Genomic DNA, 114,228 nt, shown 5'->3' on the forward strand with positions numbered 1-114,228 from the left:
TTGCGCTGCAGGAGACCCGCGAGCAGCTGCGTTTCGTTGTTGCGCACGCTCATCACCGTTTCGGCCGTGCGAGTGCCGATCTGATAGGCGACCAGTCCCGTCGTCGTCGTGATCGTATCGGTAACGTTCGACACTTCCATGCGCAACTTCACCTGCACTTCGTCCGAGTTGACGATCACGGGCGCAACTTCCAGCGTGAGGCCCACGTCCTGATAGTTGATGCTCTCGGAGCTGAAGTTGCTGGAGAGCGTCGTCGTGACCACGGGCAGACGGTCGCCGATCAGCACCTTCGCCTTCTCGCGGTTTCTCACGCGGATGCTCGGGTTCGCAAGCGTCTTGGTTTTGCCCTGGTTCTGCAGCATGTCGATACCGACCGGCCCGATCCTCACGAGCACGTCGCTGCTGTTCAGGTTGCGCAGTTGCTGCAAGGTGAGCGTGCCCGGCGCGCGGGTCGAGGCATCGGAATTGGTCCCGTCCGGCATGAGCGCGAACTCGATACGATTCGGATACGAAATGCCCATCTGCAGCAGATCGGATGACGATACTTCGAGAATCTGCGCGTCGATGACGACTTCCGCGGGCGTCACGTCGAGCGCGCGGATGATCCGCTCCGCGACCTTGATGGTGTCCGGCGCGTCGCGCATGATGATCGCGTTGGTGCGTTCGTCGAGCACGGCATCGCGCGTCTTGACCATCTGCTTGACCGCCGCGAGCACCTGCGCCGCCTGCGAGTTCTGCAGATAGAACGTGCGCACGACGAGGTCCTTGTATTCCGTTTCCTTGTCGGGCCGCTTCGGGTAGATCAGGATCGAGTTGCCGCTCACCACCTTGCTCGCGAGCTGGTTCGCCTGCAGGACCATCGTCATCACTTGCTTGACGGGCGTGTTGCTCGCGAAGATGGTCGTCGGCGCGGCGGCCTGCACTTCGCGGTCGAAGGTGAAGTTCAGTCCGGTAATGTTCGACATCAGCTCGAAGATACTGATAAGCGGCTGATCCCGGAACTGCACCGTGATCGGCTGATTGAGGTCCTTGTTGAGCTTCGGTTCGAGGTCTTGTCCCTTGGGCGCGAGCAGCAGGTCGCGCAGACGGATGGCGCGCGCGTTGTCGGGCTGTTTCGAGAGCACGTCGTTGAGAATCGCCATCGCCTGGTCCGGTTGATCCTGATAGATCGTTTCGGCGTATTGCACGGCGGTGTCGATGGGCGCCTGCTTCTCGATCCACGCAATCATCTCGCGCGGCCCGTCGTCGCCGGGCGCGGCGGCCTGAGCCTTCTTCGCCCACGCGATCGCCTGGGCCGAATCTCCCGCGCGGTACGCGACACTTGCGCGCTGCAAGTACTCCAACGAAACCTTGCGACGCAGGCTCACATACCAGTTGTAGATTTCCAGGTCGTCGGGATACTGCGCGCTCTGCTGCGCGAGCAATTCGAGCTGCGCGTCGGGCGGCATGGTCCCCAGACGGTTCTGCAGATCCTTGCGATGCATCTCGCCCGCGCACGCCGTCAATAGCGGAATCAGGACCCAGACCGTAATGTCTTTGAGCCGGCTCATTTCAGTTCTCCGAGCGACAGCGTTTGTCGGCGCTTCAACGGCAAGTACATGAACCTCACTTCTTTACGGTTGATGTCCTCGATCTTGTAGGCGTTGAGAAGCACATCGCCCTTACGCAGGAAACCCGTTTTCTTGCAGTTGATGCAAAGCGGGAACTCGCGTCCGGTGCCGCTCAGAACGACGTAGAAGATGCCTTGCTGGTCCAGCCACAGCGAACGGACGACGAAAGGCAAGGGCGGCAAGGGCGGCGGTGGCGGCGGCTTGATGGATTCGGGCGGCGGAGGCGGCGGCGGTGGCGGCTGCCAGTTCTGCATGGGGAAGATGTTCACGGCGGCAACGCGGGTATCCGGCGCGGCGTTGGCTTGCGGCGCACTTGCCGGTGCAGGCGCGCTCGCTCGTGAAACTCGCTCCTTCGTGGCCACCGCCGGAGGACGATCCGCCTCGTCGTCGGGCGCCCCGCGAAACCACACGAACAAGATCAAGCCGAGCGTCACGACGAGCAGCCCGCTTATCGGCCACGAGATTCTCAGGGTTCGCATATCGAGCGGCTTCACTTGGCCGCCTCCACGACGAACGAACATTGCAGCCGAACTTCGAGATCGGTCACGCCGATATTCGGCCGCGACAGCGTGAGCCGCTCGCAGCGAATGCCCGGCAAGGTCCGCAACTCGGAGAAGAAAGTACGAAATTGCAGATACTGACTCGAAAACGACGTCTCGACGACAAAGCGGCGGGAGGGCGAATCCTTGTCCTGCGCGGCCATCTGATACGTGATTTGCGGCATCGAGATACCGTTCTTCGCGGCGATCGCGTGCAGGCTGTGCAGGAAAACGAAGTAACGCTGCTCCGGACTCGTCGGCGCCACGGCTTCGTCCGGCATGGGCGGCGGAGGTTGTTTCAGCTTCGCGGTGCGCGCATCGAGATCGAGCTCGCGTGCGGCGATGTCGTTGCGAAGCGGCAAGATCTCGACCAGCGCGATGATCGCCGCGCTGCTCAGGAGCAGTAGCGCAAAGAGCCCGAAGGTGCCAAGCCGCCACTGCGCGCGGCGCAGTTCCCAAAGCCAGCGGCTCATCTGGAACCTCCGGCGGAAAACGCGGCCACATCCGGCGCCGACGCGCCCGTTGCCGCCTGCGTCGCGAATGGGCGCCACGTCACCTGAAGCGCGGTTTCCACGGTTTTGACAGGCGGCCCCGGCTTCTCGCTCTGCCGCTTGATCGAGACGCTTTCGGCGGCGGGCTGCGCCTGCAGCCAGTCCGCATAGGAGATCGCTTCCTGCGCCGAGCGCGTCTCGAACTGCATGTTGATGGTGCGCGATGCGGTCACGATATCGAGCGAGAGCATCGCGATATTCGGTTGCCAACCGCCTTCGATCAGACTGCGCGCCGGTTCCGCCGCATAGCGCTGCTGCGCCATCAAGGCGTCCGCGCGGGGATTGCGCGTGCCGCGATGCGCCCGGCCAATGCGCTCGAAGCGTTTCTCCTCCTGCGCGACCGACGCTTCGCGTTCATCGAGCGCGGCGCCTTGCTCCTTGAGTTTGTCGCGATACTGCATCGTCACGAACAGCACGACGACGCCGAGGGCGAGCGCAATCAGCCCGGTCGCCACGCCCGGACGATTGGCCCGATGCAGGTCGATGGCGGGCGCTTTCATGGCGAAGCCTCCCATGGCGCGGCAAGCCATTCGACGAGCGTTGCATCCGCGACCCAGCGATCGGCTGCGCCCGGCCCGATGGCGTAACAGCGCTCGGGCGGCTCGGTGGCGGCGAGCACGAAGGCGTCGCGCAGCACGTCGTCGAGCGGGCCCGCCACCGGCAGCGCGATGAAGCCGCTCCAGCCGCCGCCGCGCCGCAAGCCGATATGCGCGATGGCCGCGCCGCTTGCCGCCTGCTCCAGTTCCACGACGGCGATGTTGCCGTCGCGAATGTGCCGCGCATGCTTTTGCATGGAGAAGGTAAAGCCCGGCTCGATACCGAGCAATTGCAGCCGTCGCGTCTTGCATAAGCGCTCGATGCCCGCGCACAGCGCCTCGGGCATCGCGGCGGCGAGGCGGGCTTGTTGCCACGCGCCATCGGTGACTGCGAAGCGCCACGGCTCGGCGCCCGCGCCCGCCTGCACGGCCTGCATGCGCGCCATCGACACCCATTGCTCCGGCTTGGGATGCGGCCGCCACGGCAGCGCGTAATAGCGCACGAACGGCGCGCCGACGACCACGCGCAGGCCGTGCAGCCCAGGTCGCGCGGGCTTCGGCGCGAGCGCCTCGATGGCCTTGAGCGCGGCCGCCGTGTCGCCCGGCGTCGTAAGGGCTTCGGTATTCACGTTGCTCGCGACGCCGGACTCTCGCACGCGTTCGCCATCGACCCATAGCGTCACGCGCGGCATGAAAGCGCCCGCGCGGGCCGGGCCCGTGCGCCTCGAAGGGCGCTTCGCGACGGCGCTCATCGCTCCGACCAGATCCGACCAACGTGACATGTTCCGTCTCCGCTAGGCCGGTTCGACGATCGTGACGCGATTGACTTCCGCGAGCGTCGTGCGGCCATCCGCGACCGCGCGCAGGGCGATCTGGCGAATCGGCACGAAACCGCTTCGATTCGCGAGTTGCTTCAGTTCGATCAACGGCCGCCGTTCCACGAAGCACTGCTTGATCGCGTCGTTCATGCGCAGCACTTCCGCAATCGGCTGACGCCCGAGATAGCCCGTCCGGCGACATGCCTCGCAGCCCGCGCCACGGCGAAAGCGCCAATGCGCGACCTGCTCGCGCGTGAGCGCGGAGGCAAGCAGCGTGGCGTCGTCGGGCACCTCGTCGTCGCGCACGCAATGCGGACAGTTCTTGCGCATGAGCCGTTGCGCGACGGCGCCGAGCAGCGCATCGACGAAGCTGTGCATGTCGACGCCCATGTGAAGGAAGCGATCCAGCACGGAGAACACATTGTTCGCGTGCACCGAGGTCAGGACCAGGTGTCCCGTGAGCGCGGCCTGCACGGCGATGCCAGCGGTTTCGCCGTCGCGGATCTCGCCCACGAGAATCTTGTCGGGATCGTGCCGCAAGATCGAACGCAGGCCGCGCGCGAAGGTGAGTCCTTTCTTGTCGTTGATCGGAATCTGCAGCACGCCCGCGAGTTCGTATTCGACGGGGTCTTCGATCGTGATGATCTTCTCGTCGCCCGTGTTGATTTCGGTGAGCGTGGCGTAGAGTGTGGTCGACTTGCCCGAACCGGTCGGGCCCGTCACGAGCAACAGGCCGTAGGGCTCGCGCGCGATCGAGCGAATCGACGCTACCGTGTCCGGGTCGTGTCCGAGTCCGTCCAGACGCAGCGTCGTGCTGTTTGCATCGCCGCGCTGCTTGTCGAGCACGCGCAGCACCGCGTCCTCGCCGTGAATCGACGGCATGATCGACACACGAAAATCGATCTCGCGCTGATTGATGAACGCCTTGAAGCGGCCGTCTTGCGGAATGCGCCGCTCGCCGATATCGAGCTCCGCCATGACCTTGAGCCGCGAGAGCACTTGCTCCGCGACATCGGTGCCGGGCGCGGACGCCGTTTCCTGCAGCACGCCGTCGATGCGGTATTTGATGACGAGGCCCGTCGCGGTGCTCTCGATATGGATGTCCGAGGCGCGCGCCCTGAGCGCGTCGTACAGCGACGAATTCACGAGCCGGATGACGGGATGCACGTCCGCCGAAAGCGTGGCGAGCGTGATCTCCACGCCCGCCGCGGCGGCGTTGCCGGTCTTGCTGTCGACATTGACCTGCGTGAGCGCCTGATGCGCGGACTCGTGCAGCGCGAGGTACGCCATGAGCTCGCCCGGCACGCAGAAGGCGAACGCGAATGGCTTCTTAACGCGCTGCATCGCCCAGGCACGCAGCGGCGGATCGAATGGATCGGCAAGCACGAACCACAGGCGCGCGTCGCTGTCGGCGGCAAGCAGGCAGCGGCGCGACATGGCTTCGCCGAACGGCAGGAGGTCGAAGCGCGGTTCGAGCGTTTCGAGCGCGGTGGCGTCGAAGCCGCGCAGGCCGATGGTCTGCGTGACCTTCTTCAGATAGTCGGCGCCGTCGTGTTCCGCTTCGTCCCAGAACTGCTGCTGCTTCGGGCGCGGGTCGCGCACGGGGTTCGCCTTCGCGGGCGTATCGGTGGTCTGTTCCATGTCTTATCCCACGCTTCCGGCCAACTGAAAAATCGGCATATAGAGCAGAAAGATGATCGTCCCGACGATGCCGCCCACCACCAGCATCAGCACCGGCTCGACCACGCGCATCAGCGTGTCGATCGCGCGGTCGAGTTCCTCGTCGCAGAATTCGGCCGAGCGCGTCACCATGCCGGCCAGCTCGCCGCTCTGCTCGCCGACGCGGATCAGCCGCTCGGCCACCGGCGTCGTGAGATTCGCGGCCGGCAACGCGCCGGACAGCGACTTGCCCGCGCGCACTTCGTCGAGCGCGCGCGCAAGCGCGGACTGCATCAGCGAAGGCAGCAGTTGCGCGGAGAGTTCGAGCGCCGCGACCATCGACATGCCGCCCGCGAGCAACAGGCCGAGCGTCCGGTAAAACCGTGTCAGGGCGAAGAGCCGTTGGTAATCAGCGAGCTTGGGCAGGCGCAGCACCGCGCCGAACAATCTGCCGCGCACCTTCTCGTTGCGCAGCGCCATGATCGCGCCGGCGAGCGCGGCCACGATGCCCGCGAGCAGCACGCCGCCGTGCTCGGCGACGAGGTTGCCCCAGGCGAGCATCATGCGGGCGGAGAAGGGAATGTCTTTCATCGACGCGAACACCTGGCTGAACTTCGGAATCACGTAGAACGCGAGGAACAGGATGATGAACGCGCCCGTGGCGATCACGATGGACGGATACACCATGGCCGACACCACTTTCTTGCGCACCGCCGCGAGCCGCGCGTCGTAGTGGTGATAGCGCTTGAGCGCCTCGGAAAGATGCCCCGTCTGTTCCGCCGATGCCACGGTCGCGACATACAGCGGCGGGAAATGTTCGGTTTGACGCTCGAGCGCCCGCGACAACGGCTCGCCTTCGTAAAGCGCGGTGACGATGCCTTGCAGCACCGTCCGGTTGAGGCCTTCCTTGCTTTTGTCGCGCAACGTCTCGACCGTTTCGACGAGACTCAGGCCCGCTTCCAGAAGCGCGATCAGTTCCTGCGTAAAGAGCGCGCGCTCGAATACGGGCTTGCGCAACGAGAGACCGCGCGACTTCTTTTCCACGGGTGTCGCTTCGATCAGCGACAAACCCATGTCGGCCATGTTCTGCCGAAGTTGCGTTTCGTCCGCTGCATCGAGCTCCAGTTCCTGCTGGCCGCCGTCGGACTCGACCCGCACGCGATATCGCATGACTGCCGCCGAATCCATCATTTGCCGATGATGTCCGCGTCCTCGCCCGAACCGCCGGGCTTGCCGTCGGCGCCGTAGGTCATGAGGTCGTAGTCCTTGCCGTTCTCGCCGGGCGAGCGGTAGACGTACGGCTTGCCCCACGGATCGTTCGGAATGGCGCTGCTCATGTACGGACCTTCCCAGCCCGAGGTGTTGCCGACGTTGCTCATCAACGCCTGAAGTCCGGCGTCGGTGCCGGGAAAGTGGCCGGTGTCCAGACGGTATCGATCGAGCGCGTCTTCGATACCCTTGATCTGCGTCGCCGCTGTCTTGGAGCGCGCCTTGCCGACTTCACCGAAGAGCTTCGGGCCGACATAGCCCGCCAGGAGCGCGATGATGAGCAGCACCACCAGCAACTCGAGCAAGGTAAAGCCGCGCCCGCGCCAGCCGAGATTGTGCCGGGAGAGTTTCGTTTTCGACACAGCGGCCGTCGAGAACGCGGCATTCGTCAATCGATCCTGCATGGCTGCCCCCGATTCATTGCACTGCGCATCGTCTGCGCCCGGCGTCACGCACCGGGCGCAGTCGCGCGGCCGATCACTTGTTGACTTCGCTCATGACGCTCAGCAGTTCCGCGTTGGCGGCGTCGCCGTCCAGCTCCCAGCCGAAGACACCGCGCAGACTGAACTGCTTCACGTAGGCGTTCTTGACGCGGATCGTGGTGGGCGAGTCGTAGGACCAGAAAGTCGTGCCGTCGAACTTGTACGACTGCTTCGTCACCGGATGCTCGTACACCGTGCCTGCGGCGCTCTTCAAGAGCCGGTAGTCCTGGATGCCGGCCTCGTACTTCCCGGGCGCTGTCTTGGTGGCTTTCTGATAGAGCCCGTCTCCCTTCGGTCCCGGCGTGACGCCGGTCCAGCCGCGCCCATACAACGGAATGCCGAGAACGATCTTCGACGACGGCACTCCCGCTTTCAGCAAGGCCTGGATGGCGGCATCGGTGTAATAGGTGTTGCCGGGAGCGCCCGCCATGTTCGGGCTGGCCGGGTCCGGATACAAATGCGACTGGAAGTCCGTCGGGCCGGTGCTTTCCCATCCGCCGTGATAGTCGTAAGTCATCACGTTGATCCAGTCGAGCGGCTTGCTGTAGTCGCCCGGGTTGGTGCTGGCGATCTTGTCGCCACCCGCGCCGATGGCGACCGTCAGCAGATAGCGTTTGCCGTTTTGCGCGCCCATGGCGTCGAGTTGCTTGCGGAATTCCGTCAGGAGAAGCGTGTAGTTCTCCTTGTCCTTGACGTCGTACGTGTTGTAGGGCTGACCGCCGCCGCCGGGAAATTCCCAGTCGATGTCGATGCCGTCGAACACGTTCGCTGCGACGCCATCTCCGCCCGCGTTCGAGGCAGCATCGAAGGGCACGTTGCCCTTGATATAGACATCGATGCACGACGAGACGAGCTGCTTGCGCAGCGCATCGGTAGCGCTGGCCTTGCTGAACCACTTCGACCAGGTCCATCCGCCGAGCGAAATGATCATGCGCACATTGGGGTACTTGTCCTTCAATAGCTTGAGCTGATTGAAGTTACCCTTGAGCGGACCGGACTTGCCCTGACGTGGATCGCCATAGGGCCAGTCCCATGCATCGCTCTTGCCGTTGACCGATTCGTTCGCCGAGAAGCCTTTTTGATAGTCGGCCCAGGCATCGCCGCCGGTGCCTGCGTCCGGGGCGTTCTCGTTGGTCGCACCCGGTTCTGCCTTGTTGATGATGCCGCACTCGTAGCCGCCGTTCTTTTGATAAACGTTGCCGAATGCGTAGTTGATAAACGTGAGCAACTTCGCCGAGCCCGATGTGTCGACATCCTTGACCTTGTAGTTGCGGTCGTAGATTCCCCATTGCGCGAAGTACGCGCCGACTTCACGCGCGCCGGCGGGAGCGGGGGCGGGCGTTGGTGCTGGCGTGGGTGTAGGCGTAGGTGCCGGCGTAGGTGCCGGCGTAGGCGTCGGGACCGGTGTCGGCACGGGTGCCGGCGTAGGAGTCGGGACCGGTGTTGGTGCTGGTGTTGGAACCGGCGTTGGTGTCGGTGTCGGTGTCGGCGTTGGAGTCGGAACCGGTGTTGGTGTTGGCGTTGGAGTCGGAACCGGCGTTGGTGTTGGCGTTGGAACTGGCGTTGGCGCCGGTGTCGGCGTCGGACTTCCCGAGCATGCGCCTATGTCTTCCCATACGCCGTATTGTCCGGACTGCGTCGGGTTGTCGCCTTGGGTCCACCACTTGTTTCTGTAATTGCGTCCATTGGCCGTGACGCGCGTACCTGTCTGTGCATAAACCTGCGATGCCGACCACGCAGCGAAGCAAGCCGAAGGTGTCGGAGTGGGAGAGGGTGTTGGCGTTGGAGTCGGCGTCGGGGTTGGTACGGGAGTTGGCGCAGGAGTCGGAGCGGGTGTCGGCGCAGGCGTGGGCGATGGTGCTGGCGTAGGCGTAGCCGCGCTCACATCGCGCCATAAGGTCGGCGTGCTGGCCGGAGTCCACCCAGCGCCTGGATAAGCCGTATGCGCCTGAAGAGCCTGGTATGTGCGCCCGTTGTAGGTGACGGTCGCGCCCGCCGCGTAGGTCGCACCTTCCTGCCATTCGGCGCCCAACGCATTGATTGAATAAGCGACGAGCGCAGCCAGCGTCAGCGCAGTAGTCTTCGACTTCATGCCAAGGCGATTCATGAGAACGGCCTCCTTACTCGGTTTGTTTGGTTCGTTTCGATCCGCGACTCATTTGCGCTGACTGAACTGTCGTCAAACCCTCTCTTATAGGGCTTGTGCGATCATTGATAATCCAGCGACCAAGGCGAGGCAAGCCGAAAATCGGATATTAGGTTTCCTACGGAAAAATTTTTAAGGGTAGACGGAGCATGTTTTCCTTGACGTTTTTTTCTTGTGAGAATGACGTCGATTCGTTCAAGGAACTCGTTGAGAGAAGCGAAGCAAATACGAACGATCCAGGCGAAACTGCGAATGCAATCTCGAATCATGGCGATGCTTGCGTTACAAAGAAAGCTGCACCGTTCAGCAGATGCCTTCAGTCGGGAAGACGATGAAGCAGATGTGGTGAAGTGGGATGAACACCCGAGACCCGTCGTTTTATCTTTGTGAATTCAAATCGGGATTGTTGGGCATCTGAAGCGTGAAGGGCAAAACACTCGACCTGCATTGCATCGCTTTCCAATGAATCGAGCGTTGCCTTGCAAGTCGTGTCGTGCGTAGATTGGCGCCCCGCGAATATCAAAACTCGACGGTCACGAACTTGACCAACGGCGTGGTCTCGGAGTTTATCGCCGACGATTGCGGTTCCGCGGCAACGCCGATCGTCTTTCGAGCATCGCCGTAAGCGGCAGTCGCGGCCTGTGCTGTTGCTTGCCCGGAGACGGCGGTGCTTGCATGCAGTTCGCTCATGACGGAAACGCCGTAGGGCGTTTGTTTTCCCGTGCAATCCACCTTGATGGACGTTCGGGCATTCGCACCGGAAAGCATCTCAATCGGATCTGCCGTTTCCGAACCGCTGACGATCGAGCAGGCATTGTGGATGGTCAACGTGACTTCTAGTTGTGAGCTTTTGCGCTCGGCATATGAGGCGGACGTGCCGGAAAGCGCTTCCGCCGCAACGAGCGCAGCCAATGCGGTACTGCGAAAATTGCGCTTGTGCATGATGATTCCCGAAGGCAAAAAAGTGTCTCTCATCATGCTTGCGGGCTACGCCAAGGCGGATAGGTTCGCTCCCATTTCATGCGTGCATTTGAACCATGCAGTGTTTCGCACGGCGTGATAAAAACCGGCGTTCCAAAAAAAATGGACCCACGAATGGGTCCGATTCGAAGCATGGTCCGGCTCGATCAGCCAAGCGCCGCACGCGCCGCCTTGGCGGCCGCACGCACCTGATCCGGCGCGGTGCCGCCCGCATGATCGCGGCTCGCGACCGAACCTTCGAGCGTGAGATATTCGAAGACATCGTCGCCAATCAGATGCGCGACGTTCGCCAGTTCCTGCTTCATTTCATCGAGCGACAAATCGGCGATATCGCATTCGCGATCCACGCAGATGCGCACCGCATGCGCCACGGCTTCGTGTGCGTCGCGAAAGGGCAGGCCACGCTTCACGAGATAGTCCGCGAGATCGGTGGCCGTCGAGAAACCTTGCAGCGCGGCCGCGCGCATGGCCTGCGGCTTGACGGTAATGCCCGCCGCCATTTCCGCGAAAATGCGCAATGTGTCGGCGACCGTATCGACGGTATCGAAAAGCGGCTCCTTGTCTTCCTGATTGTCCTTGTTATAAGCGAGGGGCTGGCCTTTCATCAGCGTGAGCAGCGCCATCAAATGACCGTTCACGCGGCCTGTCTTGCCGCGCGCGAGCTCGGGCACGTCGGGGTTTTTCTTTTGCGGCATGATCGACGAGCCGGTGCAGAAACGATCCGCGAGATCGATGAAACCGACGCGCGGACTCATCCACAACACGAGTTCTTCGGAAAAGCGCGAGACGTGCGTCATGACGAGCGCGGCGGCCGCCGTGAATTCGATGGCGAAGTCGCGGTCGGAGACGGCATCGAGCGAATTCGCGCAGATGCCATCGAAGCCGAGCGTCTTCGCCACCGCGTGACGGTCGATCGGATAACTCGTGCCCGCGAGCGCCGCCGCACCCAACGGCAGGCGGTTCACGCGCGTGCGGCAGTCGCGCATGCGCTCGGCGTCGCGCGAGAACATTTCGACATAAGCGAGCAGGTGATGCCCGAAGGTCACGGGCTGCGCCACCTGCAAATGCGTGAAGCCCGGCATGATGGTGTCGGCGTGCTTCTCGGCCATGTCGATGAGCGCGCTTCGCAGGTCCTTCAACAGTTCACCGATACGGTCGATCTCGCCGCGCAGCCACAGGCGAATGTCGGTTGCGACCTGATCGTTGCGCGAGCGGCCGGTGTGCAGGCGCTTGCCGGCGTCGCCGATCAACGCGGTCAGCCGCGCCTCGATGTTCAGGTGCACGTCTTCCAGGTCCAGCTTCCACTCGAACTCGCCGCGCTCGATTTCGCCCTTGATCTGCGCCATGCCGCGCTCGATGGCGGCAAGGTCGTCCGCGCCGATGATCTTCTGCGCCGCAAGCATCGACGCGTGCGCGAGCGAGCCTTGAATGTCGACGAGAGCGAGCCGCTTGTCGAAGAACACCGACGACGTATAGCGTTTGACGAGATCCGACATGGGCTCGGAGAAGCGAGCCGACCAGGCTTCGCCTTTTTTGTGCAGTTGGGACGTCATGGTGATGTGATTGGCGGTTGAGGCGAATGAGGCGGCTAAAGCGGCAAGCCGGAAGTCGAAGATTTTAACATTCGGCGCCTGCTGCCTCAGTCGTTGCCGACGAGGATCACGAGCTTCAGATCTTCGCGATGCGCGGGCTTGAAGGTGATCTGGTTGAACACGAGTCGTCCGCGCGACGGGTGATCGAACGCGCGTTCGCCGCCTTCGCGCTCGAACACGTCCTGCGACGCCCAGTAGCGCGCGAAGGCATCGCTGGCGGCGCCGAGCGTGTCGATCAGCGTGCGCGTGGGCGCGTCGTTGAGGTGACGGATGGAATCGGCGCGAAACTCGGCGGCAAGACGGCGCGCGCGCGTGTCCCAATCGACGATCAACGCGCGCGCCACCGGCGAGGTGAACGTGTAGGCGAGCAAGTTGCGGTCGTGTTCGCCATCGAGCCAGCCGACGAACAGTTCCGACGCGTGCGCGTTCCAGCGCAGCGCATTCCACTGGCGGTCGAGCACGTAGGCCGGCGCGCCGATCAGCCCGACGCTCTGCAAGAGCGCGGCGGGCACGTCCTGCGCGGTGGGATCGGGCTCGGCGGGATCGCGTTCCTCGGCCAGTTCGAAGAGATACGCGCGTTCGGCCCGCGACAACTGCAATGCGACGGCGATACGCGCGAGCGCATCCGCCGAGGCGGAAACCGGCCGGCCCTGCTCGATCCACGTGTACCAGGTCGGGCTGACGCCGCACAACGCGGCGACTTCCTCGCGGCGCAGCCCCGGCGTGCGGCGGCGCGGCCCCGGCGGCAAACCGACGGACTGCGGCGAAAGCCGTTCACGATGCGCCCGGATGAATTCGCCGAGCGCGCGTGCGGGGATATCGACAGCTTCTCTGGATTCGGTCTTCGGGATCGTTTTCATGAGGCGTGGCGGGTAATGTCGATACCAGAATAAACAGTCCACTTGTACTGGTACAAGGCGGGCTCTATTGTAGCGGCAGGCCGGGCGGCTCAGGAACCGCCCGGCGTCCCCAAGAACATTCCGGAGCCATACCGATGAAACACCACGACCAGGTAGCCGATGCGTTCGGCAGCACCGCCGCCGCCTATCTCACGAGCCAGGTTCACGCGAGCGGCGCCGATCTGCAAAATCTCGCCGCGACTTTTGCCGCGACGTGCGGCAACGCGACCGTGCTGGACATGGGATGCGGCGCGGGTCACGCGAGTTTCGCGGTGGCGCCGCACGTGCGCGAGGTCGTGGCGTACGACATCGCCCCGCAAATGCTCGCCACGGTCGATGCCGCCGCGAAGGAACGCGGCCTTGCCACGATCCGCACGCAACAGGGCGCCGCCGAGTCGCTGCCATTCGCCGACGCCTCGTTCGACTGGGTGGTGAGCCGCATGAGCGCGCATCACTGGCGCGACGTGCCGCGCGCGCTGGCCGAAGTGCGGCGCGTGCTCAAGCCGGGCGGCCGGCTGAAATTCATCGATATCGCGGGCGCCGACGATCCGCTGTACGACACGCACATTCAGGCAATCGAACTGTTGCGCGATGCATCGCATATCCGCGACTATCGCGCCGACGAGTGGATCGCCATGCTCGATACCGCCGGCTTCGACGCGAACGTGACCGAGCGCTGGCGTATCGGCCTGGAATTCGATTCGTGGGTGACACGCATGAGAACGCCGCCCGAACGCGTGACGGCGATCAAATCGATGTGGGCCGCCGCGCCCGACGAAGTGCGCGAATACTTCAAGGCCGGCGACGACTTCTCGTTCGAGCTGGATGCGTTGATGATCGAAGGCAAGCGGCGCGACTGAGCGCCGCTCGAATGCCGCAAGGGCTACTTAAACAAACGTGCCACGAACATATGGCGTGATTCGTGGCACGTGAAAGATGCAATGCCCGTTGCGGGGCGCATCGATCAACCCGTATTACGCAGGCCCGCCGCAATCCCGTTGATCGTCAAATGAATCCCGCGCCGCAGCCGCACGTTTTGATCGCCCGCGCGATGCCGCTTGAGCAGTTCCACCTGCAAGTGATTGAGCGGATCGAGGTACGGAAAACGGTTCTTGATCGAGCGCGCGAGCAGCGGATTGTCAGCGAGGCGCTCGCCCTTGCCGGTGATTTCCGCGAGCACGTTGCCGGTCCGCTCGTGCTCCGCGACGATGCGATCGAACACGCGCTTCCTGAGCTTCTTGTCCGCGACGAGCTGCGCATAACGCGACGCCACCGCGAGATCGGTCTTCGCGAGCACCATATCCATGTTCGAAAGCAGATTCGTGAAGAACGGCCACGTCTTGTGCATCTTGCGCAAGGTGCCGAGGCGCTTCGCGCGTTCCGCGTCCGAGTCGGCCGAATCGAGATAAGCCGTCACCGCGCTGCCGAAGCCGAACCAGCCCGTCAGCAGCAGGCGGCATTGGCCCCACGAAAAGCCCCACGGAATGGCGCGCAAATCTTCGATCTTGCGTTGCTTCGGGTCCTGCAGCTTGCGCGATGCCGGCCGGCTGCCGATGTTCAGTTCGGCAATCTCGGCGATCGGCGTCGAGGCGAAGAAGTAATCGGTGAAGCCGGGAGTTTCGTACACGAGCGCGCGGTACGCGGCCATCGCGGAATCGGAGAGCGTTTGCATCGTCGCTTCGAATAGCGGCAATTGCGCGGGCGCGTTCTCGTGCGGCAGAAGCGATGCCTCGAGCGTCGCCGCCACCACCGTTTCCAGATTGCGCCGCCCGATTTCCGGATTGCCGAACTTACTCGAAATGACTTCGCCTTGCTCGGTGAGACGGATTTGCCCATCGACCGTGCCGGGCGGCTGCGACAGAATCGCCTGATAGGTCGGGCCGCCGCCGCGTCCCACCGTGCCGCCCCGGCCGTGGAACAGACGCAAGGTCGTGCCGCGTTGCTTGAACAGCGCGACGAGCGCCAGTTCCGCGCGATACAGCTCCCAGTTGGACGTCAAGAAGCCGCCGTCCTTGTTGCTGTCCGAATAGCCGAGCATGACTTCCTGCTCGTTGCCCTGATTTTCGATGAGCGCGTCGATGCCCGGCAGCTTGAAGAACTCGCCCATGATGACCGGCGCATTGCGCAAGTCGGCGATGGTCTCGAAGAGCGGAATCACCATCACGCCATCGCGCGCGGGATTGTCCTTGCTGCCGAGGCAACCGTGCAGCACGCCGGTTTCCTTCTGCAGCAACATGACTTCGAGCAAGTCGCTCACGGTCTCCGTGTGCGAGATGATGTAGTTGCGCACCGCGCGCTTGCCGAACTTCTCGCGCGTCACGCGTGCGCCTTCGAGCACGCCGAGTTCGCTCTTCGCGAGATCGGAGTAATCGGCATAAGGAAGACGCAGCGGACGCGGCTGCGCAAGTTCCCTGAGCAACACGGCGCGCTTGTCTTCCTCGAAAAGCGCCGCATAGTCGGCCTCGACGCCCGCGCGCGAAAGCAACTCCGCGATCACCGCTTCGTGGATATCCGAGCTCTGCCGCAAGTCGATGCTCGCCAGGTGAAAGCCGAACACTTCCGAAGCGCGCGTGAGCGGCGCGAGCCGCAGCAGCGCAAGCGAGCCGCCATGATGTTGCGCGAGCGAGTCGATCAGCACATGAAGATCGCGCGTGAATTCCGAGCTATCGCCATAAGGCGTCGCGCGAATTGGCGCCGCGCCGCGTCCCGCGCTGCGCACCGCGACCACGCCTTCACCCAGCCGCACGCGCGCGCTCGCCGCGATCCGCGTATAGATGCCGATCAGCGCGCGCCTATATGGTTCGTCCGTGCGATGCGGCGACTGGTCCGGCGAGGCTTCCGCGAGCGCCTGCAAGGCTTCGCTCGATCCGGCGAGCAGATTCGACACGGACAACTCCGCGCCGAGCTTGTGCACCTGTTCCAGATAGTGTTCGAAGATGACCGTCGCTTGCCGCGTGATGGCGTTTTCCAGCGTGGCGGCGGTGACGTTCGGATTGCCGTCGCGGTCGCCGCCAATCCAGCTTCCCATCTGGAAGAACGGCGGCAGCCGCGCGGGCAGGCCGTGTTCAGCGAGCGCTTCCTCGATATCGGCGTAAAGCGCGGGAATTTCCTCCAGAAAAGTCGCGCGATAGTACGAAAGCGCGTTCTCGATTTCATCGGCGACCGAAAGGCGCGACTCGCGCAACATGCGCGTTTGCCAGAGCGAGGTCACGCGCGCCCGCAGGACGGCTTCGTTGTGCGCGCGTTCGCGCGCTGTCAGTTCCTGATCGCGTTCGGCAAGCAGGCGCGCGATGTCGTGTTGCGCATCGAGAATGCTCTTTCGCGACACTTCCGTCGGATGCGCGGTGAGCACGGGCACGATGAGCGCGGCATCGAAGAACTTTTCCAGCACCTTGCGTGTTTTGCTGACGTTGGACTGCTCGCGCATGCGCTCGATGGCGTAGGCGATGGTGCCCGGCTGCGAAGTCGAACCGGCGAGCGCGTGAATCCGCCGCCGCCGATTGTGATGCCGGTCTTCCGCGATATTCGCCAGATGCGAGAAATAGCTGAATGCGCGCACCACGCTGACCGTCTGTTCCGGCGATAAAGCACGCAGACGCTTTTCCAGCGCTTGCGACGCTTCGTTGTCGTCCTCGCGGCGAAATTTGACGGCGGTCTGACGAATGGCTTCGACGAGGTCGAAGACGGCGTCGCCTTCCTGTTCGCGCAACACGTCGCCGAGCAGGCGGCCAAGATAGCGGATGTCTTCGAAGAGCGGACGGTCCTTGTCGTCGCGCGTGCGGCTGGTCGGCTTCGGCCGTTCGGCGCCATTGATGGCCGTTTTGACGCTCGCCTTCTTGGGAACCGGCGCGGCCTTTGGAGCCACGCTCGCCTTCGATGCCTTCACGGCAGTGGCCGCTTTCGTCGTGCGAATGATTGGCGTCGCTGACGTTGGCATCGCTGACGATGAGGCGCCGGTTGCATGGGCCGCGCTCGATGCGTCGGCGGAAGAGTCAGGCGATAGAGCGTTGCGGCGCGCGGGGCGGGCCGATCCGGAAGTCGTCACGTCGGGTTCTCCTCAGAAGCTGCGCAGTCAGGGTAACGCGACGAAATCACCGACGAAACGAGTTCTGCACAGCCGCGCGAGGTGCGGCGCGAAGCTGCCGCAACCGCGCCGCAGCCGCTTTGCCTTCCGCTACCGGAACGCGTGCTGAACGCTTCGAAAGGCGCGCGGACTAAGGCTCTGGCGCGCCGCGTGTCTTCAGGTCGACCCTGGCCTGCGTGCTACCATTGTTAGCTAATGTCTATTTATCCATCCCGTCATTCGATCGAGCTTCAATGAATTCCGAGACGCATTCAACGACACCGCCCGCGAGCCTCACAATCGTTTCGCGGGAAAGCCGGCTGGCGATGTGGCAAGCCGAGCACGTGCAGTGTGCGCTGCACAAATTATATCCATCTTGCGACGTCAAAATTCTCGGAATGACGACGCGCGGCGATCAGATTCTCGATCGCACGTTATCGAAGGTCGGCGGCAAGGGTTTGTTCGTCAAGGAACTGGAAGCCGCGCTCGCCGACGGCCGCGCCGATCTCGCGGTTCATTCGCTCAAAGACGTGCCGATGCAACTCCCCGAAGGCTTCGCACTCAGCGCGATTCTCGAACGTGAAGATCCGCGCGATGCGTTCGTCTCTTCGCACTTCGATTCGCTCGCTGCCTTGCCGGCGGGCAGCGTGGTCGGAACCTCGAGCCTGCGCCGCGAAGCCATGATCCGCGCGCGCTATCCGCATCTCGAAGTGCGGCCGCTGCGCGGCAATCTCGACACGCGCCTTGGCAAGCTGGATCGCGGCGAATACGCGGCCATCATTCTCGCGGCGGCCGGTCTGATACGGCTTGGTCTCGAAGGACGCATCCGCGCGTATCTGGATGAAACCGACAGTCTGCCGGCGGCGGGGCAGGGTGCGCTCGGCATCGAGATTCGTGCGGATCGCGCCGATCTCGTCGCGTGGCTCGCGCCCTTGCATCACGAAGCGACCGCGCTTGCCGTCGAAGCGGAGCGCGCCGTGTCGCGTGCGCTTGGTGGCAGCTGTGAAGTGCCGTTGGCCGCTTACGCGCATTGGGAGAACGATTCGCTGTACTTGCGCGGCGCGGTCTCGACGCCGGATGGCACGCGCGTCTTGAACGCGGAGGAACGCATCGCCACGCCCGATCTCGCCGCCGCGCTCGAACTGGGTTTGCGCGTATCGGCGGATCTCGAAGCGCAGGGCGCCATGGAGATCGTCAATGCGCTGACCACCATCAGCCACCCGGACGGGCCGAACCGAAGCCCCGGCAACGACGCGGCCAATCCCGACCTGATCCCGCCTTCGACGGCGGGCAAGCACTGATGGCGAGCGAGCGTCGCGCCACCATCGTCGTCACGCGGCCTGCGGGACAATCGGCTGCGCTCATCGCGCTTCTCGCCGATGCCGGTTTCGAGACGCTCGAGTTTCCGCTCATCGACATCGCGCCCGTCGCCGACGACGCTCCTTTGCGCGCGGCCCTCGACGAACTCTACGGGCCGCAACGTTACGCGCTCGTGGTTTTCGTCTCGCCGAATGCGATCGATCATGCGTTCAGCCGTCTTTTCGCGCCGTGGCCTGTGGATGTGCCGGTGGCCGTCGTGGGTCCGGGCAGCGTCGCTGCGCTGGCGCGGCAAGGCGTGAGCGCGCCGGCGTATCGCGTGATCAGTCCGTCGGCGGAAGAAGCCGATCCGCGTTTCGATTCCGAAGCGCTCTACACGGCAATCGAAGCCACGCTCGGCGAGAACGGTCTGGAAGGCAAGCGCGTGCTGATCGTGCGTGGCGATGGCGGGCGCGAGTGGCTCGCCGAGCGCCTCACCGAAGCGGGCGCGCAAGTGGAGAAGGCGGCGGCGTATCGCCGCGTGCTGCCCGAACCGTCCATGCACAAGTGGGAGCGCATCCACACGCTGCTCGCGGGCAATCCGCACGCGTGGCTGCTGACGAGTTCCGAAGGCGTGCGCAATCTCGACGAGCTCGCGCGCGAACATCTCACCGACGACGAGATCACGCGGCTGCGGCACGCGCAGGTGATCTGCCCGCATCCGCGTATCGAGCAGGCCGCGCGGCAAGCGGGTTTTGATAGGATGACGGTGTCCGGCGCCGGCGACGAGCGCATCGTGCAGGCAGTCGATGCGCTTTACCCGCGCAAATCGGCTGGAATTCAGGCTGAACCTCACACCAATCAAGCACGTGAATCGCACGCGAAGCCCGCACCGGCGGATGCATCGCCGGACACGCAACCGGCCGCCGCGCCGGCCCACCAAACGGCTCAATCACGCATGACTGATTCGAACGATTCCAACAAAGCTTCACCTCAGCCCAACGTGCCACCGCCTCCGCCCAATACGCCTTTCACGCCCTACGAGCAGCAGAAGCGGCGCGGCGGCGCGGGCACGGTGTTGTTGTGGTTCGTCATCGTTATCCTCGCGATTGCTGCGGGCGCGGGCGGCTATGCGCTCAACCGCAAGTTCGAACGCAATAACCAGGCGCTCGCACAGCGCGTCGAAGAGGCCAACGCGCAAGACGCGCAACTGCGCGCCAAGGCCGACGAAGCCGCGAGTTCGACCGCCGCGCTCAATACGCAGGTCATTCAGTTGCAGGGCAAGCTCAATGACGCCGAGGCGCACAGCCAGGCGTTGCAGCAGCAGTATCAGGACCTCGCGAGCAATCGCGACGACTGGACGGTTGCCGAAGTCGAGCAGATTCTGTCGAGCGCAAGCCAGCAATTGCAATTGACCGGCAACGTGCAACTCGCGCTCTTCGCGCTGCAAAGCGCCGACACGCGGTTGGCCGCCACGAACGGTCCGCAGGTCGTGGCGATCCGCAAGGCCGTCGCGCAGGACATGGACAAGCTCAAGGCCACGCCGACCACCGACCTCACGGGTCTCGCGATCAAGCTCGATACGGCGATCGACCGCATCGATAGTTTGCCGCTGTCCGGCGAAGCGCCGATCGATCCGGCGCGCGCTCGCGCGTCAGAACCGGGTGACAGCGCGTCGATTGCTGCGGCGACCGGCGTGCCGCGCTGGAAGGTGCTGTGGTATCAGATCACGAGCGGCATCGGGCAGCAGTTGTCGAGTCTCGTGTCGGTGCGGCGTATCGACAATGCGGACGCCATGCTCACGTCGCCGGATCAGGGTTACTTCGTGCGCCAGAACGTGAAGCTGCGTCTGTTGTCCGCGCGTCTTTCGCTGCTTTCGCGCAGTGAGCCTACGCTCAAGTCCGACCTGAAAGCCGCCGATGCCGCGCTTGCCCGCTACTTCGATCCCTCGTCGAAAGCGGTTCAAGCCGTGCGCGATCTCGTGAAGCAGGTCGATCAGGCGTCGATGGCCGTCGCCGTGCCGAACCTGGACGCGAGCCTCGCCGCCGTGCACCAGTTCAAGCGAGGCGGATGATGACGATTCGTGGACTCATCTGGATTGCGCTGTTGTTCGTCGTTGCGGCGATCATCGCGACGGTCGGCGGCTTCAATGGCGGGCAGATTTTGCTCGTGCTGCCGCCATATCGCATCGACATGTCGCTCAATCTGTTTGTCGTGGCGCTGGTCGTGCTGTTTCTCGCGCTCTATGCGCTGATCCGCGCGATCCGCGGCGTGTGGAAGATGCCGTCGCGCGTGGCGGCGTATCGCACGCGCAGCAAGCTTGCGAAGGCGAACGCGTCCTTGCGCGATGCGATCGGCCATCTGTACGCGGGCCGCTTCTCGAAGGCCGAGAAAGCCGCGCGCGATGCGTTGAGTGTCGAGGACAACAAGGGCGCGGCGGGCTTGATCGGCGCGAACGCGGCGCATCGGCTGCATGAATACGCGCGTCGCGACGAGTGGCTCGCGCAAGTCGGCGGCGCGGACTGGCAGGACGCGCGCCTGATGGCCACCGCCGACATGCGCGCCGATGGCCGCGACGCGGACGGCGCGCTCGTCGCGCTGACCGAGATCCAGGCGCAGGGCGGGCGGCGCATCCATGCGCAGCAGATCGCGTTGCGCGCCCAGCAGCAGTTGAAGAACTGGGGCGAAGTGCTGAAGCTCGTGCGCATGCTGGAAAAGCGCGAGGCGCTGCATCCCGCGGTCGCCGTGCGGCTGCGGCAAGTCGCGGCGGAAAACCTGCTGCGCGATCGCCGGCATAATCCGGATGCGCTGCTCGAACTGTGGCAATCATTGTCGCCGGTAGAGCGTCAGTCGCCGCGTCTCGCCGATCTCGCCGCCGAACTGCTGATCGCGCTGGATCGTCGGGCGGAAGCGAAGAAGATTATCGAAGACGCGCTTGCCGTGAACTGGGATGCGCGGTTGTTGCGGCGTTATCCGGATTGCATCGTCGGGGGCGACGCCTTGCCGCTCATTCAGCGCGCCGAAGCCTGGCAAAAGGAACGCACCGAAGACGCCGACCTGCTTTTCACGCTCGGTCGTCTGTGCCTGCATCAGCAATTGTGGGGCAAGGCGCAGGCGTTTCTCGAATCGGCGCTGAAGCTGGCTGAAGACGAGCCGTTGCGTATTCGGACGCATCGCGCGCTGGCGCGTCTGCACGAGCAACTCGGCGATACCGAAAAGGCCGCGGAGCATTATCGCGCAAGCGCGCTGGCAATGAACGTGGTGTGACGCTTTCGTTTCGGCACAAAAAAGCCGCATGCGCTTCAAACGCATGCGGCTTTTTCGTTGGCTGGCCTGAAGGCTCAGATTCAGGCTCGATTCAATACGTTGGCACCGAAGGATCGACCTGACGCGACCACGCGTCGATGCCGCCGTACAGATTGAACACGTTCGTGAAGCCGCGCGACTCCAGATACATGCCGACCTGCGCGCTGCGCGCACCGTGGTGGCAGATGCAGACGATCTGTGCGTCGTCGTCGAGTTCTTCGCTACGCGCGGGGATGTCGCGCATGGGAATCGACACGATCTTGTCGAGCTTCGCGGTCTGCACTTCCCACGGCTCGCGCACGTCGAGCAAAACGGGAGCGGGGCGCGAGGTGTCGGCAAGCCACGCGGCGAGTTCGGGTGCGGTCAGATTTTGCATGGAATCGAGTAAGGACGATGGCGAAAGCCGGGCGGCGCCCGGCCCGAACGCACCAAATCAGAACCTGAATAGCGAAGGATGCACCGCGTTTTGCAGCGGCGCGACGAGCGTTTCGAAAACATCGGACACGCGGAATTGCTTTTCGTCGACCCGCGTGATGATCTGCGCCTTCATGACCGGCGCCGTGCCGACGAAAGCGGCGATACGCCCGCCCACTTTCAACTGTTCGAGCAATTCCTGCGGCATGACCGGCATGCCGCCCGAAACGCAGATCACGTCATAAGGCGCGCCGTCGGCCAAGCCCCGCGCGCCGTCGCCGTGAACCACATGCGCGTTCGACACACCGTTCGCCGCGAGATTCTGCTTCGCGAACTCGGCGAGTTCCGGCGAGATTTCAACCGTGGTCACGCTGCGGCCGCGATGCGCGAGGAGCGCCGCCATATAGCCCGAGCCCGCGCCGATTTCCAGCACCGTCTCACCCTTGTGAATGGCCAGTTCTTGCAGAACCCGCGCCTCGACCTTTGGCGACAGCATGCGCTCGCCGCCGGGAAGCGGAATTTCGAGGTCCGCGAAAGCGATATTGCGGTACGCGGCGGGAACGAAGTTCTCGCGCTTGATGAGCGACAGCAAATTCAGAATCTCCTGGTCCAGCACTTCCCAAGGACGAATCTGCTGCTCGATCATGTTGAAACGCGCTTGCTCGATGTTCATGTTCGTTGTGCGTCGTTGTGCGTCGTTCTGCAAGAAGGGTAGCCGCGAAGGCCGCCGGGTCAGACTTTCAGGCAGCTTCAGGCGGGTTGGAAAACTGTGCGATTGTAGCAAATAGACGGGTTTTCCCGCCCGTTCGCGCGCAGCCAGTGCGGCTCGGCTCATGCAGTTCGACTAATGCGGCAGTCGGGTATCGAATTTGAAGGTGACGAGCCGCGCGACCAGAATGAAAGCCGTAGACAGCAGCACGTTGTAGATCGTGTCCACTTGAAGCTGTTCGAGCCCGATATATATCCAGCAGCCCGCGAACGCGCACACTGCGTACGGCCGTGAATCGCGCAGGATCAGCGGAATCTCGTTGCACAGCACGTCGCGCATGATGCCGCCGAACACGCCGGTGGTAACGCCCATCATCGTCGCGGTGAAAACGGGCATTTGCGCATCGAGCGCGATGGAAGTGCCCGAGACGCTGAAGAGTCCGAGGCCGATCGCATCGGTGATGAGGAGCGCGCGCTGATCGAACAGACGCGTCGTCACGCGTAGAAAGAAGGGCGCGAAAATCGCCATCGCGAAGATGACGAACACGTATTCCTGATGCTCGACCCAATAAAACGGCCGGCGTGACAGCAGCACGTCGCGCACGGTGCCGCCGCCGAAAGCCGTGGCGAGGGCGACGAGAAAGGCGCCGACGGCGTCGAGCCGGCGCTTGCGCGCCTCGATGAGACCGGAGAACGCATACGCGAAAATCGCGAACGCCTCCATGATGGAAATGGCGAGAGTCAGCCTGGGATGCACGTTCTAACCCGCTTTGCGGTTCTTGTCTTGTGGATGTTGATGATGTCGCGGCGCGCTCGCCGGTTGCAGCAGCACGAGCACGGCGCCCGCGCCGCCATCGTGCGGACGCGCCTGACAGAACGCAATCACTTCGACCTTCTGCACGAGCCACGCGCGCACCTTGCCTTTGAGCACCGGCTCGCGGCCGACGGACCCGAGCCCCTTGCCGTGAATCACGCGCAGACAGCGCAGCCCGCGCTTCACGGCTTCGCGGATGAACTCCGCAAGCGCCTCGCGCGCTTCCTCGCGGCGCATGCCGTGCAGATCGAGTTGCGCCTGAACGATCCACGCGCCGCGCCGCAACTTTCTCACGACTTCCTGACTGATGCCCGGACGACAGTAGGAAAGCGTCTCGTCGATATCGAGCAGGCTTTCCGGGTCGTATTCGTCGGAGAGCGCTTCCTGCAGCACCGCTTCCTCGTCGCGCCAGCTTTGCAGCGGAAGCGGTGGCGGCGGCACGCGGGCGATAGCGATGCGCGGCGGCGTCTTCAATGGCTCGATTTCGCCGATGGCGCGGCGAAACTCATCGGCCTCGGCCAACGTTTCGCGTTCCGCACGTACGGCGGCGACGCGTTCGGCCTCGCGCTTCTCCGCCTGCGCCTTCAACGCGCTTTTCAGCGATCCGAGTCCGGCGAGCCCTTCGCGTTTCACCGCTTCGGCGACATCGACGGGTTTCGCTTCGACAGGCGCGCTGACTTGCGGCGTGGCGGCGCGCCGCAGTTTCGGTTCGTTCGGATGAGGTTGGTTTTTCGGCATCGTTCGGCCAACGGATAAGCGCGGGACGGTCAAACGCAGCGCGCCGATTGTGCCACGCGCGGCGCCATGCACCTGCACGCAACGGCGCTCGCGAAAATAAAAACGGGCCGGCGGCGCGAACCGTGGCCCGTTCTTCAGTCTGGTTCAACCCTCGATGCGGCTGAACTCAGTGAGCAGTACGCTGCGCGCCGGCAACCATTCTAACGGTCCGACGCGCGCGCGGTCGCTCAACGATCCTTTTCGTGGCTCATCGAGTGCGGCGTGGGCGTTTCGTCGATGGTTTCCAGATAACGTTGCGCATCCAGCGCCGCCATACAACCGGTTCCGGCGCTCGTGATTGCCTGACGATACACGTGATCCTGCACGTCGCCCGCCGCGAACACGCCGGGGATGCTGGTGGACGTTGCGTCGCCCGTCGTGCCGCCCTTCGTGATGATGTAGCCGTTCTTCATTTCGAGCTGGTTGGTGAAGAGATCGGTGTTCGGCTTGTGACCGATTGCGACGAACACGCCTTGCAGCTTGACATCGGTGGTATCGCCGGTTTCGGTGCTCTTCACGCGCAGGCCGGTCACGCCGGTCGCGTCGCCGAGCACTTCGTCGAGTACGTGGTTCCACTTGATATCGACGACGCCTTCCTTTTCCTTCGCCAGCAAGCGGTCGATGAGAATGGGCTCGGCGCGGAACTTGTCGCGACGATGGATCACCGTGACCTTCTTCGCGATGCCCGCAAGGTAAATGGCTTCCTCGACCGCCGTATTGCCGCCGCCGATCACCGCCACTTCGCCGTTGCGATAGAAGAAGCCGTCGCAGGTAGCGCACGCCGACACGCCCTTGCCCATGAACGCTTCTTCGGAAGGATCGCCGAGATATTGCGCCGATGCGCCCGTCGCGATGATGAGCGAGTCGCACGTGTACTCGCCCGAGTCGCCGATCAACCGCAGCGGACGCTCGTTGAGCTTCGCCGTATGGATGTGATCGAAGACGATCTCGGTGTTGAAGTTGCGCGCGTGTTCTTCGAGGCGCTGCATGAGTTCCGGACCCTGCACGCCCGTGGGATCGCCCGGCCAGTTTTCGACGTCGGTGGTGGTCATCAACTGACCGCCTTGAGCTAAGCCGGTGATGAGCAGCGGCGACAGATTCGCGCGCGCGGCGTAGACGGCGGCCGAATAGCCGGCGGGGCCGGAACCGAGAATCAGCACTTTGGCGTGTTTGGTCGATGACATGGCGTTTGGTCCGTTATTGATGGCCGTCGGGTTGTGGCGCGGCAACTTCGACGCCCGGCGCGAGAAGCGGCTCATGACCGCGACGCGCATTGCAGCCCCGACGAACTCTAGTTGGGTGCAAGCGATCAATTATAAAGGCCGTTGCAAAAGCCTTCCGAGTGAACCTTTCAATCGGATTGATAGCCGAGCGTCGCAGGAATCACGAAAAAATCGTTGCTTAATCGTGGCTTAAACCACGACGGTTTGCGTGTGACGAGTGTTACAGGTTGCAAGCACGGACGCCTTTTTGCGCCGTTCACCGCAATGCAGCGTTTACAATAGGCCACCTTATATGCGGCACTTTATAAGCCGCGACAAGCGACTCCGAATCAATGGCCAAAGCATCCTATTCCGCGAGCCCGCAGGCGCTGCCGCACCGCATGTCGCGGCTCTTCACCGAGATTCGCTGGATTCTCCAGGTTGCGCTCGGACTGTTTCTCGTCATGGCGCTCCTTTCCTATAGCCGGAAAGACCCGAGCTGGATGCACGCCATCAGCGTGGATCACATTTCGAATTGGGCTGGGCGCGTCGGCGCCAACACGTCCGATATCCTGCTGCTCGCGTTCGGGCTCTCGTCGTACTGGTTTGTCGTGCTGCTCGGGAGGCGGATCGTCGCGAATTACCGGCGCATCACGCAACCCGCGCTCGCCGACGACGACACCCCGCGCGATCGCACCTGGCTCGCCGAGGCATTCGCGTTCGTGCTCGTGCTGCTCGCAAGCGATGGCATCGAGGCGTTGCGCATGTGGTCGCTCAAGGTGCCGCTGCCGCGCGCGCCGGGCGGTGTGGTCGGCGACATGGTCGCGCGCCATGTTTCCCATGCGCTTGGCTTCACGGGGGCGACGCTCTTTCTGCTGATCGCGCTGGCCATCGGCCTGTCGCTCTATTTCCGCTTCTCGTGGTTGTCCGTGTGCGAAAAAGTCGGCGACAGCATTCTCACCGCGATCACCGGCGCGCAACTCCGGCGCGAAGCGGGCCGCGACCGCAAGCTCGGCGAGGAAGCGGCGACCAAGCGCGAAGGCAAGGTCGTGCGCTCGCGCGTGAAGCAGGAAGATCACGAGCCGGTCGTGATCGTGCCGCCGGTCGCCACGCCGCCGCGCTCCGAGCGCGCGGAGAAAGAAAAGCAGGTGCCGCTGTTCAAGGACCTGCCGGGCGATTCCACCTTGCCGCCGCTCGCGTTGCTCGACGCGCCGCCGAAAACCCAGGAAACCATTGCTGCCGACACGCTGGAATACACCTCGCGTCTCATCGAAAAGAAGCTGAAGGACTTCGGCGTCGAAGTGAGCGTGGTCGCGGCGTATCCGGGGCCGGTCGTGACGCGTTACGAGATCGAACCGGCCACGGGCGTGAAGGGCAGCCAGATCGTCGGGCTCGCGAAGGATCTGGCGCGCTCGTTGTCGCTCGTGTCCATCCGCGTCGTCGAAACCATTCCGGGCAAGAATTTCATGGCGCTCGAATTGCCGAACCAGCGCCGCCAGACCGTGAAGCTCTCCGAGATTCTCGGCTCCGAGGTCTACGCAGCCGCCGCCTCGCCGCTAACAATGGGCCTTGGCAAGGACATCGGCGGCAATCCGGTCTGCGCCGATCTTGCCAAGATGCCGCACTTGCTGGTCGCGGGCACCACGGGTTCGGGCAAGTCCGTCGGCATCAACGCGATGATTCTTTCGCTCCTCTACAAGGCAAGCGCGGATCAGGTGCGGCTCATCCTCATCGACCCGAAGATGCTTGAAATGAGCGTCTACGAAGGCATTCCGCATCTGCTGTGTCCGGTCGTCACCGACATGCGGCAGGCGGGTCACGCTCTCAACTGGGCGGTCGCGGAAATGGAGCGGCGCTACAAGCTCATGAGCAAGATGGGCGTGCGCAATCTCGCGAGCTTCAACAGCAAGATCGACGAAGCGAAGAAGCGCGACGAAACCATTCCGAACCCGTTCAGCCTCACGCCGGACGAACCCGAGCCGCTCGCGCGTCTGCCGCATATCGTCGTGGTCATCGACGAACTGGCCGATCTGATGATGGTCGTCGGCAAGAAGGTCGAGGAGTTGATCGCGCGGATCGCGCAGAAGGCGCGCGCGGCGGGCATCCATCTGATTCTCGCGACGCAGCGGCCGTCCGTCGATGTCATCACGGGCCTCATCAAGGCGAACGTGCCGACGCGCATGGCGTTCCAGGTGTCGTCGAAGATCGATTCGCGCACGATACTGGATCAGCAGGGCGCGGAATCGTTGCTCGGCATGGGCGACATGCTTTATCTGCCGCCAGGCTCGGGTCTGCCGGTGCGCGTGCATGGCGCGTTCGTGTCGGATGAAGAAGTGCATCGCGTGGTCGACAAGCTCAAGGAGCACGGCGAGCCGAACTATATCGAAGGCATCCTCGAAGGCGGACTGGCCGGCGAGGGTGAAGAAGGCGTGCCCGGCGCAGGCGGCGCGACCGATGGCGAGTCCGACCCGCTTTACGATCAGGCGGTGGAAGTGGTCATCAAGAACAAGCGCGCTTCGATCTCGCTCGTGCAGCGGCATCTGCGCATTGGCTATAACCGGGCGGCGCGGCTGCTCGAACAGATGGAGAACTCCGGGCTCGTTTCGTCGATGTCGTCGAACGGCAACCGCGAGATTCTGACGCCGGCGCGCGATTCCGATTGAGCGCCGACGTGTTTTGAATGGAGAACAAAAGCATGAAGCAACACACGGGGAAGAAGGTATTCGGCGCGGCGCTGCTGTCCGCGTCGATGCTGTTTGCATCGCACGCGTACGCGAGTGGCACGGAGCAGCTGAAGGCCTTCGTTTCGCAAGTCCACGCGGCACGCGGCGAATTCACGCAACAGGAAGTCAAGGCGCCAGGCAAGGTCAATAACGGCGCAAGCTCCACGACTACGCCGACCAAGGGCGTGACCTCCAGCGGCACATTCATGTTCGCGCGGCCGGGCAAGTTCATCTGGTCGTATGAAAAGCCGTACTCGCAGGTTTTGCAGGCGGACGGCGACAAGCTCTACGTCTATGACAAGGACTTGAACCAGGTCACCGTTCGCACGCTTGGCGGCGCGCTTGGCGCAAGCCCCGCCGCCATCCTTTTCGGCAGCAACGACCTCGACAAGAACTTCACCTCGCGCGATGCGGGCGAGAAGGGCGGCATCGACTGGCTGGAACTCACGCCTAGAGCGAAGGACACGCAGTTCGAACGCGTGGGCATCGGCTTCAAGGACGGCAATCTGCAAGCCATGGAACTGCACGACGTGTTCGGCAACGTCACGCTTCTTACGTTCTCGAACATTCAGAAGAACCCGCCGATCAAGAGCGATACCTTCAAGTTCAACGTGCCGAAGGGCGCGGACGTGATCAACGGGTAAGGTTGGGCGCCCGGCTTATTGATAGTCGGTGACGACCGTCACGAGCGCTGTCGATGGCGCCGACATGGACAGCACGCCGCCTGTCGCGCCGACGTGAAACGTGCCATCGCTGCCGCGTGCGGTCTGACGTCCAGCGCCATCGGCGAAGCGCGCGTACACGCTGCCGGCAATGGCGACGCGTGCGTTCGGCGCGTCGGTTGGCGGCGGCGTGAAGTGCACCGAGACCGTCTGGTCGCTCGCATGGTTCGTCGCCGAAAAAGTTGCGGACGTTGCCGCCGTCGATGTCGATACGCCGAACGGCGGCGCCACCAGCGCGCCCCGGAATGTGATCGTGCCACCGGGCATCGTGTACACCGGGGCGGATACCGCATAGGCGCTCATCACGGCGAGCGCCGCTGCCAATCCCACCCGGCGTGTTTCTCTCAGCTTTGCTTGGTCCATCTTTTCCCCCGTTGAAAAGTCCGTGTTTCGCGTGACGTGATTAAGCAAATCCGATCATTCGGCTTATTTTTGAGATAACGCGATTAGCTTGGATATTAGGAGAAATCGTGTCGGTCGAGTGATTGGCTTTTGCTAATTGCTCGCGGAAATCGATGCTTGTCGAATAAGCATGCGTACTGCTTATTTAGCTGCGTCTAAGCAGTGTGAGCGACGGTCATGTCCTCGATGAATGCATCGACGATATCGTTCTTCGCATTGCGCGAGCCGCGTCCACGCTCGGCGCGCACGACCATGTGAAACGCCACGCGATAACGCATGAACTCGGGATTCAACGCGGCGAGCAAGCCGTCTTTCACATAAGGCGCGGCGAAATGCTCCGGCAGATAACCGAGATGCCGCCCGGATAACACGAGCATGGCGACGGCTTCCATGTTGTCCGCGACCGCGCCGATAGTGCGCGGCGTGAGCGCGCCTGCTTCGGGCAGCGGATAGCTGCGCCACGCCCACGCATGATCGGCGGCATCGTCCGGACTCACATTGCCTGCGTGTGCAAAAAGCGGATGCTCGCGCGCGCAGTACGCGAACTGATCTTCGGCAAAGATCTGCGTGTATTCGAGCGACGGCACGCGATGCCAGAAGTAGCCGATCGCCATCTGAATGCGGCCGGCAAGCAGCATTTCCTCGAGTTCGCCTGGCGAGCGGACGAGCACGGATAGGCGCACCGATTCGTCGCGCTGCCGGAAGCGCGCGATCGCCTCGCTGATGCGCGCATTCGCGCTCACCGGCGTGTTGCCGATCATCCCGAGCGTCAGCGTGCCGACGAGTTTTCGGCCGACATGGCGCGCGGTGGAATCGAACGTTTCGACAGCGGCGAGCAACGCTCTGCATGCATCGACGAATTGCTCGCCGCGCGAAGTGAGTGCGAAACCGCCGCGTCCGCGCTCGCAAAGCCGGTAGCCGAGGCGCGTTTCGAGCGTCGCGAGTTGCGTGCTGATGGTCGACTGGCCAACATTGAGCGTGGCCTGCGCGGAGGAAACGCCGCCTGCATCGACGATGGCGAGAAACACGCGTATGAGCCGCAAATCCAGGTCGGAAAGATGAGTGAACACGCGCGCTGCCTATACATCGATTGGAATCGATGTGAAGTTGTTTTCGTCGCCATTTTAGCTTGGGTCAAAAGCGGGTACTAATACGCCATCTTTGGCTCAACGGAAACATTTGACACCATGAATACGTTTTCGCTCTTTACACCTGCCGAACACTTCAACGCCGAACGTCCGCAACCGCTTTCCGGCAATCAGATGCCGCGCTGCGGCGGCATCACCACGATGATGCGTCTGCCGAACGTGCCGACGGCCGCCGGTCTCGACGTGTGTTTCGTCGGCGTGCCGTTCGACCTCGGTACGTCGAATCGCACGGGCGCGCGTTTCGGCCCGCGTCAGGTGCGCAGCGAATCGGTGCTGCTGCGCCCTTACAACATGGCGACGCGCGCCGCGCCGTTCGACTCGCTGCGCGTGGCCGATATCGGCGATGTCGCGATCAATCCGTACAACCTGCTGGATTCGATCGACCGCATCGAGCGCGCATATGGCGAGATCCTCGCGCACGATTGCAAGCCGATCACGCTTGGCGGCGATCACACCATCGCGTTGCCGATTCTGCGGGCGATCCACGCGAAGCACGGCAAGGTCGGGCTCATTCACATCGACGCTCACGCCGACGTCAACGACACCATGTTCGGCGAGAAGATCGCGCACGGCACGCCGTTTCGCCGCGCGGTGGAAGAGGGCTTGCTCGATTGTGGGCGCGTCGTGCAGATCGGCCTGCGCGGCACAGGCTACGAGGCGAGCGATTTCGACTGGTGCCGCGAACAGGGCTTTCGCGTCGTGCAGACGGAGGAGTGCTGGAACAAGTCGCTCGCGCCGCTGATGGCCGAAGTGCGCGAACAAATGGGCGACGGGCCGGTGTATATCACCTTCGACATCGATGGCATCGATCCGGCGTTCGCGCCCGGAACCGGCACGCCGGAAATCGCGGGTCTGACGGTGCCGCAGGCGCTGGAGATCGTGCGCGGCGCGTGGGGCTTGAATATCGTCGGGGCGGATTTGGTGGAGGTTGCGCCGCCGTACGATCCGTTCGGAACCACGGCGCTGCTCGGGGCGAATCTCGCGTTCGAATTGTTGTGCGTGTTTCCGGGCGTCGAGCGGCGCGCGTGAATCGGGCGAGACGTTACGAAGCCAACGCCGCCCGCCGCGTCGAAACCAGCAGCAAGTAGCAGACGGCGCCCAACGCAAGCGATGGCAATGTCGCGCCCAGATTCGGCAGCCACTGGTTGATCGCGTGATAGGCCGCGATTCCGATCGCCCACGCGACAAAGGCGCTCACGTGCCAGCCGCCCGAATAGCCATAGCGGCCGACGGACTGGCCGAGCGCGGCGAGATCGACGCGGCGCTTTCTCACGATGAAGTGATCGGCCAGCACCACGCCGAAGAGCGGCGCGAACACCGAACCGATCAGCAGCAGGAAGTTCTGATACTTGCCCATGGCGACGGCGAGCGCGACCAGCGTGCAGAGCGCGCCGAACGCGGCGGAAAGCACGGGTACGCTCACGCGCGCCCAGAACGTGCCCGTCGATACGGCGGCGGAGTGGATATCGGCGAAGGCGTTGTCGATTTCATCGATGAGAATCAGGAGCAGCGCAATGCCGCCACCCGCCTGCGCGAGCGCGATGGTGAGGAGCGCATCGCCGCCGCCCGCGGCCAGCCCGTACACCGCGCCGAGCGCGTAGAACCACAGGTTCGCGATGCCGTAGCCGAGCAGCGTGCCGCGAAACGAGCCGCCCGCGCTGCGAGAAAAGCGCGTGTAATCGGCAATCAGCGGCAGCCACGAAAGCGGCATGGCAACGACCAGATCGATCCCCGCGCCGAACGCCAGCTCGCCGGTGCCAGGACGCGCCAGCAGCGCGGCCAGATCCTGCTTGGCCAGCAGATTCCACGTGAGCCAGCCCGCGCCCGCGAGCAAAAGCCAGATGCCCCAGGTACGCAGAAAGCGCCGCACGAAGGACAGCGGACCGCTCACCGCGAGCAGCGTGGCGAGCACGCCGAAGATCACGGTCCAGACGAGCGGCATCGACAGATTGAAAGATTGTTTGGCGAGCGCGTCCGCGGAATCGCGCATGACGATGATTTCGAACGAGCCCCAGCCGACCAGTTGAATGGCGTTAAGCACGGCAGGCACCGACGCGCCGCGCACACCGAGCGTCGGGCGCAGCGAGGACATGGCGGCGAGCCCCGTGTCCGCGCCGACCACGCCCGCGAGCGCGAGCAGCACCACGCCGATCACCGTGCCGATGACGATTGCCACGAGTGCGTGCGGCAGCGACAGACCCGGCACGAGCAGCGCGCCCGCCTGCGCGACCAGCAGGCCGATGCCGAGCGAGAACCACAGCGCGAAGGCGTCGCTGGTGCCGAAGGCGCGCCGTTCGGGCGGCACGGGAATGAGCGGGGCGTAAGTCGACGTGTCCTCTTGCTGCATCGGATTTGATCCTTATCTTGTCTGTTCGCGGTTTGTCCGAAGCCGTCGCTCGCGCGCGAGCATCGGCTGTCATAATGACCCGGATTTTGCGGCCACGCGGAGCAATGCGCTAGCTCTGCCGTTCGGCATAGGCAAGAATGCGTCCGGTGACCCGGCCGTCGGCGCCTCACCTCACTCAGCAAGCACATGTTCGAAGAAAACCGTGGCACCGTCCCGCTCGCGGAACGCCTGCGCCCCCGCACCATCGACGACGTGATCGGGCAGAAGCATCTGCTCGGTCAGGCGAAGCCGCTGCGCGTCGCGTTCGAATCGGGCGAGGCGCATTCGATGATCCTCTGGGGCCCGCCCGGCGTCGGCAAGACCACGCTCGCGCGCCTCATGGCCGCTGCCTTCAACGCCGAGTTCATCTCGCTTTCGGCGGTGCTCTCGGGCGTGAAGGATATCCGCGAGGCGGTCGAGACGGCGCAGATTCATCGCGCGAACGGGCGCCAGACGCTCGTGTTCGTCGATGAAGTGCATCGCTTCAACAAGAGCCAGCAGGACGCGTTCTTGCCGCACGTGGAGTCGGGCCTGTTCGTGTTCGTCGGCGCGACGACCGAGAATCCGTCGTTCGAAGTGAATAGCGCGCTGTTGTCGCGGGCCGCCGTCTACGTGCTGAAAAGCCTGGACGCCGACGAGTTGAAAGAACTGCTGGAGCGCGCAAGCACTGAACTCGGCGGCCTGACCTTCACCGACGAATCGCGCGACGCGCTGATCGGTTCCGCCAATGGCGACGGCCGCAAGCTCCTGAATAACCTGGAAATCGTCGCACGCGCGGCCGCGCAGCAGAAGCAGACGCACGTGGATGGCGCGTTGCTCGGCAGCGCGCTCGCCGAAAATCTGCGCCGTTTCGACAAAGGCGGCGACGCGTTCTACGACCAGATCAGCGCGCTGCACAAGTCGGTGCGCGGCAGCAATCCGGACGCCGCGCTGTACTGGTTTTGCCGCATGATCGACGGCGGCGCGGACGCGCGTTATCTGGCGCGGCGCATCGTCCGGATGGCCTGGGAAGATATCGGTCTTGCCGATCCGCGTGGCGCGCGCATCGCGCTCGATGCCGCCGAAACTTACGAGCGGCTCGGCTCGCCCGAGGGCGAACTGGCGCTCGGGCAGGCGCTCATTTATCTGGCGGTCGCGCCGAAATCGAACGCGGGCTACAACGCGTATAACGAGGCACGGCGCTTCGTCGGCAAGGATCAGTCTCGCGGCGTGCCGGTGCATCTGCGCAACGCGCCGACGAAGTTGATGAAGGAGCTCGGCTACGGCCACGAGTATCGCTACGCGCACGACGAACCGGACGCCTATGCCGCCGGTGAAACCTATCTGCCGGACGGCATGCGCGACCCGCACTGGTATGCGCCGACGCCGCGCGGGCTGGAAGGCAAGATCGGCGACAAGCTGTCGCGTCTCGCGGAACTCGACGAAGCCTGGCGGCGCGAGCACAAGGATGAGAAGAAGCGGTAAGGGGTGTTGCACGCTGGCGGGTGCTTCGTTTCACTCGCACCGCCCGCCTGTTTCATCGAGCGAATCGAAGCGGCACGCGCCGGCCGTAACCGGTGCGTTAGACTTCACAGCTACTGGCGGCGCGCCTTGCCGCAAAAAATCGGCGGTGCATGATCGCCTGAACGCCAGCCACGGCCGCGCCCGATGCGTGCGCTAAAATCGTCGTTTTCGAATACTTAACAAAAGCATCCCCGACATGCTCGACATTCAACACCTCCGTAAAGACCTGGACGGCGTCGCGAAGCGCCTCGCCGACCGAGGCTACACGCTCGACGTTGCCGCCTTCGTCGCGCTCGAAGCCGAGCGACGCGACATCCAGACCCGCACCGAAGAACTTCAGGCGCGCCGCAATAGCCTGTCCAAACAAATCGGCGCGATGAAAGGCCGGGGCGAGGACACGTCGGCGGTGATGGCGGAAGTAGGCGGCATCGGCGACACGATGAAGGCATCGGCGACGCAACTCGAAAACGTGCAGAAGCGTCTGTCGGACCTGATGCTGACCGTGCCGAATCTGCCTCACGAAAGCGTGCCTGTGGGCAACGACGAGAAGCAGAACGTCGAACTGCGCCGCTGGGGTTCACCGCGCGCGTTCGATTTCGAGGTCAAGGATCACGTCGATGTCGGCGCGCCGCTCGGCCTCGATTTCGAAACCGGCGCAAAGCTTTCGGGCGCGCGCTTCACGCTCTTGCGCGGGCCTATTGCGCGGCTGCATCGCGCGCTCGCGCAGTTCATGATCGACACACACACCGAACAGCACGGCTATACAGAAGCGTACACACCGTACATCGTGAATCCTGAGATTCTCTACGGCACCGGACAGTTGCCCAAATTCGCCGACGACATGTTCCGCGTCGAGAAGGGTGGCGACGAAAACACGGTCACGCAGTACCTCATCTCCACCTCGGAGATTTCACTCACGAACACCGTGCGCGACAGCATCCTCGAAGCGAGCGCGCTGCCGGTGAAGCTGACGGCGCATTCGCCGTGCTTCCGTTCCGAGGCGGGTTCATATGGACGCGACACGCGCGGCCTGATTCGCCAGCATCAATTCGATAAGGTTGAGATGGTGCAGGTCGTCGCACCCGAGCACTCGTACGCCGCGCTCGACGAGATGGTCGGGCAGGCCGAAACCATTCTGCAGAAGCTCGAATTGCCGTATCGCGTGATCACGCTTTGCACGGGCGACATGGGCTTTTCGGCGGCGAAGACCTTCGACCTCGAAGTGTGGTTGCCGGCGCAAAACACTTATCGCGAGATTTCGAGCTGCTCGAATACCGAGGCCTTCCAGGCGCGACGCATGCAGGCGCGCTTTCGCAATGCGCAAGGCAAGCCGGAGTTCGTGCATACGCTCAACGGCTCGGGTCTCGCGGTGGGACGCACGCTGGTTGCCGTGCTGGAAAATTTCCAGAACGCGGACGGCTCGGTGACCATTCCCGCGGTTTTGCGCCCTTACATGCGTGGCGCGGAGCGTATCGAGGCGCCGGCCGTGGTCTGACGTTTATTTTTAAAAAGGGTCTTGGAAAGCTCGAACGACTTCGTTATACTTTCGTTCTTCGCTTGGCAACGACCCGCTTCGCGAAGGCCGGCAAAGCCTTTAAGGCCCAGTCTGGTAGACGGAAAGGTGGCAGAGTGGTCGAATGCGCTGGACTCGAAATCCAGTGTACAGTTTTGCTGTACCGTGGGTTCGAATCCCACCCTTTCCGCCAAGATACTAAACCCCGCAAGTCGTGAGACTTGCGGGGTTTTTCGTTGAGGGCCCGGTTTCGTTCAAGGCCTTCGCATCACTTCGGCATCACGTCGTGCATCAAGTCGTGCATCGCGCCACATCGAACCTCAGTTCGGGCTCCGGCAACCCGCTGTAGTCATCCACGGATCGCTGCACCTTCACCTCTGTTCCATACGCCGATGGCGTCAAGGTCACGAGCCACGCGTTCGGTCCGACGACGAGCTCCGTCGTTCCTTGATTGCGCACCGTCTGCACCGAAGGCAACCTGCCTTCGAGACAGCCCGATATATCCGACGCACGCCGCGCCGATGAAACATGAATCACGGGCTTCGACGCTCTCAGCTCCGGGCCACTCGTCGAACTGCAGGCAGCCAGCACGGACAAGACCGCGGTAACGGTACAAACGGCATAGACGGAATAAACGGCACGAGCAGCATTCAGGCGATGCAGGTTCATATCTTCAGGCTCGGGTTCTCAAGTGCGAATGCGGGTCACTAGACCACAATCGCGCATCGATCACAAGACCGCATGGCGCGATCGCAAACGCCCGGTGTCGCCACGAAACGCAGCACGCATGCGCCTTTCCAAAGAGAGAGGGCCGCACGAGAGTGCTATCATCGGCCCCAATGTCCTCGTGCACGGCGCGCCCCAAGCGGCGTTTCTCGCGCCACGCACGCAGGCGCGACGAACACATCTGCCAATGGCCATTACGCTCAAGACACCCGCTGACATCGAGAAGTTACGCATATCCGGCCGCATGGCCGCCGAAGTCCTCGCCATGATCGGGGAACACGTGCGCCCCGGCGTCACCACGGACGAACTCGACGCCATCTGCAACCGCTTCATCGTCGATGAACTGAAGGCCGTGCCGGCGAACGTCGGCTACATGGGCTTTCCGAAGACGGTCTGCACGTCGGTGAATCATGTCGTCTGTCACGGCATTCCCGGCCCGAAAGAACTGAAAGACGGCGACATCATCAATATCGACGTGGCGATCATCAAGGACGGCTACTTCGGCGACACGAGCCGCATGTACTACGCCGGCACGCCGAACAAGGAAGCGCGGCGCCTCACCGAAACCACCTACGAAGCCATGGTCGCGGGCATCCGCGAAGTGCGTCCGGGCGCGACGCTCGGCGACGTCGGCCACGCAATCCAGACGGTCGCGCACCGGGAAGGCTTTTCGGTGGTGCGCGAGTACTGCGGTCACGGCATCGGCCGCGTGTATCACGAAGATCCGCAAGTGCTGCATTACGGCCAGCGCGGCGCGGGCCTGCGGCTTAAGGCCGGCCTCGTCTTCACCATCGAGCCCATGATCAACGCGGGCCGTCCCGCCACGCAGCAGTCGCGCGACGGCTGGACGGTGACCACGAAGGACCGCTCGCTGTCAGCGCAGTGGGAACACATGGTCGCGGTAACGGAAGACGGCTTCGAGTTGCTTACGCCCTGGCCGGATGGCGTAGGCGCCTACGCCGCGCCGTAAAGAAGCGCGCGAGTACCGTTTGCGCGCGCCGTGATGGTGCGTAAGCGGCGAGAGCGCGTCTGCATGTGCGCTGTAAAGCACTATCCGAGAAGAAAGAATTGACGGGTACGCCCGTTCGGTTGAAGCTACGCGAATGGCCCGAATACCGGAAAGGCCCGAGCGCCTTCGAGGCAGAGAAGCCAGAGAGCCAGAGAGAATTTGCCTGCATGAGCCCCGCATGAGTCCCTCACTGACCGTCAACCGAATCGCCTCGCAACAGGGCGCGGTATTGCGCGAGCTGCGCACGTCGTCGCTGCGCGAAGCGCCCTATGCGTTCGGCGAGACGCTGGAAGATGCGCTGCGCGTCGAACCGCAATCGTTCGACGACACCGCCACCGAGCACGCGCATTCGCCTCGCGTCGCGACCTTCCTGCTCTACACGGAAGGGCATCCCTGCGGGCTCGTGCATGCGTATGTCGAGGAAGCCGGATCGGCGCGGGCCTTCGTGGCGGCGCTCTGGGTCGCGCCGGCAGTGCGCCACCTGCGTGGCGGCGAGTTGCTCGTGAACGCCGCGTCGCACTGGCTCGCGGCGCAGGGCGCATCGGAAGTGCATGCGTGGATCGCCGACGAAAACCGCACCGCAATGCGCTTCTACGAACGTCTGGGCTTCGGCCCCACGGGCGATCGCCGCACGATGTCGTCGCACGAACAGGAGCACGAACTGCTCTACGTGCGCCACGTTCAGCGCGAGACCGGCGCGTAAGTCTCGCTTCACCCTTCCTTCGCGCGTACTCATCGTTTCCGATAGCTGAAACGGGCCGTAAAAAGTATGGCCGCGCGCCCACACGCCTGTAAAATACGCAAAAATTTTGGCCGTTCCTATGTCGCTCAACAAAACGCCCTTCTTCGAACTGCGCAGCGGCTCCGTCGACACGCTCTACTTCGTCGTCAAGACTCCAGACCTCGATGCCCTGCGCACTGAACTCACGCGGCGCTTCGAGGCGACTCCCGAATTCTTCGCGGGCGACGTGGTCGCCATCGACGTGCGCCGGCTCGCCGAGAAAGCCGAAGGCGGCGAAGGCGAGCGCGTCTCGCTCGCGGAGCTCGAGACGCTTCTGAAGAGCGTGCGCATGCGGCCCGTGGGCATCGTCGCGTTGCCGGTGCAGCGCTGGGCAATTCAATGGGCAAGCGAGGGCGGCTTGCCGGTCCTCGAGGCGCGCGACCGGCGTGGCGCGCCGAAGCCTTCGGTCGATGAGGCCAAGCCTAACGTCGAGGCCGCCGCGGCGATCGAAGCAGCAGTCGCCATCACGCCGCCGCCCGCGCTGCCGCAGCCGTCGACCATCATCGACCGGCCGTTGCGCTCGGGTCAGCAGGTCTACGCGAAGGGCGATCTCATCGTGCTCGGGCTCGTGTCGTACGGCGCCGAGGTCATCGCGGAAGGCAATATCCATATCTATGCGCCATTGCGAGGCCGCGCGCTCGCAGGCGTGCACGGCAATCACGACGCGCGGATCTTCTGCACTTGTCTCGAACCGGAACTCATCTCCATCGCGGGAATCTACCGGACGACCGAGAACCCGCTCTCGCCCGATGTACAGAGCAAGCCGGTGCAGATCTGGCTGGACGAAGAAAAACTGATGATCGAACCGCTGCGGCTGACCTGACGCCGCGCGCCCGATGCCCCTTGGCGCGCGCTCGATTAAGCAACGCGACGGACCTATTTGACGAACACAAGGTACTTGTATGGCAAAAATCATTGTGGTGACTTCGGGGAAGGGCGGCGTCGGCAAGACGACCACCAGCGCGAGCTTCGCATCGGCGCTCGCATTGCGCGGCCACAAGACGGCCGTGATCGACTTCGACGTCGGTCTGCGCAACCTCGACCTCATCATGGGTTGCGAACGCCGCGTGGTGTACGACCTCATCAATGTGATCCAGGGCGAGGCGAACCTGCATCAGGCGCTCATCAAGGACAAGAAGCTCGAGAACCTTTACATCCTTCCGGCGTCTCAGACGCGTGACAAGGACGCGCTCACGCTCGAAGGCGTGGAGAAGGTGATCGACGAACTGAGCAAGATGGACTTCGAGTACATCATTTGCGACTCGCCGGCGGGTATCGAGTCGGGAGCGCTCATGGCCATGCACTTCGCGGACGAAGCGCTTATCGTGACGAACCCGGAAGTGTCGTCCGTGCGCGACTCGGACCGTATCCTCGGCATTCTCGCTTCGAAGACCAAGCGCGCGATCGAAGGCAAGGACCCGGTCAAGGAGCATCTGCTGATCACGCGCTACAACCCGAAGCGCGTCTCCGAAGGTGAGATGCTGTCGTTGAACGACATCCAGGAGATCTTGCGGATCGAGCTGATCGGCGTGATTCCGGAGTCGGAAGCGGTGCTGCATGCATCGAACCAGGGCTTGCCCGCGGTGCATTTGGACGGCACCGACGTTGCGGAATCGTACAAGGACGTGGTGTCGCGTTTTCTCGGCGAGGAAAAGGCGCTGCGCTTCACGGATTATCAAAAGCCAGGGCTGCTGCAACGTATCTTCGGCACCAAGTAAGGGGACGCAATGTCGATTCTTTCGTTTTTGCTGGGCGAGAAGAAAAAGTCCGCTGCGGTCGCGAAGGAACGCTTGCAGTTGATCATTGCGCACGAGCGCGCGGGTGGCAAAGCCGCCGCCGATTACCTGCCGGCGTTGCAACGGGAACTCGTTGCGGTGATTTCGAAGTACGTGAAGATTACTGACGACGATATTCGAGTGAGCCTCGAACGTCAGGACGATCTCGAAGTGCTGGAAGTGAAGATCGAGATACCGCCGGCATAACGCCGGGCTTGTGTATCGAGATGAACGTATGAAGCCAGGATCGGGCGATCCTGGCTTTTTTCATGGCGACGTTATCGTTTGCGCGCGGCTTCAAATGCGCGTGGCTTTCATCAATATTCGGTTGCACTTCGGTCATCTCGTAATCAGACGTTTGTCTTCCTTTTGACCACGTCGCGCATTGAACGGACATCGGCAGCAAGGTTGCGTTGCCGACATGAAAATCCGCGCCACCCGGCGCGTTCAATGTCCTGGAATACGAGGTCCAAGCATGAAAACTTCCGTTCGCCATTTGCTCGCTTCATCCGCGCTTATCGTCGCTGGCGCGCTCACCGTGACCGCGGCATCGGCCGAAATCGTGATCGTGGCGCCTAGCGCGCCGCCCGCGCCGCGCCATGAGCCGGTGCCGCCCGCACGCGCGGGTTACGTGTGGGATCAGGGTCACTGGAACTGGGAACACGGCCACTACGTCTGGGCGGGGGGCCATTGGGAAGCCGAGCACGTCGGCCATCACTGGGTGCCGGCCGTTTGGGTGGAAGATCACGGCCAGCATCGCTATGTGGCAGGGCATTGGGACTGATCGGCGCCTAAGGCTGATTACTTTTGCGGGGCCGCGTCTTTCTCGACGACGGCCTCGTCTCTTTCCGGCACCTCGGGCGAGGCCGCCGGTTGTGGCAACGGCGCCATATAGCGCTCGGACAGCGCCTCGTATAAAGGCGGCGCGAACAAGCGCGACACGCGGCTCGACACCAGCGCGGTCGCCATCAGCGAGATGACGAGCGCGTGGCCGTTGATCATCTCCATCACGATGACGAACGCCGTAATCGGCGATTGCGTCACGGCCGCAAGATAGCCGACCATCGCGAGCGCGATCATCATGGGCAGCGACATCTGTCCGAACAGCAGATGCAACACGTTGCCGAAGCCCGCGCCAATCGACAGCGACGGCGCGAAGATGCCGCCCGGAATGCCCGGCAGATACGAACCGATCATCGAGATCATTTTCAATAGCGGGTAGAACACCGAAAGATGTTCGCGGCCTTCGAGCAGACCGCGCGCTTCCGCATAGCCGCTGCCGAAGGTCGTGCCGCCCGACACGAGCCCGACGATCGCGATGACCAGTCCGCACAGCGCGGCGAACACGACCGGCCGCGACGCATGCAAATGCCGCAAGGGCGCGGGAATCCACCTCGACGTGTTCAGAAGGAGCCAGCAAAAGACGCCGCCCGCCGTGCCCGTGACGACGGCGGTCACGATCACCGCGACGGCCAGCATGTTCGAAAAGTGCGTGCCGACGTCGATGGTGCCGAAATACGTGTAGTTGCCGTTGAGCCCGAGCGCCACGATCCCCGCGATGATGATGCCCGTGATCAGCACGCCGCTCGTGCGCACTTCGAAGCTGCGCGTGAGCTCCTCGATGGCGAAGACGATGCCCGCGAGCGGCGTGTTGAACGCCGCCGACAGACCGGCCGCCGCGCCCGCCAGCACGAGTTGCCGTTCGATCAGCGAGTTCGAGCGCGGGTAGAAGCGCCGCATGTTGAACATGAGCGCCGCGCCGACTTGCACGGTCGGACCTTCACGGCCGATGGTGAAGCCGCCCAGAATCGCGATGAACGATACGGCAATCTTGCTCGCGAGAATCCTGAGCGTAAGCAGCCGTCCGCCGGCTTCCGAAGTCGGACTGTTGAGTACGGCGATGACCTGCGGGATGCCGCTGCCTTCCGAGCCGCGAAAGAACCTGCGCGTGACGAAAACGCATAGCGCGGCGGCGGCCGGTGTGATGACGAGCGGCAGCCAGGCGTGCGCGGCGCGCGCATCGAGAAAAAGTCCGTAGCCCCAGTCGATCAGCCGCGCATAGTAGACGGCGATCAGTCCGACGGCGATTGCGCCAAGCCAGAAGATACCGTAGCGACGCCACAGGCCGCGTGTGCGTCGCGCGGTGCGAAGAGAAAGAGAACGTAGCGCTCGGATCATGCGGTCGCTTCGGCCAAAGGGCAGAGTATAGCGAGCGTCCCAAGCATGCGGCAGGTTACGCCTGACGAAGCAGACCCCGGAGCCAGAAAAAAGAACAGGCGCGAGGCTTTCGCCAGGCGCCCAAGAAACGCTCCCGATAACGGGAGCGGAGAGGAGAAGGTTGCCGCGCATGCACGGCACTCCTGAAAAGACTTTTGCCCGTGACGAAAGTTCAATCGGCTTGAAAAATCTTGGTCAGTCGAAAACTGGACACGTTTTCAGCCGGTAAGCATCTCGAAAGCGATCACCGCGCCGATGGCTCCGATATTCGCAATGAGCGCCTCGCAAACGACGCCGCGCCATGTGAGCGGCCGGAACTTCATCGCGAGGAGCAAGGCCGTCACCAAGGCCAGTGCGATGACCACGACGAGATGCGAACTCTGCAGATGAAAACGCATTTCAGCCTCCTGTCGATTGAAACGGCATTCCTTCCCGCGACCGGCGTTTTATCGAGTATTAGGTATTGGCATAGTTACTGCAACACCCAACAAAATAGTCATTTTGCCGCCAGCTTCCCGACTGTCTTCAAGTGTTAATTTAAATACGCGTTGATTCAGGGAATTTTCTTTTAAGGCTAGGTACAAACCCCGTATGCGCGCGAACGCCATGTTGGCCGCGCGCCCGACCGCAGTGCGTGGAGCATTCGTCCAATGAGTTCCCCGACCCAACGTTCTCTCGAAGTCGATTTCTTTCGAGGCGTCGTGCTGCTCATTATCGCGGTCGACCATATATCGGGAAGCGTGCTGTCGCACTTTACGCTGCATCAATACGCGTTCTGCGATTCCGCGGAAGTATTCGTCTTCCTCGGCGGTTATGCGTCGGCGGCGGCATACACGGCGCTTGCGACTCGCCGTAGTGCACAAGCCGCCCGCCGACGCTTTTTCAAGCGCAGCTGGGAGATCTATCGCGCCTATCTGCTGACCGCGGTTCTCATGTTGATCGGCGGCGCATTGCTGATGCTCCTCAAGATCGATTCGCCGATGCTGCGGTACACCGAATGGCCGACGTTCCTCGCGCGTCCGGTCGGGCTCTTGTTCGACATCACGACCTTGCGCCAGCAGCCGTATCTTTCGTCAGTCTTGCCGATGTACTCCATCTTCGCTCTCGCGGTGCCTTTCGTGGTTCCGCTCGCCGAGAGGAAGCCCGTTATCGCCATGTTCGGCAGTCTGCTCGTGTGGCTCGCCGCTCTTCCCTTGGCGCGCGCGCTGCCCTCGACCTACGCCGAAGCGTGGTCGTTCAATCCATTCGCGTGGCAGCTCATGTTCGTGATGGGCATCCTTGCGCGCGTGCAGCCTGTCAGCAACGACTTCCACGCAAGCCGTACTGCGCGTTGGCTGACGTGCGGAGCGATCGCGGTCGCGCTGACCTTCGCATTCTTCAAGCTCTTCCTGGAAACGCAAGCGCCGCCGGGATACCTCAAGCAGAACCTGGCGACGTTGCGTATCGTGAGTTTCGCCGCCGTTGCATGGGTGATCGCACGCGCGGTCTACGCGGGATGGATCAAGGCGCTCGCGGCTAAATTGCCGGGCGTGGTGACCATCGGGCAGCAAGGGCTCGTGTGCTTCATCGCGGGCACGTGTGTGTCGCTCGTGCTGGATTCGGCGTTGCGCGCCATCGGCATGACGCACTATCAGTGGATTGGCGGTCTCGCCGCCGATGCGCTCGCTGTCGGCACGCTCCTATGGCTCGCACACTTCTGGGCCGAGCGCAAGCGCACGCGCGTCGAACGGGAACGCAAGCGCGTGCCGCTCATCAAGGGCCAGCCGGTGCCCGCACATGCGGTGAACCAGCGCGATCGCTGAACGCGCCGGTATCGCCATCGAAGTCATTCGAACGCTATTCAAGTGCGATGTCGCGCGTCTCGCGCATGCACAGCACGGCGATGAGGCTCACCGCCGCCGCCGCCGATACGTACCCGCCGACCCACGACAGTCCGCCGCGATTTGCGAGCAATTGCGCGATATAAGGCGCGACCGATGCGCCCAGAATGCCACCCAAGTTGTACGCGACGCCCGCGCCGGTGTAGCGCACGCTCGTCGGGAACAGCTCGGGCAGGAGCGCGCCCATCGGCGCGAAAGTCACGCCCATCAAGAACAATTCAATGGTCAGAAAGAGCGCGACGTAGACCGTGTTGCCGCTGCCGAGCAGAGGCAGCATTGCGAAGCCGGAGAGAATCGCCGCGAGACAGCCGACGATCAACACGGGCCGTCTGCCGAAGCGGTCGCTGGCGATGGCCGAGATCGGCGTCGCAATTGCCATGAACAGCACGGCAAAACACAAGAGACCGAGGAATTTTTCGCGCGAGAAATGCAGCGTGGAGACGCCGTACGACAGCGAGAAGACCGTCGAGATGTAGAAGAGCGTGTAGCAGACGACCATCGCGAAGGCGCCGAGCAAGGTCGGCGCAAGATAACGGCCGAGCAGCGTGGCGATGGGAACGCGCACGCGCTCGTGACGCTCGACGGCAGTGCGGAATGCGGGCGTCTCCGCGATTTTCAGGCGCACGTAAAGCCCGAGCCCGACGAGCACCGCGCTCACGATGAACGGCACGCGCCAGCCCCAACTGCGGAACTGTTCGTCGGAGAGTGAGAGCGCGAGGCCGAAGAACAGGCCGTTGGAAGCAAGAAAGCCGATTGACGGCCCGAGCTGCGGGAACATGCCGAAGAGGCCTCGCTTGCCCTTGGGCGCGTATTCCGTTGCAAGTAGCGCCGCGCCGCCCCATTCGCCGCCGAGCCCGATGCCTTGCCCAAAGCGCAGGATGCACAGGAGCACGGGCGCAAGACTGCCGATGGAATCGTAGCCGGGCACAAAGCCGATGAGCGTCGTTGAAATGCCCATGACGAGCAGCGACGCGACGAGCGTCGATTTGCGTCCGACGCGATCGCCGAAGTGCCCGAAGATGAACGAGCCGATAGGCCGCGCGACGAACGCAATGCCGAACGTGACGAAAGCCGAAAGCGCTTGCGCGGCCGGCGATCCGTGTGGAAAGAACACCGGCCCGATGACGAGCGCGGCGGCTGTCGCATAGACGTAGAAATCGTAGAACTCGATCGCGGTGCCGATGAAGCTCGCGAAGATCACGCGCGAGGTGCTTTGGGCGCCGTCGCCTGGCTTGGCGGCGGAAAGCGTGGGTGATGACATGGTGTCTCCGTTGTCGTGTCGCTTTTGTGGTGCTTATGGTGGCGCATTCCTGCTCGATGGGCGAGCAAGGCGTAAGAGCGCACGCAAGACGCTTGTTGGGGTGGGCGGTAAAACGGTCGAGCGGCTCGCAGGAGTAGAGCGCGAACCGGACAAAGACTTTCAACGGACGCGAGGGGTAGGCGCGGTCTGAAAGCCATGCCGGAAGCGGGCCCGGCCGGGATGTCAAAAATTATAACGAGCGTGCCGCGCGAGCGCCAATCAATCGATGGTCGTTGCTTGTGGCGAATGCGACGTTTGCAACTGGAAGTGGCCGTCGTCGTTGAACATCCAGCCTTCGAAGAGTTCGAGCTGGCCGTTGCCGTTCAGGAGGCGTGCGGGCGGCACGGGCAATGGCGACGAGCGCCGCAGCGAGGCGAGCGCGGTGGCTTCGGCTTCGTCGTCGCCGTTGGTGCGATACACCGACGAATTGACGACGCGCCCGTTGCGATCCACGGTAAAGGACACCAGCACGAACGAGCGCAGCATGGCTTGCGGCGTGCCCTTCAGCACGTACGACGGATTGCGTTCGAGGATACGTTGCGCGACGCGCTCCTTGTAGTCGCCAAGCGATGCGCGAGACGGTGCGGTTGCGGCGGAGCGTGCTTCGATGACGCTCGGTGGCGGCGTGATCGTGCAGGCGGCCAATGTCGCGGCAAGCACGATGGCGACGAGCGTGGCTGACGGCGGAATCGGTGCTTTAGGCATCGCGAGTAGCATCTGATGACGATGGATCGATGGTAGCCCGTGTCGGCGCCGCAGTGTTTGCGATTCTGCGTGCGCTTTTGGATGCGCTTCTTACAGGCGCAGGATTTGCTGACGATGCTTACACCCAAGGCAAAAAGGAGGAGCCATGACTAGCGAAGCGAAGCCGGCCGAAGCACAACCCGCCGAACACAGCGACAACGAGAAGAGCAAGCTGCCCGAACGCGATGACGAAGGCCGCAAGCAGTCGCCAAACGATCGCCCAGGAAAGGAAACGGGCGAGGGCGAAGCGCCGGTAGGTTGATCAATCCACGAAGGGTTTGACGAGTTCCGCACAGCGCAATGGCGCGGCGGTTCTCGTTGTTTCTGGCTCGGCGGCGCGCGTTTCGACGCAACGAAAAACGCTATTGTTTTTCTGCAGCACGTAAGTATCCGCAGGCAAACCGGACGCGCGTTCGGCGATGCTCGTCACGGCTACGATCCCGTAGCCGTTTTGAATCAGATCGAAAAACGAGGTTTCTGCCTGACGCCATTGAGTGTTGGATTGCGGCTGTGCATGCGCTGTTATGCCTGTCATGGCGATGCAACCCAAAGTTACTTGCGCGATACGGCTTGGCTTCATCAGGCTTGTCTCCGCTTTATCGATCGATGAGGCGGTTAGATGGTAATTAAGCCGCCTTGTTCATGCGGATTGTGGCAGATAGGGTTTGGGCGCTCGTTGCCGTTTGCAAGTGCACGTGCGCGGTAGGCAAAAAAAGACCTCGCGCGAGGCGAGGTCAAACACTTCGAACGGCTTCCTTATCGCGAAAAGGCGTTTAACGCGACGAGGAAGCAAGGTCAAGGATAGGGATCGGGCGATGCCTCATATATCGGAGGAATCCGATTGATTGTTGCTCTTGGGCATGCAGCCGTATCGGACGGTTGTCTCGTTTTAAGCTTTTGTTACCCAGTGCGGCGAGTTGGCCATGTTTCGTGCGGTTTCACAGGGAATTCGCCTTCGCGAAGCCTTATTGGTCGATCTTTCAGTGTTGGATCATGCGGCTCGATCAAACGCGCGCTTCTCCATGAACCAAGATCGATAGCACGCTAGAGCATGCCGACTGGTAAGCAGTTCTGGATGCTCGAATTTCTTGATTCCCCGGCGTCGGTGCAACCAGTTCGTCATGATCGAAAGAGAATCTCGCTGTTCTCGCTTGCTGATGAATCAATTGCGCGCCAAAAAACAAAAAGCCCCGTAATTCAGAAATTACGGGGCTTTTAGAGATCGCGCTGGCGGAGGCGGTGAGATTCGAACTCACGGAAGGATCACTCCTTCGCCGGTTTTCAAGACCGGTGCCTTAAACCGCTCGGCCACACCTCCAGCAAGGCGCGTATTGTAGCGCACTCAAACGCGCTTCGGAACCATCAGCCTTCGAGCGAACGCGTCGCTTTCAAGGCGGGAAATAGTTGCATCCATAGAAGCGCCACGGCAATCGTTCCGAGTCCGCCGATCAACACCGCCGGCACCGCGCCGAACAAGCCCGCAGTCATCCCCGATTCGAATTCGCCGAGCTGATTCGACGTCCCGATGAACAATGAATTGATCGCGCCGACGCGTCCGCGCATCTCATCGGGCGTCTGCAACTGCACGAGCGACATGCGCACGACCACGCTGATCACATCCGATGCGCCCAGCGCCGCGAGCGCCACCAGCGACAAATAAATGTTGCGCGACAAGCCGAACACGATCGTCGCAATGCCGAACGCAATCACACCACCGAAAAGCGCCGTGCCCGCACGCTGCCGCAACGGAAAATGCGCCAGCCAGATCGAGCCGGTAAGCGCACCCACGGCCGGCGCCGCGCGCAAGACACCCAAGCCCCAAGGTCCGGTATGCAGGATGTCGCGCGCGAACACCGGCAAGAGGGCGGTCGCGCCGCCGAGCAGCACCGCGAACAAATCGAGCGACAACGCGCCAAGGATCACCGGCTTCTTGCGGATGAAGGCGATGCCCGAAAACAGCGCCTCGAACGACAGCGGCGCGCGCATGCGGACAGCTTCATCGATCCTGATCGCCGCCACGGCAAACGCCGCGCCGAGAAACGCGACGGCTACCGCGCCATACACCGTCAACGCGCCGAGGCCGTAGAGGAGGCCGCCCATCGCCGGGCCGAGAATCTGCGCCGTCTGATTTGCCGAGGTGGACCACGCCGTCGCGTGCTGCAATTGCGAACGCTGGACGAGATTGGGCAGCAACGCCGCCATCGATGGCGATTCGAACGCGCGCGCCGCGCCCGTGATCGCCGCAATCGCGTAAATGGGCGCAACGCTTTGCCAGCCATGCCACGCGCCCGCGCACAGACAGAGCGCCGCGACGCCCTCGATGCCCTGACAAACCCAAGCGATCGTGCGCCTGTCGTAACGATCCGCCACATGGCCGACGACAAGCGTGAGCACGAACATCGGAAGGAATTGCGCGAGTCCGACAAGCCCGAGCGCGAACGCGCTATGCGTGATCGAATAAACCTGCCATCCGATCGCCACCGACATCATCTGAAATGCCACCGACGACATCACCCGCGCGCTCCAGAAAAGCGCAAACGGACGATGCCGCATCACCGAGTCCGATCCCAACGTGGGCGCGCTCAATTTTGCGAATCCTTCAAGAACAGCTCCTGTAGATCGTTGAGAAAGCGCTGGCCGAGCTCGGTCGGCGCAATGCGTTCGAAGTCGCGCGTGATGAGTCCGCGCTTCTCCGCTTCGACGAGCGCGGGTTCGATAGCCGACATCGACAAGCCCGTGCGCTCGATGAACGAATGCACCGGAAAGCCTTCGACCAGACGCAGCGTGTTGAGCATGAATTCGAACGGCAGATCGCGCGGTCCGACTTCGCGCTCTTCCTGAATCGCGCTCTGGCCGGGCGAAAGCGCCTGGTCCATGAATGTCGCCGGATGCTTGAAGCGCGCCTGCCGCAAGATTTTTTGCGGAAACGAGAGCTTGGTATGCGCGCCCGCGCCGATTCCAAGGTAATCGCCGAAACGCCAGTAATTCAGGTTATGTTTGCTTTGCCGATGCGGCTTCGCATACGCCGATACTTCGTAATGCTCGTAGCCGGCATCGCGCGCGCGTTCGTGAATCCAGTCCTGCATGTCGGCGGCGACATCGTCGTCGGGCAGCGCAGGCGGGTATTTCGCGAAGAGCGTGTTCGGCTCCATGGTCAGGTGATACAGCGACAAATGCGGCGGTGCAAAGCCGATCGCGGTGTCGATATCGCGGCGGCATTCGTCGAGCGTCTGCTTCGGCAACGCGAACATCAGGTCGAGATTGAAATTGTCGAAGTGTTTCGACGCGATCTCCACGGCTTTGCGCGCCTGCGTTGCATCGTGAATGCGGCCGAGCGCCTTCAGATGCGTTTCGTCGAAACTCTGAATGCCGATCGACAAGCGGTTCACACCGCTCGCGCGAAACTGCGCGAACTTCGCGGCTTCGAAGGTGCCGGGATTGGCTTCGAGCGTGATCTCGGCGTCGGCGTCGATGGGCAACAAGGCGCGCGCGTCCGAGAGCAGCCGGTCGAGTCCTTTCGCGGACAGAAGGCTCGGCGTGCCGCCGCCGATGAAAATGGTGTGTACCTGCCGTCCCCACACGAGCGGCAGCGCGCTTTCGAGATCGGCACGCAAGGCGTCGAGGTAACGGTCCTCGGGGAACGCATCGCCGTTCCACTCGTGCGAGTTGAAATCGCAATACGGACACTTACGCACGCACCACGGGAAATGCACGTAAAGCGCGAGCGGCGGCAACGACTTGAGCCGGATGCTGCCCGGCGATGTGAATGCCTGCACGACATTGATTGTCTTCGGACCGGAACTCACGCAAGTTCCTTGAGATGTTGCAGCAATTCACGCAGCGCCAGCGCCCGATGCGAAAGCGCGTTCTTGCGTGCCGGATCGAGTTCGGCAGCCGTCGCGTTGAGCGTCGGCAAAAAGAAGTGCGGATCGTAGCCGAAGCCATGTGCGCCGCGCGGCGTGTCGATGACTTCTCCGTGCCAGCGGCCCTCGGCGATGAGCGGTTCCGGATCGTTCGCGTGACGCACGAGCACGAGCACGCAGAAGTAATAGGCGCGGCGGTCGGCTTTGTCGGCGAGTTCGGAGACGAGGTGCGCGTTGTTGGCCGCATCGCTTTTCACGCCGCCGTGCATCGAGGCGAAACGCGCCGAATACACGCCGGGCGCGCCGTTCAGCGCGCGTACGCAAAGGCCGGAGTCATCGGCCAAAGCGGGCAGGCCGGTGAGCGTCGCGGCGTGGCGCGCCTTGGCCAGCGCGTTTTCGACGAAAGTGGCGTGCGGTTCGTCGGCTTCCGGCACGCCGAGTTCGCCCTGCGCGATCAATTCGATTCCCGCCGCATCCAGCAGCGATGCGAATTCGCGCAGCTTGCCCGCGTTGTTCGACGCGAGCACCACGCGTCCGAGTGTTGCCGTATCAGACACCTTCTATCCCCAGTGCAGCTTTCTGCTTCGCGATCAGGCCTTTTATGCCGCTGTCCGCGAGATCGAGCAGCGCGTTCATTTCGTCGCGCGAAAATGGTGCGCCTTCCGCCGTGCCCTGAACTTCGACGAAACCGCCCGCACCCGTCATCACGACGTTCATGTCGGTGTCGCACTGCGAGTCTTCCTCGTAGTCGAGGTCGAGCACGGGCGCGCCCTGATAGATGCCGACGGAAATGGCCGCGACGAAATCCTTGATCGGCGATTGCGCGATACGGCCATTCGCGACGAGCTTCGTGACGGCATCATGCGCGGCGACGAACGCGCCCGTGATGCTCGCCGTGCGCGTGCCGCCGTCGGCCTGGATGACATCGCAGTCGATATTCAGCGTGCGCGGACCGAGCGCGTTCAGATCGAATACGGAGCGCAGCGCGCGGCCGATCAACCGCTGGATCTCCTGCGTGCGGCCGGTCTGCTTGCCGCGCGCGGCTTCGCGGTCGTTGCGCGTATGCGTGGCGCGCGGCAGCATGCCGTATTCGGCGGTGAGCCAGCCTTGGTCGCGCCCGCGCAGGAATTCCGGCACGCGCTCGGCGATACTCGCCGTGCAGATGACCTTGGTATCGCCGAACTCGACGAGCACCGAGCCTTCCGCATGCTTCGTGTAGTGCCGCGTGATGCGCACGTCGCGCAATTGATTCGCGCGGCGGCCGCCCGGACGCGGAACGGAAGGTTTCAGCAGGGGAGAGTCGGTCATGGATGGGCCAGAGTGGAGTTGAACGCGTAGTGAAAGTGCCGGCGCTCGATAAAGACGCGGGAATAACGCGAAAGCGCGGCGTGTGCGCGATTTTATCGTTAATCCAAAGCCGGCGTTGTCGCGCGCGGCCAGCGCCGCGAGGCGTCATATCGGCGGGCGCGGCAGTAAAAATGGGATAATGCGGGTTCCTCGCCCGGCGGCCATACGCGTGCCACCGAAGCGCACCCTCAAGCGCGCCGGGCGCTCGTATCGAAACGGCCTTCGCAACGAAGGCTCACATCGCGAGACGTACCATGATCTACAGCATGACAGGCTATGCCAGCGCGACCCGCGAAGTCGTCGCGGATGGCGCGGGACCCAATGGCGCGGGCGGTTCGGGCGTCGGTGTATCGGTGGAATTGCGCACGGTGAATTCGCGCTTCCTCGATCTGAACTTCCGCATGCCCGAAGACGTGCGCGCAAGCGAGCCGCAATTGCGCGAAATGCTGATGAGCAAGCTTTCGCGCGGCAAGGTGGATATCCGCATCAATTTGAATCGCGTGGAGCAGACGGCCAACGCGGGCGCGCTCAATCGCGAAGCGCTCACGCAACTCGCCGCGCTCGAACGCGCCGTGCTCGACGTGTTTCGCGACTCCGAACGCATGCGCACTGGCGAAATTCTGCGCTGGCCTGGCGTGCTGAAGGAAAGCTCGGTGTCGCAAGACACGTTGCGCGAAGCCGTGCTCGCGTGCGGCAAGCAGGCAATCGCCGATCTCATCGACGTGCGCGCGCGTGAAGGCGCGGCGCTGGGCGCGGTGCTCATCAACAACGTGACGGAGATGGAAGCCATCGTCGCGCGCATCACGCCGCTCGTGCCGGAATTGATCGCGAAGCATCAGCAGAAGATCGTCGAACGCTTGCAAGACGCGCTCGGCATTGCGACGAACGACGGCGCCACATCGGCGAGCGTGCCGCGCGAGGAAATTGCCGAGCGCATTCGCCAGGAAGTGACGATGTACGGTATTCGTATCGATATCGCCGAGGAATTGCAGCGGCTCACCGCGCATCTGACCGAAACGCGCCACGTGTTGCAAAAGGGCGGCAAGGTCGGCAAGCGCCTCGACTTCATGATGCAGGAGCTCAATCGCGAAGCAAACACGCTCGGCTCGAAGGCCGCGGCGAAGGAACTCGCGGATGCATCGATGACGCTGAAACTGCTCATCGAACAAATGCGCGAGCAAGTACAGAATCTGGAGTAACGCAACATCATGCCGAACAACACGCACCGCTCGCACAGCAACTACACGGGCATTTATCCGGGCAACCTGTTCATGGTCGTCGCGCCTTCGGGTGCGGGCAAGTCCACGCTCGTGAACGCGCTGCTTGCACAGGACGAAGCTATCCGCCTGTCCGTTTCGTATACGACGCGCGACCCGCGCCCGAAGGAAAGCAACGGCGTGCAGTATCACTTCGTTTCCGTCGATGAATTCATGGAACGCCACAAGGCAGGCGAATTCCTCGAAAGCGCCGAAGTGCACGGCAACTACTACGCGACCTCGAAGGTGTGGATCGAGGATCAGATGCGTAACGGCAACGACGTGCTGCTCGAAATCGACTGGCAGGGTGCGCAGCAGGTGAAGAAGCAGTTCCGCAATGCGGTCGAGATTTTCATTCTGCCGCCTTCGCTGGACGCGCTCGAAGACCGTCTGAAAAAACGCGGCCAGGACTCGGAGAAAGTGATCGTGCGGCGTCTGCTTGCAGCCGGCAGCGAGATGGCGCATGCATCGGAAGCGGAGTACGTCGTGATCAACGAGAACTTCGATCGCGCGCTCGCCGAGTTGCAGTGTCTCGTCAAGGCGACGCGGCTGCGCTTCACTTCGCAATACGCGCGTCATACGGAGCTATTCGTGGAGCTCGGCATTCACTCCGCGCAGGCGCAATGACGCGAAGTAGTGGCCGGGTCATGCCGGTCACATAAGGTAGAATAAAGTACATATCGAGAAGGAAACAAACATGGCCCGCATCACCGTCGAAGACTGCCTGAAACAAATTCCTAACCGCTTCGAGCTCGCGCTTGCAGCGACCTATCGCGCGCGTCAGCTCGCACAAGGCCATACGCCGAAGATCGAAAGCCGCGACAAGCCTACGGTCGTTGCGTTGCGCGAAATCGCGGCCGGCCAGGTCGGCGTCGAAATGTTGAAGAAGGTGCCGGTTTAATTGCCTTCGCCTTCGTAATAGCCCGTGTGATCCTCATCACGGGCGCTGTTTTTTTCATGGCGTTTCAACTCTCCTAACCGGACGACATTGCGCGTCACTTACCCACGGAGGCGAACATGAGTCAAGCACCGTTGCCCGTCTCCGCCTCCGTGGAACCCGACATCGAAATCGATCAGGATTCGGTGCTCGACGCGGACAAGCCGCAAGCGGCGCGCAGATATATCGATGCGGTCCTCGAACAGTCGTTTCGCCATCTGTTCGGGCCCACCGCCACGCCGGAACAGCCGCGCAAGCACGACGTCGTTTCCATCGCGAAACTGACGAACACGCTTGCAGGCTATCTTTCGCCGGAAGAGATCAAGGAAGTCAAGTCGGCTTTCCATTTCAGCGACGAAGCGCATCTCGGGCAGTATCGTCAAAGCGGCGAGCCCTACATCACGCACCCGGTTGCCGTTGCGGAAATTTGCGCGGGCTGGAAGCTTGACGCGCAATCGATCATGGCGGCGCTGCTGCATGACGTGATCGAGGATCAGGGCGTCACCAAGACGGAGATCGCGGAGCGCTTCGGCGCGAAGGTCGCCGAACTGGTCGACGGCTTGTCGAAGCTCGACAAGATGGAATTTCGCAATCGCGAGGAAGCGCAGGCGGAAAACTTCCGCAAGATGCTGCTGGCCATGGCGCGCGATGTCCGCGTCATCCTCGTCAAGTTGTCGGACCGGCTGCACAACATGCGCACGCTCGGCGCGGTGCCGTCGGAAAAGCGCCGTCGCGTCGCGCGCGAGACGCTCGACATCTATGCGCCCATTGCGCATCGGCTGGGTCTGAACAATACGTATCGCGAGCTGCAGGATTTGAGCTTCGCGAACTTCAATCCGACCCGTTACGCCACGCTCGAAAAAGCGGTGAAGGCGGCGCGCGGCAACCGGCGCGAAGTGGTCGGCAAGATTCTCGAAGCCGTTCAGCGCACCATCGCGGACGCCAAAATCAGCGCCGAAGTCACCGGCCGCGAAAAGACGATCTTCAGTATCTACAAGAAGATGCGCGACAAGCAGTTGTCGTTCTCGCAAGTGCTCGACGTCTACGGTTTTCGCGTGGTCGTGGAAAGCGCGCTCGAATGCTATACGTGCATCGGCGCGCTGCATGCGCTCTATAAGCCGGTGCCGGGCAAGTTCAAGGACTACATCGCCATTCCGAAGGTCAATGGCTATCAGTCGTTGCATACCACGCTGGTCGGTCCGTTCGGCGCGCCCATCGAGTTCCAGATTCGCACGCGCAAGATGCACGAGATCGCCGAGGCGGGCGTTGCGGCGCACTGGCTCTACAAGAACGGCGGCGCCGACCTCAACGACGTGCAAAAGCGCGCGCATCAGTGGCTCAAGTCGCTGCTCGACATTCAGAGCGAAGCAGGCGATTCGAGCGAGTTCCTCGAACACGTCAAGATCGACCTGTTCCCGGACGCCGTCTACGTTTTCACGCCGAAGTCGAAGATCATGCCGCTGCCGCGCGGCGCGACCGCACTCGACTTCGCGTATTCGATCCACAGCGACCTCGGCAATCAGTGCGTCGCGGTGAAAATCAACAACGAATTGCTGCCGCTGCGCACGGAGTTGAAGAGCGGCGATATCGTCGAAGTCATTACCGCGCCGTACTCCAAGCCGAATCCCGCGTGGCTCGGCTTCGTGCGCACGGGTAAGGCGCGCTCGGCCATTCGTCACTATCTGAAGACAATGCGCCTGAACGAGTCCGTGCAGCTGGGCGAACGTCTCGTCGATCAAAGCCTCAAGGGCTATGGTCTGGCGCTTTCGGATGTCACGCCGGAAGTCTGGGAAAAGCTCGTGCAATGGACGGGCAACAAGACGCGTCAGGAAATTTTCGCGGACATCGGTCTTGGAAGGCGCGTGGCGGCGGTCATGGCCAAGCGCATCGAAGTGCTGATGAACGGCCGCGACGACGACGATCACTCGCCGCGCGATCACGTCAATACGAATACGGCGCCGCCAGTTGTCATCACGGGCACGGAAGGCATGTCGGTGCAGCTTTCCGCGTGCTGCCGGCCGATTCCCGGCGACGACATCATGGGCTATATCGGCATCGGGCTCGGCATGGCCATTCATACGACCGAATGTCGCGTGGCGCAGCGGATTCATCGGCGCGATCCAGGCCGCTGGATCGACGTCGCGTGGGCGCCGCAGCCGGGACGTTTGTTCGATGTCGCGGTGAAGGTGCTCGTCAGAAACACGAAGGGCGTTTTTGCGCGCGTCGCGGCGGACATTACGTCGGCGGATGCCAACATCGTCCATATCGCCATGGATGAAGACGTCTCGCAGGAAGCCAAGATGCTGCGCTTCGTCATCCAGGTCAGCGATCGCGTGCATCTCGCCAACGTAATGCGGCGTGTGCGGACCAATCCGGACGTCATGCGTATCGCGCGCGAGCGGCCTAGCGACGAGCCGCATCATCGCAATCAGGAAGGCGGCATGCGCATCGACCGCGAACGCGCCGACTATTGATCCACGGCGCGGGCACATCGCGTGCATGCCTGTACGACTACAGGAGAAGCGCCACATGCAAACATCCGATCTCGACGGCCAGGCACTCAACTACTGGGTAGCGCGCGGGCTGCACGACTTCATTCGCGAAATCCACTTCACCGACAGCGGACAGACGCTCTCCATTCGCGGCAACGATCGCGGCCGGCCTTGGGACGGTCGCTTTCTGCCATCTACTTCGTGGGAAGCCGCTTCGGTCGTTCTCGAGCGCGCGTGCCGGCTCGAAATGAGCGATCACGGACGCGGCGAGGTGGTCTGCAGCGTGAGCTTCGGCAAGGACGCGGACACAATGGAAGGGCGCGGACCGTCGCTGCGCGTGGCGCTTCTGCGCGCGTTCGTGCGTCACTCTTTCGGCGACACCGTGGACGACGAATTCCCGCATCGCTCGCAAATGCTGATGGGCGAACGAGCCGAGGCGATTGGCGAACCAAGCGCGGTGGCATCGGTTGAAGATTTGCCGATACCGGACGAGCGTATTGGTGATATTGGCTCGTTGCCGCGGCAGTAGAGTAACTAGCGACGAGGCAAACAAAAAGGGCCTTCCGTGTGGAAGGCCCTTCGAAAGGTGGTGCGGCTGGCAGGATTCGAACCCACGACCCCTTGGTTCGTAGCCAAGTACTCTATCCAACTGAGCTACAGCCGCACGCAAAACGGTACTGCTTCAAACGGTACTGCTTGTGTATTACATGCACTTTTGGTTAAGCGCTTGATGCTGTTTTCCGTCCGAAGGCGGGAAACCTGAATTAAGTGGTGCGGCTGGCAGGATTCGAACCCACGACCCCTTGGTTCGTAGCCAAGTACTCTATCCAACTGAGCTACAGCCGCACGCAGAAGCGGAATTATAGCCAAGCCTGTTTGAAAAAGGAAGGGGCGTTGACCAAATTATCGCTTTAGATGCGTCCTCCACGCTCAACGCGCGTGGTAAGTTGTTGGTTTGGGGGCAGAGAAGCCCCGGAAATTCGAACTTGGTCTGTGCGATGAACAAGGCATTTGTCAAAGAGTCGGACGAAAGTGACGACGATCTCGAACTCGGTCAGCCGGACATTCCGGCGGGGACCAAGAACTACATCACGCCAGCGGGCCACAAGCGCCTGCGCGACGAGCTGTTGCAATTGCTCGATACCGAGCGCCCCGAAGTGGTCAGGCTCGTGTCGTGGGCGGCGTCAAATGGCGACCGCTCGGAGAATGGCGATTACATCTACGGCAAGCGTCGGCTGCGAGAAATCGACCGGCGTATCCGCTTTCTCGGCAAGCGTCTCGATCTCGCGGAAGTGGTGGACAGCAGCAGGCAGGAGAACGTCGACCAGGTGTTCTTCGGTGCGACCGTCGACTATTCCGGCGACGACGGCGAGGTGCATACGGTGACGATCGTCGGCGTGGACGAGGTCGACCTGGACGTCGGTCACGTGAGTTGGATCTCGCCGGTGGCGCGCGCGCTGCTCAAGGCGAAGATCGGCGATACGGTGCCGTTGCATACGCCCGCAGGCGTGCAGCAGATCGACATCCTCGACGTGCGCTATCCGCGCTAAAAGTCCTGAAGGCGCTCTGGTGCCCGGAACGTTGGACGAAAAAAAGGCCGCTCCGAAGAGCGGCCTTTTTCATACTGATGAAACCAGTCCAGCTTAGAAGCGGTGACGCAGACCAACCGTTGCCGAGACTTGGTTCGGCGTCGACGAAACGCCTACGCCGTTGATCGTCGCGCCCAGACCCGTGCCATCCAGATCCGAAACGTGTTGGTATTCGCCTTGCAGATAAACGTCCGTACGCTTGGACAGCGCGTACGCCGTTTGCAGGTCGACTTGGTGGAACTTCGGCTTCACGCCATCGATGCGGCTGTCGGTGTACGTGTAGTTCGCTGCGAGCGACAAAGCCGGCGTCAGGTTGTAACGGCCGTTGACTTCGTAGTTCGTGAAGCGAACGTGGCCGTCCGTCAGACCAACCAGGCCAGCGCCTTGCGAACCCGTGTTGCTGATGGCCGTTGCGTTGTCCAGCATCGTCTGCGTGAACACGAAGCCAACCGTTGCCGGGCCGAAAGCGTAGTTCACGCCGCCGCCGAAGATGCGTTGACGGCCAGCCACGAACGGGTTGTCGCCGCTGATCGCGCCACCGGTGTTCAGCGAACCGGCGTTGTTCAGTTGCATGTACGCGCCAGCGATGTTCAACGGGCCGTAGTTGTACGATGCGCCTACGCTGTATTGACGGTTGTCCGAGAAACCGCCTGCTTCGTTCGAGAAGCCATACTGCGCGCCAAGCTTGAAGCCGGCGTAGTTCGCGCTCGTATACTTAACCGAGTTGTTCACGCGGAACGTGTTGTCGAGGTTGTCGTTGTCGAACGGGTGGGCGAACTGCGTGCCGCCGTATTGCGTGCCCGTCAGAGCCAGAGGCCCGAGGAAGTCGACCACGGAGTCATATTGACGACCGAGCGTGACCGTGCCGAACTGTTCGCTCGACAGACCAACGTACGCTTGACGGCCGAATTCGCGGCCACCCTGGCCCAGCGTGCCGTTAGCGATGTTGAAGCCGTTTTCCAACGTGAAGATTGCCTTCAAGCCGCCGCCGAGGTCCTCAGCGCCGCGCAAGCCCCAACGGCTGCCGTTCACCGAACCGCTGGTTTCCTTGAAGTTGCTGTGGCCGTTCTGATTGTTCGTGTAGGTGATGCCTGCATCGATCAAGCCGTACAGCGTGACGCTGCTTTGGGCGTGAGCTGCAGTGGCGAAGACACCCGAGAGGGCTGCGACGATGAGAGTCTTTTTCATCTTTGTAACTCCGAGAGCAGATTGGGCCCTAGACCCAGGCTTTGAGGAAACCTCGTTCCGGCGCGCTGCGAGAGGCGCTGTCGGAGGAGTCATGCGTCACGAAGAGACACATGTGTTTCCGGACCAGACGAAGTGTAAAGACGGCGTTACAAGCGGGGCGTTCCAATTTCCGCAATAAATCATTCTTCTAACAGCAATGATCGATGAACCGCTTATTCTTCTTTTAATACAACGCTTTAAGCGCGAATAAAGTCGTAAGGCCGGAAGTGTCAACCAACTCGCGTTGCGCAAGCGCTACATATAAGTTGGCGCAAAGCAACAGGCGCTTTCTGAAAATACGGATTGTTGAGCCAAGTGAAACAGAAGATTGCTTTTTTCGAGGGTAATTATTGCTGCAGCCGTAGCTATACTGAGGGCTCTGCTTTCCGAAGCAGACTTTTTCGTTGACGGAAAAGATCTCCAAACTTTGTCAGCGCGATCTTCGGGTCGCGCTTTTTTTTGCTTGAAACTTCGCGAACTCACCAGGCCGCGATCAGGCCGTGGCCTTCTCCTCTTCCTGCTCGACGACGTCCGCTCCGAGCGGCACTGCCCAGTCCTCCATCACGTAGCGGCGGGCGTCCATGGGCGATGCAAGCAGATTTTGCCAATGATCGCCGTGCCAGGAAGGATCGATTTGGAGCAAGCCGGCCGATGACGTTTCCGGCCCAATCGTCGGAGCGAATGCCAGTTTTAGCCAAAGCGCGATACGCTTGAATTGGATTATCACAGCGTCCTCCTTTACAACTGGTTGCGAGTCAGTTTCCATAATCCTTAACTGCAGAGAATTGGGCAAGACGAGTAAACACTTACGATTTTAATAAATCGGTTACGGGCGCGGTAATTTTTCCACTTTATAAATGCGTCTGCCTGTTGCTTGGAATAACAATGACGGAAAGCAGTAATCAGGATTAGTCTGAATTACAGATTGGTTAATGTGCAACAGCGGTCGCCGTATTATCTTCCAGGCTCGATAACGATTATCGACCTCGGACTTGTGAGACCGGAGATTCGCAGGATGCGCCCATCGCGGTAGCTCGCGGCGCGCCCATTGCCGGTTGACGGCCAGCTGAAGCGGCCTCGGGCGGCGTATGGACGCTGACTGAGCGACCATCACCAAAATCCATAAGTAATCAGGGTTATCCGCCATTGTGTCAAAATTCGTGTTCAACATCGTCGCTGAAAAAAATTAATTGCAACGACTCAAGCGTCGTAAATCGTAAATCCGGGTAATCACGTAAACCGACAATATAATCCCTTAACCAGAATTACTTACCGATTACCGCGGCTGCTCGGCGACAAAGCCCCGGTCACCCCGCTGCGTTAGAATGGGCAATCTCGTCCCATCGCTTACTCCCGCGAATCCCGCAATCTCCCGCCGTCCGATAATGCATTTCGATCCACCCGCCGAGTTCAAGCTTCCCACCGATCCCATCGTCTTCGTCGATCTCGAAACGACGGGCGGCACGTTCGGCATCGATCGCATCACGGAGATCGGCATCGTCGAGGTCGGGCCAAGCGGCGTGTCGCAGTGGACCACGCTCGTCAACCCGCAGAAGCCGATTCCTGGCTTCATCCAGCAATTGACGGGCATCACCGATGCCATGGTGCGCGACGCGCCCACCTTCGAAGCGCTCGCGCAAGACCTGTTCGAACGCATGAACGGGCGGCTTTTCATCGCGCACAACGCCCACTTCGATCACAGTTTCCTGAAGGGCGAATTCCGGCGGCTCGACCTGCGCTTTACGCCGGATGTGCTGTGCACCGTGCAACTTTCGCGCGCCGTGTATCCCGCCGAAAGCCGCCACGGACTCGATGCGCTCGTCGAGCGTCACGCGCTCGTGCCGTCCGCGCGTCACCGTGCACTCGCCGATGCGGATCTGCTTTGGCAGTTCTGGCAGCATCTGCATCGCTCGCACGCGGCCGATTTACTGAGCGCGCACGTCGAACGCGTGACGCGGCGCTTTCAGATCGCGGCTCATATCGATGAAGACACGATCGAGCGCATACCGGTTGGCTGCGGCGTCTACGTCTTTCGCGGCGACGACGATGCCCCGCTATATGTCGGCCGAAGCGTGCGCTTGCGTCAACGTGTGCGTTCGCATCTGGTCGGGCCACGCCGTTCCGCGAAGGATTTGCGGTTGTCCGCGCTCGTGCGGCGCGTCGAGTGGCGCGCGACCGGTGGAGAAATCGGTGCGTTGCTTGCCGAAGCGCAACTGGTGGCGGCACTGCGGCCGGCGCATAACCGCGTGCCAAAGGCGCGTACCGGCGACATGCGTGGCGCGCCGTGGCCCTATGCGGGTCCAATCGCAATCGAAGAACGCGATCCGGCGATGGCCGAACGCGTCTGGCATGTCATCGACCGATGGCAATATCTCGGTTCGGCTCGGAGTATCGTCGACGCGCGCGCCTTGTCGGCGATTGCTTCGGCGCCCGTCTTCGAACTCGCTACCTATCGCATCCTCGGCGAGCGCCTCGCGCGCGGACTGGCGTTCGTCGCACTCGAATGCGCGCCAGCAGCTGTCGCGAATCGGGTCACCAGCTAGCCGACCGCGCCCACGCCGCCCGCCGCGCACACATGCGACAACGCGTGCGAGAGCGGATCGTTCATCGACGAGTCATAGCGCGTCAGATGCTTCCAGCGCGCCACGCTTTGTGCAAGACGCAGCGGACAATCGTCGGCTTGACGTAGCGGTTCGACGCGCGCGAGCGCGGTCATGAGCGACTGCGTCAGGCGATCGAGCTTCGGGCGCGTGTCATGCGCGAGATCGGGCGGCGTGCCTTCTGGCGCAGCCTTGGCCGCGCGCCAGTTGGCGAAGAGCGCGTTCTGCACGTCCTTGCTGGCATCGATCTGATCGCGAAAGAACTGGCGCGCGAACGCGGGATCGACCTGCGCGGCGCTGGCTTTATTTTCGACTTGCTTCAGGAGCGCGGCTTCGCGCGGTTCATCGGTGATCGGTTCGTGACGCGCCCACTTCCAGCGCGCGACGGGTTCGGCAAGCGCAAGCCGTTGCGAGACGAGAGCAATGAGATTGGTGAAGGCGGTGTCGTCGCCATCGGCGCTAACGGGTGCCGACAACGTGAAGAGCAAGGCGGCGACGCCAGTCACCGCGAGCACGCGAGATGAAGCGAGGAGAGAAGTCAGAGATCGGCTGCGCATGGGCTCGATGCAAAAGTGCCAGCATAACGCACCGCTGTGAGAGTTCATCCCGGATAGGCGAGTCTTGCCGCACGACTCCCGGCTGCCGTCAAAAGGATAAGGCGCGACTTCGCCTGGCTTCTGCCATGAAGAGACCGTGAGGTCCGTGCGCGCCGTGCGCACTGGGCGTCGTTTTCACGACGACGGCGTGACGATCCAGCGCGCCCGCCTATTTCGAGCCGGTCGAGTTGCGCTGTTCGTCGAAGAACGCGCGAACATGCTCGGGCAACTCGGTGGCGAGAAATTCGACGGCAACCGGGTCCGGGTCCGGACTGTTCACTTTGTCGGGGGTCGGGATTTTCGTCGGTCTGGCGTCCATGATGCTCTCCTCTGTGTCGACAACGATTACTTACTGGCCATTCCGCGACGCAAGCCCGTTTCATGGCTTTTGCAGCGCCGCATGCGGCCTTGCGAATTCATTACTGCGTTCTGTGTGAATGCGTTATCGGTACGCCGGCAGTCCGACTTGAGCGATTTATCCAGTACGAACGGTTTTAAATAAGCATGCGGTCACGAATTACCGAATTTAAAAATCGTCCAACGCAAAAATTACTTAAAAAGCCAGATAATCGGTAGCTCCGGAAGCCGCGCCCAGCTTGGCTCGGCGACCGTGAAGCCATCGCGCACTAATAGTTTAGCGATTCCTCTATGGATATAACGATACCGGGAAACCAGCGTTGACGCTCGATTGTGCGCAGCGGAAAATAGCTCGTTGTTGTACGAAAGCGCACATAAAGAATCAATCATCGAAGTGTGACGCCCGAATGTGAAATCGGTGTGGTGATTTCGCTGTTAGTACGCAAGCGTTTCGGATCGAAACCATACTGTTGTAATCGCACACTGAAAGCGTCTTCATGGCGTCACGCAAATCAGCTTGCGCTGCCGAATAGCTGCGCCACGACGGATCGCAGCCAGCGGTTTCCTGCTTCGTGGTGGTATCGCGCATGCCAGTGCTGACGCACGGCAAATCGATCTACGGGAAAAGGGCAGGGGTGAACGGCGACGTCGTTGACTCGCGCCAGCGTCTCGCCGATATTGCGCGGCAGCGTGGCGATGAGGTCGGTGGTCTTGATGATCGATCCGAGGCCGAGAAAGCCCGGCAGTTCGAGCACGACATCGCGCTCGATATGCTCGCGCAGCAGCGCCTGCTCAAGCAACTGCGCGCCCGTGCCGGCTGCGATCGCCACATGTCCCTCGGCGCAATATTGCTTTCGGCTGAGCTTCGCGCGCAGCCTCGGGTGGCTGCGGTTGGTCAGGCAAACCCAATCCTGCATATATAACTGCTGCTGGTAGATTCCTCCGCCAAGCCAGGGCACATGTCCGATCGCCAAATCCGCCTCGCCGGATTCCAGGGCGCGTTCCGTGTTGCCGTCGATTCGCGCCGCATCGAGACGCACGCCGGGCGCCTGCGCGCGCACATGCGCCAGCATCCGCGGGAGCAGCGTGATGTGACTGGCGTCAGTCATGCAGATTCGAAACCGCCGCTTGGCGGTCGATGGATCGAACGCAATTTCCCATGCAGCGAAGCGTCGCAGCGATTCGAGAATCTCCCGGCATGGACCGATCAGCGCGTCGGCCTGCGGCGTCGGCGCCATGCCGCTCGGCGTACGAATGAAAAGCGGGTCCTGCAGATGCGTTCGCAAGCGTCCGAGCCAGATGCTGATGGTCGGCTGGCTTTGTCCGAGCTGCTCTGCGACGCGCGTCACGCTGCGCACGTCGTAGAGCAAATCGAAGAGTTGCAGCAGCTTGAGGTCGGGAAGTTCGATCGGTTCCATCGGCCTATTGTCACGGAACAAGCCGCGCGAGTGATATTGCCAAACGCAATGTGGTCATTGAATTCATTGCATTGCCGATATGACCCGTGAGCCGTATCTTGGTCGCAGATCAGGGGGACGGCTGTGAAAATCGCGATTCTGGGTGCCGGTGCGCTCGGCTGCGCCATCGGTGCGGCGCTGACCGAAGGCGGCAACGAAGTGTGGTTGCTGAACCGCTCCGCCGCGCACGTGGACGCCATGCGCCGCGACGGCCTGCTCGTCGACGACGCCACCGGCTCGCGTCGCGTCACCGTGCGCGCCACGACGCAAGCCGCCGAGGCCGGCGCGGCCGATCTCATCATCGTGCTGGTCAAATCTTTTCATACCGATGCCGCCATGCGCGGCGCGCTCGAACTGATCGGTCCCGAAACGGTGGTGCTGTCGCTGCAGAACGGTCTCGGGCATGAAGACGTGCTGGCGGGAATCGTCGGACGCGAACGCGTGCTGGCCGGCAAGACATACGTCGGCGGGGTCATGCGTGGCGCGGGGCATATCGAGTCGGGCGTGGCCGGCAAGGCGACCATCGTGGGCGAACTCGACGGCCGCGTTACCGCGCGCGTTGCGGCCATCGCCGACACCTTCAACGCGTCCGGGCTCGCCACGACGGTCAGCGACAACATCCTCGGGACGATGTGGGACAAGCTCCTCGTCAACGTCGCCACCGGCGCGCTCACGGGCATCACGGGCCTGACTTACGGCCAGTTCTATGAAGACGCGCATCTCAAGGCCACGTCTCTCGCGGCGGTTGCCGAAGCGATGGCCGTGGCGAAAGCGGCGGGCGTCGCGCTTTCCGTCACCGATCCCGAACGGCCGTGGATTCTCGCGGGCGAAGGGCTCTCGCCCGCCTTCAAGACGTCGATGCTGCAAAGCCTGGAAAAAGGCTCCGCTACCGAGATCGATTTCATCAACGGCGCGGTCGTGCGCTGGGGCGAGCGGCACGGCGTGCCGACTCCCGTCAACGCGACGCTCGTCGCCTGCATCAAGGGCGTCGAGCGGGCCATGACCGACCGAAAAGAATAAGGAGACAACCGCATGAACGGCAGCAAGGCATATCTGGAACACGTCGCCATCTGGGTGAAGGACATCCACTGGCACATCCGTTTTTTCGAGGACGTGCTCGGCATGACCATGCGCGAAGTCGACGGCACGATCGACGAACCGCGCCAGTACTGGACGCTCGGCGGACTGCAGTTCATCCACAAGCCGGACCATGACGCGCCCGAAGGCCGGCTCGGCCATCTGGGCGTGATGTGCGAGGACCTGGAAGCGGCGCTTCGAGCCGCGCAGCGCCACGAAGTCACTGAAATGCCGCAGGGACGCAACTGGATTCGCCTGCCGGACGGCCTTGCCGTCGAGCTGATTCAGGCCAAGCCCGCGTCGTGCGTAGCACGGGCGCTTTCCATCGATCCGCGTTCGGAGGCATGAGATGACGATTGTCGATAAATACTGGGACGACGCCCGCGAAGGCGACGAGTGCACGAGCCCGACCTACACGGTCACGAAAGCGCGCATCCTCGCTTACGCCGACCTCACGGGCGACCACACGCCGGTCCACGTCGATGAGGACTACGCCAACGCGAGCCACTTCGGTTCGATCGTCGCGCATGGACTCTTCGGCTTGTCCATCGCGGACGGCCTCAAGACGCAGAGCGACTACCGCTTCCTGCCGGGCATGTCGCTTGGCTGGACGTGGGACTTCAACCTGCCGATCAAGGTCGACGACGTGCTGCACGTGAGGTTTCGCATCGGCTCGATGCGTGCCAGCAAGAGCCGTCCGGACTGGGGCATCGTCATCTTGCCGTCGGAGTTGATCAATCAGCACGGGCAGGTCGTCCAGCATGGCGAGCATCGTCTGATGGTGCCGCGCCGACCGGGAGCAAAGTAATGCAGGCACGTCCTCTGGAAGGCATGCGCGTCGTCGATTACAGCCACTTTCTTGCCGGTCCCTATGTCGGACGCTGTCTCGCGGCGCTCGGCGCGGAAGTCATCAAGGTCGAACGTCCGGTCAGCGGCGATGCGGGCCGTCAGCATGCAACCGTGCTCGACGACGAACAAAGCGCCTACTTCCTGCAACTCAACATGGGCAAGCGCGGCGTCAGCGTCAACATGCGCGATGCGCGCGGCAAGGAATTCATGCAGCGCCTGTGCGACTCGGCGGATGTGTTCGTCGAGAACTACCGGCCGGGCGCGCTCAAGAAGCTCGGCCTCGGTTACGAAGAGCTGTCCGCGCGCAATTCGGGTCTCGTCTATTGCTCGATCTCGGCTTACGGTCACACGGGACCGGACGCGCATCGCGCGGGCTTCGGGCTGATCGCGGAAGCGAAGAGCGGCATCATGCAGATGATCGGCAATCCCGGCGAGCCGCCGCCCCTGATGCGTATTTCGCTCGGCGACATGTACACCGGCATTCACGCGGTCGCGGCGATCAATGCGGCGCTGCTCGGCCGCGTGAAGAGCGGGCGCGGGCAGCATATCGACATGGCGCTCTACGACACGCTCGTGTCGATGCACGAATACGCGGTCCAGTGCTACACGATGCAAGGCGTCGTGCCCGAGCAAACCGGCCATGACATGCCGACATCGACGCTCTATGGCGTGTTTCGCGCCGCCGACGGCGACCTCGTGATCGCGGCGCAAGTGGACGATGCATGGAAGCGCTTCGCCGCGCTGCTCGAAGCGCACGGCGCACCGGCGGGCTTCGGCGCCGACGCGCGCTTTCACACGCTCAACGGGCGCAATGCGAATCGGCTCGACATTCTCGCGGTGGTGAAGCCCTGGGTCGCATCGCGGCCCGTTGCCGACGTGCTTGCGTTGCTCGACAGCATCGACGTGCCGTGCGCGAAGGTGCAGCGGATCGACGAAGTGCTTGCGGACCCGCAGATCATTGCGCGTGGCATGGTGATCGAGCAGGAGCATCCGCGCTTCGGCAAGCTGCGTCTGCCGAACCTGCCGTTCCGGTTCTCCGATTGCGATACGACCATTCGCGAAGTCGGGCCGGACCTCGGTCAGCACAACGCGGAAGTCGCGCAGTCGCTGGGGTTCGACGCGGCGGAGATCGACGCCATGCAGACCGACGGCGTGCTGTATTCGAAAGCGAGGCCGCGATGAGCGATCGGTACGCGGTGATCGGCAACCCGATCGGCCACACGAAATCTCCTTTGATCCACGGCCTGTTCGCGGAAGAAACGCGGCAGGACATGCGCTACACGGCAATCGAAGGACCGCTCGAACCGCACGACGCCTTTGCCGATACGGTGCGCGCGTTCATCGCGGACGGTGGCAAGGGCATGAACGTGACCGCGCCGTTCAAGCTCAAGGCGTTCGCCATGGCCGATGAACGCAGCGAGCGCGCAACCCTTGCGGGCGCTGCCAACGCGATGAGCTTCGAAGACGGCAAGGTCGTCGCCGAGAACTTCGATGGCGTCGGCCTGGTGCGCGACATCGAGATCAATCTCGGTTTGCCGATGGCCGGCAAACGCGTGCTTCTGCTCGGCGCGGGCGGCGCGGTGCGCGGGGCGCTGCTGCCGTTTCTCGATGCGCGGCCCGCCAAACTCGTCATTGCGAACCGAACCGTGCCGAAAGCCGAAGCGCTGGTGCGCGAAGTCGGCGCGCAAGCGTCGTTGACGGCCTGCGGATACGACGCGCTCGAAGCCATGGGCGGCTTCGATCTCGTGGTCAACGCGACCTCCGCGAGTCTCACGGGTGACTTGCCGCCCGTGCCGCCAAGCGTGTTCGATCCCGACGGCGCTGCCTACGAACTCGTCTACGGCAAACGGTTGACCCCGTTCCTTCGGCTCGCGCGCAATGCCGGCGTAAGGGAAGTAGCCGATGGCGTCGGCATGCTGGTGGAACAGGCAGCGGAAGCCTTCGAATGGTGGCGCGGCGTGCGTCCGCGGACGTGCGCGGTAATCGATCGGCTCACCGTTCCGCTCGACTGACGAGGCATCCATGACACCCGAAACGGTTCGATTTTGCCGCTACGAAGTCGAAGGCCCGCTCCTCACCTTGACGATCGATCGTCCCGAGGTGCTCAACGCGCTGCATCCGCAGGCGCATCGGGAACTGGCCGAAGCGTTCGATCGATACGCCGCCGATGCTTCATTACGCGTCGCCATCGTGACCGGTGCGGGCGAGCGCGCATTCTGCGTCGGCACCGACCTCAAGGCGCTGGCGGCGAGCGGCGACCATACGAAGCCCGCGACGGGTTTCGCGGGCATCACGCATCGCTTCGATCTTTACAAGCCATTGATCGCGGCGGTGAACGGCCTGTGTCTCGGCGGCGGCATGGAGATTCTCGCGGCATGCGACCTGGGTGTCGCCGCCGATCACGCGCAATTCGGTTTGCCCGAGCCGCGCGTCGGACTGGCCGCGCTGGGCGGCGGTCTCTTGCAGCGCTTGCCAAGGCAGATCGGCATGAAGGACGCAATGGGCCTCGTGTTGACCGGCAATCGCATCTCGGCGGATGAGGCGCGCCGCATCGGTCTGCTCAATGAAGTCGTGCCGGCGGCTGAACTGATGAAGCGCGCGCGCGCCCTGGCAGAAGACATTCTCGCGTGCGCGCCGCTGGCCGTTCAGGCATCCAAGCAAGTGATGCTGCAAAGCCTTGCGCAAGCGAATCTCGCCGCGACCCTGCACGAAGACTATCCGCTCGCGCGGCGCATGCTCGATAGCGACGACGCCCGCGAAGGACCGAAGGCGTTTGCCGAGAAGCGCAAGCCGAACTGGACCGGACAGTGAAGCGCCGCGTTCTAAGCGGTGCTTGCGTAGGAAAACCGGAAGAGCGCGCGGTCGCAATCCGCCGCCGATACTCCGAGCGCGTCTTGCATGGCCGCCGCGCCGCATTCCAGCGCATTGCGCGTCAATGCGCCCGCGAAAAGCAGATGACCGAAGCCGCCCGTATCCTCCGTTCCACGCATGCGCTTTTCCTCGGTCTGCCGGCCGCTGAGCGCGTCGTGGACGCGGCCGAGCCGCACGCGCGTGAGCGCATGTGCGTCGCGAAGCTCGCGAATGGTGTCGCCGATATCGACGTCTTGCTCGAGATCGAAGCGCATGCACCATTGAAAAGGCGCCAGGCCGCCGCCCACATCCACGAGCGTCTCGCACAACGCGCGCTGAACATTCCGGTAATGCGGCATCAGCTTGCGGGTCCACTCGGTCGGTGCGTCGAGTCTCGCGAGATAGGCCGGCGATTCGAGATCGCGCGCGGAATCGACGTCGATCACGCACAGATAGCGCGGCCCGTCGCCACTGATACGTTCCCATCGCTCCGCATGCCGGAAGCCGGGCAGGGCGAGCCGTTCTGGCAGATGCTCGAACGAATGCCAGCGCAGATATTCATCGACCGTGTCCGCGTCCACGTCGTGGCGGATAACGACCATGGCCTGCGTGCGCGTCGTCATGAGCGTTCCCCGTGGAAGAAGTCGTCGAAACACGAGCATGCGCGCGTCATTGCCGTAATGCAATTACCGATTGAAATACCTTTCCAAAATCGATACGCTTTCTAAGAACATAGACGGCCGCGATCAGACGGCTGCATCGAGCGAACTGGCATCGGAGAGAGACACATGGCTTTCATCAGATACGCCGCAATCGGCTGCAGCGGCATGGGACGACGACATCTGCACGGTCTCGCGCAACTGAAGCGCAGCGGACTGGCGAACATCGAGCTTGCGGCCGTCTGCGATCTCAACGCCGAGAGCGCGCGCAGCATGGCCGACGAAGCCGCCGCGCTCTTCGGCGTGCGGCCCGCCGTGTACGCGGACATTGGCCAAATGGCGCGCGAGAATCCGGAGATCGTCGCCGCCGATATCGCCACGGACGCCGGCTCGCACATGAGCGTCGCGTTGCAGTGCTTCGCGGCCGGCCTTCACGTGCTGTGCGAAAAGCCGCTCGGCATCACGGTGTCAGAGTGCCGCAGGATCGTGAATGCGGCGAGGGATGCCGGGCGCGTGCTCTCGGTCGCGGAAAATTTCCGGCGCGATCCGATCAACCGGCTCGTGAAGGCGCTGCTCGACGATGGCGCCATCGGCACGCCGCGCCTGATGCTAGAAACGAGTATCGGCGGGCGCGATGTGATGGTGCAGACGCCGTGGCGGCATCAAAAGCCATCGGGCATGGTGGTACTCGATTCGGGCGTGCACAACGCGGACATCATCCGCTTCTACATGGGCGGCGTGGCGAGCGTCTACGGCGAAAGCCGGCTGCACGAGAAGACGCGCCGCGTGGCCGCGCGCGCAGGCGGTTCGGCATCCGAGACGGACAAGTGGTGGCGCGCGCCGGACGGCATGCCAACGGAATTCGAAGCGAGCGGCGACGACGCCACGTATTCGCAACTGCGCTTTACTTCGGGCGCCATCGGCCAGTGGGTGAACGATCGCGCGGGACATGGCGAGCATCGCGAGAGCCGCGTCATTCACGGCTCGAAAGGCTCCATCGTGGCGCCGGGCGACCGCAATGGCCGTCCTGTCACGCTTCATCTCGACGATGGCTCCGTCATCGCCGATGCGCGCATTCTCGAGCACGCGCCGAGCTATCGCCTGGGGCCAGTTGCTGCCGCGCTTTTCGGCGATGCGCGTCCGTGGACCTATTCGTTTGCCTTCGACGAAGTGGACCAGCGCATTCTCGCGCTTCAGCTTCACGAACTCGCCGATTGTGTGATGCACGGCAAAGCGCCCGAAGTGACCGGCGAGGAAGCGCTTGCCGATGTCGCGCTCGCGTATGCGCCGATCGAATCGGGCAGGCTCGGCCGCAGCGTGAGCCTCGCCGAAGTGATCGATGGCGAGGCCGCACCCTATCAGGCGGAAATCGACGAGATGCGCCGCCGGTCCTGACACGTCGACTTCGGGAGCGAAGTTTGAATCCACATCACGTACAGCCGCTTGCCGCCGACCGCGCGCCCGCAACGCGCGCGGGCATCTCCACGCGCCGTCTGAACCAGATCGGCATGTTCGCGCTGCTCATCGCGGCGCTCGCCGTGCTGATCGTCCTGCCGCTCGGCGCGTTGATCCTGCGCGGCTTCGTGCGTATCGACAATGGTCATGCCAGCGCATCGCTTGCCGCTTTCGGCAAGGTATTCGGCGATATGAGCTACTGGATCGCGATGGGCAACACGCTCGTCATCGCGCTCGGTTCCATGCTGCTCGCGACCGCGCTCGGCGTCATGCTCGCGTGGTGTCTCGTGCGCACCAACGTGCCGTGGCGCGGCTTTCTCGAACGCGCCGCCGCCATGCCGATCTTCATTCCGCCGTTCATCGGCGCGTTTGCGTGGATTCTGTTCGGCGCGCCGCGCATCGGCATCTTCAACGTGGCGGCGAAGTGGATGAGCATCGGCCAGCCGTTCAACGTGTACTCGTATCTCGGCATCGTCTGGGTGATGGGCATCTACATCGCGCCTTACGTGATGATGATCGTCGCCGGCGCGCTGCGGAACATGGACCCGAGTCTCGAGGAAGCCGGGCAAGTGGCCGGCCTCAGCCGCTTTCGCACGATGCGCGTCATCACGCTGCCGGTGGTCGGTCCGTCCATTCTGTCGGGCGCGGTGCTCGCGTTCGTCATCAGTCTCGGGCTCTTCGGCACGCCTGTGCTGCTTGGCATGGCGAAGGAGATTTATCTCGTCACCACGCGCATCTACCTCGAATTGCAGCAGTTTCCGCCCGATGCGGGCATCGTTGCCGTGCTGGCGATCTATCTCATGGTGCTTTCGGTCGCGGCCAATCTCGTGCAGCAATGGATGCTGCGCGGCCGTTCCTTCGTCACCGTCACCGGCAAGGGATTCAGGCCGCGCCTGATGAAGCTCGGCGCGAGCCGTCATGCGATCGCCGCCGCGATCTGGTGCTATCTCGCGCTCACGGTCTTCGCGCCGATTGCGATCATCGCGGCGGCGGCGTTTTCGACCTACGCGTGGTCGGGACACTTCACCTGGAACAACCTGCGCTTTCTCTGGACCACGGTGGACGTGCGCACGACCTTCGTCAACAGCCTTCTCATCACGATCATCGCGGCGAGCGCGACGACGGTTCTGGGCGTCGCGGTGTCGTGGTTCACGACGCGCTCGAAGATGCGCGGCCGTCAATGGATCGAAGCCATCGTCCTTTTGCCGATGTCGGTGCCGAGTCTCGCCTTCGCGCTCGGCGTGTTCTTCTTCTGGGTCGCCATGCCGAAGTGGGTCGGCGTGTACGGCACGGTGTGGATCATCATCATCGCGCTGGTGGGGCGCTACATCAGCTACTCGGTGCGCGCCATTTCCAGCAGTCTCGTGCAGATTCATCCCGAACTCGAAGAGAGCGCGCGCATCTCGGGTTACGGCTGGACGCGCGCGCTGTCACGCATCACGTTGCCGCTCATCATGCCGAGCGTGATTTCGAGCTGGGTGATGATCTACAGCATCTTCGTGTCCGAGCTTTCCATCGTGCTGCCGCTTTATACCGCCGAGACGCGCACGCTTTCCATCCTCAGCTTCGATACCTGGTCGATCGGCCAATTCTCGCAAGTGGCCGCGCTTTCGCTGCTGCAACTGATGATGGGCGTGGGTGTCATGGCGGCGGTCGCCGTCATCACGCGCCGCCGCGAGAGTTCGATTGTCTGACGCGCGCCATACGATCACCCGATAAGAGAGTCCACGCCATGACCGTTGCCATTCAGTCCCTCACCAAGCGCTTCGGCGGCGTGCACGCCATCGACGATCTCACGGTGCAGTTCCGCCCGAACGCCATCACGGTGCTGCTGGGCGCGAGCGGCTGCGGCAAGACCACGACCTTGCGCTGCATTGCCGGGCTGGAGCAGCCGACGAGCGGCGAGATCGAGATCGACGGGCGCACCGTGTATTCATCGACGCGCAACATCGACCTGCCGCCCGAGAAACGCGAACTCGGCATGGTGTTTCAGTCGTATGCCATCTGGCCGCATTTGAGCGTGATGGAAAACGTCGCGCTGCCGCTGCGGGCGCGCGGCACGGCGCACGCGGCCATCGACACGCGCGTGCGCGACACGCTCGCTTCGGTGGGGCTCGGTCAGCAAGTGGATCGCAGCGCGATGCAACTCTCGGGCGGCCAGCAGCAGCGCGTATCGATTGCGCGCTGTCTCGTGGCCGATCCGCGTCTCATCCTGATGGACGAGCCGCTCAGCAATCTCGACGCGAAACTGCGCGTGGAGATGCGTCACGAGATTCGCAATCTGCAGCGGCGCATCGGCGCGACCATCTTGTTCGTCACGCACGATCAGGAAGAAGCCATGTCGCTCGCCGATGAAATCTTTCTCTTCGATCGCGGACGTATCGTGCAGCGCGGCGCGCCCGAGGAACTGTATTTCCGGCCGGCGGTGCGCTATGTCGCGGAGTTTCTCGGCAAGGCCAATCTCTTTCCGGTTGCGCTGCGTTCGCACGCGGGCGAAACGGAAGTCGTGGCGCAATCCGGGCAGATCGTCGTGAAGGGCGATGTGACGGGCGCCGCCAACGGCAACGAAGCGCTCTGTATGGTGCGGCCCGAAGCGTGGCGCGTGCAGGCGCGCTCGCACGCGGGCGTGCCGGGCCGCGTGCGTGAAAGTTCGTTCGTCGGCGACCGGCGCGAGTTGCGCGTGGAAACGCCGCTCGGCGATCAGACCGTGGTGACGCCCGGCTTCGAACGCTACGCCAACGGCGATGAAATCACCCTGAGCGTCGCGCCCCAGCATTTGCACCTGATGAGAGGAGAGCTTCAATGATCGCTGTCGGCACCGGTCTCTTTACCATGTGGAACGACATCCCGCCCGCCTACGGCCGCGAGTTTGCGCTGATGCATACGCGCGACCACGTGCCCGAGCACATGGCCTATCTCGGCGATGACGGCATCCGCTGGGCGCGGCGCTGTATCGACGGACAAGGCGACATGCCGCGCTTCTTCACGTTTTACGGGCTGACGAGTCTTGACGTGCTCACCGACGAAAAGCACGCGAAGTGCAAGGTGACGGAGACCGCCTGGTTTCTGAAGATGCGCCCGCATTACCGCGACCGCATTGCGTATCACTGCTGGGTGCTGGCAAGCGCGGGCGGCGGCACGGGCGGCACGGTGGCGACGCTCTTGATCGACTTCGCCGACGATGCACGGCAGGATGCGCCGCGTCTCGCGGCGCTCGTGGATGACCTCACGCGTTTGTCGCCCGTGGTCGGCGCGCATCTCGCCGCGCCCGAATGGAACGTGCCGATCCGCGTCGGCGAAGCATTGCCGGCCGGGCGCGAGGGCAACGAAGCGGTGGGCGTGGTGATCCTCGAAGGTTTCGATCGATACGAACTGGCCGCGTGTCTCGAGGACGTGCGCGAGCAACTCGTGGCAAGCGGCGTCGCGGCACGCGTGCGTTCAGCCGGGCATTACGCGCAGGCGTACCGGCTGGACTATGACGAAATTGCGCATCTCGAACACTTCCGTCGCGACGACGCGCTCATCACCGAACGCTTCGACCTGAAATAGCCGAACGACTACAAATCATCAGGAGACAACATGACCACTTCGATAAAACGGCGCCGCCTCGTCCAGACACTCTCGCTCGGAAGCGCGGCGCTCGCGCTCGGCATCTCGCCGTTGATCGCGCACGCCGAGCCCGACAGCACGCTGATCGCGGAGGCGAAGAAGGAAGGCAAGCTCGTGGTGTATGGCGATCTCTTCACGGTGCAGATCATCGTCAAGGGATTCACCGCGAAGTATCCGGGCATCGACGTGACGACCGCGACCGGCGACGCCTGGCAGATCTATAACCGCTTCATCGGCGAACAGCAGGCGGGACGTCCGGTGATGGACGTGTTCTATCAGGCCGAGGACACCATCATCACGGCGGGCGCGTCGGGCACGCTCGCCGATGTGTCGTATGGCGACAAGGGCGTGCTCTTGCCCATCGCCACGCCCGCACAGGGCACGACGTATCTGCGCGGCAACGGCCAGCTGTGCCTCTTCGCCTACAACAAGCAGTCGATCGGTTCCGCGCCCATTCCCGCCGACTGGCAGGACTACGCGAAGCCGAAGGACGAATGGGACGGACTCGTGGCGACGACGAATCCGGCGTCGTCTTCCGCGACCTTCGCGGTGATCGCGAGTCTTTATCAGCATTACGGACCCGAAGCCGGCGGCGCGATCCTCAAGGGCGTGCGCAAGACCAACGCGGAACTGGTGGCCTCCATGGGCGTGATGACGACCAAGCTGCAAACCGGCGAACGTCCGCTCGATTTCTTCACCAACACGACGGCCGCGACGGGTCTCATCACGCAAGGCGTGCCGGTTGAAGTGAGAGTGCCGGCATCGGGCGCGGTGGCGCAGTTCAACGCGGTGGCGATCAGCAAGACGGCGCCGCATCCGAACGCGTCGAAGCTCTTTCTGGATTACGCATTGAGCGCGGAGACGCAGACGCGGCTCGCGGCGGCGGGCGCGTATCCGGTGCGCAAGGACGTTGCCGCGCCGAAGGGCTTGCCCGCGCTCACGAACGTCAAGCTGCTCAAGCTCGATTTGCCGCAGGCGCTGAAGGATCGCGACACGATCCTCAAGTGGTGGTCGGCGAGCACCGGTTTCAATACGCGTTGAGGAGAAACGATGATCGAGGAAGTGAATTTGCATGACGTGTCGGTGGCGAACCTGACCGTGGCGGGCGGCGCGCCCGTTGCACTGATCGAGGCCGCCGCGGCGGCGGGACTCGGCAAGGTCGGCTTGCTTTTGCGCACGGCGACGCCCAAGCCGCTCGCGCACGAAGTCATCGGCCGGCCAGACGTGGTGCGCGAGATCAAGGCGGCGTGCCGTGCGAACGACATCCGCGTGTTCGACGTGGAAGCGTTCATTCTTTCGCCCGCCGCCGATATCGACACTTATCGCGCGGCGCTCGCCACCGGCGCGGAGCTGGGCGCGACGCATATCTCGGCGGTCGGCACGGAACTGCTGACCAACGACGCGTTTTTATCGGCGCCGGAACGCATCGAACTGTTCGGCCGCTTGTGCGATGCCGCCGCCGAATACGGCCTGCATGTGGGCGTCGAATTCATGCTGTATCGCGACGTGCGCACGCTTGGTGAAACGCTCGAGTTGCTGAATGCGGCGGGGCGCGCCAACGCGGGCGTGATCCTCGATGTGCTGCATTTTCATCGCAGCGGCGCGCGCCCGGAAGAACTCGACGCGGTGCCGGCCGAACGTATTGCCTACGTGCAGTTGTGCGATGCCATCGAACGAAGTCCGTCGCTCGACGGGCTCGCCAACGAAGCCCGCACCGCGCGCCTGCATCTAGGCGATGGCGTGATTCCGCTCGATGCGATTCTCGACCGCTTGCCCGCCGACGCGCAACTCGTGATCGAGACGCCGGTTGCGGCGGATGCCGATCTATCCGATGCACGCAAGGTAGCCCATTGCACCGATGCCGCGCGTCGTTTTTTCGCGCGGCGCGCAAGCCAGCGAGGTTGAACATGACGATCAGCCAGGCATTCGAAGGACGCGTCGCCCTCGTGACGGGCGCTGCATCGGGAATCGGGCTCGCGTGCACGGAGCGCTTGATGTCGGAAGGCGCGACGGTGGTCCTATGGGACATCGACCAGAAGCGGCTCACCGCGTGCCAGGCACGTCTGGGCGAGCGCGCGATTGCGCAGCGCGTCGACGTCACGAACGAGGACGAAGTACGCGCCGCGCTCGAAGCGGCGGTGGCGCAGACGGGCAAGCTCGATATCGTGGTCAATAGCGCGGGGATCGTCGGATCGAGTGCGTCGGTGTGGGAGATGCCGCTCGATGCGTGGAACAAGGTGCTGCTGCTGAACCTGACCGCGACGTTCATCGTCTGCAAGGCGGCCGTGCCGTATCTGCTCAGAAACGGTTATGGACGCGTGGTCAACATGGCGTCGATTGCGGGCAAGGAAGGCAACGCGAACCAATCGGCGTATTCGGCTTCGAAGGCGGGCGTGATCGGCCTTACGAAGTCGCTCGGCAAGGAACTGGCTCAGCGCAATATCACCGTCAATGCAATTGCGCCGGCATCCGTGCAAAGCGAGTTGCTCGCGCAGATGCCGCCCGAGCAGATGAAGATGCTGCAAGCCAAGATTCCGATGGGACGTCCCGGCACCGTGCAGGAAATCGCCGCCCTGATTCGCTGGTTGAGTAGCGAGGAGAGTTCGTTTTCCACAGGCGCGGTGTTCGATGCATCGGGCGGGCGGGCGACTTACTGACGCTTCAATGCGTCGGCGTCGGCACGCGGTTTAGGTCGAGCGGCAAAACGAGATCCTCCTGCACCGCGTTTTCGTCTTCGTAACGATGGATGCCCGCCGCATGCCGGCCCGCGACATAGCCGAAGGTCATCGCGGGACCGAGATTGATTCCGCCTGACGGATAGAATCCGCCCATCACGCTCGCCATGTCCGTGCCCACGGCGTAAAGGCCGGCGATCACCTGGTCGTGCAAATCGAGCACTTGCGCCGAGCCGTTCGTCTTCAATCCCGCGAAGGTGCCGAAGCTGCCCGGGTACACCTTCACCGCGTAGAACGGACCGTGTTCGATAGGCGCCACACATGGGTTCGGCCCCTGATGCAACGGGTCGCCCATCTTGCGGTTATAGGGCGTCGAACCGCGTCCGAATTCCGGGTCCTCGCCGCGCCGCGCGTGGTCATTGAACGCGATGACGGTTTTAACCAGCGCATCGGAATCGATACCGCAGCGGGCGGCCAGCTCTTCCAGCGAATAACCGCGTTGCAGGTAGCCGTTGCGGATGAAGCGGCGCATCGGAACCGGGAAGGGCCGCACGTAGCCCAGGCCGTATCGGCGCAAGAATTGGTGATCGCAAATCAGCCATGACGCGACTTCCTGACCGTCGGGCGCGCCCGCGACCATAGCGGCGGTGTAGTCGTAATAGCCATCGGCTTCGTTGACGAAGCGCTTGCCGTTCGACAGCACGCCGATCACACCGGGCTTGCCGCGATCGATGATGTGCGGAAAGTGCCCGATGCTGCCATCCGAATGCGTGACGCGCGATACCGGCGCCCATGCGGCGGGTGAAGCGACATCCGTCACGAGCGAGCCGCCCGCCGATTCGCCCAGGCTGATGCCATCGCCCGAGCAGCTTTCAGGCGGCAGCGCCAGATGCTCGCGGCCTGTCGGCGTGCGCGGGAAGAGCGCCTTGCGGCGCGTGAGGTCGTTCGGAAAGCCGCCGGCGGCGAGCACCACGCCCTTCGCCGCGCGAATCGTGACTTCGCCTCTCTTCGTCGATACGACAGCACCATGCACCGCGCCATCCTCGACGATCAGACGCTTGGCGGGCGCGGACTCCATCAAGGTCACGCCGAGATCGTCGGCGGACTTGGCAAGGCGCCCGACGAGCGCCACGCCATTCACGAGATGCATTGCGCGGCCGTGAAAAGCGAGGTCGCGCAAATGACGCGTGAAGCGCTTCGCCACGTGGATGAACGAGCCGAACGAGCGTGTCATGCTCAGAAAAGCCATGAGGTCGGCGCCCGCCATGATCGGCATGCCCATGAACGAGGTTTCGCGCATGGTCTTGCGCAGGCGCTTGTTGAGCGGACCGATTTCGCGCGCATCGTAGGGCGCGGCGATCACCTGATGCCCTTGCGTCGCGGCGCCTTCGACGTGGCCATGCACATCGGGAATCTGATTTCCGTCCACGAACCGGAGCGCGGTGTGCTCGTGAAAGAAGCCGACCATGTGCGGACAATTGTCCAGAAAGGCATCGACGCGTTCGGGATCGTAACGATCTCCCAACTCGTTCCTGAGATACGTGCGCGGCTGTTGCGGATCTTCGATAATGCCCGCGCGTCGTGCGAGCGGATTGCCCGGCACCCACATCCAGCCGCCCGACCACGCCGTGGCGCCGCCGAAGACGTCGTCCTTCTCGACGACGACCACTTTGAGCCCGTGCCACGCCGCGGTGACGGCGGCAGCGAGACCCGAGGCGCCGGAGCCCACGACCAGCAGGTCGCAGTCGATTTGATTCGGAGTATTCATGTGCCAGGCCGGTTCGTGGTGTTCGATTGTGGCTGCTTCAGTTTCGTCGACAGCGCATCAAACCCTGACGCGCACCGGAATGTCCCGCAGCCCGACCACGAATTCAGGATCGGCGACGGGCACGGCGCGCGCCGCGAATTTCGCGACACGCCATCCGAACACAAGTGCGGGTCCGAGCGTCGTTCCCGGCCCCGGATAAGTGCCACGAAAGATCGATGCGAGGTCGTTGCCGCATGCGAAGAGTCCGGGAATGGCGTCGCCGTGGTTATCGAGTACCTGACCGTCGGCGTTGCCGGACAGCCCCGCGCTGCATGCCAGATCGGCGGGCCACACCGTGACGGCGTAATACGGTCCCGCGCCGATGGGCCGCACGCAGGGATTGGGCTTCTGCGATGCATCGCCATTGAAGCGGTTCATCGCGCTTGCGCCGCGCTTGAACTGCGGGTCTTCGCCGCGCGCCGCGTCGCGGTTGTACGCGGCGACCGTGCGCTCCAAGCCGCTGGCATCGACCTCGAGCTTCGTCGCCAGTTCGGCCAACGTGTCGCCCTTGATGAGATACCCCGCCTTCATGAAGCTGGCAATGCGCGCCTGGCTGCGTTTCTTCATCACGAGTCCGAGGCCATAATTGCGCAGGAACGCGGCATCGACGATCAAATGCGCCGGCACGCTCGTGCCCTGGCCATTGTCGCGCAGCATGCCCATCACGAAGTCGTGATAAGAATCCGATTCGTTGACGAAGCGCTCGCCACGCGCGTTCACGGCGATGAGTCCCGGCTTCGCGCGATCGAGAAGAATGTGCGGCCAGACGCTATCGGGCTTGCCTTCGCGACGCAGGATGGAGCAGGGCATCCACAGGCCGGGGCTTTCGCAGCCATCGTCGAGCCTGGCATCGAGATCGAGCGCGCGCTCGATGCCATCGCCCGTGTGCGTTTGCGGCGAAAGCGACAACGGTTGTGCGGCAGCGGGGAACAACTGCTTGCGCAACGCCGGGTTGCGCGTGATGCCGCCCGTTGCGAGCACCACGCCCCGGCGCGCGCCGATGCGCTTTTTCGAGCCGCCTTTCTGCCCGACCACGGCGCCCGTCACCATGCCGTGCTCGACGACGAGTTCCAGCAACGGCGTCTCGAAACGCACTTCCACGTTTTGCTTGCGCAGGCTGTAGAAGAGACGCGCGGCGAGCGCGTTGCCCATGACGAGATTCGTGCCTCGCTTGTGGCGGAGGCGGTCGGCGACATAACGTCCGACCACCGACAACGTACGTGTGAAATTTTTCTTCGACGCGAACGGTTCGAGCAGCGCATCGAGGTCCGTGCGCGCGACCATCATCCCGCCTAAGCCCATGAACTCGGGGCGCGGCGGCCTTACGCGGGCGAAGTCATCGCCGAGCAGCCGGCCATCGAAGGCGACGGGCGCGAGCGCGCGTCCGCCGAACGCCGCGCCGGGACCGCTGACGTAATCGGGATGTGCCGCCGCGGCCACGAATTTGACCTCGCTGATGCGCTGAATTTCCTCGATGGCCTGCGGGCCGCTCGCCAGGAACGCCTCGCGTGCTTCGTCACCGCCGCGATCGCCGACCACCGACGCGAGGAAGCGCCGCGCGTCGTCGGTTTTATCGGGAACGCCCGCGCGCACGCTGTCGCTCGTGCCGGGCACCCAGGTCGTGCCGCCGGAGGTCGAGGTAATGCCGCCGACCGCGTCGGTCTTCTCGCAGATGAGCACCTTCAGACCTTCGTGATGCGCGACGAGCGCCGCAGTCATGCCGCCCGCGCCCGCGCCGAACACGAGCAGATCGACTTCTTCGTCCCAGGGTTGAGTCATCGAATTCATGCGCTTTGTCTCCTGTCTCATGCCGTGCGGTCGATGCTCGCTTCGGCCGTTGTTGCGACCGCCACCGGCGCTCTCGATGCGGCCGCGCGATGCACCGCGAATGTCGTCGCGAGCGTGCGCGTTGCGTCCTCGCCTGAACAGACCGGCGCTTCCTTGCCGTCGATCACCGCCGAGAAATGCCGCAGCTGCTCGTGATACGGATCGCCGCGATGCAGTGTGCTTCGTTCGACCGTCAGCGGGTCATGCCAGCCTTTGCCGCTGCGGTAATCCCAGACATCGAGCAAGGGCAGCGTGAGCGATCCATCGGTGCCCGTCAGAAAATGCGTGTTGACGTTCTGACGCGGGTAGTGCGCAGCTTCGCCCGCCGCGAGATCCCAGTTCCAGGGCGATGCCGCGCAATCCGAGACCGCGAGCGTGCCGAGCGCACCGCTTGCAAACCGCAGCAGCACGGCCGCCGTGTCCTCCACTTCGAAGCCGCGCACCGCGTTGGATGTCTGCGCTTGAACTTCGATCACTTCGCCGAGCAGAAACCGCATGATGTCGATGTCGTGGATCAGGTTGATGAGCACCGGACCGCCGCCTTTTTCGCGGCGCCACGCCATCTCGAAGTAGCTGTCGGGTTTATAGAACGTGGCAAGCGCCATGGCCGCAACCGGCGTGCCGAGGCGGCCGGATTGGACGATCTCTCGCGCGCGCCGCAGGATCGGGTTATGCCGCCGATGATGTCCGACGATGAGCGGCACTTGCGCTTGCGACGCCGCGCGGGTCAGTTGTTCGGCTTGCTCGACGGTATCGGCGATAGGCTTTTCCATCAGCACCGCGACGCCCCGTTCGATGCACGCCAGTCCGACTTGCAGGTGCGTCGCGTTCGGCGTCGCGACGATCGCGCCTCGCGGTTTGACCTCGTCGAGCATGGCGGTGTAGTCGGCGAACCAGCGCAGGCCTTCGGCGCGTGCGAACGCTTCGGCCGCCGGCGACGGATCGGCCACGGCCACGATCTCGCAATCGGGATGCAGCCGCGCGCGTTCCACATGCATGCGCCCGATCGCGCCGGCGCCGATGAGGGCGAGGGTCGTCCTGCTCATTCGTGTCTCCTGTTGTGGTGTCTCGCGCCGCGCGTGTTGCGTGAAGCGTTTGACGGCACGCTATATCCTGTTACCGCGAACTCGAAGCTATTTCGGAATAGTATTCCAATTTCAAAGTTTATTCCACACCAAATTGGATCGTGATGCCGGAGGCAATCCATGCTTCGCGCGCAGGCTCGCGAACCGAGTCGTCGATGAAGCGGAATGTGTCGCGGAGCCTACGTAGCCGGTGTCTTTGGAGTTCGAAACGGCGGTGACGCGGCTTTTAGCGAGCATCGACGGACGGCCAGCGACCGAAGGCATCGCGAAGCTAGTCTGAACGCGTTGAACGCCGCGACGTGGCTAGACGAAGCGCGCTTTATCCGTGCGTAAAGCGACGCCAACGTGATGCGTTCCCTGTTTCATCGCCTTCAGTTTTCCCGCGAGACAGCCGATAAAAAAGCGATCGGCGCACATTGCGCGTAAACCCTCGAATTGAAGACTCTCGATGAAGCTCAGCCTCAAGATTCCGCTCGCTTTTGCCGCCGCGCTCTTTTTCATGTTCGCGGGCGCGTTGTACGGTATTTTTGCCCTCAATCAATCCATCGACACCTATCGGACAGTGGTCGCGGATAACGTCGCGAGCGAACGCATGGTGTCCGCGACGCTGGTCGCCTTCAAGTTGCAAGTGCAGGAGTGGAAAGACACGCTATTGCGCGGCAAGGACCCCGAGAAACTGCAGAAGTACTGGTCGGCTTTCCAGACTCGCGAAGCGACCGTGCACAAACTGGCCGATGAACTCAAGCGCACGCTTCCCGCGGGCGAGAGCCGCGATTTGATCGACCGCTTCGCTTCCGCACACGCCGCAATGGGCGATGGCTATCGGCGCGGCTTCGATGCGTTCAAGGCCGCGGGCTTCGAATCGTCCGCTGGCGATAACGCCGTAGCGGGCGTCGACCGCGAACCGGCCGCGCTACTCGAACAGGCGGCCCAGAAGATTGCCGCCGATAGCGCCGAAGTGTCCGCGCACGCCGATCACGCCGCGCGGCAAGCGTCGTTCATCAGCGTCACGTTGATGCTCTTCGTGCTGGCGCTCTCGTTGATCGGCGGATATCTCTTCAGCCGCACGGTGTCCGGTCCGCTCGTCCGTGCGCTCGGTTGCGCGCGCGCCGTGGCGAAGGGCGATCTCTCGCACGAGTTCGAAACCGACGGCAAGGACGAAATCGCCGAATTGCTGGTGGCGCTCAAGCATATGCAGACGAGTCTCGCGACGGTCGTGAGCAAGGTGCGCCAAAACGCGGAAGGCGTGGCGACCGCGAGCGCGGAAATCGCATCGGGCAATCTGAATCTGTCTTCGCGTACCGAGGAGCAGGCGGCGTCGCTCGAGGAAACGGCGGCAAGCATGGAAGAGATCACCGCGACGGTGCGTCAGAACGCGGATAACGCGGTCGCGGCTTCGTCGCTTGCGGAGAATGCATCGCAGACCGCCACGCGCGGCGGCCAGATGATGGAAAAGGTCGTCGAGACCATGCACGGCATTTCCGAGAGCGCGGGCAAGGTGGGCGAGATCATCGCCGTGATCGACGCCATCGCGTTCCAGACGAACATCCTTGCGCTGAACGCAGCCGTCGAAGCGGCGCGCGCGGGCGAGGAAGGGCGCGGTTTTGCGGTCGTGGCATCGGAAGTCCGCTCGCTCGCTCAACGCAGCGCGACGGCCGCGAAGGAGATCAAGGAGCTGATCGAACAGTCGGCCGGCCGCGTAGAGACGGGCTCGTCGCTCGTGCGGGATGCGGGCAGCATCATTGCGGATATCGTCGGCTCGGTCGAGCGCGTGACCGATGTGGTCGGCGCGATTTCGTCGGCGTCGAAGGAACAGACCACGGGCATCGAACAGGTCAACATGGCCGTTACGCAGATGGACGAGGTGACGCAGCAAAACGCCGCGCTGGTCGAGCAGGCATCGGCGGCGGCTCAGGCGCTGGCGGAGCAGGCGAGGTCGTTGCGTGACGTGGTGGCGATTTTCAAGCTGCGGGGAGATGGTATGGGGACGATGCGGGCCGCGTAGGTGTCGGTTTCGCAGCTTGGCCGCGCGCGATGCAGGTCGTAAATGAGACCGATGCCCGCGTATGCGCCGCCGCCTTCAGCACGGTGTCGCCCTGTCAGTAGCCGAAGCGATTGTTGAAGGGCTTGCAGTGGTCGAGATCGGCATGGCATGCCACAAACGCGACGCCATGCCAATGAGCCGGTCGATATGCGCGATAAGCCGAGCGAAGTGCCACGGTTGATGTGCGGCCGACGCGCGTGACGTCTTTCGGGATTGACGAGCTCGTCCGTGTCGCGGTTCGGCTTTATTTTCCGCGGCCGTTCTTACGCTTATGACTGACGAGCTTCACGATATCGTTCGTTGGCGTGCTCGTCATGAGCCGTGGAATGTCTTCGAGATTCACCCAGCGGCATCGCGAGATTTCATTGCTCGGACGCGGCTTGGCGCGAGCGGAGATATCGCAATAGAAGACGTGATGATGCTTTTGCTTGCCTCTGAAGTCGAAGAGATACTTGGCCGACTTGCCGGAGAGTTGTGTTTCCTCCTTGAGTTCTCGAAGCGCGGCGTCAGGGAGATGCTCCCCGCGCTTGAGGATTCCGCCTGGCAGGGCCCATTTCGATTGGCGACGTGCCACTAGAAGAATGCGTTTTCCCTTTCGACAGATAACAGTGGCGCGCTTCTTCAATTGAACTCCACTTTGTTCTTTTGGATGTGATGGCTCATGTCTCATCCACCTTTGTCGTCGAATAGCTTCGGCTCTTGGCGTCAGCTGTGAAGAGCCGCTGACGGGGCAGAAACGTGCGCTAATGCTATTACAAGAAAGCGGCCTTTTGTGATCGATTTCATAAAAACACACGAATGAGAAAATCGGCGCCTTGACACAAAAGTTTCATTGAGCAGATGCGCGTCGTAGGTGCCCTGCGCGTCTTCAATGTCGATGACGCTGCCAGCGGCGATTGCACTGGCAGCGGCGCGTTCCTCGACGTATTGCGAGGTTCGCGATCGAGCGGCGGTCAGGCGTTTGCAGGACGGCCGGTCTTGACGGTTTCGAGGGCCTTGATCGCGGCGACGATGCGCTTTTCCGGCGCGGCGTCGAGCACGGCGAGTGCGGCGCGCAGCAGTTCGCTCTTCTTTACGCGGATGCCGTTGTCGAGGCACTTCTGCTTGAGCGATGCAATCTTCGCGTAGTCCGCTTTTGGCATGGTGAAGCTGTCGCGCACGACTTTTTCCTTCTTCGCTCGCTTGGCTTTCGCCGCGGGTTTGGTCGTCGCGGCGGGTTTGGCTGTATCGGCAGGGGCGCGCGCGGTCGGTTTCTTTTCCCTGGCTTCGGTTGCCTTCGTCTTCGGCTTCGTTTTCGACTTCGTCGCGGGAGCCGAGGATGCGCCGGCTATGGGCTTGGCAACCGCTTTCTTCGCGGGCTTTTTCACTCCACCCGATGCGAGCGCCGCAGCCTTCGACCGGGTTTTCGTTGCGGTCTTCGTGGCCGGCTTCTCGTCTTTTGCGACGGCGTTCTTGGGAGCATCGACAGCCTTGGTGGCGGGGGCATCGATTTTGGGTGTGCTCATTTTTTCTCCTCTTGATGTGGAGAAACAGTATATACGGTTTTATCTCGCGGCGAATGTCGCCGTGGGTCGAGGCAAAGGCGGATGTCTACCGAGGTCGTTCATGTCGATGAGCGGATGAGTCAGCGCGGCATGCGACTCATGTTCTGCGACGAGCGCGGAGGAGGGAGGCTGAACTTGCTTCGCGGCGCGTTCAGCAGTTCGCCATTCTCAGCGGTGCTTCGGAAAACTTAGACACACTGAATTTTGTGGTTGCTTGATTGCCGCGCTTCGAGACTCTGCGACCGGCGTTTGCATGAAGCGCGTTTCGAGGACCGTGGCGGAGGCAACGTATGGCTTGTTTTCATGGCGTTACGTGTGCGCGGTGTTTCGGTGCCATCTGATCGCTGATATGGACTCGGTTGGCCTGCGTTTATTGGGAAGACCCCACAACGCAAAAAGCCCAGTCAACCTGACTGGGCTTTTTGCTTGATACGTTTGGTGCCGGAAAGAGGAATCGAACCCCCGACCTTCGCATTACGAATGCGCTGCTCTACCGTCTGAGCTATTCCGGCATCAGAGAAACGAGATTATAGAGACTCCTTTCCCAATTTGGCAAGACCCTGAATCAAACTTTCTTTTCCGAGTGATAACGCGTCACGCGATCGACCTCGCTCTTCGAGCCGAGAAACACCGGCACGCGCTGGTGCAGGCTCGTTGGAACGATATCCAGAATGCGTTGCTCGCCATCCGTCGCGGCGCCGCCAGCCTGCTCGACGATCAGCGCCATCGGATTCGCTTCGTACATCAGACGCAGCTTGCCCGGGCGGTCCGGCGTGCGCTTGTCGGCGGGATACATGAAGATGCCGCCGCGATTCAAGATGCGATGCACATCCGCCACCATCGACGCGATCCAGCGCATGTTGAAGTCGTCCTTGCGCGGGCCGTCCTTGCCGTCGTTCAACTCGCCGATATACCGCTGCACCGGCTCATACCAGTGACGGCTGTTGGACGCGTTGATCGCATACTCGCGCGTTTCGGTCGGAATGCGCATGTCGCTCTGCGTCAGCACCCACGAGCCCAGCTCGCGGTCCAGCGTGAAGCAGTTCACGCCGTTGCCGGTCGTGAGCACGAGCACGGTTTGCGGGCCGTACACCGCATAGCCCGCGGCGACCTGCGCCGAACCCGGCTGCATGAACGCTTCCTCGCTCGGCTCCGCGCCGTCCGGACAGCGCAGCACCGAAAAAATGGTGCCGATTGACACGTTCACGTCGATGTTCGACGATCCATCGAGCGGATCGAAGGTCAGCAGATAGTTGCCTTTCGGATAACGATTCGGGATCGGGAAGATCTTTTCCATCTCTTCCGATGCCATTGCGGCCAGGTTGCCGCCCCATTCGTTGGCTTCGAGCAGAATTTCGTTGGACAGCACGTCGAGCTTCTTCTGCACTTCGCCCTGCACGTTTTCGCTGCCGGCCGTACCGAGCGCGTCGCCGAGTGCGCCCTTGCTCACCTGATAACCGATTTGCTTGCATGCACGCGCGACGACTTCGATCAGAAGACGCAAGTCGGCCGGCAGATTCTGGTGTTCGCGCTGCTGCTCGATCAGATATTTCGTGAGCGTAGTGCGGCTGGAGATGGACATGCTGGGCTCCGTGAGCGTTTGACGAATCTCATGATTCTAACCGCTTGCCCCATGCGCTCCGTATGACAGAGGCCGCTGATGCCCGACATAAGCAAGAACGGCCACCGCGCTAAACAACACGTGGTGGCCGCTAAACAGTAAAAAAGTGTGATGAATCAGTGATTAAGCGGCGAGCGCCTTTTCGACGACTTCGCGCACATCGCGCGATTTCGCTTTCGACGCCACTTCGGTCAACGCCGCATGCATCTTCTCGCGCAACTGTGGCGTGAAGCGGCGCCACAATTCGAGGCCGCGCGCGAGGCGGGCGGCGACTTGCGGATTGAGCGCATCGAGCGCGATGACCTGTTCGGCCCAGAACGCGTAGCCGGAACCGTCGGGCGCGTGGAACTGCGCCGGGTTGCCGCTGCAGAAACTGAAAATCAGCGAGCGCGCGCGATTCGGGTTCTTCAGCGTGAACGCCTGATGCTGCATCAACTGGCGCACGATCTCGATGATCTTGCGGTCCGGCCCGCCACGCTGCGTCGCCTGCAGCGCGAACCACTTGTCGATTACGAGCGCCTCGTGCTCGAAGCGGCGATAAAAGTCGTCGAGCGCGGTGTCGGCGACGGTGGGATCGGCGCCCGCTGTCGCGCTTGCCAGGAGCAGCGCGGAAAGCGCCGCCGAACGATCCGTCATGTTGTCGGCCGAATCGTATTGAGCCTCGGCAAGCCTGATGGCTTCGCTCGGGTCGTCGAGCTGGCTCAGGTAGGCAAGGGCGAGGTTCTTCAGGCCGCGCTTGCCCGCATCTTCCGGCGTCGGACGATATTCGCCCGGCGTGCGGTTCGCCTCGTAAGCGGCGAGCCACTTGTCGCGCAGTCCTGCCGCGAGCTGGCGGCTCATGAACACGCGCGCCGCGTGCACGGCGGCGGGGTCGGAGACGGACATCTGCTCGGCGAGATAGCTTTCCGACGGCAGCATCATTGCGAGTTCGCGGAAAGCGGGCGTGAGCGTGGTGTCGTCGAGTACGCGGGAAAATGCCGCGATGATGTCGCTATCGAGCGTGAGCGTTTCGCCCTTGGCCGCGCGCGCTGCGAGCGCCAGCAGTTCGCGCGTGGCGAGCCGCTGACCGGCTTCCCAGCGATTGAAGGGATCGCTGTCGTGGGCCAGCAGAAACGCCAGTTGTTCGTTCGTGTAGTCGAATTCGACGATCACCGGTGCCGAGAAATTGCGCAGCAGCGAGGGCAGCGGCGCTTCGCTCACATCGACGAAAGTGAACGACTGTTCGCGCTCCGTGAATTCGAGCACGCGCGTCGTGCCGTTCGGCTCTTTTTCGCCTTCGAGACGAAGCGGCAAATCCGCGCCATTCGCGCCGATCAGACCGACCGCGAACGGAATCAGGAGCGGACCTTGTTGCGTGGCGCGCGCGGCTTCGTTGCCCTCGGCGTAGCCTTGCGCGAGCGTCAGCGTGTAGCGCTTGGCGGCGGCGTCGTAGGAAGCGCGCACCGACACACGCGGCGTGCCCGCCTGGCTGTACCAGCGCTCGTATTGCGCGAGGTCGCGGTTATTAGCGTCGGCCATGGCGTGACGGAAGTCGTCGCAAGTCACGGCCTGACCGTCGTGGCGCTGGAAGTACAGGTCCATGCCTTTGCGAAAACCCTCGCGGCCAAAGAGTGTCTGATACATCCGCACGACTTCCGAGCCTTTCTCGTAGACGGTCATCGTGTAGAAATTATTGATCTCGACGTAGCTTTCCGGGCGCACCGGATGCGCCATCGGGCCGGCGTCCTCGGCGAACTGCATCTGACGCAAGACGCGCACGTCCTCGATCCGCTTGGTCGCGCGCGCGGCCGCGCTCGCCGCGCCGTCCACGTCGCCCGCGGCCATATCGGCGGAAAATTCCTGGTCGCGGAAGACAGTGAGGCCTTCTTTCAGGCTCAACTGGAACCAGTCGCGGCAAGTCACGCGGTTGCCGGTCCAGTTATGGAAGTACTCGTGTCCGACGACCGCTTCGATGTTGGAGAAGTCGATATCGGTCGCGGTTTCCGGATTGGCCAGCACGTACTTCGTGTTGAAGATATTGAGGCCCTTGTTCTCCATTGCGCCCATGTTGAAGTCGCTGACCGCGACGATCATAAAGCGGTCCAGATCCAGTTCCAGCCCGAAGCGCTTCTCGTCCCAGCGAATGGAGTGGATGAGCGAATCCATGGCGTGGCGCGTTTTGTCAAGATCGTGCGGCTCGACCCAGACCTGCAGCAGCTTCTCTCGCGAACCGGACTGAATGCGCTCTTCTATCCTCACCAGCTTGCCGGCGACCAGCGCGAAGAGATAACTCGGCTTCTTGAACGGGTCTTCCCAGACGGCGAAGTGGCGGCCGTCGGGCAGGTCGCCTTCATCGATCAGATTGCCGTTCGAGAGCAGCACCGGATACGCGGTCTTGTCGGCGCGCAGGGTCACGGTGTAGGTTGCCATCACGTCCGGACGGTCGAGGAAATAGGTGATGCGCCGGAAACCTTCCGCCTCGCACTGCGTGAAGAAGTTGCCGCTCGACACATAAAGCCCCGACAGCGTGGTGTTCGCGGCAGGATTGCAGACGCTTTCAATGACGAGTTCGAACGCGTCGCCCGGAATATTGCCGATGGACAGACCGTTATCGCTTACACGGACGTCCGTATGCGGCTTGCCGTCGATGGTCGCGCTAACGAATTCGAGTTGCTCGCCGATCAGTTCGAGCCGCGCGGTGTTGTCCGCCGCGTCCGGGTTGCGATGCAGACGCATGCTGTTTCTGACAACGGTCCGCGAGGGCACGAGATCGAACTCGAGCGCGACGGAATCGATCAGGAACGCGGGTGGCGTGTAGTCCTGGCGGCGGATCACGGTGGATGCGGTCGTTTCGGTCGTGGTGGACATGGCAAGATCTTGAGTGAGTTGAGCGGCGCGGTCGCGCTCGTGAGCCGGGTGGTTTCGGGCACAAAAGCGGGCGCGGCATGTCGAACCATTGTACTGAACGACCGCCGATCGTGAAGCCGGACGGTCAGCGAGGCGTCCGCGGCCACAGCAAGAGCGGCTCAAACCGGAACGACATTGAACGAAGCGAGGAAGACCATGATTTCCCGGATCGAAGGCAGCGGCCCGTGGCGCATGCTGGCCCGCGCGGCGCTCGCGCTTGGCGTGCTCTGGCTTGCCGGCTGCACGACCTACGTGCAGACGCAAGTCACCGCGTTCTCGGATTGGAGCGGCGGCAGCGACGCCACCCGTACCTACGCCTTCGCGCGCAACAACGATCAGCAGAACAGCATCGAGCAGACGACTTACGAGACGCTCGTCGCCACGGAGCTTTCGAAGTATTCGTTCCGTCAGGCGCCGGAAGCGAGCGCGAACTACAAGGTGGCGCTCAATTATTCGGTACGCGGCGATTTGATGACGGTGCGCCAGCCCGTCTATTACGATCCCTGGCCGATGTACGGTCCGTGGGGGCGCCCGGGCTTCGGACCATGGGGCGGCGGCTGGGGCGGCTATGGCTACGGCGGTGGCCCGTGGGGCCCAACGGGCTACGTCGATCAAAGCTTCCCGGTTTATATCCACGCGCTGCAGATTCGCATGAACGAGCGTGCTTCCGGGCGTGAAGTCTATAAGGTGACGGCGGTCAATTCCACGGAAGATCCGTCGCTCTATCACGCCATGCCGTATCTCACGCGCAGCGCGCTGGCCGACTTCCCGCTCGGCAACGGCACGGTTCGCACGGTCACCATTCCTGTCGACAAGAACGGCGGCATGTCGAGCGAAACCACGGCATCCATCGGCAACGAGCGCAGCGTACCCATCCCACCGCCCAATGCGCCACCGCCTCCGCCGCCGCGCGACGCGCCGCCGCCCGCGACCATTCAGTGATCCGCAAGCGCCCCGAATCGAAACGGGGCGCCTGTTCCGTCAAAACGAATCGGAAATATTTGCTTCGGGGCGAATCGCGACAATCGTTTGCGGCGAGCGGGCATGGATCAAAACACGCGTCCGGCCCCGCTAAACAAGGTTCCGACGCCGTCGGAATGAGTCGCAATATATGCAGCTTGCGCGAAATAGCGATATATTCGCGTGATGACAAAATCGTGTCCGCCCAGCCCGAAAGCCGTTCCCGAACCATCGACATGGGACGCGCGCATTGCCCGCCGTCTCGTCACGCCACTCGTCGGAACGCCGGTAACGCCCAATCACCTTACGACACTACGGCTCGCCATCGGTCTTGGCGGCGCGTACTATTTGTCGCTCGGTTCGTTCTGGCTTTGCACGCTCGGCGCGTTGCTGATCGCACTGTCGAATCTCGTCGATCACACCGACGGCGAGCTCGCGCGTATCAGCGGTCAGTCGAGCAGGATCGGCCACCTGTACGACCTCGCGTGCGATGCGCTCGTCACCGTGCTGCTGTTCGCGGGCATCGGCTTTTACGTGAGCGTGCATCATCCGGCGTGGCCCGTTTCGGCGCAGTGGCTCGGCGGCATCGCGGGCATTGCCGTTGCGTTGATCTTTTTCCTTCGCATGCGGATCGAGTCGACGGTCGGCAAGGCCGCCACGAAGCAGGCGTCGATGGCGGGCTTCGAAACCGAGGACGTGCTTTACCTGCTGCCGGTGATTACCATCCTGAACGGCATGACGCCGTTTCTGATCGCGGCGGCCATCGGCGCGCCGCTTTTCGCGATCTACGTGGCGGTGGATTATCAACGCGTGATGCGTCGCGAGCGTCGCGCAAAGAGCTCGAGCGCGAGCCAGGCGCAAACGCGTAGCGAGAACGGCAAGGACTTCCAGGCGGTGAGATGAGCGATACGGCAACCCCACTTCACGACAAGCTCAACGAAACGAGCAACGGGACCAGCAAAGCCACGCCGAGCGCGCGCGACATCGACACGACGTTGTCCGCGCGCATCTCGGCGCTGCCGACGCCGCAATTGCGCCAGGACTACGACAAGCAGGGCGCGTTTCTCTACCTCGAAGACTTTTTGCCGCGCGAGTACACCGAGCGCCTGATCGCCGCCGTGCACGATGTCCTGCCCGCCGTGAATCGCAATTACTTGCCGGGGCACAAGGCGGGCGGCAGCGTGAGCCGTCATACGCTCGACAAGCTTGCGCCGTTCATCGCGGACCTGTACCGCTCGGAAGCCCTCATCGAGTGGCTTGAAACGCTGACGGGCGACAAACTGCAACTTTCGCCCGAAGACGACGCGCACGCCTACGCGCTGTATTTCTATACGCGGCCAGGCGATCACATCGGCTGGCACTACGACACTTCGTATTACAACGGCCGCCGTTACACGCTGTTGCTCGGTGTCATCGACGACTCCTCCTGCCGTCTCGACTACGAACTGCACACGCGCACGCCCGGGATTCCCGATCAGCCGGGCTCGGTGCAGTATCCGCCGGGCGCGCTCGTCTTCTTCGACGGCGACAAGCTGCGTCATCGCATCACGCCGCTCGGCGAAAATGAAATGCGCGTCTCGCTTACGTTCGAATACGTGACGGACCCGAACATGAAGCCGTTTCAGCGCTTCATCTCGAACATGAAAGATTCGATCGCGTACTTCGGTTTCAAGCAGGTCTTTCGCCGCAAGGGCGGCAAGAACGGCGCCGCATGAGTCGCGCTGGCACCTTCCTGCTGTCGGCCGGCGTGGTTCTGTTCGTCGCGCTGCTCGGCTGGCAAGGCTTCGGCTCCGTGGCCTCGACGCTCGCCGCGGCGGGCTGGGGACTCGTCGCCGTCGCGGCCTTCCATTTCGTGCCGCTTTTCATCGATGCAATCGCTATCAGCAGTCTCTTCTCGAACGACGAACGCGACGTCTCCTTGCGCGATGCCTTGCTCGCGCGCTGGACGGGTGAATCGGTCAACAGCCTGATGCCCGCCGGGCAGATCGGCGGACCGATGCTCATGGTCCGCTATCTCACGCAGCGCGGCATGCGCGCCCGCGACGCCGCCGCGGTCATTACCGTCAGCACGACCATGCAGACGGTCGCGCAATTGCTTTTCGCGCTGGTCGGCGTCGTGCTCCTCACCGGTTACGCGACGGGCGGCTCCGCTTCCACCGTACGGATCGCGGTGCTCGCGGTCATCGGCGTGATCGGCGCGATGATTCTCGGCTTCTATCTGGCGCAGCGGCGCGGTCTCTTCGGTCGCGCCATGCGCTTCGCCTCCGGCATCGCGGCGCGCTTCTCGAAGAAGCACGACTGGTCTTCGCTCGTCACACGCGCCGAAGCGGTCGATACCGCCGTCCACGAGATGTATCGCGAACGCGGCAAGGTGGCGGCGAGCTTCGGCCTGAGCCTCGTCGGCTGGGTGGTCGGCACGGGCGAAGTGTGGCTCGCGCTGAGTCTGCTCGGGCACCCGGTCGGCTGGACCGAAGCGCTGCTGCTCGAAAGTCTCGGCCAGGCCATTCGCGGCGCGGCGTTCGCCATTCCCGGTTCGCTCGGCGTGCAGGAAGGCGGCTATCTGCTGCTCGCACGTCTGGTCGGCCTGCCGCCCGAAGCGGCGCTCGCGCTGTCGCTTGTGAAACGTGCGCGCGAGTTGCTGCTTGGCGTGCCGGGCATCGTCTATCTGCATTTCGTTGAAAAAGGCTGGCAGCGCCGCCGTCTCGCGCGTGTGCCGGAAATCGACTGAACCACCCTCGAAGGGAATCACACCATGCGCGCAATTATCCTTGCGGCCGGGATGGGCTTGCGCCTCGTGCAGCCCGAAGGCCAGCAAAAGCCGAAGTGTCTCTTGCGTTTCGGCGACGCGTCGCTCCTTGAGCGCCATCTGCACTTGCTGAAGGCAGCCGGTGTCGATGAAGTCGTCTTCGTGACGGGCTTCAAGCACGAACAGATCGACGCGGAACTGGCGGGCATCGACTGGAAGCCCAAGACGGAAACGGTGATCAACGCCGACTTCTCGCTTGGCAGCGTGCTCTCCGTGCATACCGCGCGCGACGCCATGACACGCGGCGGCGATGTCCTCCTGATGGACGCCGACGTGCTCTACGACGAACGCATTCTCGCGCCGCTGGTGGCGGGCGGCTCGGCGAACCGTCTTTTGATCGACCGCGACTTCGAAGCCGGCGACGAGCCGGTGAAGCTGTGCGTGGCGCACGGCGTGCCGGTCGAACTGCGCAAGCAAGTGGCGGCGGGCTTGGATTACGACACGATCGGCGAATCGGTGGGATTCTTTCGCTTCGATCAGAAGACGGCGCAGCGCCTGGCCGAAATCGTCGCGGATTACGTGGGAACCGGGCGTGCGAACTTGCCGCATGAAGAAGCGGTGCGCGACCTGTTGCTGGAAAAGCGCCACGTGTTCGATATCGCCGATGTCACCGGCGCACCGTGGATCGAAATCGACTTTCAAAACGACGTGACGCGCGCGGCTCTCGACGTGCTGCCGCAATTGAACGCCCTCAGTCAGTTTGCCGGAGCCCTGAAATGAACGCACCCTCGCAACTTCCCGTCGGTTTTTCGCGCACGCTGCGCCTGCGCGAGATGCTGCAAAGCAATCGCCTCGAATTCCTGATGGAGGCGCACAACGGCATTTCCGCGCGCATCGCCAAGGAAGCGGGCTTCAAGGCGATCTGGGGCTCGGGCCTGTCGATCTCCGCGCAGTTCGGCGTGCGCGACAACAACGAAGCAAGCTGGACGCAGGTCGTCGACAACCTCGAATTCATGGCCGACGCCAGCGACTTGCCCATTCTCCTCGACGGCGACACCGGCTACGGCAACTTCAACAACGTGCGCCGACTCGTCAAGAAGCTGGAGCAGCGTGGCATCGCGGGCGTGTGTATCGAAGACAAGCAGTTTCCGAAGACCAACAGCTTCATCAACGGCGAAGCGCAGCCGCTCGCCGATATCGACGAATTCTGCGGCAAGATCAAAGCCGGCAAGGACTCGCAGAGCGACCCGAACTTCTCCATCGTCGCGCGCGTGGAAGCGCTGATCGCGGGCTGGGGCATGGAAGAAGCGTTGAAGCGCGCCGAGGCGTATCGCCAGGCGGGCGCGGACGCCATCCTGATTCACAGCAAGCTCTCGAAGCCCGACGAAATCCTGACCTTCGCGCGCGAATGGGCCGGGCGCGGGCCGCTCGTCATCGTGCCGACGAAGTACTACAGCACGCCGACCGATGTGTTCCGTCAGGCGGGCATCAGCACGGTGATCTGGGCGAACCATCTGATTCGCGGCGCGGTCTCGGCCATGCAGGCCATCGCGAAGGAAATCCACGATAGCGAGACGCTTATCAACGTGGAAGACCGCATTGCGTCGGTCAACGAAATTTTCCGTCTGCAGGATGCCGACGAATACTCGGCCGCCGAGAACATCTATCTGAGTTCGGCCAACGCGCAACGCAGCGCCGTGGTGCTGGCGGCAAGCCGTGGCGCGGGCCTCGAAGCGCTGACCGCCGAGCGTCCGAAAGTCATGCTGCCGGTCGCGGGCAAGCCGCTCTTGCGCCATCTGGCCGAGGCATTCAAGAAGGAAGGCATCAACGACATCACGGTGGTCGGCGGTTATCGCGCCGATGCGATCGATGCGTCCGGTATCCGTCTCGTCGTCAACGCGGAGCACGAGACGACGGGCGAGCTGGCATCGCTCGCGTGTGCCGTGAAGCATATGAGCGGCGACACCGTGCTTTCGTACGGCGATCTTTTGTTCCGCAGCTATATCCTGCGCGATCTGGTGGAATCGGATAGCGACTTCTGCGTGGTGGTGGATTCGTCGCAGGCGCCGCAAGCGGGCGCGAGCGGCACCGACTTCGCGTATTGCTCGCACGCCGACGACCGTTCGCTCTTCGGCCAGAAAGTCTGGCTGCAAAGCGTGGTCGGCGCGGGCCAGAATCTGACCGATGGCCGCGCACCGCAAGGCCGCTGGATCGGCCTCATCAACGTGCGCGCCAACGCGCGAGAAGCATTGCAAACCACGCTCAAGCAATTGCAGCAACGCGCCGACTTCGACAAGCTCGACATGGCCGCGCTGCTCAATGCACTGGTCGCGGCGGGCAAGAAGGTCGAAGTGCAATACGTGCACGGCCACTGGCGCGGCGTGAACGACCTCGACGACTTCCGTCGCGCCGGCGATTTCGCGCACGGTCAAATGCCGGTCGGCACGGAGAACGAGCGTGATTGAAGCTGCCGGGTTCGTCGAAGCGGCGCGCGCGCGTGGCTTCGACTGGTACGCGGGCGTGCCTTGCTCGTATCTCACGCCGTTCATCAACTACGTGCTGCAGGACGACTCGCTGCATTACGTCTCGGCGGCGAATGAAGGCGACGCCGTCGCGCTGATCGCGGGCGTCGCGCTCGGCGGCGCGGGCAAACGTCGCGGCATCGCCATGATGCAGAACTCCGGCTTGGGCAATGCGGTGAGTCCCCTGACGTCGCTCACGTGGACGTTTCGCCTGCCGCAGTTGCTGATCGTGACGTGGCGCGGCCAGCCAGGCGTCGCCGATGAGCCGCAACACGCGCTCATGGGTCCCGTGACGCCGCAGATGCTCGAAACGATGGAGATTCCGTGGGAACTGTTTCCGACGGAAAGCGAAGCCATCGGTCCGGCGCTCGACCGCGCGACGGCGTATATTGACAAGACGGGCCGCCCGTATGCGCTCGTCATGCGAAAGGGCAGCGTTGCGCCTTTCGAGCTCAAGAAGACCGGCTTGTCGGGCGTCAAGTCGAACGCCACGCCTGCCGCCGTGCAGCGCTTCGAAGGCGAGCGCGTGACGCGTCATGCGGCGCTCGAACGCGTGATCGCGAACACGCCTGCCGGCGAAACGGTCGTGCTGGCGTCGACGGGATTTTGCGGCCGCGAACTCTATGCAATCGATGACCGCGCGAACCAGCTCTATCTCGTCGGCTCGATGGGCTGCGTCACGCCGATGGCGCTCGGCCTCGCGCTGTCGCGCCCGGATCTGACCGTGGTCGCGCTCGACGGCGACGGCGCCGCGCTCATGCGCATGGGCGTGTTCGCCACGCTCGGCGCTTACGGGCCGCCGAACCTCGTGCACTTGCTGCTCGACAACGGCGCACACGAATCCACCGGCGGTCAGGCGACGGTTTCGCGCGGTGTCGATTTCGCGTCGATCGCTTCCGCCTGCGGCTACGCGCTCGCGCTCGATGGCGACGACATCGGCGTGATCGACCGCCTGCTGCAAGCGCGCGACGTGAATGGCGCGCGCTTTGCCCGGCTGTCGATTCGCGCCGGCACGCCGGGCGACTTGCCGCGTCCGAAGATCACGCCCGAAGACGTGCGCGCGCGTCTGCAACGACACATTGGAGACCGCTGATGCTGCTGCTCAATCCTGGTCCCGTCACGCTGTCCGAACGCGTGCGCAAGAGCCTTTTACAGACCGACTTGTGCCATCGCGAGCCGGAGTTCTTCGACCTTCAGGACGAAGCGCGCAAGCGTCTCGTCGCCGCTTACGAACTCGATCCCGCGAAGTGGAGCGCCGTGTTGATGACCGGTTCGGGCACGGCCGCCGTCGAGAGCATGATTGCGGGCATCGTGCCGGAAGGCGGGCGGCTTCTGATCGTCGAGAACGGCGTGTATGGCGAGCGCATCGCGCAGATCGCGAAGCAGTACCGCATCGACCATGAAGTCGTGAAATACGAGTGGATGCAGGCGCCGGATACCGATGCGATCATCGCGCGTCTCGATGGCTTCTCGCATGTCGCGATCATCCATCACGAGACCACGACAGGGCGCCTGAACCCGCTCGACACGCTGTCACGCGCGTGCGCCGAACGCGGCATCGGGTTGCTCGTCGATGCCGTCAGCAGCTTCGGCGCCGAGGCGATCGACTTCGACGGCGGCGGCATCGTCGCGGTGGCGGCGACAGCCAACAAATGCCTGCACGGCGTGCCGGGCGCGGCGTTCGTCATCGCGCGGCGCGATGCCTTGCAGAACGCCGCGAGCCGCACGTACTACCTTGGCATCGCGCGTCTGGCCAAACTGCAGGACGAGCGCAATACGCCGTTCACGCCATCGGTGCATGCGTATTACGCCCTCGTCGAAGCACTGCGCGAGTTCGAGGAAGAAGGCGGCTGGCGCGCGCGGCATCGGCGTTACGCGACGCTCGCCGAGCAGGTGCGCGCGGGTTTGGCTGCGCTCGGCATCGAGAGCGCGTTGCCGGCGCAGGAGTCGTCGGTGGTATTGCGGGCGTATCGCCTGCCTGCTGGCGTGAATTACGAGAAGCTGCACGACGCGTTGAAGGCGAAAGGTTTCGTCATCTACGCAGGGCAGGGCGGCTTGTCGAAGGAACTGTTCCGTATCTCGACGATGGGCGCGCTGGATTCCAACGACATGCAGCGCCTGCTTTCGTCGGTTGCGGAATTGCTGCGCTAGGAACGCTTGCAAAAAATCGCCGTGATGAAGGGCGCGACGTGGTGCACGACCGCGTCGCTGCCCGCATCGCGCACCTTCTTCAGCACTTCGTCGTCGCCGCCCCAAACGACGGCGCCGTAGGATGAATCGCCGATCGGGTCGCCCTTGCCTTCCTTGAAGATCGGATCGTTCTTCTGATATCCCACCACCGCGTAAATCTTGAATCCGTAAGCCGTGAGATTCACGCCCTTGACCGGCCGGAACGCGTTGATCGAATTCGGCTCGACGCGCATGGGCTTGGTTTCGATGAGATTGGTTTCCAGGAGCGGCGCGATGAAATCATGCGCGTTGGAATGGCAGTCGAGCGGGCCTTCGATTCCAAAAGCCTGACAGAGCGCCGGCAACGCGAGCAATGAAACGAGAGCGGTCTTGACGGCGATGCGGGAAGTGCGCGCGGTGTGCTTCATGGAGGCCATTGCGAACGAATGGTTGAACGCGGAGGCTCCACTTTATCCGCTATGCACACGCCATGCTCGAATGGCGGCCATCGTTCTAAAAAGAAACGGGCTACTGGCTGCCGGTTGGCAATCAGTAACCCGAACTTCGCGGAACTCCGCAGCGTAATGCTCGACTACGCCGCCAGTTCCAGCGCCGCCGTCTGCCGACGCTCGCGCGAATGCACGCGCTTGCCGGCCGCATACGTCTCGTACACCGCGCGATCGTCGCCGAGAAGCGCGAACGCGAACAGCAGTTCCTCAAGCGTATTCACGCGCTGCGTGCGGCGTGCGAGCAGCGGCGTCGCAGCCGGGTCGAGTACGACGAAATCCGCTTCGCTGCCGGGCGCGAGCGTGCCGATCTTGTCGTCGAGTTCGAGCACTTGCGCCGCGCCCGTCGTCGCGAGCCAGAACATGCGCGTCGCCGTCAGATGATGCCCCGTCAGACGCGCGACCTTGTGCGCTTCGTTCATGGTCTGCAGCATGGAGAACGAGGTGCCGCCGCCGACGTCCGTTGCGAGCGCAACCGGCATGTTCGAGGCGCCGGCCTTGTCGAAGTCGAAGAGGCCGCTGCCGAGAAACAGGTTCGACGTGGGACAGTGTGACGCCACCGCGCCCGTTTCGGCCATGCGCTGACGGTCGGCATCGTCGAGATAGATGCAGTGGCCGTACACCGCGCGGCGTCGCAACAGACCGTAGTGATCGTAGATGTCGAGATAGCTGCGGTGTCCCGGAAACAGGCTCTCGACCCACTTGATCTCGTCGGTGTTCTCCGCCACGTGACTCTGGATGAACACGTCCCGATGCTTCTGCGCGAGCACGCCGCAGGCTTCGAGCTGCGCTTCCGTCGAGGTCGGCGCGAAGCGCGGCGTGAGCGCATATTGCTGACGCCCGCGGCCATGCCAGCGCCCGATCAGTTCGTCGCTGTCGTCGTAGCCCGACTGCGCGGTGTCGCGCAGGAACTCGGGACAATTGCGGTCCATCAGCACCTTGCCCGCGACCATGCGCAGGTTGCGCGCTTCGCTTTCGGTGAAGAAGGCATCGGCGGATTGCTTGTGGACCGTGCAATAGACGAGCGCGGTGGTCGTGCCGCTGGCCAGCAGTTCGTCGATGAAGAAGCTCGCCGTTTCGCGCGCGACCGCCGGATTCTCGAAGCCGCGTTCCGTCGGAAACGTGTACGTGTTGAGCCACGGCAAGAGGCCCGGCGCGGGCGACGCGATCATGTCCGTCTGCGGATAGTGGATGTGCGAGTCGATGAAGCCCGGCACGATCAGCTTGTCGCGCAGCGTATGCACGGTGGCGTCCGCGGCGAGCTTGTCGCGCACCGACGCATACGAACCCGCCGCGACCACCTTGCCATCTTCGACGATCAAGAGGCCATCGGCCTCATGGACCGCGCCGTCGGCGGCATGCGCGGGATCTTCCCGGAAGGTGAGCAGCTGGGCGCGGTAGGCGGTTTGAGTCATGATGCAACGTCTCCAATCTCGTGGTTTTCAAAGCTGTGAAAGCAGCACTAACGAAAAGCCCGCGATGATCCACATCGCCGGCTTGATTTCCTTCGCGCGTCCTGTCGCCGACTTGAGCACGACGAACGCGAGAAAGCCATACGCGACCCCGTCCGTGATCGAATACGTGAGCGGGATGAGGATCATCGCGAGGAACGCGGGAATGGCTTCGTCGAAGCGCTGCCATTCGATCTTGGTGATGGCTTCCATCATGAACACGCCGACGAGCACCAGCGCGGGCGCGGTGGCGATGGCGGGCACGAGCGACAGAAGCGGCGAGAGAAACAGGAACGGCAGGAAGCACAGGCCCGCGACGACGGCGACGAGTCCCGTGCGCCCGCCCGCCGAAATGCCCGCCGCCGACTCGATATACGCGTTCGCCGGACTCGTGCCGAGCGGCGCGGAAACGAGCGCGGAGAAGGCGTCGACCATCATCGACTGGCGGATGTTGCGCGGGTTGCCGTCCTTATCGTAGAGCTTGCCGGCTTCGGAGATCGCCATGAAAGTGGAGAGCGCGTCGAAGAAGGAGGTGAACAGCATCACGAAGATGAATGGCCAGTAGGCCACCTTCAGCGCGCCGATCAAATCGAGCTGGCCGAGCGCGGAAAAGTCCGGCGCGGACACGAACCCGTTCCAGTTGACGAGCGTTTTCGTGGCGATGGCGGCGGGCCAGTAAGCGGTGCCGTCGCCCCAATAGCGGCCGATGGGAATCGCGATGATCGTCGTGAACACGATGCCGAGCATGAGCGCGCCGGTGGTCTTGCGCGCCACCAATATGGTCGTCACGGCAAGCCCGATCAGGAACGTGATGACCACCGGATTGAGCGATGCCGAATGCACGATGGTCACCGGATCGCCCACCACGAACTTCGCGTTCACGAGCCCGATGAGGCTGATGAACAAGCCGATGCCGCACGAAACCGCGTGCCGCAGATTGTCGGGAATGGCGTCGACCACGAGCTTGCGCGCGTTGAAGATCGCGAGCACCGCGAAGATCACGCCGGCCCAGAACACGCAGCCGAGCGCGGTCTGCCACGGCATCTTGCCGCCGTGAACCATGACGAACGCAAAGAGCGCGTTCATGCCCATGCCCGGCGCGACGAGCACCGGATTGCGCGCGTAAAGGCCCATCGCGCAACTGCCGAGAAAACTGACGATGACGGTGGCCGTGAGCGCCGCCGGAAACGGCACGCCCGCCTGCGAGAGAATGCCCGGATTGACGACGATGATGTACATCGCCGTGAGAAACGTCGTAATGCCCGCGACGACTTCGGTCTTGACGAGCGAGCCCGCCGCGCGCACGCCGAAGAAGCGTTCGAGCGCGGTGGCGTCGCGTTGAGTTGTTGCCGTGCTTTCCATTTCTTACTGCTTCCAGTGCGTGTCCAGGCGCGCGATCATCGCGGCGCGTTCTTCATCGGTGACGAACGAGGCTTCGAGGCTGTTGCGCAAGAGCGTGTAGACCTCGTGATCCGAGAGCTTCAGGGCATCGACGATGGCGAAATAGTTCGCGTTGACGTAGCCGCCGAAGTAGGCGGGATCGTCCGAATTCACCATGACCGCGACGCCCTGATCGAGCAGGTCCTTGAGCGTGTGCTTCGCCATGTCGTCGAACACGCAGAGCTTGATGTTCGAGAGCGGGCAGACCGTGAGCGCAATGCGCGAGTCGGCGAGACGCGCGACGAGCGCCGCGTCTTCGATGCTGCGCACGCCGTGATCGACGCGATCCACCTTGAGCAGATCCAGCGCTTCGTAGACATACGACGGCGGGCCTTCCTCGCCCGCGTGCGCGACGAGCTTGAGGCCGCGTTCGCGCGCTCTCGCGAACACGCGCTCGAACTTCGACGGCGGATGGCCGCGCTCCGACGAATCCAGCCCGACACCGATCAGCCGATGCGCGTACTGGTCGAACAGCGGCAACGCGGCATCGAAGGTGGCGAGCGCGTCTTCCTCGGAAAGATGGCGCAGGAAGCACAGGATGATTTTCGACGTGAGACCACGCTTTTCGCCTTCGGCGAGCGCGCGCTCGATACCGGCCACCGCCGTGTCGATGGAAACGCCGCGTTCGGTGTGCGTTTGCGGATCGAAGAAGATTTCCGTATGCGTGACGTGGTCCGCGAGCGCGCGCTCGACGTAGGCCGTCGTCATGTCGTAGAAGTCTTCCTCGTGCAGCAGCACGCTCGCGCCAGCGTAGTAGATGTCGAGGAACGACTGCAGATCGGTGAAGGCGTAGGCCGCGCGCAAGGCGTCGATGGAATCGTAGGCGAGCGTTACGCCGTTGCGTTTCGCCAGCGCGAAAATCAGCTCGGGTTCGAGCGATCCTTCGATATGGATATGCAACTCCGCCTTGGGCGCGCGCGCAATCTTGTCGGCGAGTGTGGGATTCATGGGCTTGTCTTTGTTGGGGCTGGGACTTCCGCCTGCGGCTAGTCAGGCGGTCTGCTGCGACGACGCAGAAGTACTGGCGTTGGCTTCGACCGCTTGCAGCAGTTGGGCTGCCGCTGCAACGGCGATCACTTCCGGCGCTTTGTCGACGATGCCGTCGATACCGATCGGACACACCATCCGGCCGATACGCGCGGGGTCGATCCCGCGCGCCGCGAGCCGGTGCTCGAACTGCTTGCGCTTGGTATGCGAGCCGATCATGCCGAAGAACGCGAAATCGCCACGCGCGAGAATTCGTGCGGCGAGTTCGAGATCCACCGTATGGTTGTGCGTCATCACGATGAAGTACGTACCGGGCCGCGCCTGGTCGATGGCTTCGTCCGGCGCGTCGTTCGGCTCGATGCTCACGTTATCCGGCACGAACTGCGCGGCGGGGAAGGCCGCGTCGCGTTCGTCGACCCAGGTGACGTGACACGGCAAGGTCGCGAGCACGCGCACGAGCGCGGCCCCGACATGGCCCGCGCCGAACAGCACGACCTGGAAATCGCGCGGCGCGATGGTCTCGGTGAGCAGCGCGCCGCTTTCGTCGAAGCCCGCGCCGTCCCACAGGAGACAGTCGGTGTCTTCGGCGCCCGGTTCGGGGTCGGAGAGCATGACGGCATCGGGCATCGGCGCGAACGATACGCTGCGCACGGTCGAAAGACCTTGCGCCGTGCGCTTCGCGAGCGACGTCACCCAGTTGAGATCGCCGACATCGAGCCGCTCGAACGACAGAACGACCGCACCGCCGCAGCACTGGCCGAGGCTCGGACCGAGCGCGAAACGCTCGAGCCGCCGCATGTGCGGACGGCGCTGGCCGTCCTTCAGAACTTGCCGGGCGGTTTCGATCGCCTTCCATTCGAGATGGCCGCCGCCGATGGTATAGCGGGCTTCCTCGCGCGTGACGATCATTTTCGTGCCCGGCTCGCGCGGCGCGGAGCCTTCGACACGCGCGACCGTCACGAGCACGACGGCATCGCCGTGCGCGAGCAGGTGTTGCAGGTCGGTCAGCCAAACTTGCATCGAGGGGCTCCAGAGTCTTTTGCGTTGTCGCAGGCGTTAGTTTACCGGGGCGGCGGCCGCGCTTTGTGTTACGGATGCATCGAGCGCGTCGAGGATCGCTTCGGGCGTCGCGGGCGCGCGCAACGGCGGTGCGTGAGCGGCATCGGCCGTATTGGCGGCGATGGCCGCGCGGATTGCCAGCAGCACCGAAAACGCCAGCAGCAAGGGCGGTTCGCCGACCGCTTTCGACCGGAAAATCGTCGGCTCGGCGTTGTCGTTGCGATAAAGCGTGGTGTTGAACACGGGCGGCGTATCGCTGATCGCCGGGATCTTGTAAGTGGAAGGCGCGTGCGTCATCAGGCGTCCGTCGCGGTTCCACCAGAGCTCCTCGGTCGTGAGCCATCCCATGCCCTGAATGAAGCCGCCTTCCACCTGACCGACGTCGATAGCCGGATTGATCGAGCGCCCGGCGTCGTGCAGCAGATCGGCGCGCAGAAGCTTCCATTCGCCGGTGAGCGTATCGATGACGACTTCGGACACCGCCGCGCCATACGCGAAGTAATAGAACGGATGGCCTTGCAGCGTCCGCGCGTCCCAATGGACTTTGGGCGTGGCATAGAAGCCGTCCGACCACAACTGCACGCGCGCGAGATACGCGGCCGACACGAGTTGCTCGAACGGCATCTGCCCGCCGTTGACCTGCACCACGCCGCCATTAAAGCGCACGTCAGCGGCCGCGCCGCCGAGCTGCTTCACCACGAGTTCCGCCAGACGCGCGCGGATGGTGAGCGCCGCCGCTTCCGCCGCCTTGCCGTTCAGATCGCTTCCCGTCGATGCCGCCGTCGCCGATGTATTCGCGATCTTCGATGTATCCGTCGCTGTCACGCGCACGCGCTGCAAGCCGATGCCGAGCACGCTCGCCACCACCTGCGCGACCTTGGTGTTGAGCCCCTGGCCCATTTCCGTGCCGCCGTGATTCACGAGCACGGAGCCGTCCTTGTAGACGTGCACGAGCGCGCCCGCCTGGTTCAGAAACGGCACGTTGAACGAGATGCCGAACTTGACCGGCGTGAACGCGATACCGCGCTTGAGCACCGCGCTTTTCGCGTTGAACGCGGCGATTTGCGCGCGGCGCGATTCGTATTCGCTCGTTGCGATGAGTTCGTCCGTGAGCGGCGCAATCACGTTGTCCGCGACCGGCTGACCATACGGCGTGACATTGCGCTCGTCGATGCCGTAGTAATTCGCGCGCCGCACGTCGAGCGGATCGCGCTTCAACGCATATGCGACTTCGTCGAGCATGACTTCCATGACGAGCGCGCCTTGCGGGCCGCCGAAGCCGCGAAACGCCGTGTTCGACTGCGTGTTGGTCTTGCAGCAGAAGGCGCGGATATCGACATCGCCGAGAAAGTAGGCGTTGTCGAAATGACAGACGGCGCGCGTCGCGACCGCGCCCGACAGGTCCGCCGAATAACCCGCCCGCAGCGCGATTTCCACGCGCGCGCCGGTGATGCGGCCGTCGTCGTCGAAGCCGCACTCATATTCGTAGACCGCGTCGTGGCGCTTGCCGGTGATCATGAAGTCGTCGTCGCGATCGGCGCGCAACTTCACCGGACGCTTGAGCAGATGCGCCGCCAGCGAGGCGACGCACGCGAAGACGGCCGACTGCGATTCCTTGCCGCCGAAGCCGCCGCCCATGCGCCGGCATTCGCACAACACGGCGTTGGTCGGCCAGGCGAGCATGTGCGCGACGACTTGCTGCATCTCGCTCGGATGCTGCGTCGAACTATGCACGAGCATGCCGTGCTGTTCTTTCGGGATGGCGTAAGCGACTTGTCCTTCGAGATAGAACTGTTCCTGTCCGCCGACTTCGAATTCGCCTGACAGCCGATGTTTGGCCGCCGCGATTCGTCCGTCCGGATCGCCGCGCCGCAGATGCAGCGGCGGCAGCACGAACTCCTTGCGCGCTTTCGCTTCGCGCGGCGTGAGCACGGCTTCGAGCGGCTCGTAGCGCACGACGTCTTCGCTTTTCGCGAGCGCGGCGGCGCGGCGCGCGAGATCGTGCGTCTCGGCAATGACGGCGAAGACCGGCTGGCCGAGATACTGCACTTCGTCGACCGCGAGGATCGGGTCGTCGTGCAGAACGGGGCCGCAATTGTTCTCGCCGGGAATGTCGGCGGCGGTGAGTACGGCGACGACGCCGGGCGCGGCGCGCATCGCGTCGAGATCGAGCGAGACGATGCGCGCGTGCGCATGACGCGACAAGCCGAGCGCCGCGTGCAGCGTGCCGCGCAATTCGGCGATGTCGTCGGTGTAGATGGCTTCGCCGCTCACATGCAGCGCCGCGGACTCGTGCGGCAGCGAGGCGCCGGCGGCGTCGAGCGCGGCATCGAGCTGAATAGGTTCGCTGGCCTTGTTCATCGCGGGTCCTTTTGGACGCTGGCGCGCAGTGGCGTGATCGCGGCGATCGGGATCGGGATCGGGAAGGGCCGCGTCATGACGTCTCGATCCCGTGTGCGCCGAACGCAAACGCGTTGAGTTCCGCGAGCGCGAGCGGCGCGTCGCGGCGCGTTTCCAGATAGAAGCGCCACAGCACGTTGCGCGCCACCTTCGCCCGATACGCGCTCGACGCGCGCATGTCGCTGAGCGGCTGAAAGTCGGTATCGAGCGCGGCCATCGCGGCGCGGGCGCTGGCTTCGGACCATTCGCGGCCGGTCAGCGCGGCTTCGGCGGCGGCCGCGCGCCTGGGCGTCGCGGCCATCCCGCCGAACGCGATGCGCGCGCTTGCAACGCGGTTGTCGTCGGCCAAACGAATGGCGAACGCCGCGCACACGGCGGAGATGTCCTGGTCGTAACGCTTGCTGACCTTGTACGTGCGAAACCGCAAGTCGGCCGATGCGCGCGGCACGCGAATCGCCGCGACGAATTCGCCCGCTTCGAGCGCGGTTTTTTGATAGCCGAGGTAGAAGGTATCGAGCGGCATCGTGCGCGTACGCTCGCCTTTTTGCAGCACGATTTCGGTATTCAGCGCGATGAGCGCGGGCATGGAATCGCCGATCGGCGAGCCGTTCGCGACGTTGCCGCCGAGCGTGCCCGCATTGCGGATAGGCCGCGAGGCGAAGCGCGTCCACAGTTCCGCGAGTTCGGGGTAATCGGCGGTCAGCGCGGCGTAAGCCTCTTCGAGCGATACGGCCGCGCCGATGGTCAGCGTCTCGGCGTCACGCTCGATGTGCTTCAGTTCATCGACGTTGCCGATAAACAGCACGTCGCCGAGATCGCGAAATTGCTTCGTGACCCACAAGCCGACATCCGTGCTGCCCGCAAGCAGACGTGCATTCGGATTCGCTGCACGCAGGCGCGCGAATTCAGCGCGCGTGACGGGCGCGGTGAAGGCGGGCGTGCCAAAAGCCGCGCCGCGTGCGTCCGGCGCGCGGTATTCGAACGTAGCCGAACGGCGCAGCGAAGTCAGCGCGTCTTTGAGCGCGGCACGATCGAAGGCGGGACGCGGATAGTCGAACATGCGTTCGGCGGCATCCACGATCGGCCGATACCCCGTGCAGCGGCACAGATTGCCCGAGAGCGCGGCGTTGATCTCATCGCGCGAAGGCGGCCCGGCTTCGGGCGGATGCGCGTGATACAGCGCCCACAGCGACATGGCGAAACCCGGCGTGCAGAAGCCGCACTGCGAGCCGTGGCAATCGACGAGCGCCTGCTGCACGGGATGCAGCGCGCCGTCTTCGGCGCGCAGGTTTTCGACGGTGAAGAGCGCGCGCGAATCGAGCGTCGGCAGGAATTGAATGCAGGCGTTGACCGCCTTGAGCGCGAGTTCGCCGCTGGCGTCCAGCTCGCCCACGACGACCGTACAGGCGCCGCAATCGCCCTCGGCACAGCCTTCCTTGGTGCCGGTGCAAAGGTCTTCCTCGCGCAGATGCTGAAGCACCGTGCGCGTGGCGGGCGCGTCGCCGATTTCACGAACGGCGCCGTGGTGAAGGAAGCGGATGGTTTGCGTTGTCATGAGCGACTCGGGGACATTGCGGACCGGGCGCGCGTTACGCGGTTTCCGCCTGCTTCATGGGTTGCCGTCGAATTCGACGCTGGCTGCCTTTGAACAAACGGACTGCGCGCACGTAGATCGCCATCCAGTCACGACCTTAACATCCCAATATCTCAAAAAGATTGTCGGGACCGTATCCAGATTATGCGGATGTGCTGATGCAAGGAAGAGGCAAGACGCGCGGGCCGTGTAGAAGCCCGCGCCGGGGAAGGGGGATGAAACGTGGCGGAATCAGCGCGCGGCGGCGCGCAGCTTGCGTTTCAGACGCAGACTGCCGCCGACGAGCAGGAAAATCACCCCGAAGGCGATCAGCGACCATTGCGGCAGCGAGATCCCGAGAATGGGCGGATAAGGCGTTTCGCACAGGCCCGCGACCTTGAACACTTGCGGCAGCCAGCGTGCGGGCGGCAGGTTGTCGACGATGGGCTGAAGCGCGTCGAAACCGCAACTGAAGCCGGGATGCGACTGCACGTAGACATGGCGCAGCGCCGTCGCGACGCCGCCCAGCGCGGAGATCACCACCAGCAATTCGAGCAGCGCGACGCCGCGCCAGCCGCGCATTCCCGCGCCGAGAAAGGCGAACACGGCGATCAGCACGAAGAAGTAGCGCTGGATGATGCAAAGCGGGCAAGGGTCTTCGCCCTGGAAGAACTGCAGATACAACGCTCCGCCAACGAGCGCGAGACTCACGAACCCGAGCAACACGAGCAAGCGCTTCTCGCGGCCGAGGGAGCGGTCGTCCTGATGCATCGTAAAGTGATTTAGATGGTTGTTCATTTGTTTCGCAACGATTCGAGAAAGAAGCACCTGAGTTGCGGGAGATCGCGGAGGAATTCTAGCGCGAACGTCCGGCGCGAAACATTAGCGCGTCGTATCGAGCACCGCTTCGACTGCCCGGCCGATGGAGAGCAGCGTGTCGTCCGCGTGCGGCGCGCCCGCGAGCATGAGCCCCACGGGCGCCTCGCCACGCCGATGACAGGGCAGCGACAGCCCGCAGGCATCCAAAAAATTGAAGGTCGTGGGATTGCGCAGGATAAGCGCGTTCGTGCGCGTGAAGAGATCGTCGTCCTGTTCCAGCTCGGCGATACGCGGCGGCAGAACCGGCACCGTCGGGCAAAGAATTGCGTCGAAACGCTGCCACAGTGTCGTGCGCGCTTCGTCGATCATCGCGGCGCGCGCTTCGCACAGGTCGATGTAATCCGCCGCGCTCGCCGACTCGGCGCGCAGCAGACGAGCGAGCACGCGCGGATCGTACTCGGCGGCGTGATCGGCGAGCAGCTTGCGATGCCACGCATATGCTTCGATGGCGACGAGACTGAAGCGGCTGATGTCCGGCAGACGATCGAGCGGCCCGAAGCGCACGTCTTCCACGAGCGCGCCCGCCGCCGACAGATGATTGATGGCCGCATCGACGGCGCTGGCAACGGCGGGATCGAGGCCGTCCGTCACGTAATTGGTGAGTACACCGAGGCGCACGCCTTCGAGCGGACGCGTGGCGGGCACATCGGGTTCGCGGCCAGCGAGAATGCGATCGACTAGCGCGCAACACGCGACCGAGACGCCTATCGGCCCGAACGAATCGAGCGATTTGGACAGCGGCACGCCGCCTTGCCTCGGAATGCGGCTGGCGGTGGGTTTGAAGCCGGTGAGGCCGCACATCGTGGCGGGGATGCGGATGGAGCCGCCGGTGTCGGTGCCGAGCGCGATGGCCGCCATGCCGTCCGCCACCGATGCCGCCGCGCCTGACGACGAGCCGCCCGCGATGCGTTCGTCGCCCGGCACGTTTGCGCGATACGGCGAGTGCGGCGTGCCGAAGTGCGGATTCAGGCCAAGCCCGGAGAACGCGAACTCGCTCATGTTGGTGCGCCCGACGATCACGCCGCCTGCGCGGCGCAGGCGCGCGACGCTCACGGCATCGGCTTGGGCGGGCGCGGTGCTGGCGAGCGCGCGGGAGCCGGCGCGCGTGACTTGCCCTTCGATATCGAAGAGATCTTTCACGGAAATGGGGATGCCCGCGAGCGGCGAAAGCACGGTGCCGGCGCGGCGCAGCGCGTCGAGGGCATCGGCGGCGGCGCGGGCGTGGGCGGCATCGACATGCGTGAAAACGATGGAACCTTGACCGGCCGGATCGGCGATACGTTCGAGCGCGGATTCGACGAGTGCGCGACTGGTGGTGCGACCGCTTTTCAGATCGGCGGCGAGTTGGGCTAGCGGGGCAAACTGCGGCGAAGTGGTTGGCATGGCGTCGGGCAGTGGCATTGCCGAATGCGAAACGCGCGTGACGTGCGATGCGCGCTTGAGGCACTCGGGCGGCGCGACGATGGGCTTCTTGTGCGGAGTTCCATCGGCGAGTGAATGGATGGGCGGTAGGGGCCCGGGGTGGGTGTCATTCTAAGCCAGGGTGGGGGGAAATACTTGGGGGATGGTTTGTTGAGGCGCGGGCAGGTGGTTTGATGGTAGGTGCTCGATAGATGGATGTGGGCGTGGAAGTTGGAGATTTTGTGGAGGGTGTTTGAAATTCGAGGTGTCTTTTGATTGGCGCTTTGCGAGAGTCCCTTTGCGAGCCAACTCGCGCACTCAATGATTTCCTTGTCATTGTCTTAAATCGGGAGCATGAGACACTTGAGCTTTGATTCCTCGCTTCAGTCGGCGGCTACGAACGACAAAAGCACCATGATTTGGATCATGGTGGCGACAGTCAGCTATAAAAATATAATGACGATGGCGAGAAGTGTTCGCTGGGCCTAGCATCAGCGTTGCATTGACCTCGCTGCGCCAACGCGGTTCTGGCCTCCCGGCGTTGGACGGGGCCACATGACTCGGTTGGGGGGTGCCCTCAATCCGATATAATCGCCCTAATTTCGCCGCCTGTTCTATGAGCCTACCGCTAGTACTTGAACTGCAATGTCTCGCCCTTAACGAGGGCACCTCAGTCCTTCAACTGGTCCGGACAGCGAAGTTGGTCGCGGCCAAGCTCAAACTCCCAGACGCGATGGACTGGATCAACGGCGAGTTAAACGGGTACACCGACCTGAAGACGCTTCCGAGCTATCGAATACTCCGAGGGGAATGTCGCGCGATAAACCCTTTTCGAGGGTGGATACCGGTGCAGTTCCCCGATGCTCAACTCGATGAAATTTGCACCGAGGCGAGGATTGGACAGTCCCTCGGATCGATCCAGCCGTTGCTTAACGATGACCGTGACCATGCCCTTCTGCACTACCCGTTTGAGATCGAGCAGACGCTGCAACGCATGTTTCAAGAGCAGACACGCTTTGCCATACGTCTGTCGAAAGGGCACCTCGCCGGAATTTTTGACTCCGTCCGAAACCTGACGCTTAACTGGAGCCTTGAACTGGAACAGGCGGGCGTGCGTGGCGAGAACATGACGTTCACGCTCACCGAACAAAAGGAAGCGCGACCTGTGACTCAACAGTTTTTCATCCAGAATGCGGGGGTAGTTGGTCACGTGTCGGATGAGGCAAACGTGACCAACAATCAAAGCGTACACGGCTCGTTGTCCGTTGAGCGCGTCCGCGACCTAGTTGAACAAGCGAAAACATCCCTGCCCGCTTTGCCTTTGCCTCTTGCGGCCGCGGCAGGTGGCGTGCTCGACGAGCTTACAGTTGAGTCCCGCAAAGCCGCACCCGACCTCGGGAAGCTGCGGGGCGCGTTGTGTTCTTTGAGAACGATATGCGAAGGCGCCGCAGGGAACATCGTGGCATCCGGTATCACAGGGGCAGTTACCGCCCTTCTGACGCACGGTGCATAACCACGGCGCGGCCGTGTAGGAAGCTGCGTCCTGCCGGCTAGCGCGCTTCCAATATAGTTTGCATTTTCTATGTGGCTCGCGAAGTGACCTTCGCAGGTGTAGTGATGCGTTTGGTTGAGTGAATAGCGAGCACGTTGCACACAAACCGCGTGCCGGCGTGTTGTGCAGCCAGCGCAGTCAGAAGAAACTGTCCGGCAAAAACCGCACAGGCGATCCAGGCGGCCTTTCCGCCTGCGCCGTTCCACCAGAGCAAAAGCGGTACGGCAATGACAAGGGGCAGCGAGAGTGCCGACGCGTCGCGCCACAGTAGAAACATCTTGTGCGCGTCCACCACAGCAGTCTCCAATTCGACGCGCCGGTAGAGCTTGTACCAGAACGCGTTTTGCTCGCCCGGTTCCTCCGGCAACGCCCCGACATTTTTTCTCAACGCCGCCATGTCAACCCGCGGGTCCGCCGGGCCATATTTCGAAAAGGCTTCGTGGCCAGGGAGCACGTTTCTGCGTTTCCAATAGACCAGCATCGCTTTGACGTTGGAAGGAATCAGCCACGACAGCAGCAGGACGACAACTGGCAAGACCGTCATCAACGCCGCTCGCGCGGCCACCAACTGCGTCGGCGCCGCGTCGAGCACCGCCGGAAACGCAAAGACCAGTGGCAGCCCGGTATCAAGCAACCCAAGCGCCACCAGCCAAGTCATGTTTCCGGCCTTCGACGATCGTTGCGCATTTCTCATCCCTGGAACTCGGTATCGATATAGAAGTTGTCGTCATCGACGGTGAACTGAATCCAGCCGTCCCGGCGGGTAGTCAAGACATGCCTATCTTTCATGGTCGTGCGCACCCGCACGCCCTGAGCGCGAACGACGGCGCGATAGTCGGGCACTGTCTCTTGCGTTGCGTGCATTTTTGCCTTGTCTGACACCAGTACGCAACTCGGCGTGAAATACGCGAAGATATCTTCACAAAAACCGTCTTCCCGCCCATGGTGCGATGCTACGAGCACGTCAGTGCCGGTCAATTCGGCGCGAAAGGCCGCTTGCTGCAACAACGCGCGCCAACCTGCCTTCTCAAGATCACCAGGAAACAGCATTTTGATGTTCCGGTATTTTATAAAGACCGCCAAACTCAGATTGTTCGTATCCGTGAACAACGGATAGGGATTCCAGAAGGCCGACGCGGTGATGCCACCCATGTTCTGGTCGAAGGGCTCGCCGACCACCCCATTGAATCCTTCGCAAATGTGCGCAAACCGCTCAGCGTCGCGAGTCAACGGCCCGCACTCCTCTTTGATTGCGCGAATCGCGCCGGCGGAGGTGGTGGGATTGCGATACACGACCGGCACAACAATGCGCGCGTCCCACAACCCCTGCAGGTCGCTCATATGGTCTTGGTCGGCGTTGGTGATGAACAGATAGTCAAGCCTGTTGCGGCCGAGCGTTCTGGAAATATAGTTGCTGGGGCGGAAGCCGGAGCCGTGTCCCGAGTCGATCATCGCCAACCGGCCGCCATATGCCCCCAATCCGATCTGCATGACGTGCTGGACCATGGCGCAAGCGCCGTGCTCAACGTTCCAAATCCGAACGCGCATTTCTCCAGGCATGGCCTACCCCAATATCTTTTCACCTGATATTTTGTCATAAGGCACGGCCCGACCGCGAAGACGAGATGCACGGAATCATCGGCCGATCAAAGCAAGTTGGAAACCTGCTGACGATGCGTCACTGATTGCGGCAAGCACATGGAAGGTCAGTGATGAAAGAATTAAGATCAACGTGATCGAATCTCGACGCATCCCCTGACCGGCGATCGAGAAATCGACATTCGCCACCCGGACTTCCAATGTCAGAAGTCCGCCAAACAGGGCTGAGAACCAAACAACATCCAAACTGCACAAAACGCCGTGTTTTGGGAGTAGTGATTTGAAGTAGAGGTAATGCAGTGAGTCTGCGGCAGGACGAAGCTTTGCGTCCGATTCAGTGACGGGCGGGTAGGTTGGCGTCGGCTCCGAAGCTGTAGCTGTTGTTCGAGCAACCTCAACGTTCGACGGGTCAGTGGCCGCATCTGGCCGTTTGCTAAATCATCCAGTCGATCCCGCATAGTCAAACCGGGCTTCAAACATGCGAGGTTCGCAAGAGCACAGCCGTTTTCCTGAATTGCTTGTTCTGGATTCTCGATTTCGATTGCCGATAATGCCCACTCAAACCATCCGCGAAAACCGCTTCACACTCGCCTGTCCGAGATAAGCATCAAACACAGAAGCCACGTTCCGCACCAGCATGCGTCCCGCAGGCAACACCCGAATCCCGTCGCGTCCAATCTCAACAAGCTCATCATCGACCATAGCCTCAAGCCGCGCGAGTTCATCGGCGAAAGTGCTCTCAAACGCAATGCCATGCACCCGCTCGATCTCATCGAACCGCAGC

105 protein-coding genes and 5 tRNA genes (2 of these 110 running past the window's edge) are annotated in these 114,228 nt (G+C 62.9%); 49 read left to right on the forward strand and 61 right to left on the reverse strand.

Features of this window, described 5'->3' with window-relative positions; translation table 11 throughout:
• The 12 genes from NCR98_RS03445 to NCR98_RS03505 all read right to left on the reverse strand — a co-directional run.
• A protein-coding gene (locus NCR98_RS03445; protein WP_250525514.1) for a secretin GspD/PilQ domain-containing protein crosses the window boundary here: on the reverse strand, positions 1–1,550 show its 5' portion. The gene continues 379 nt to the left of window position 1, outside the view; 1,550 of the gene's 1,929 nt are visible here — the first part of the coding sequence; it begins with the start codon at positions 1,548–1,550; its stop codon lies beyond the left edge, outside the window.
• Positions 1,547–2,089, reverse strand: coding sequence for a hypothetical protein (locus NCR98_RS03450; RefSeq protein ID WP_250463615.1), 543 nt, complete (start codon positions 2,087–2,089; stop codon positions 1,547–1,549). The genes NCR98_RS03445 and NCR98_RS03450 overlap by 4 nt, the downstream gene beginning before the upstream one ends.
• An 11-nt stretch (positions 2,090–2,100) precedes the next feature.
• A complete protein-coding gene (locus tag NCR98_RS03455; protein ID WP_250491942.1) occupies positions 2,101–2,622 on the reverse strand; it encodes a hypothetical protein in 522 nt (173 codons plus the stop codon).
• Positions 2,619–3,200 (reverse strand): hypothetical protein, encoded by a 582-nt coding sequence (locus NCR98_RS03460; protein ID WP_250525515.1) that lies wholly within the window; start codon positions 3,198–3,200, stop codon positions 2,619–2,621. Before NCR98_RS03460 ends, NCR98_RS03455 begins: the two co-directional genes overlap by 4 nt.
• Complete coding sequence (locus NCR98_RS03465; protein WP_250525516.1) at positions 3,197–4,018, reverse strand: hypothetical protein; 822 nt, start codon at positions 4,016–4,018, stop codon at positions 3,197–3,199. The genes NCR98_RS03460 and NCR98_RS03465 overlap by 4 nt, the downstream gene beginning before the upstream one ends.
• Before the next feature lie 12 nt (positions 4,019–4,030).
• Positions 4,031–5,695 (reverse strand): GspE/PulE family protein, encoded by a 1,665-nt coding sequence (locus NCR98_RS03470; protein WP_250491944.1) that lies wholly within the window; start codon positions 5,693–5,695, stop codon positions 4,031–4,033.
• A gap of 3 nt (positions 5,696–5,698) precedes the next feature.
• The gene (locus NCR98_RS03475) at positions 5,699–6,883 is read right to left on the reverse strand and encodes a type II secretion system F family protein (protein ID WP_250508685.1); all 1,185 of its coding nucleotides are present in this window, start codon (positions 6,881–6,883) and stop codon (positions 5,699–5,701) included.
• Between the two features lie 17 nt (positions 6,884–6,900).
• Entirely contained in the window at positions 6,901–7,386 is a 486-nt protein-coding gene (gspG, locus tag NCR98_RS03480; protein ID WP_250463627.1) for a type II secretion system major pseudopilin GspG, read from the reverse strand.
• 73 nt (positions 7,387–7,459) lie between these two features.
• A complete protein-coding gene (locus tag NCR98_RS03485; RefSeq protein ID WP_502799707.1) occupies positions 7,460–9,571 on the reverse strand; it encodes a glycosyl hydrolase family 18 protein in 2,112 nt (703 codons plus the stop codon).
• Between the two features lie 558 nt (positions 9,572–10,129).
• Complete coding sequence (locus NCR98_RS03495; protein WP_250525519.1) at positions 10,130–10,522, reverse strand: hypothetical protein; 393 nt, start codon at positions 10,520–10,522, stop codon at positions 10,130–10,132.
• A gap of 215 nt (positions 10,523–10,737) precedes the next feature.
• On the reverse strand, positions 10,738–12,144 hold the full coding sequence (gene argH, locus NCR98_RS03500; RefSeq protein ID WP_250525520.1) for an argininosuccinate lyase: 1,407 nt from the start codon (positions 12,142–12,144) through the stop codon (positions 10,738–10,740).
• An 86-nt stretch (positions 12,145–12,230) separates the two neighbouring features.
• On the reverse strand, positions 12,231–13,043 hold the full coding sequence (locus tag NCR98_RS03505) for a helix-turn-helix transcriptional regulator (RefSeq protein ID WP_250525521.1): 813 nt from the start codon (positions 13,041–13,043) through the stop codon (positions 12,231–12,233).
• A 134-nt stretch (positions 13,044–13,177) separates the two neighbouring features.
• Here NCR98_RS03505 and NCR98_RS03510 point away from each other — a divergent pair, with 134 nt between their 5' ends.
• Positions 13,178–13,942 (forward strand): class I SAM-dependent methyltransferase, encoded by a 765-nt coding sequence (locus tag NCR98_RS03510; RefSeq protein WP_250463642.1) that lies wholly within the window; start codon positions 13,178–13,180, stop codon positions 13,940–13,942.
• A gap of 104 nt (positions 13,943–14,046) precedes the next feature.
• On the opposite strand, the gene ppc is transcribed toward NCR98_RS03510, so the two are convergent.
• On the reverse strand, positions 14,047–17,127 hold the full coding sequence (gene ppc / locus NCR98_RS03515) for a phosphoenolpyruvate carboxylase (protein WP_250525522.1): 3,081 nt from the start codon (positions 17,125–17,127) through the stop codon (positions 14,047–14,049).
• A gap of 272 nt (positions 17,128–17,399) precedes the next feature.
• Between ppc and hemC the strand changes: the two genes are divergently transcribed.
• From hemC to NCR98_RS03530, 3 genes are read left to right on the forward strand one after another with little or no spacing between them, the layout of a single operon-like run.
• Positions 17,400–18,446, forward strand: a complete 1,047-nt coding sequence (gene hemC / locus NCR98_RS03520; protein WP_244827319.1) for a hydroxymethylbilane synthase — start codon at positions 17,400–17,402, stop codon at positions 18,444–18,446.
• A complete protein-coding gene (gene hemDX / locus NCR98_RS03525; RefSeq protein ID WP_250525523.1) occupies positions 18,446–20,515 on the forward strand; it encodes a fused uroporphyrinogen-III synthase HemD/membrane protein HemX in 2,070 nt (689 codons plus the stop codon). Before hemC ends, hemDX begins: the two co-directional genes overlap by 1 nt.
• Positions 20,515–21,708: a heme biosynthesis protein HemY gene (locus tag NCR98_RS03530; protein WP_244827980.1), complete on the forward strand. Its 1,194-nt coding sequence runs from the start codon at positions 20,515–20,517 to the stop codon at positions 21,706–21,708. The genes hemDX and NCR98_RS03530 overlap by 1 nt, the downstream gene beginning before the upstream one ends.
• Positions 21,709–21,799: 91 nt before the next feature.
• Here the strand turns inward: NCR98_RS03530 and NCR98_RS03535 are convergent, their stop codons facing one another.
• From NCR98_RS03535 to trxB, 5 genes are all read right to left on the reverse strand, one after another.
• Positions 21,800–22,123: a rhodanese-like domain-containing protein gene (locus NCR98_RS03535; protein WP_250525524.1), complete on the reverse strand. Its 324-nt coding sequence runs from the start codon at positions 22,121–22,123 to the stop codon at positions 21,800–21,802.
• A gap of 57 nt (positions 22,124–22,180) precedes the next feature.
• Positions 22,181–22,834, reverse strand: a complete 654-nt coding sequence (locus NCR98_RS03540) for a protein-L-isoaspartate O-methyltransferase family protein (RefSeq protein ID WP_244827322.1) — start codon at positions 22,832–22,834, stop codon at positions 22,181–22,183.
• Positions 22,835–23,005: 171 nt separating this feature from the next.
• Complete coding sequence (locus tag NCR98_RS03545) at positions 23,006–23,626, reverse strand: trimeric intracellular cation channel family protein (RefSeq protein WP_250525525.1); 621 nt, start codon at positions 23,624–23,626, stop codon at positions 23,006–23,008.
• A 3-nt stretch (positions 23,627–23,629) separates the two neighbouring features.
• Positions 23,630–24,421, reverse strand: a complete 792-nt coding sequence (locus NCR98_RS03550) for a Smr/MutS family protein (protein WP_250525526.1) — start codon at positions 24,419–24,421, stop codon at positions 23,630–23,632.
• 227 nt (positions 24,422–24,648) lie between these two features.
• On the reverse strand, positions 24,649–25,644 hold the full coding sequence (trxB, locus tag NCR98_RS03555) for a thioredoxin-disulfide reductase (protein ID WP_250463652.1): 996 nt from the start codon (positions 25,642–25,644) through the stop codon (positions 24,649–24,651).
• Positions 25,645–26,015: 371 nt separating this feature from the next.
• Here trxB and NCR98_RS03560 point away from each other — a divergent pair, with 371 nt between their 5' ends.
• Both NCR98_RS03560 and lolA read left to right on the forward strand, forming a co-directional pair.
• Positions 26,016–28,325, forward strand: coding sequence for a DNA translocase FtsK (locus NCR98_RS03560; protein ID WP_250525527.1), 2,310 nt, complete (start codon positions 26,016–26,018; stop codon positions 28,323–28,325).
• Positions 28,326–28,357: 32 nt separating this feature from the next.
• On the forward strand, positions 28,358–29,029 hold the full coding sequence (gene lolA, locus NCR98_RS03565; RefSeq protein WP_244827327.1) for an outer membrane lipoprotein chaperone LolA: 672 nt from the start codon (positions 28,358–28,360) through the stop codon (positions 29,027–29,029).
• 15 nt (positions 29,030–29,044) lie between these two features.
• Here the strand turns inward: lolA and NCR98_RS03570 are convergent, their stop codons facing one another.
• The gene (locus NCR98_RS03570; protein ID WP_250463660.1) at positions 29,045–29,470 is read right to left on the reverse strand and encodes a hypothetical protein; all 426 of its coding nucleotides are present in this window, start codon (positions 29,468–29,470) and stop codon (positions 29,045–29,047) included.
• 194 nt (positions 29,471–29,664) lie between these two features.
• A complete protein-coding gene (locus NCR98_RS03575) occupies positions 29,665–30,579 on the reverse strand; it encodes a LysR family transcriptional regulator (RefSeq protein WP_250525528.1) in 915 nt (304 codons plus the stop codon).
• Positions 30,580–30,696: 117 nt separating this feature from the next.
• Between NCR98_RS03575 and speB the strand changes: the two genes are divergently transcribed.
• Entirely contained in the window at positions 30,697–31,686 is a 990-nt protein-coding gene (speB, locus tag NCR98_RS03580; RefSeq protein WP_250525529.1) for an agmatinase, read from the forward strand.
• 13 nt (positions 31,687–31,699) lie between these two features.
• On the opposite strand, the gene cytX is transcribed toward speB, so the two are convergent.
• Positions 31,700–33,004 carry a putative hydroxymethylpyrimidine transporter CytX gene (gene cytX / locus NCR98_RS03585; protein ID WP_250525530.1) on the reverse strand — a complete coding sequence of 435 codons (1,305 nt, stop codon included), beginning with the start codon at positions 33,002–33,004 and terminating at the stop codon, positions 31,700–31,702.
• Positions 33,005–33,190: 186 nt separating this feature from the next.
• Here cytX and NCR98_RS03590 point away from each other — a divergent pair, with 186 nt between their 5' ends.
• From NCR98_RS03590 to NCR98_RS03600, 3 genes are all read left to right on the forward strand, one after another.
• Positions 33,191–34,507 carry a replication-associated recombination protein A gene (locus NCR98_RS03590; RefSeq protein ID WP_250525531.1) on the forward strand — a complete coding sequence of 439 codons (1,317 nt, stop codon included), beginning with the start codon at positions 33,191–33,193 and terminating at the stop codon, positions 34,505–34,507.
• 235 nt (positions 34,508–34,742) lie between these two features.
• Positions 34,743–36,041 (forward strand): serine--tRNA ligase, encoded by a 1,299-nt coding sequence (gene serS, locus NCR98_RS03595; RefSeq protein WP_250525532.1) that lies wholly within the window; start codon positions 34,743–34,745, stop codon positions 36,039–36,041.
• 120 nt (positions 36,042–36,161) lie between these two features.
• A tRNA-Ser gene (locus tag NCR98_RS03600) sits at positions 36,162–36,252 on the forward strand.
• Positions 36,253–36,350: 98 nt separating this feature from the next.
• Here the strand turns inward: NCR98_RS03600 and NCR98_RS03605 are convergent.
• A complete protein-coding gene (locus tag NCR98_RS03605; RefSeq protein WP_244827334.1) occupies positions 36,351–36,728 on the reverse strand; it encodes a hypothetical protein in 378 nt (125 codons plus the stop codon).
• A gap of 244 nt (positions 36,729–36,972) precedes the next feature.
• Between NCR98_RS03605 and map the strand changes: the two genes are divergently transcribed.
• The 6 genes from map to NCR98_RS03635 all read left to right on the forward strand — a co-directional run bounded on the left by map (position 36,973) and on the right by NCR98_RS03635 (position 41,134).
• Positions 36,973–37,755 (forward strand): type I methionyl aminopeptidase, encoded by a 783-nt coding sequence (gene map, locus NCR98_RS03610; protein ID WP_244827981.1) that lies wholly within the window; start codon positions 36,973–36,975, stop codon positions 37,753–37,755.
• 217 nt (positions 37,756–37,972) lie between these two features.
• Positions 37,973–38,497 (forward strand): GNAT family N-acetyltransferase, encoded by a 525-nt coding sequence (locus NCR98_RS03615; protein WP_250525533.1) that lies wholly within the window; start codon positions 37,973–37,975, stop codon positions 38,495–38,497.
• A 118-nt stretch (positions 38,498–38,615) separates the two neighbouring features.
• Complete coding sequence (gene minC, locus NCR98_RS03620) at positions 38,616–39,398, forward strand: septum site-determining protein MinC (RefSeq protein ID WP_244827336.1); 783 nt, start codon at positions 38,616–38,618, stop codon at positions 39,396–39,398.
• 79 nt (positions 39,399–39,477) lie between these two features.
• Positions 39,478–40,293, forward strand: coding sequence for a septum site-determining protein MinD (gene minD / locus NCR98_RS03625; protein WP_244827337.1), 816 nt, complete (start codon positions 39,478–39,480; stop codon positions 40,291–40,293).
• Positions 40,294–40,302: 9 nt separating this feature from the next.
• Positions 40,303–40,557: a cell division topological specificity factor MinE gene (gene minE / locus NCR98_RS03630; protein WP_244827338.1), complete on the forward strand. Its 255-nt coding sequence runs from the start codon at positions 40,303–40,305 to the stop codon at positions 40,555–40,557.
• Positions 40,558–40,825: 268 nt separating this feature from the next.
• Positions 40,826–41,134 carry a YXWGXW repeat-containing protein gene (locus NCR98_RS03635; protein WP_250491967.1) on the forward strand — a complete coding sequence of 103 codons (309 nt, stop codon included), beginning with the start codon at positions 40,826–40,828 and terminating at the stop codon, positions 41,132–41,134.
• A gap of 17 nt (positions 41,135–41,151) precedes the next feature.
• Here NCR98_RS03635 and NCR98_RS03640 read toward each other — a convergent pair whose 3' ends face one another.
• Together NCR98_RS03640 and NCR98_RS03645 are read right to left on the reverse strand one after the other, a co-directional pair.
• Entirely contained in the window at positions 41,152–42,528 is a 1,377-nt protein-coding gene (locus NCR98_RS03640; RefSeq protein WP_250525534.1) for a chloride channel protein, read from the reverse strand.
• Between the two features lie 257 nt (positions 42,529–42,785).
• Positions 42,786–42,965 carry a hypothetical protein gene (locus tag NCR98_RS03645; RefSeq protein WP_250525535.1) on the reverse strand — a complete coding sequence of 60 codons (180 nt, stop codon included), beginning with the start codon at positions 42,963–42,965 and terminating at the stop codon, positions 42,786–42,788.
• A 252-nt stretch (positions 42,966–43,217) separates the two neighbouring features.
• Between NCR98_RS03645 and NCR98_RS03650 the strand changes: the two genes are divergently transcribed.
• Positions 43,218–44,369 carry an OpgC domain-containing protein gene (locus tag NCR98_RS03650; RefSeq protein ID WP_250525536.1) on the forward strand — a complete coding sequence of 384 codons (1,152 nt, stop codon included), beginning with the start codon at positions 43,218–43,220 and terminating at the stop codon, positions 44,367–44,369.
• A 34-nt stretch (positions 44,370–44,403) separates the two neighbouring features.
• On the opposite strand, the gene NCR98_RS03655 is transcribed toward NCR98_RS03650, so the two are convergent.
• Together NCR98_RS03655 and NCR98_RS03660 are read right to left on the reverse strand one after the other, a co-directional pair.
• Entirely contained in the window at positions 44,404–45,708 is a 1,305-nt protein-coding gene (locus NCR98_RS03655) for an MFS transporter (protein WP_244827343.1), read from the reverse strand.
• A 258-nt stretch (positions 45,709–45,966) separates the two neighbouring features.
• Positions 45,967–46,452 carry a TonB family protein gene (locus tag NCR98_RS03660; RefSeq protein WP_250508699.1) on the reverse strand — a complete coding sequence of 162 codons (486 nt, stop codon included), beginning with the start codon at positions 46,450–46,452 and terminating at the stop codon, positions 45,967–45,969.
• A 145-nt stretch (positions 46,453–46,597) separates the two neighbouring features.
• Here NCR98_RS03660 and NCR98_RS03665 point away from each other — a divergent pair, with 145 nt between their 5' ends.
• Positions 46,598–46,753 carry a hypothetical protein gene (locus NCR98_RS03665; protein WP_244827345.1) on the forward strand — a complete coding sequence of 52 codons (156 nt, stop codon included), beginning with the start codon at positions 46,598–46,600 and terminating at the stop codon, positions 46,751–46,753.
• Here NCR98_RS03665 and NCR98_RS03670 read toward each other — a convergent pair whose 3' ends face one another.
• From NCR98_RS03670 to rph, 7 genes are all read right to left on the reverse strand, one after another.
• On the reverse strand, positions 46,754–47,026 hold the full coding sequence (locus NCR98_RS03670; RefSeq protein ID WP_250463694.1) for a hypothetical protein: 273 nt from the start codon (positions 47,024–47,026) through the stop codon (positions 46,754–46,756). It lies immediately after the preceding gene.
• A 469-nt stretch (positions 47,027–47,495) separates the two neighbouring features.
• Positions 47,496–47,747: a hypothetical protein gene (locus tag NCR98_RS03675; RefSeq protein ID WP_250525537.1), complete on the reverse strand. Its 252-nt coding sequence runs from the start codon at positions 47,745–47,747 to the stop codon at positions 47,496–47,498.
• Positions 47,720–47,809, reverse strand: a tRNA-Ser gene (locus tag NCR98_RS03680). The genes NCR98_RS03675 and NCR98_RS03680 overlap by 28 nt, the downstream gene beginning before the upstream one ends.
• A 44-nt stretch (positions 47,810–47,853) precedes the next feature.
• Positions 47,854–49,044 (reverse strand): MFS transporter, encoded by a 1,191-nt coding sequence (locus tag NCR98_RS03685; protein ID WP_250492020.1) that lies wholly within the window; start codon positions 49,042–49,044, stop codon positions 47,854–47,856.
• A 29-nt stretch (positions 49,045–49,073) separates the two neighbouring features.
• Positions 49,074–50,297 (reverse strand): radical SAM family heme chaperone HemW, encoded by a 1,224-nt coding sequence (gene hemW / locus NCR98_RS03690; RefSeq protein WP_250525538.1) that lies wholly within the window; start codon positions 50,295–50,297, stop codon positions 49,074–49,076.
• Positions 50,294–50,911 (reverse strand): RdgB/HAM1 family non-canonical purine NTP pyrophosphatase, encoded by a 618-nt coding sequence (rdgB, locus tag NCR98_RS03695; RefSeq protein WP_244827350.1) that lies wholly within the window; start codon positions 50,909–50,911, stop codon positions 50,294–50,296. The genes hemW and rdgB overlap by 4 nt, the downstream gene beginning before the upstream one ends.
• Entirely contained in the window at positions 50,904–51,662 is a 759-nt protein-coding gene (gene rph, locus NCR98_RS03700; RefSeq protein WP_244827351.1) for a ribonuclease PH, read from the reverse strand. The genes rdgB and rph overlap by 8 nt, the downstream gene beginning before the upstream one ends.
• Before the next feature lie 293 nt (positions 51,663–51,955).
• On the opposite strand from rph, the gene NCR98_RS03705 reads away from it, so the two are divergent.
• The 5 genes from NCR98_RS03705 to NCR98_RS03725 all read left to right on the forward strand — a co-directional run bounded on the left by NCR98_RS03705 (position 51,956) and on the right by NCR98_RS03725 (position 56,915).
• A complete protein-coding gene (locus NCR98_RS03705; RefSeq protein WP_244827352.1) occupies positions 51,956–52,900 on the forward strand; it encodes a YicC/YloC family endoribonuclease in 945 nt (314 codons plus the stop codon).
• 9 nt (positions 52,901–52,909) lie between these two features.
• Positions 52,910–53,584, forward strand: a complete 675-nt coding sequence (gmk, locus tag NCR98_RS03710; RefSeq protein WP_244827353.1) for a guanylate kinase — start codon at positions 52,910–52,912, stop codon at positions 53,582–53,584.
• 70 nt (positions 53,585–53,654) lie between these two features.
• A complete protein-coding gene (gene rpoZ, locus NCR98_RS03715; protein ID WP_006025620.1) occupies positions 53,655–53,858 on the forward strand; it encodes a DNA-directed RNA polymerase subunit omega in 204 nt (67 codons plus the stop codon).
• A 116-nt stretch (positions 53,859–53,974) separates the two neighbouring features.
• Positions 53,975–56,368, forward strand: coding sequence for a RelA/SpoT family protein (locus NCR98_RS03720; RefSeq protein ID WP_250463796.1), 2,394 nt, complete (start codon positions 53,975–53,977; stop codon positions 56,366–56,368).
• 55 nt (positions 56,369–56,423) lie between these two features.
• A complete protein-coding gene (locus NCR98_RS03725) occupies positions 56,424–56,915 on the forward strand; it encodes a phage protein NinX family protein (protein WP_250525539.1) in 492 nt (163 codons plus the stop codon).
• Between the two features lie 58 nt (positions 56,916–56,973).
• Here NCR98_RS03725 and NCR98_RS03730 read toward each other — a convergent pair.
• A tRNA-Arg gene (locus NCR98_RS03730) sits at positions 56,974–57,050 on the reverse strand.
• Between the two features lie 105 nt (positions 57,051–57,155).
• Positions 57,156–57,232 (reverse strand) — tRNA-Arg (locus NCR98_RS03735).
• Between the two features lie 152 nt (positions 57,233–57,384).
• Between NCR98_RS03735 and greB the strand changes: the two genes are divergently transcribed.
• The gene (gene greB / locus NCR98_RS03740) at positions 57,385–57,936 is read left to right on the forward strand and encodes a transcription elongation factor GreB (protein WP_244827356.1); all 552 of its coding nucleotides are present in this window, start codon (positions 57,385–57,387) and stop codon (positions 57,934–57,936) included.
• Positions 57,937–58,029: 93 nt separating this feature from the next.
• On the opposite strand, the gene NCR98_RS03745 is transcribed toward greB, so the two are convergent.
• Positions 58,030–59,163 carry a porin gene (locus tag NCR98_RS03745; protein ID WP_244827357.1) on the reverse strand — a complete coding sequence of 378 codons (1,134 nt, stop codon included), beginning with the start codon at positions 59,161–59,163 and terminating at the stop codon, positions 58,030–58,032.
• Between the two features lie 532 nt (positions 59,164–59,695).
• Complete coding sequence (locus NCR98_RS03750; RefSeq protein WP_502799718.1) at positions 59,696–59,929, reverse strand: hypothetical protein; 234 nt, start codon at positions 59,927–59,929, stop codon at positions 59,696–59,698.
• Positions 59,930–60,587: 658 nt separating this feature from the next.
• Here NCR98_RS03750 and NCR98_RS03755 point away from each other — a divergent pair.
• Positions 60,588–61,745, forward strand: a complete 1,158-nt coding sequence (locus NCR98_RS03755; protein WP_250525541.1) for an exonuclease domain-containing protein — start codon at positions 60,588–60,590, stop codon at positions 61,743–61,745.
• Here NCR98_RS03755 and NCR98_RS03760 read toward each other — a convergent pair.
• The 3 genes from NCR98_RS03760 to NCR98_RS03770 form a co-directional block, all read right to left on the reverse strand.
• Positions 61,742–62,359: a chorismate mutase gene (locus tag NCR98_RS03760; RefSeq protein ID WP_250525542.1), complete on the reverse strand. Its 618-nt coding sequence runs from the start codon at positions 62,357–62,359 to the stop codon at positions 61,742–61,744. The two genes, NCR98_RS03755 and NCR98_RS03760, sit on opposite strands and share 4 nt — an antisense overlap.
• A 208-nt stretch (positions 62,360–62,567) precedes the next feature.
• Positions 62,568–62,717 (reverse strand): hypothetical protein, encoded by a 150-nt coding sequence (locus NCR98_RS03765; RefSeq protein ID WP_244827361.1) that lies wholly within the window; start codon positions 62,715–62,717, stop codon positions 62,568–62,570.
• A 550-nt stretch (positions 62,718–63,267) separates the two neighbouring features.
• Positions 63,268–64,173, reverse strand: a complete 906-nt coding sequence (locus NCR98_RS03770; protein WP_250463810.1) for a LysR family transcriptional regulator — start codon at positions 64,171–64,173, stop codon at positions 63,268–63,270.
• 123 nt (positions 64,174–64,296) lie between these two features.
• Between NCR98_RS03770 and NCR98_RS03775 the strand changes: the two genes are divergently transcribed.
• From NCR98_RS03775 to NCR98_RS03800, 6 genes are read left to right on the forward strand one after another with little or no spacing between them, the layout of a single operon-like run.
• Positions 64,297–65,232 carry a ketopantoate reductase family protein gene (locus tag NCR98_RS03775; protein WP_250525543.1) on the forward strand — a complete coding sequence of 312 codons (936 nt, stop codon included), beginning with the start codon at positions 64,297–64,299 and terminating at the stop codon, positions 65,230–65,232.
• A 12-nt stretch (positions 65,233–65,244) separates the two neighbouring features.
• Entirely contained in the window at positions 65,245–65,637 is a 393-nt protein-coding gene (locus NCR98_RS03780; RefSeq protein ID WP_250491994.1) for a VOC family protein, read from the forward strand.
• 1 nt (position 65,638) lies between these two features.
• Positions 65,639–66,097, forward strand: a complete 459-nt coding sequence (locus NCR98_RS03785) for a MaoC family dehydratase (RefSeq protein ID WP_250525544.1) — start codon at positions 65,639–65,641, stop codon at positions 66,095–66,097.
• Positions 66,097–67,320, forward strand: a complete 1,224-nt coding sequence (locus tag NCR98_RS03790; RefSeq protein WP_250525545.1) for a CaiB/BaiF CoA transferase family protein — start codon at positions 66,097–66,099, stop codon at positions 67,318–67,320. Before NCR98_RS03785 ends, NCR98_RS03790 begins: the two co-directional genes overlap by 1 nt.
• On the forward strand, positions 67,317–68,150 hold the full coding sequence (gene aroE, locus NCR98_RS03795; RefSeq protein ID WP_250525546.1) for a shikimate dehydrogenase: 834 nt from the start codon (positions 67,317–67,319) through the stop codon (positions 68,148–68,150). Before NCR98_RS03790 ends, aroE begins: the two co-directional genes overlap by 4 nt.
• A 10-nt stretch (positions 68,151–68,160) precedes the next feature.
• The gene (locus NCR98_RS03800) at positions 68,161–68,949 is read left to right on the forward strand and encodes an enoyl-CoA hydratase-related protein (protein WP_244827368.1); all 789 of its coding nucleotides are present in this window, start codon (positions 68,161–68,163) and stop codon (positions 68,947–68,949) included.
• A gap of 11 nt (positions 68,950–68,960) precedes the next feature.
• On the opposite strand, the gene NCR98_RS03805 is transcribed toward NCR98_RS03800, so the two are convergent.
• Complete coding sequence (locus tag NCR98_RS03805; protein ID WP_250508713.1) at positions 68,961–69,611, reverse strand: DUF4286 family protein; 651 nt, start codon at positions 69,609–69,611, stop codon at positions 68,961–68,963.
• A gap of 165 nt (positions 69,612–69,776) precedes the next feature.
• Between NCR98_RS03805 and NCR98_RS03810 the strand changes: the two genes are divergently transcribed.
• The 7 genes from NCR98_RS03810 to NCR98_RS03840 are packed head-to-tail and all read left to right on the forward strand — an operon-like array spanning position 69,777 to position 77,368.
• Positions 69,777–71,042 (forward strand): Gfo/Idh/MocA family protein, encoded by a 1,266-nt coding sequence (locus NCR98_RS03810; RefSeq protein WP_250525547.1) that lies wholly within the window; start codon positions 69,777–69,779, stop codon positions 71,040–71,042.
• A 23-nt stretch (positions 71,043–71,065) separates the two neighbouring features.
• The gene (locus NCR98_RS03815) at positions 71,066–72,796 is read left to right on the forward strand and encodes an ABC transporter permease (protein WP_250508715.1); all 1,731 of its coding nucleotides are present in this window, start codon (positions 71,066–71,068) and stop codon (positions 72,794–72,796) included.
• 38 nt (positions 72,797–72,834) lie between these two features.
• Positions 72,835–73,908, forward strand: coding sequence for an ABC transporter ATP-binding protein (locus NCR98_RS03820; protein WP_244827372.1), 1,074 nt, complete (start codon positions 72,835–72,837; stop codon positions 73,906–73,908).
• The gene (locus NCR98_RS03825) at positions 73,905–74,651 is read left to right on the forward strand and encodes a hypothetical protein (RefSeq protein WP_250525548.1); all 747 of its coding nucleotides are present in this window, start codon (positions 73,905–73,907) and stop codon (positions 74,649–74,651) included. The genes NCR98_RS03820 and NCR98_RS03825 overlap by 4 nt, the downstream gene beginning before the upstream one ends.
• A gap of 30 nt (positions 74,652–74,681) precedes the next feature.
• Complete coding sequence (locus tag NCR98_RS03830) at positions 74,682–75,752, forward strand: ABC transporter substrate-binding protein (protein WP_250525549.1); 1,071 nt, start codon at positions 74,682–74,684, stop codon at positions 75,750–75,752.
• Positions 75,753–75,761: 9 nt separating this feature from the next.
• Positions 75,762–76,616, forward strand: coding sequence for a sugar phosphate isomerase/epimerase family protein (locus tag NCR98_RS03835; RefSeq protein ID WP_250508717.1), 855 nt, complete (start codon positions 75,762–75,764; stop codon positions 76,614–76,616).
• A gap of 2 nt (positions 76,617–76,618) precedes the next feature.
• The gene (locus NCR98_RS03840; protein ID WP_250525550.1) at positions 76,619–77,368 is read left to right on the forward strand and encodes an SDR family NAD(P)-dependent oxidoreductase; all 750 of its coding nucleotides are present in this window, start codon (positions 76,619–76,621) and stop codon (positions 77,366–77,368) included.
• A gap of 4 nt (positions 77,369–77,372) precedes the next feature.
• Here the strand turns inward: NCR98_RS03840 and NCR98_RS03845 are convergent, their stop codons facing one another.
• Genes NCR98_RS03845 through NCR98_RS03855 form a run of 3 tightly spaced genes read right to left on the reverse strand, consistent with a single transcriptional unit; the run spans position 77,373 to position 82,066 of the window.
• On the reverse strand, positions 77,373–79,154 hold the full coding sequence (locus NCR98_RS03845; RefSeq protein ID WP_250525551.1) for an FAD-dependent oxidoreductase: 1,782 nt from the start codon (positions 79,152–79,154) through the stop codon (positions 77,373–77,375).
• Between the two features lie 57 nt (positions 79,155–79,211).
• Entirely contained in the window at positions 79,212–80,981 is a 1,770-nt protein-coding gene (locus NCR98_RS03850; protein ID WP_250525552.1) for an FAD-dependent oxidoreductase, read from the reverse strand.
• A 17-nt stretch (positions 80,982–80,998) separates the two neighbouring features.
• Complete coding sequence (locus NCR98_RS03855) at positions 80,999–82,066, reverse strand: Gfo/Idh/MocA family protein (protein WP_250525553.1); 1,068 nt, start codon at positions 82,064–82,066, stop codon at positions 80,999–81,001.
• Between the two features lie 487 nt (positions 82,067–82,553).
• Between NCR98_RS03855 and NCR98_RS03860 the strand changes: the two genes are divergently transcribed.
• The gene (locus NCR98_RS03860) at positions 82,554–84,110 is read left to right on the forward strand and encodes a methyl-accepting chemotaxis protein (RefSeq protein ID WP_250525554.1); all 1,557 of its coding nucleotides are present in this window, start codon (positions 82,554–82,556) and stop codon (positions 84,108–84,110) included.
• 283 nt (positions 84,111–84,393) lie between these two features.
• On the opposite strand, the gene NCR98_RS03865 is transcribed toward NCR98_RS03860, so the two are convergent.
• Positions 84,394–84,774, reverse strand: coding sequence for an NUDIX hydrolase (locus tag NCR98_RS03865; protein WP_250463896.1), 381 nt, complete (start codon positions 84,772–84,774; stop codon positions 84,394–84,396).
• A 328-nt stretch (positions 84,775–85,102) separates the two neighbouring features.
• Entirely contained in the window at positions 85,103–85,309 is a 207-nt protein-coding gene (locus tag NCR98_RS03870; RefSeq protein ID WP_250525555.1) for a hypothetical protein, read from the reverse strand.
• Between NCR98_RS03870 and NCR98_RS03875 the strand changes: the two genes are divergently transcribed.
• Positions 85,290–85,772, forward strand: a complete 483-nt coding sequence (locus tag NCR98_RS03875) for a hypothetical protein (RefSeq protein WP_250525556.1) — start codon at positions 85,290–85,292, stop codon at positions 85,770–85,772. The two genes, NCR98_RS03870 and NCR98_RS03875, sit on opposite strands and share 20 nt — an antisense overlap.
• Before the next feature lie 357 nt (positions 85,773–86,129).
• Here the strand turns inward: NCR98_RS03875 and NCR98_RS03880 are convergent.
• The 3 genes from NCR98_RS03880 to pepN form a co-directional block, all read right to left on the reverse strand.
• A tRNA-Thr gene (locus NCR98_RS03880) sits at positions 86,130–86,205 on the reverse strand.
• Between the two features lie 53 nt (positions 86,206–86,258).
• Positions 86,259–87,275, reverse strand: a complete 1,017-nt coding sequence (locus NCR98_RS03885) for a class 1 fructose-bisphosphatase (RefSeq protein WP_244827384.1) — start codon at positions 87,273–87,275, stop codon at positions 86,259–86,261.
• A gap of 162 nt (positions 87,276–87,437) precedes the next feature.
• Positions 87,438–90,161 carry an aminopeptidase N gene (gene pepN / locus NCR98_RS03890; RefSeq protein WP_250525557.1) on the reverse strand — a complete coding sequence of 908 codons (2,724 nt, stop codon included), beginning with the start codon at positions 90,159–90,161 and terminating at the stop codon, positions 87,438–87,440.
• Between the two features lie 195 nt (positions 90,162–90,356).
• On the opposite strand from pepN, the gene NCR98_RS03895 reads away from it, so the two are divergent.
• From NCR98_RS03895 to NCR98_RS03930, 8 genes are all read left to right on the forward strand, one after another.
• Entirely contained in the window at positions 90,357–91,142 is a 786-nt protein-coding gene (locus tag NCR98_RS03895; protein WP_502799708.1) for a DUF4136 domain-containing protein, read from the forward strand.
• Between the two features lie 204 nt (positions 91,143–91,346).
• Positions 91,347–92,063: a CDP-alcohol phosphatidyltransferase family protein gene (locus NCR98_RS03900; protein ID WP_244827987.1), complete on the forward strand. Its 717-nt coding sequence runs from the start codon at positions 91,347–91,349 to the stop codon at positions 92,061–92,063.
• The gene (locus tag NCR98_RS03905) at positions 92,060–92,875 is read left to right on the forward strand and encodes a HalD/BesD family halogenase (RefSeq protein WP_250525558.1); all 816 of its coding nucleotides are present in this window, start codon (positions 92,060–92,062) and stop codon (positions 92,873–92,875) included. Before NCR98_RS03900 ends, NCR98_RS03905 begins: the two co-directional genes overlap by 4 nt.
• Positions 92,872–93,888: a flippase-like domain-containing protein gene (locus NCR98_RS03910; protein ID WP_250525559.1), complete on the forward strand. Its 1,017-nt coding sequence runs from the start codon at positions 92,872–92,874 to the stop codon at positions 93,886–93,888. The genes NCR98_RS03905 and NCR98_RS03910 overlap by 4 nt, the downstream gene beginning before the upstream one ends.
• A 24-nt stretch (positions 93,889–93,912) precedes the next feature.
• Positions 93,913–94,686 (forward strand): phosphocholine cytidylyltransferase family protein, encoded by a 774-nt coding sequence (locus NCR98_RS03915; protein WP_250463907.1) that lies wholly within the window; start codon positions 93,913–93,915, stop codon positions 94,684–94,686.
• Positions 94,683–96,371 carry a phosphoenolpyruvate mutase gene (gene aepX / locus NCR98_RS03920; protein WP_244827389.1) on the forward strand — a complete coding sequence of 563 codons (1,689 nt, stop codon included), beginning with the start codon at positions 94,683–94,685 and terminating at the stop codon, positions 96,369–96,371. Before NCR98_RS03915 ends, aepX begins: the two co-directional genes overlap by 4 nt.
• Positions 96,364–97,521 carry a phosphonopyruvate decarboxylase gene (aepY, locus tag NCR98_RS03925; protein ID WP_250525560.1) on the forward strand — a complete coding sequence of 386 codons (1,158 nt, stop codon included), beginning with the start codon at positions 96,364–96,366 and terminating at the stop codon, positions 97,519–97,521. Before aepX ends, aepY begins: the two co-directional genes overlap by 8 nt.
• The gene (locus NCR98_RS03930) at positions 97,521–98,579 is read left to right on the forward strand and encodes a 2-aminoethylphosphonate aminotransferase (protein ID WP_244827391.1); all 1,059 of its coding nucleotides are present in this window, start codon (positions 97,521–97,523) and stop codon (positions 98,577–98,579) included. Before aepY ends, NCR98_RS03930 begins: the two co-directional genes overlap by 1 nt.
• Here NCR98_RS03930 and NCR98_RS03935 read toward each other — a convergent pair.
• The 9 genes from NCR98_RS03935 to NCR98_RS03975 form a co-directional block, all read right to left on the reverse strand.
• Positions 98,576–99,025 (reverse strand): hypothetical protein, encoded by a 450-nt coding sequence (locus NCR98_RS03935; protein ID WP_244827392.1) that lies wholly within the window; start codon positions 99,023–99,025, stop codon positions 98,576–98,578. The two genes, NCR98_RS03930 and NCR98_RS03935, sit on opposite strands and share 4 nt — an antisense overlap.
• Before the next feature lie 164 nt (positions 99,026–99,189).
• Entirely contained in the window at positions 99,190–100,518 is a 1,329-nt protein-coding gene (gene guaD / locus NCR98_RS03940; RefSeq protein WP_244827393.1) for a guanine deaminase, read from the reverse strand.
• 27 nt (positions 100,519–100,545) lie between these two features.
• Positions 100,546–101,916 carry an NCS2 family permease gene (locus NCR98_RS03945; RefSeq protein ID WP_244827394.1) on the reverse strand — a complete coding sequence of 457 codons (1,371 nt, stop codon included), beginning with the start codon at positions 101,914–101,916 and terminating at the stop codon, positions 100,546–100,548.
• Positions 101,917–101,919: 3 nt separating this feature from the next.
• Positions 101,920–102,942, reverse strand: coding sequence for an adenosine deaminase (locus NCR98_RS03950; protein WP_250525561.1), 1,023 nt, complete (start codon positions 102,940–102,942; stop codon positions 101,920–101,922).
• A 42-nt stretch (positions 102,943–102,984) separates the two neighbouring features.
• Entirely contained in the window at positions 102,985–104,001 is a 1,017-nt protein-coding gene (gene xdhC / locus NCR98_RS03955) for a xanthine dehydrogenase accessory protein XdhC (protein WP_244827396.1), read from the reverse strand.
• Between the two features lie 36 nt (positions 104,002–104,037).
• Positions 104,038–106,401 carry a xanthine dehydrogenase molybdopterin binding subunit gene (xdhB, locus tag NCR98_RS03960; protein ID WP_250525562.1) on the reverse strand — a complete coding sequence of 788 codons (2,364 nt, stop codon included), beginning with the start codon at positions 106,399–106,401 and terminating at the stop codon, positions 104,038–104,040.
• Between the two features lie 73 nt (positions 106,402–106,474).
• Positions 106,475–107,995 carry a xanthine dehydrogenase small subunit gene (gene xdhA, locus NCR98_RS03965; RefSeq protein WP_250525563.1) on the reverse strand — a complete coding sequence of 507 codons (1,521 nt, stop codon included), beginning with the start codon at positions 107,993–107,995 and terminating at the stop codon, positions 106,475–106,477.
• Between the two features lie 270 nt (positions 107,996–108,265).
• Complete coding sequence (locus tag NCR98_RS03970) at positions 108,266–108,784, reverse strand: disulfide bond formation protein B (protein WP_244827988.1); 519 nt, start codon at positions 108,782–108,784, stop codon at positions 108,266–108,268.
• Positions 108,785–108,895: 111 nt separating this feature from the next.
• Positions 108,896–110,293, reverse strand: a complete 1,398-nt coding sequence (locus NCR98_RS03975) for an amidase (RefSeq protein WP_502799709.1) — start codon at positions 110,291–110,293, stop codon at positions 108,896–108,898.
• A gap of 616 nt (positions 110,294–110,909) precedes the next feature.
• Between NCR98_RS03975 and NCR98_RS03980 the strand changes: the two genes are divergently transcribed.
• Positions 110,910–111,806, forward strand: coding sequence for an AbiTii domain-containing protein (locus NCR98_RS03980; protein ID WP_250463920.1), 897 nt, complete (start codon positions 110,910–110,912; stop codon positions 111,804–111,806).
• A 67-nt stretch (positions 111,807–111,873) separates the two neighbouring features.
• On the opposite strand, the gene NCR98_RS03985 is transcribed toward NCR98_RS03980, so the two are convergent.
• The 3 genes from NCR98_RS03985 to hemN all read right to left on the reverse strand — a co-directional run.
• Complete coding sequence (locus tag NCR98_RS03985) at positions 111,874–112,503, reverse strand: hypothetical protein (RefSeq protein ID WP_250463922.1); 630 nt, start codon at positions 112,501–112,503, stop codon at positions 111,874–111,876.
• A gap of 32 nt (positions 112,504–112,535) precedes the next feature.
• Positions 112,536–113,351, reverse strand: coding sequence for a ComEC/Rec2 family competence protein (locus NCR98_RS03990; protein WP_250525564.1), 816 nt, complete (start codon positions 113,349–113,351; stop codon positions 112,536–112,538).
• A gap of 651 nt (positions 113,352–114,002) precedes the next feature.
• Positions 114,003–114,228, reverse strand: partial view of an oxygen-independent coproporphyrinogen III oxidase gene (hemN, locus tag NCR98_RS03995; protein WP_250525565.1) — the 3' end only. Its footprint extends 1,157 nt past the window's final position; the window shows 226 of its 1,383 coding nt (coding positions 1,158–1,383); its start codon lies off the right edge, out of view; its stop codon occupies positions 114,003–114,005.

Origin of the sequence: Caballeronia sp. GAWG2-1 (assembly GCF_023631405.1) — a bacterium.
In the GTDB taxonomy this organism is placed as follows: Bacteria; Pseudomonadota; Gammaproteobacteria; order Burkholderiales; family Burkholderiaceae; genus Caballeronia.

Coding starts and splice junctions, on each gene's coding strand:
- NCR98_RS03450 (WP_250463615.1), bottom strand. CDS start 2,089: ATGCGAACCCTGAGAATCTCGTGGCCGATAAGCGGGCTGCTCGTCGTG.
- NCR98_RS03455 (WP_250491942.1), bottom strand. CDS start 2,622: ATGAGCCGCTGGCTTTGGGAACTGCGCCGCGCGCAGTGGCGGCTTGGC.
- NCR98_RS03460 (WP_250525515.1), bottom strand. CDS start 3,200: ATGAAAGCGCCCGCCATCGACCTGCATCGGGCCAATCGTCCGGGCGTG.
- NCR98_RS03465 (WP_250525516.1), bottom strand. CDS start 4,018: ATGTCACGTTGGTCGGATCTGGTCGGAGCGATGAGCGCCGTCGCGAAG.
- NCR98_RS03470 (WP_250491944.1), bottom strand. CDS start 5,695: ATGGAACAGACCACCGATACGCCCGCGAAGGCGAACCCCGTGCGCGAC.
- NCR98_RS03475 (WP_250508685.1), bottom strand. CDS start 6,883: ATGCGATATCGCGTGCGGGTCGAGTCCGACGGCGGCCAGCAGGAACTG.
- gspG (WP_250463627.1), bottom strand. CDS start 7,386: ATGCAGGATCGATTGACGAATGCCGCGTTCTCGACGGCCGCTGTGTCG.
- NCR98_RS03485 (WP_502799707.1), bottom strand. CDS start 9,571: ATGAATCGCCTTGGCATGAAGTCGAAGACTACTGCGCTGACGCTGGCT.
- argH (WP_250525520.1), bottom strand. CDS start 12,144: ATGACGTCCCAACTGCACAAAAAAGGCGAAGCCTGGTCGGCTCGCTTC.
- NCR98_RS03505 (WP_250525521.1), bottom strand. CDS start 13,043: ATGAAAACGATCCCGAAGACCGAATCCAGAGAAGCTGTCGATATCCCC.
- NCR98_RS03510 (WP_250463642.1), top strand. CDS start 13,178: ATGAAACACCACGACCAGGTAGCCGATGCGTTCGGCAGCACCGCCGCC.
- hemC (WP_244827319.1), top strand. CDS start 17,400: ATGAATTCCGAGACGCATTCAACGACACCGCCCGCGAGCCTCACAATC.
- hemDX (WP_250525523.1), top strand. CDS start 18,446: ATGGCGAGCGAGCGTCGCGCCACCATCGTCGTCACGCGGCCTGCGGGA.
- NCR98_RS03530 (WP_244827980.1), top strand. CDS start 20,515: ATGACGATTCGTGGACTCATCTGGATTGCGCTGTTGTTCGTCGTTGCG.
- NCR98_RS03535 (WP_250525524.1), bottom strand. CDS start 22,123: ATGCAAAATCTGACCGCACCCGAACTCGCCGCGTGGCTTGCCGACACC.
- NCR98_RS03540 (WP_244827322.1), bottom strand. CDS start 22,834: ATGAACATCGAGCAAGCGCGTTTCAACATGATCGAGCAGCAGATTCGT.
- NCR98_RS03550 (WP_250525526.1), bottom strand. CDS start 24,421: ATGCCGAAAAACCAACCTCATCCGAACGAACCGAAACTGCGGCGCGCC.
- trxB (WP_250463652.1), bottom strand. CDS start 25,644: ATGTCATCGACCAAACACGCCAAAGTGCTGATTCTCGGTTCCGGCCCC.
- NCR98_RS03560 (WP_250525527.1), top strand. CDS start 26,016: ATGGCCAAAGCATCCTATTCCGCGAGCCCGCAGGCGCTGCCGCACCGC.
- lolA (WP_244827327.1), top strand. CDS start 28,358: ATGAAGCAACACACGGGGAAGAAGGTATTCGGCGCGGCGCTGCTGTCC.
- NCR98_RS03570 (WP_250463660.1), bottom strand. CDS start 29,470: ATGGACCAAGCAAAGCTGAGAGAAACACGCCGGGTGGGATTGGCAGCG.
- speB (WP_250525529.1), top strand. CDS start 30,697: ATGAATACGTTTTCGCTCTTTACACCTGCCGAACACTTCAACGCCGAA.
- cytX (WP_250525530.1), bottom strand. CDS start 33,004: ATGCAGCAAGAGGACACGTCGACTTACGCCCCGCTCATTCCCGTGCCG.
- NCR98_RS03590 (WP_250525531.1), top strand. CDS start 33,191: ATGTTCGAAGAAAACCGTGGCACCGTCCCGCTCGCGGAACGCCTGCGC.
- serS (WP_250525532.1), top strand. CDS start 34,743: ATGCTCGACATTCAACACCTCCGTAAAGACCTGGACGGCGTCGCGAAG.
- NCR98_RS03605 (WP_244827334.1), bottom strand. CDS start 36,728: ATGAACCTGCATCGCCTGAATGCTGCTCGTGCCGTTTATTCCGTCTAT.
- map (WP_244827981.1), top strand. CDS start 36,973: ATGGCCATTACGCTCAAGACACCCGCTGACATCGAGAAGTTACGCATA.
- NCR98_RS03615 (WP_250525533.1), top strand. CDS start 37,973: ATGAGTCCCTCACTGACCGTCAACCGAATCGCCTCGCAACAGGGCGCG.
- minC (WP_244827336.1), top strand. CDS start 38,616: ATGTCGCTCAACAAAACGCCCTTCTTCGAACTGCGCAGCGGCTCCGTC.
- minD (WP_244827337.1), top strand. CDS start 39,478: ATGGCAAAAATCATTGTGGTGACTTCGGGGAAGGGCGGCGTCGGCAAG.
- minE (WP_244827338.1), top strand. CDS start 40,303: ATGTCGATTCTTTCGTTTTTGCTGGGCGAGAAGAAAAAGTCCGCTGCG.
- NCR98_RS03635 (WP_250491967.1), top strand. CDS start 40,826: ATGAAAACTTCCGTTCGCCATTTGCTCGCTTCATCCGCGCTTATCGTC.
- NCR98_RS03640 (WP_250525534.1), bottom strand. CDS start 42,528: ATGATCCGAGCGCTACGTTCTCTTTCTCTTCGCACCGCGCGACGCACA.
- NCR98_RS03645 (WP_250525535.1), bottom strand. CDS start 42,965: ATGCGTTTTCATCTGCAGAGTTCGCATCTCGTCGTGGTCATCGCACTG.
- NCR98_RS03650 (WP_250525536.1), top strand. CDS start 43,218: ATGAGTTCCCCGACCCAACGTTCTCTCGAAGTCGATTTCTTTCGAGGC.
- NCR98_RS03655 (WP_244827343.1), bottom strand. CDS start 45,708: ATGTCATCACCCACGCTTTCCGCCGCCAAGCCAGGCGACGGCGCCCAA.
- NCR98_RS03660 (WP_250508699.1), bottom strand. CDS start 46,452: ATGCCTAAAGCACCGATTCCGCCGTCAGCCACGCTCGTCGCCATCGTG.
- NCR98_RS03665 (WP_244827345.1), top strand. CDS start 46,598: ATGACTAGCGAAGCGAAGCCGGCCGAAGCACAACCCGCCGAACACAGC.
- NCR98_RS03670 (WP_250463694.1), bottom strand. CDS start 47,026: ATGACAGGCATAACAGCGCATGCACAGCCGCAATCCAACACTCAATGG.
- NCR98_RS03685 (WP_250492020.1), bottom strand. CDS start 49,044: ATGCGGCATCGTCCGTTTGCGCTTTTCTGGAGCGCGCGGGTGATGTCG.
- rph (WP_244827351.1), bottom strand. CDS start 51,662: ATGACCGACTCTCCCCTGCTGAAACCTTCCGTTCCGCGTCCGGGCGGC.
- NCR98_RS03705 (WP_244827352.1), top strand. CDS start 51,956: ATGATCTACAGCATGACAGGCTATGCCAGCGCGACCCGCGAAGTCGTC.
- gmk (WP_244827353.1), top strand. CDS start 52,910: ATGCCGAACAACACGCACCGCTCGCACAGCAACTACACGGGCATTTAT.
- rpoZ (WP_006025620.1), top strand. CDS start 53,655: ATGGCCCGCATCACCGTCGAAGACTGCCTGAAACAAATTCCTAACCGC.
- NCR98_RS03720 (WP_250463796.1), top strand. CDS start 53,975: ATGAGTCAAGCACCGTTGCCCGTCTCCGCCTCCGTGGAACCCGACATC.
- NCR98_RS03725 (WP_250525539.1), top strand. CDS start 56,424: ATGCAAACATCCGATCTCGACGGCCAGGCACTCAACTACTGGGTAGCG.
- greB (WP_244827356.1), top strand. CDS start 57,385: ATGAACAAGGCATTTGTCAAAGAGTCGGACGAAAGTGACGACGATCTC.
- NCR98_RS03745 (WP_244827357.1), bottom strand. CDS start 59,163: ATGAAAAAGACTCTCATCGTCGCAGCCCTCTCGGGTGTCTTCGCCACT.
- NCR98_RS03755 (WP_250525541.1), top strand. CDS start 60,588: ATGCATTTCGATCCACCCGCCGAGTTCAAGCTTCCCACCGATCCCATC.
- NCR98_RS03760 (WP_250525542.1), bottom strand. CDS start 62,359: ATGCGCAGCCGATCTCTGACTTCTCTCCTCGCTTCATCTCGCGTGCTC.
- NCR98_RS03765 (WP_244827361.1), bottom strand. CDS start 62,717: ATGGACGCCAGACCGACGAAAATCCCGACCCCCGACAAAGTGAACAGT.
- NCR98_RS03770 (WP_250463810.1), bottom strand. CDS start 64,173: ATGGAACCGATCGAACTTCCCGACCTCAAGCTGCTGCAACTCTTCGAT.
- NCR98_RS03780 (WP_250491994.1), top strand. CDS start 65,245: ATGAACGGCAGCAAGGCATATCTGGAACACGTCGCCATCTGGGTGAAG.
- NCR98_RS03785 (WP_250525544.1), top strand. CDS start 65,639: ATGACGATTGTCGATAAATACTGGGACGACGCCCGCGAAGGCGACGAG.
- NCR98_RS03790 (WP_250525545.1), top strand. CDS start 66,097: ATGCAGGCACGTCCTCTGGAAGGCATGCGCGTCGTCGATTACAGCCAC.
- aroE (WP_250525546.1), top strand. CDS start 67,317: ATGAGCGATCGGTACGCGGTGATCGGCAACCCGATCGGCCACACGAAA.
- NCR98_RS03800 (WP_244827368.1), top strand. CDS start 68,161: ATGACACCCGAAACGGTTCGATTTTGCCGCTACGAAGTCGAAGGCCCG.
- NCR98_RS03805 (WP_250508713.1), bottom strand. CDS start 69,611: ATGACGACGCGCACGCAGGCCATGGTCGTTATCCGCCACGACGTGGAC.
- NCR98_RS03810 (WP_250525547.1), top strand. CDS start 69,777: ATGGCTTTCATCAGATACGCCGCAATCGGCTGCAGCGGCATGGGACGA.
- NCR98_RS03820 (WP_244827372.1), top strand. CDS start 72,835: ATGACCGTTGCCATTCAGTCCCTCACCAAGCGCTTCGGCGGCGTGCAC.
- NCR98_RS03825 (WP_250525548.1), top strand. CDS start 73,905: ATGATCGCTGTCGGCACCGGTCTCTTTACCATGTGGAACGACATCCCG.
- NCR98_RS03830 (WP_250525549.1), top strand. CDS start 74,682: ATGACCACTTCGATAAAACGGCGCCGCCTCGTCCAGACACTCTCGCTC.
- NCR98_RS03835 (WP_250508717.1), top strand. CDS start 75,762: ATGATCGAGGAAGTGAATTTGCATGACGTGTCGGTGGCGAACCTGACC.
- NCR98_RS03840 (WP_250525550.1), top strand. CDS start 76,619: ATGACGATCAGCCAGGCATTCGAAGGACGCGTCGCCCTCGTGACGGGC.
- NCR98_RS03845 (WP_250525551.1), bottom strand. CDS start 79,154: ATGAATACTCCGAATCAAATCGACTGCGACCTGCTGGTCGTGGGCTCC.
- NCR98_RS03850 (WP_250525552.1), bottom strand. CDS start 80,981: ATGAATTCGATGACTCAACCCTGGGACGAAGAAGTCGATCTGCTCGTG.
- NCR98_RS03855 (WP_250525553.1), bottom strand. CDS start 82,066: ATGAGCAGGACGACCCTCGCCCTCATCGGCGCCGGCGCGATCGGGCGC.
- NCR98_RS03860 (WP_250525554.1), top strand. CDS start 82,554: ATGAAGCTCAGCCTCAAGATTCCGCTCGCTTTTGCCGCCGCGCTCTTT.
- NCR98_RS03875 (WP_250525556.1), top strand. CDS start 85,290: ATGGTGAAGCTGTCGCGCACGACTTTTTCCTTCTTCGCTCGCTTGGCT.
- NCR98_RS03885 (WP_244827384.1), bottom strand. CDS start 87,275: ATGTCCATCTCCAGCCGCACTACGCTCACGAAATATCTGATCGAGCAG.
- pepN (WP_250525557.1), bottom strand. CDS start 90,161: ATGTCCACCACGACCGAAACGACCGCATCCACCGTGATCCGCCGCCAG.
- NCR98_RS03895 (WP_502799708.1), top strand. CDS start 90,357: ATGATTTCCCGGATCGAAGGCAGCGGCCCGTGGCGCATGCTGGCCCGC.
- NCR98_RS03900 (WP_244827987.1), top strand. CDS start 91,347: ATGACAAAATCGTGTCCGCCCAGCCCGAAAGCCGTTCCCGAACCATCG.
- NCR98_RS03905 (WP_250525558.1), top strand. CDS start 92,060: ATGAGCGATACGGCAACCCCACTTCACGACAAGCTCAACGAAACGAGC.
- NCR98_RS03910 (WP_250525559.1), top strand. CDS start 92,872: ATGAGTCGCGCTGGCACCTTCCTGCTGTCGGCCGGCGTGGTTCTGTTC.
- NCR98_RS03915 (WP_250463907.1), top strand. CDS start 93,913: ATGCGCGCAATTATCCTTGCGGCCGGGATGGGCTTGCGCCTCGTGCAG.
- aepX (WP_244827389.1), top strand. CDS start 94,683: ATGAACGCACCCTCGCAACTTCCCGTCGGTTTTTCGCGCACGCTGCGC.
- NCR98_RS03930 (WP_244827391.1), top strand. CDS start 97,521: ATGCTGCTGCTCAATCCTGGTCCCGTCACGCTGTCCGAACGCGTGCGC.
- NCR98_RS03935 (WP_244827392.1), bottom strand. CDS start 99,025: ATGAAGCACACCGCGCGCACTTCCCGCATCGCCGTCAAGACCGCTCTC.
- guaD (WP_244827393.1), bottom strand. CDS start 100,518: ATGACTCAAACCGCCTACCGCGCCCAGCTGCTCACCTTCCGGGAAGAT.
- NCR98_RS03945 (WP_244827394.1), bottom strand. CDS start 101,916: ATGGAAAGCACGGCAACAACTCAACGCGACGCCACCGCGCTCGAACGC.
- NCR98_RS03950 (WP_250525561.1), bottom strand. CDS start 102,942: ATGAATCCCACACTCGCCGACAAGATTGCGCGCGCGCCCAAGGCGGAG.
- xdhC (WP_244827396.1), bottom strand. CDS start 104,001: ATGCAAGTTTGGCTGACCGACCTGCAACACCTGCTCGCGCACGGCGAT.
- xdhB (WP_250525562.1), bottom strand. CDS start 106,401: ATGAACAAGGCCAGCGAACCTATTCAGCTCGATGCCGCGCTCGACGCC.
- xdhA (WP_250525563.1), bottom strand. CDS start 107,995: ATGACAACGCAAACCATCCGCTTCCTTCACCACGGCGCCGTTCGTGAA.
- NCR98_RS03970 (WP_244827988.1), bottom strand. CDS start 108,784: ATGCATCAGGACGACCGCTCCCTCGGCCGCGAGAAGCGCTTGCTCGTG.
- NCR98_RS03975 (WP_502799709.1), bottom strand. CDS start 110,293: ATGCCACTGCCCGACGCCATGCCAACCACTTCGCCGCAGTTTGCCCCG.
- NCR98_RS03980 (WP_250463920.1), top strand. CDS start 110,910: ATGAGCCTACCGCTAGTACTTGAACTGCAATGTCTCGCCCTTAACGAG.
- NCR98_RS03985 (WP_250463922.1), bottom strand. CDS start 112,503: ATGACTTGGCTGGTGGCGCTTGGGTTGCTTGATACCGGGCTGCCACTG.
- NCR98_RS03990 (WP_250525564.1), bottom strand. CDS start 113,351: ATGGTCCAGCACGTCATGCAGATCGGATTGGGGGCATATGGCGGCCGG.